Raw genomic sequence first — 114,914 nt, forward strand, 5'->3', positions numbered from 1 at the left:
GGCGGCAGCGCGTGGCCCTCGCAGGGCGTCCACGTGCCGGAGTCGAGGTCGGTGGTCTCGAACGGAACGTAGCCGCGCCCGCTGAACTCGTCGACGAACAGGTACCACTTGGCCTCGGTGTTGGACCTGAACACGATCGGGCCCTCGCCTTGTTCGATCACCCCCTGCCCCACACGGTCGGCCACGAACGCGTACGACGTCGCCCGCAGGTCGGCCGACCTCTCCACGGTGATGAACTTCCCGCCGGGCGCCTCGGGCGAGTTGGCGCGCTCGTCCTTGGTGAAGCGGTAGTAGGTGCCGTCGTGCCGGACGACCGTGGAGTCGATGACGGAGTGACCGGGGTCGTTCCAGAGCCGGGGTTCGCTGAGGACACGGAAGTCGCGGGTGGTCGCGTACAGCATCACGTTGTGCGTGTCGGCGGTGTGTTCCGGGTCGTCGTCGGCGTACAGCTTGGAGGCCCAGAAGACGACGTACTCGTCCCGGTCGGGATCGTGACACGCCTCCGGTGCCCAGAGGTTGCCGGCCGTGCCGGGGGCCAGGCGGACCAGGCGCCGGTCGGTCCAGTTCACGAGGTCGGTGCTGTCCCAGACCATGAGCGCGGTGCTGCCGGTGCGCTGGACGCGGTCCCAGTCGCCGTTCTGCTCGCCGTGCATACGGAGGTCGGTGGCGATCAGATGGAACCCGTCGCCCCGCGGCGAGCGGACGAGGAACGGGTCACGCAGACCCTTCGTCCCGAGGTCCGACGTCAGGACCGGCGCGCCGCCGTTCAACTCCCGCCAGCGGAGCGGGTCGTCGCCCCGGCTGAGCGCGAACCGGATCTGCTCGCCGTCCGGGCTGCCCTCGCCGGTGAAGTAGACGAAGACGTAACCGGCGTACTCCTGCAAGCCGACCTCCAGCGCTGCGAGCTTTTGACGCTTCCTGTTGGAAACTCGTTGAAGAGTGTTGCTATCTGCGCCAACGGACGTCAATCGCCGAACTGCCCCCGAACGCCATCGAAAGTTTCGACCGTGAGGGAGAGACGTAGACAAGTACCAGACTCGCTCTTGTTTTCCGACGGAGAGGGAACGGCAACCATGACGAACAGCGCACTTCTGGTGATGGACGTCCAACGGGACGTCGTGGCCATCGCCGACGACGGTTCCGGCTACCTGCCGCGCTTGCGCAGAGCGATCGACGGTGCCCGAGCCGCCGACATCCCCGTGATCTACGTGGTGATGGGGTTACGGCCGGGTGACCCTGAAGTCAGCCCTCGCAACAAGGTGATGGCGAACGTCCTGCGGGCCGGCCTGTTCACGGAGGGCGCCCCCGGCACCGAGATCCATGACGACGTCGCGCCCCAACAGGGCGACGTGGTGGTGACCAAGAGGAGGGGGAGCGCGTTCTCGGGCAGCGACCTCGATCTGGTCCTCAGGGCACGCGACATCGACAACCTCGTTCTCACCGGCATCGCCACCAGCGCCGTCGTGCTGTCCACCCTGTGGCACGCCATCGACCTGGACTTCGGTCTCACCGTCCTGGCGGACGCCTGCCTCGACACCGACCCCGAGGTCCACACGATGCTCACCGAAAGGCTGTTCCCGCAGTGGGCAGATGTCGTCACCGTCGATGACTGGCTCAAAGCCATCACACCGCGACGAGAAGTTCATGCGGTGGAGCCGCGAGGACGGCATGGCTCTTGACCCGTGGATCCGGCCCACCAGCGCCTCGGCGCCACGATACTGCCGGCCGTGGCCCGCCGGATGCCGGCATCATGCCGCACCGACATCACGTCACGTGAGACGACATCTACCCTTGCCCGGTGCGGCCGACCTGGCGGCCTGCTCGATCTGCGCGCAGTACGCCGCACGGGCTTCCTCGTCGATCTGCGTCTCGTGTTCGGCGCGCAATCCGGTCCGGCCGTCGAGGCCCTCGCGGAGGATGTCGGCGTGCCCGGCGTGCCGGACGGACTCGGCGAGGACATGGACCATGACGGCGAACAGGTTCGTGTTGGGACGGGGCTGCGGCCACCACGGCACATGGCCGGGGGCGTCGAGGCGAAGCCCGTTGATCGTCGCGTCCGAGTGTGCCCACGTACGCCGGTAGAACCCGATGATCTGATCGCGGCTCTCGTCCTCGGTCGCCCACAGATCGCTGCCGTCGTGGTCCTGCCACCGGGGCAGCGGCTCCGGGGAAGGACGGTCGAAGACCTCGCCGAAGTATCTGGCCTCGACGGTGGCCACGTGCTTGACGAGGCCGAGGAGGTTGGTCCCGGTCGCCGTCAGAGGCCGGCGGGCGTCGTAATCGGACAAGCCGTCGAGTTTCCAGAGCAGCGCCTCGCGGTCCCGCCGTAGTCTCCCGTGCAGGTCGCGTTTGGCGAAGTCATCGATCATGCGGCATGAGCCTGCCATGGGGCGTTCGTGCTCTCAAGATCCAGTACGTGGTCCGCAACGGCAGGCAGAGGGCCTGGCCATCTTCAGGGGCGACGGGGGTAGGTTCATGGACATGCCGGTGGGATACATGGCGACGGCCACGATCTTCGCCTGGTGCACGTTCTTCGCCGTTGTCGCGCCACGTCGGCCTCGACCACTGGGGACCCTGAGTTTCTGGCGCGGCCTCGGCCTCAACGAGTTGCCCTTCGTGGGCATCTATGTCCTGGTGGCCTCCACCGCCCTGGCCGCCGCCCAGGGCGATCTGGACTCCCCGGCCGCCAGAGTGACAGCGACGGTGGCCGCCGTCGCCGTCGTCGGCCTCGCTGTCTCCGCCTGGCAGGGTCTGCGCACGGATCAGGTGGTCGGCCGGGCACTTGAACAGGGCCTCGGGGCCGACTGGCGGGATCGTGTGCACGCACCGCTGCGCCGCCACCGGCCCTGGACTCGCATCCTGCTGCTGCCGGGCCTGATGCGGCGGCGTGACGTGCGGCGGATCCCCGACATCCCCTACGGCGACGCCGGGCGCCGTAACCTCCTCGACGTCTACCGTCGCCGCGACGCGCCGAGGAACGCGCCGGTCCTGATCTACTTCCACGGCGGCGGGTTCACCAGCGGAGCGAAGAACCGCGAGGCTCGGCCCCTGCTCCACCGGCTCGCCGGCCAGGGGTGGGTGTGCATCAGCGCCAACTACCGACTGCGGCCCCGGACGACGTTCCCCGGCCATCAGATCGACGCCAAGAAGGTCATCGCCTGGGTCCGCGAGCATGCCCCCCGAGTACGGCGCCGATCCGTCGAGGCTGTTCGTGGCGGGCAGCTCCGCCGGCGCCAACCTGGCCGCCCTGTGTGCCCTCACGCCCAACCACCCGGAGTTCCAGCCCGGCTTCGAGTCGGCCGACACCTCGGTCACCGCGGCGATCGGCCTCTACGGCTACTACGGCCACTTCTTCGGCGAGCGACCCAGTGAAACGCCGTCCCCGAACCAGCCGTACGCGTACCTCAACCCGGGTTCGCCACCGTTCCTCATCGCCCACGGCACCAAGGACGCGCTGGCGACCGTGGAGGGCGCCCGGCACTTCGTCGCCCAGCTGCGCCGGGTCTCGGATCGCGCCGTGGTCTATGCCGAACTGCCCGGTGGACAGCACTCGTTCGACCTGTTCCACTCCCCGCGCTTCGAGGCCGTCGTGGACGGCGTCGAGGCCTTCGCCGCCTGGGTCCTGGCTGCTCCGGAGCGCGCGCCTGACTCAATCCGGTAGGTCCCCGCTGTCTGCCGGGTCGGCCACGGCGGTGAGCAGGGTGCGGAGGTCGAGGACGCGGTAGCCACGTGCGGTGATCGCGTCGAGGATCCGCGGCAGGGCTTGTGCGTCGATCACCTCGGCGCGGCCGTCGGACGTACCGACGTGCATCTGGATGATCGCCCCTGGACGCAGGGCGTCCAGCGCCCGGCCCACCGCGAGGTCCACGGTCATGCCGCCTTCGGTGCCCTTCCACCCATTGGTGTCGGCGGTGTATTCGATGTCCGCGAAACCCAGGCCGTTGACCTCGTCGATCTGGGCAGCGCTGGTCTCGCTGTAGGGAAACCGGAAGAACGGCGTCAGGGACTGTCCTGCCCCGGCCGCGCGCAGGGCCTGATCCGCTGCCTGCACCTCGCGGCGTCGTCCGGCTGTGGTCAGGTCCTTGAAGTAGGGATGGCTGTAGGAGTGGTTGCCCAACCCGTGCCCTGCGACCGCCACCCTCCTGACCACCTCGGGGTGGCGGTCGGCGAAAGCGCCGGTCAGGAAGAACGTGGCAGGCGTGCGCCGACGGGCGAGGTCGTCGAGAACGCTGTCGAGGCCGGCGTCGTTCCAGGCCGCGTTGAAGGTCACCGCGACCACCCGCTCAGAGGTACGGATCACGCGGTTCTCCGACCCGAACAGCGCCCGCAGACCGTCTGCGGTCGCCCCCGGACGCGTCGAAGCAGCTCTCGCCGCCCCGGTCAGCGGCCCGGACACCACCCCCCAAGCCCCGGCGAGCAGCCCGGCAGTCATCAGACGGCGGGAGACCTTACGGCGTGCAGCGAGAGAGCGCGTTTCCATGCCACCGTCATCGGCCGACCGATACCCGTCCTTGAGCGTGTACCGGGAAAGCCTCCATGTCTTGACGGCAACAGCCCTCAGGCATCCGCGAACCAGGGGCGGCCCTGGGCCCAGTGGCTCACCCAGCCCGTGAAGCCGGGCACGCCGGGCATCAGGGCCTCGGGTGACTGGGGGCCGAAGGGGATCGCGCCCTCGCCCGCGATCTGCCAGATGTGACCGCGCTGCGGTCCGGTGACGATCAAGTGCCAGTACATGCCGCAGCCGTCGGTGCCCAGCAGTAGCGAGCCGTGATCGAACACGGGGTCCAGCCGGGCCTCGAGCTCTGGCTCCGACAGCGTCTCCTCGTCACCCTCGTCCTCCCACAGCCATGCCGCCGACAGCGGGAAGGGCTCGGCAAGACGGCGCTCAGGGCGATTCAAGCCCCAGTCCGAAGGTATGTCCGCGAGGGGCAGCAGACCGTAGTAGGGCGGTCCGGCGCGCAGCCCGTCGCAGATCTCCGCCACGAACGTCCGGTACGGCTCCGGGAGGAGGATGCCGTGCTCCGCCTCGAAGGACCGCACCGCCTCCCAGTCGGCCGGCGGCGCCGCGTCGGGTTGGGACGCGAAGATCTCGCGGAGGGTGACCAACTCGGCTGGATCGCAGGTCTCGGTGTTCACACGGATCATCATGCAAGATCCGAAGCTGCCGCTCTGGACGGCGAAGCCCGTGTGCCGCTCCAGGCATCGAGGCGCAGGTCCCGGACGTACCAGTCGAGCCGCGTCCCGTCCTCATCCTGTGTGTGCTTGCTGGGGATGAAGCCGGACCGGCGGGCGACCGCGGCGGAAGCGGCGTTCTCCGGCTCCACCCGGATCACGGCCTCCCTCCCTCCCTCGGCCGCGGCGTACCCCGAGATGAGGAGCACCGCGCGGGTGGCCAGGCCGCGCCGTCTCCAGGACGGGTAGAGGCCGTAGGCGACATTGACCTGACCGGGAGCCAGGCCCGCCATGGTGAAGCGCAGGTCGATCGTCCCGGCCAGGACCTCATCGGTGCCCACCCGGATGCCGAAGGCGCGCAGCGGGCCGGAGGCCTCCCACTGCTCCTGGCAATGCCGTAGGTACGCGTCGACGCCCTCGCGTGTGCTGCGACCGCCGCTCAGCCAGCGAACCAACTCCTCGTCTTCACCGGCGAGATGGGTCTCCGCATCGTCCGGTCGCAGCGGGGACAGGGTGACGATCCCGTCGAACAGCTTCACTGCACGCATCCGGTGATTCTTGACGCTTCGACTGCGGCGCGCCATCGGATTCCGGGCGACCTCGGGGTGGATCCCGCTGGGCGGCTGGCCCAAGGCGGAGCCCTCGCCTCGTACCGGGGAGTACTCCCCGTTTCAAGTGCTAAGGTCGGCCGGGTAAACGGGGACAGCTCCCCGTTCTGTGCCCTGCGGGTGAGGTGTCCGCAGGCGTCGAGGGGGAGGGGAGTCATGTCCAGCACCGCACTCGTGCTCGGCGGTGGCGGGCCGGTGGGCGGAGCCTGGATGGTGGGCGTGCTCGCCGGGCTCAGTGAGGCCGGGGTCGATCTCGGGAGCGCCGATGTGGTCATCGGCACGTCCGCCGGCGCCGTCTTCGGTTCCCGGCTCCGGTCCGGCGTCCCGGCCATGGATCTCTACGAGCGTCAACTCTCCGGGGCCGACGCGGTCCGGCTGCCGGTGACGGCCCGCCAGACCGCGACCTACCTCTGGGCGGCGCTCCGCTCCCGTGACCCCCAGCGATCCGTCGAACGCCTCGGCCGGGCGGCACTCCGTGCCCGGACCGGCCCGGAGTCGGACGTCTTCGACACGGTCCGCCCGCTCCTGGGTGACGTACGCGACTGGCCCGAACGGGAGCTGCGCATCGCCGCGGTCGACGCGCGGAACGGGCGGACCGAGGTGTTCGACTCGACGTCCGGGGTCACACTCCTCGAAGCGGTCGCGGCGAGCTGCGCCGTACCCGTCGTGTGGCCGCCGGTCACCGTTGCCGGCCGGCGCTGGATGGACGGCGGCAGCCGTTCGACCGCCAACCTCCAACTCGCCCGCGGGTGCCGCCGGGTACTGGCGGTCGTACCCGTCCCACGGGCGGTCGGACCGCATCCGAGCGCCACGCAGCAGTCCGCCGAACTCTCCGCCAACGGGGCGCGTGTCGTCCTGCTCACCCCGGACAGTGCCGCGCGTCGCGCGATGGGCCGCGATCTGGCGGACGACACACACCGGCCCGCCGCGGCCCGAGCGGGCCACGCCCAGGCCGGCGCGCTGGCCCCCGCGGTCGTCGAGGTCTGGCAGCAGTGACGTGCCTCAAGGCGCACATGGCATGCCCGCAGCCGACTTCGGGGACGATGCCACGGTCGTCGGCGCGCGCACAGTCGACTTCAGGGCATCGACTTCGGGGACCACGCCACCGCCGCTCCTTCCCGGGCCACGGGGCCGCCCCGCAACCGAGGCGTCCCGCGTCGAGCCGCCCGGCAATCGAGGCCGCAAGAGCCGCCCGGCTCCCGGCCGCCGCCTGCGGGCCCCGCCCCCCGGGCCGTAGACCGCCCCCCTCAGCCCTCCAGCCGTCGCAGACGTTCCGCGTCGCAGGTGCGTGGGCAGGTGGAGCAGGCCTCGGTCGGGCGGATCGTGTAGTAGAGGCAGCAGCCCCTGCGCGTGCGGGTCGGGTGCTCGTGGCCGTCGGCCGTGCGCAGTACGCGGAAGTCCGCGCCGCCCGGGAAGGGCGCGCGGGCGGCGGGCAGCACCTCCGACGCGGCCCTGACCCCGGCGGCCTCGTCGCCGCGTATGCGCCCGAGGTACCAGAGCCCGGAGACCAGGTCGTCGGAGACCATGCCCCACAGAGCCCGCGATCCCCGGCGTACATACGGCCCGAACGCGTCCAGCACCGGCCCCATGTGGTCCGCCACGGCCGCCCGCAACTCGGCCCGCAGAGCCTCCTGGTGCCTGACCGTTCGCGCGCCTTCGAGCACCGCCGCGGGGTCGTCCGGCAGACAGACGAGGTCGCGTCCGGGGCGAATCTCGTACGTGCCCGACGCGACGTCCACCCGGATGTCGTCGGGAGCGATGCGCGGCACCCGTCGCTCCAGGTACCAGACACCGCTCATCAGCAGGGCGACCGACCACACGTAGTCATGGAGGGCCCGGGAGGCGGCGACATGACGGGGCGCGGTGTGGTCGTAGCGGCTCCGGATCCGCGCGGCCTCGGCCTCGACGAACGCCTCCAGCCCTTCCCGACCGTCCGTCAACACCACGGCGCCCGTGGTCATTACGGGTGACGGTGCCGTGGGGCCTCGGCCCGGTTCCCCGACCCGTACGGACAGCACCTCGCACATCTCGTCAAGGCGGCGGTAGGCGGCGGCGAGGAGACCCGCGACGCCCGTCGGGGTGGAGGGGAGGAGACCCGTGACCTGTGTGGGCGTGGCGGCGGGGAGGCCCGCGGCGTGCGGGGGAGCGGCGGCCCGGGGGAGCGCCAGGGAGGCCATGGTCATCGGCAACTCCAGAGCGTGAGGGAGTTTGGTGAGGCAAGGAGGTAAGCCTTACCTTAGCTGCAAGATCAAGTGCTGATGGCCAAGTGGGGTGCGGATCGTGAATCGCGGGGCTGACCAGACCGCCTCCGCGGCCCTCTTCGTCGCCGGCCCGCCCCGTCCGACCCCTCACCTGCCAGCGGAAGCCGTGCACCGTCCCATGCGTCTGTACCTCCTCGCCCTGAACCCCACCGACTCCGTCACCGAGGGTTTCCTGCCCACCGCCGCCCGGCTCGGTCCGGACGTCACGATCCTCACCGACCAGCCGGACGCCCATCGCGCCGTGTACCCGGAGCACCCCGGTGTCGAGGTCCTCCCGTGCGACGTACGCGACTTCCGCGCCGTCATCACCCGCATCTCCACCCACCACCGGCCGGCCGCGGTCTTCACCAACAGCGACCACCTCCAGACCCAGGCCGCCCTCGCCGCGCAGTACTTCGGGCTGCCGGGCAAGGACTGGCGGGCCACCCTGCGCTGCAAGGACAAGGGCGAGATGCGCCGCCGGCTCGCCGCCGCCGGGGCGGACACCGTATGGTCCGCCGAGATCGCCGAACCGGCCGACCTGACCGGCCCGCCGGTCGCCGACGCGCCGTACCCCTGCGTCCTCAAGCCCCGCGAGGGCGTCGCCAGCGAGGACGTCGTGCTCGTCGAGAACCCCGCCGACCTCGTCGCCCACGGCAAGGAGATCCTCGCCCGCCGCACCGGCGCCCCCCTGGTCGTCGAGGAGTATCTGCCGGGTGAGCTGTACACCCTGGAGACCCTCGGAGACGGTCGCGTCCGGCACGTCCTCGGCGGCTTCCACACCGAGGTCTCACCGCCGCCGTACTTCATCGAGGAGCGGATGACCTTCGTCCCGGCCCACCCGGAGCCGGTCCTCGCGCAGGTTCTCGCCCAACTCGACGCGCTGGGCGTCGGCTTCGGCGCCTGCCACACCGAGTTCGTCGTCCATGAGGGCCGGGCGCGCGTCATCGAGGTCAACTACCGGGCCATCGGCGACCAGTGCGACCTGCTCCTCGCCGAACTGCTCGACCTGCCCCTCTTCGAGCACATCCTGCGCACCCACCTCGGCGAGCCACTCCCCGCCGACCTGGAGCCACGACGCGACGGCGCCGCCCGCCTGGAGTACCCGTGCGCCGACCGGGCCGGAACCCTCGTCGCGGCACCGGAGCCGACCGAACTCCACGTCGCCGGAGTGAATCTGACGTACCGTCCGCTGCGCCGCGTCGGCGAGCGGCATGAGCTGTACCGGACCAACCGCGACTACCTGGGTGTGCTCCGCGCGACCGGCACCGGTCAGGAGGCCGTCGATCAAGCGGTGGCGGAGTTCGTCGCCGCCCACAGATGGGAGATCCAGCCGTGACCTCCACCGCCGCAGCCGCCGCCGAGATGGCAGCCCTCACCGCAGCCACCGAGACCGCAGCCCTCACCGAAGCCGCCGCCCCGGAAGCCGTCGACCCCGCCGTCCAGGCAGCGCACGACTCCACCGCCCCGGGGACCTTCGACCCCGCCGCCCCCCACGCCCTCGCCTCCGCCGACCCCGCCGAGGCCGCCCTCCTCTTCCGCGTGCTCAGCGCCCTGCTGCGCGAGAACGTCGTCGGGCTGCGGGAGAACAGCACCCTTGTCGAGCGGCCGGACGGCCCCTGGCTGCGTCTGCCCGTCGGCGACGACGCCCTGCTGCTCCCCGTCACCGAGGACGGCTTCCAGCAGGTGTACGCCGCCCGGCTGCCGCTGCTCCTCCGGGAGTCGGACGGCACCGTGTACCCGACCTGCGCGAGTGCCCTCGCCCAACTGCGCGCCCTGGCCGACCCCGTCGACCACGACGGCTTCGACGCCTTCGCCGAGGAGTGCCGTCAGACCCTCGTCGCGATGAGGCTGCACGACGACACCGCCAAGGAGGTCGCCGACGGGCTCGCCGAGCTGTACGGCACCGACCTCGCCGAATGGACGGGGCTGCGCGGCCAGCTGGCGTACGAGACCCTCGCCGCCCGGCTCGACCACCCCGTCTACCCGACCGCACGCGGCCGCACCGGCCTCGACGAGCGGCAACTCCTGCTCTACGCACCGGAGTTCCACCCCGAGTTCCGACTCCAGTGGCTCGCCCTGCCCCGCGAGTCGGTCACCGTCGCCGGGCAGCTCCCGGACGGATGGCCCACCCCCTCCGCCCTCGGTCTCGCCGACCTCGACCGCACCCATGTCGCCCTGCCCGTCCACCCGTCGACCGTCGGCGCGCCCCTCGACGCCGCGCTGCGCGAGACCGGACTCGCGGGCCGGGCCGTCCTCGCCGACTGGCCGTACCTCGACGTCGTCCCCACCCTGTCGATGCGCACGGTCGCCCCGACCGCCGCTCCCTCCCTGCACCTCAAACTCCCGCTGGCCACCTCGACCCTGGGCCTGCGCAACAAGCGTTCCGTCAAACCCGGCACCCTCGTCGACGGCGCCGCCGGCCAGCGGCTGCTGGAGGCGGTGATCGACCGCGAACCCCGCTTCCGGGGCAGGGTGCTGCACGCCGACGAGACGGTGTACGCGCACGCCGGGCACGAACTGCTGGCCGTCCTGTGCCGCCGCTACCCCGGGGACCTCGACGCCGCCGCCGTCGTCCCGATGGCCGCCCTCCTCGCGGAGGCGCCCGGCGGCGGCCTGGTCGTCGACCACCTCGCCGCACGCCACCACGGCGGTGACGTGACCGCCCTGTTCGACGCGGTGCTCACCCTGCTGTTCGACTGGCAGACGACCCTCTTCGGGTACGGCATAGCGCTGGAGTCCCACCAGCAGAACATCTCCCTGGTGTTCGGCCCCGCCCCCGGTGAACTGCGGCTGCTGCTGAAGGACAACGACGGCCCCCGCGTCAACAGCACCCGGCTGACCGCCACACTCGGCGGCGGCACCTGGGGCTTCGACGACGACCGGACCTTCGCCCCCGGCGACCGGGCTGTGTCCGACGTGTTCACCACGATCACCGTGCACCTCTGCGCGGGCGCCTACGCGTTCGGCCTCGCCCGCCACGGTCGTGCCCCACTCCCGGTGCTGCTCGACCTCGTACGGGACCGGCTCACCGAGGCCGTCGACCGGCTCGGCGGCGACGCGGCCACCGCACTGCGGGAGCGGGTGCTCCACGCCACCGAACTGCCGGTGAAGGCGATGGTGACCGCGGGGACCCTGCTCAGCAAGGAGCGATCGGGTGCCGCCGACATCAACAAGCACTACACGACCGGTCCCAATTACCTTCTCCGCAGCGGAGGTTCGGCGTGAGGGCCGACGCGCGACCGGCTACGCATCCGGCGAAGCGGGCGATGCGCCCGATGTCCGGTCGGGCGATGCGCCCGATATCCGGTCCGGCGATGCACCCGACGCCCCCTCCGGCGACCCGTCCTCCGGCGACGCCTCCCGAAGTCGCCCCCTCGCCGGGCCCTCGGGTGACGGGACCGTCGTCCCGCCCCTCCCCGTGACCCTCTCGCCCCACTCCACCCCCCGCGTACCCGCTGGAGCCCCCGCATGCCTCCGCTGACCGACTCGCTCGGTACCGCTCACCTGCCCACCGCCGACGACGCCACGGCCCACACCCTCCTCAACTGCCTGCTGCGCGAGGTCTCCGGGCCCGAACGCCAGACCGCCGTCAGTGACGGCCACCTCCTGCTGAGACTGCCCCGCCGCGGCCCGCTGCTCCGCGTGGCGCTGCGTCGTACCTCCCTGCTCGGCGCCCACCGCTTCGCCGGCCCGGTGCACGAGCAGACCGCGACCGGCTGGACGGCACTCGACTGGCGCCGTCTCGCCGAGTACATCCACGACGAACTGACCCTGCGCACCGGTGTCCGCAACGACGAGTTCCTGCCCCAGGTCGACTCCAGCCACCGCACTCTCGCCGCCGCGCTCGCCGACCGCGACACCGACCCCCACGGGCGCCCCGACTATCTCGCCTCCGAGCAGTCCCTGCTGTTCGGGCACCGCTTCCACCCCACCCCGAAGGCCCGCACCGGCGACGCCGACGCCTGGCGGTCGTACGCCCCGGAGGCCCGCGCCGTCTTCCCGCTGCGCCGCCTCGCCGTACGCGAGGACCTGATCGCCCAGGAGAGCGCCGAGCCCGGCGCCGGCGCCGTCCTCGACCCGGAACGCGGCGACGTCCCCGAGGGCTACCGGCTGCTGCCCGCGCACCCCTGGCAGTACGAGATGCTCCGCGAGCACCGCCTGCTGCGGGACGCCCTCGGGCGCGGCGACATCCTCGACCTCGGGCCAGGCGGCCCCGAGTACGCGGCCACCGCCTCCGTCCGCACCCTTTTCGACGGCGACGCCTTCCTGAAGTTCAGCCTCAACGTCCGCATCACCAACTGCGTCCGCAGACACGCCCGTTACGAACTCTCCGGCGCTGTTGCCCTCACCCGCGCCCTCGCCCCGGCGACGGCCGACCTGGAGGCCCGCTTCCCCGGCAGCGCGCTGCTCCGCGAACCCGCCTACCGCAGCCTCGCTCTGCCCGGCCCCGACGGCACCCCCGACCGCACCCTGCTCGAAGGGTTCGGCGTGATCGTCCGCGAGGGCCTGTCCCGGAGGCTCCCGCCCGGCACGACCCCGCTGCTCGCGGCCGCCGTCGCCGACGAGTACCCGACCGGCCCGGCCCACATCTCCCGGCTGCTGTCCGGACGCGGCCCCGAGGCCGCGCTCGACTGGTGGCGGGCCTACCTCCGCCTCCTCGTCCCGCCCGTCCTGTCCGCCTTCTTCGACCATGGCGTCGTCCTGGAACCCCACCTCCAGAACGTCCTGATCTGCGTCGACACCGACGGCATGCCGGCCGGGGTCCTCTTCCGCGACCTGGAGGGCACCAAGCTCGTCCCCGACCACCACGCCGAGACCCTCGCCGCCCTCCCGCCCGAGGTCGCCGGCCCGATGACGTACGACGCCCGGCGCGGCTGGGACCGGATCGTGTACTGCCTGCTGGTCAACCATCTCGCCGAGCTGCTCGCCGCCCTCGCCGATCTGCACCCCGAGACCGAGGCCGACCTGTGGGCGGCGGTCCGCGCCGAGCTGCGGGCCCACGCCGACGAGGAAAGCCGTCCGCCGCTGCTCGCCGCCCTGCTGGCCGGGGTGCCGCTGCCCGCCAAGGCCAACCTGCTCACCCGATGGGAACGCAAGGCCGACCGCGAGGCCGGCTATGTCCGCCTGCCCTCGCCCCTCGCCGAGGACGTCCTCCGCTGGAGCACCCGATGACCGCCCCGACCTCCGCCGTACCCGCCCTGACCCCCGCCGTACGCGACCGTGTCCTGTCCCTGAGGCCGACCGAACTCCCCGCCTACGTCTACGACATGACGGCCCTGCGCGAGCACGCCGCCCGGGTACGGTCCGCCCTGCCCGACCGGGTCGAGCTGTACTACGCCGCGAAGGCCAACCCCGAGCCGGAGATCCTCACCGCGCTCGGCCCGTACGTCGACGGCTACGAGGTCTCCTCCGGCGGTGAACTCGTCCATGTCGCCGAGTCCGTTCCCGGCCGGCCGCTCGCCTTCGGCGGGCCCGGAAAGACCCCCGACGAGATCACGACCGCGCTGGAGCGCGGCGTCGAGCGCTTCCACGTGGAGAGCGAGCACGACCTGCGGATGCTCGCCGACCTGTCCCGGCGGGTCGCTGGTGCGCCGGGCCGCCGCGTGGCGGTCCTCCTCCGCTTCAACCTCGCCGTCGCGGACGGCTCCCTCGCGGGCGGCTCCCTCGCGATGGGCGGGCGCCCCACCCCGTTCGGCATCGACCCCACCCGGGCGGCGGACGTCCTGCGCACCCTCACCGACGGAAGCTGCGCCCACCTCGAACTGCGGGGCGTCCACGCACACCTGGCCAGCGGCCTCGACGCCCCCGAGCAACTGTCCGTCGCCCGCTCGATCGTCGACTGGTCGACCGGCCTCGGCGTGCCCCTCGCCGAGGTGAACATCGGCGGCGGCATGGCCGTCGACTACGCCGACCCGGACCGCCGCTTCGACTGGTCGTCGTACGGCGACGGACTCGCCCGCCTCCTCGCCGACCACCCGGGACTGACGCTCCGCATCGAACCCGGGCGCGCCCTGACCGCCTACTGCGGCTGGTACGCCACAGAGGTGCTGGACGTGAAGCCCAGCCACGGCGAGGAGTTCGCCGTGGTGCGCGGCGGCACCCACCATCTGCGCACCCCGGCCACCAAGGGCCACGACCAGCCCTGCTCGGTGCTGCCCGTGGGGGAGTGGCCCCACCCGTGGCCGCGTCCCACGGCCGAAGGGGACCGTGTCACCCTCACCGGCCAGCTCTGCACCCCCAAGGACCTCCTCGCCCGGAACGTCCACGCGCCGGGGCTCCGCGCGGGGGACAGGGTGGCGTTCTCCCTCGCGGGCGCCTACGCCTGGAACATCTCCCACCACGACTTCCTGATGCACCCGCACCCCGGGTTCCACTTCGTGGACTGAGCCGCCCCCTCCGCCCCGGGGCACCGCCTCCACCGCTGCCACGCCCCAACCGTCCGCCCTCCACGACCGTCCCTCCGTGTGTGACCGTTGACAGGCGGGCGGGCCGGGCGCAGACTCAGGACCACAACTTAGTGAACTGAACTTCACCTGACGAACACCTGACGAACAAGGTCGGCTCCCGGAGGCCGGACGCGGCTCGTCCTCAACGGCGAGGAGTACTACTCATGCACACCACCGTCGGCATCATCGGCGGCGGCCCGGCCGGGCTGCTGCTGGCCCGTCTGCTGCACAACGCCGGCATCGACAGTGTGGTCCTGGAACGCAAGGACCGGGCGTACGTCGAGCAGCGGCAGCGCGCCGGAATCCTGGAGCAGGCGACCGTCGACGTGCTGCGGGCCTGCGGCGCCGGCGCTCGTCTCGACGCCGAGGGGATGCCGCACGACGGCATCGAGCTGCGCTTCGCCGGCCGCGCCCACCGCGTCGACTTCCCCGAGTTGACCGGTGGCCGCCGCGTGTGGGTCTACGCCCAGACCGAGGTCGTCAAGGACCTGATCGCCCTCCAGCTCACCGACGGCGGCCCGCTGCTGTTCGAGGCCGAGGTGCACGCCGTGGAGGGCGTGGACGGCGACCGCCCGGTGATCCGGTACACGCACGAGGGCCGCGAACAGACCCTGAGCTGCGACTACGTGGTGGGCTGCGACGGCTTCCACGGCGTGGCGCGCGAGGCCGTCCCGGACAGGGTGCGGACGACGTACGAGCGCACCTACCCCTACTCCTGGCTGGGCATCCTCGCCGACGCCCCGCCCGTCTACGACGAGCTGATCTATGCCCACTCCGAGCGGGGCTTCGCGCTGGCCAGCATGCGCTCGCCGTCCGTGAGTCGCCTCTACCTCCAGGTCCCCAACGGCACCGACCCCGCCGACTGGTCCGACGAGCGGATCTGGGACGAGCTCGACGCCCGGTTCGCTCTGACCGCGAACCCCGGCTGGCGGCTCAAGCGCGGACCCGTCACCGCCAAGGCCGTCCTGCCGATGCGCAGCCACGTCACCGAGCCGATGCGGTACGGCCGCCTCCTCCTCGCCGGCGACGCCGCGCACATCGTGCCGCCCACCGGTGCCAAGGGCCTCAACCTCGCCGCCACCGACGTCATCGTGCTCGCCCGCGCCTTCGCACGGCTGAAGGAGACCGGGTCGACGGAGCTGCTGGACGCGTACTCGGACACCTGTCTGCGCCGGGTGTGGCGGGCCGAGCACTTCTCGTACTTCATGACCACGACCCTGCACGCCGACCCGGAGCAGTCCCCCTTCGAGACCAAGCTCCAGCTCTCCCAGCTGCACCGTGTCGCCACCTCCCGCCACGCGGCGGCCGAACTGGCCGAGAACTACACCGGGCTGGCGCTGGAAGGCTGACCACCCACCGGAAGTGACCATCCGCCGGAAGGGGCGCCCCGCACAACACGGGACGCCCCTTCCGTACGCCGACTTCTTTCCCGGTCGGGCGCCCGGCCCGTTCCGGTCGGCCGGGGTGGCGCTCGCACGCGGTCTCGGACCTACGTGCGGTCGCCCTTCGGCTTGCCGCGCTGGTCCGGGGTGCCGTGCGGCGGCGGACTCATCGGCTGCGGCGAGGTCGCCGGCGACACGGGGGAGCCGGAGCGGCGGCCGTGCTGCTCCGGCCGCAGCGCACCGGGGTCACCCGACGTCGGCTCCGCACCCGAGCGCAGCTGGTCAAGGCGTGCCGTCAGCAGCTGGGTCGCCGGCAGCCGGTCGGCGTGCTCACGCTCGTACGTCAGCAGCTCCTCCACCTCCTCGGCGGTGAGCGACCGTACACGACTCTCCAGGCCGCCGATCGGCAGATGGTCGTAGTCGGGCAGTGGCAGCGTCCGGTGGTCTGCCATGACTCTCACTCCTTCTCGTGCACTGTGGCGGTACACGCGCGTACCGCTCCGGTGACACCGCGTGGTCCCGGGATCGGCCGGAGGACCGTCCGGGCAGCGGGCGGGCCCCTGCCGCAGCCGGGGCCCGCCGCGATGCGGTGTCAGTGGGCGCCGAGCCCACCGCTGCCGAAGGAGCCGCTGCTGTTCTTGCTCCAGCGGGGCCGCTTCTTGTCGGGGTTGGGCCGGGTGCCCTGGTTCCCGTGGACCTCGTACGGCGTCAGCCGGTAGTCGCTCTTCGGGATCTCGTCCGGTTCACGGTTCGCCTGCTCCTCGCGCACGGGGCCGCCCTCGGGCAGCTTCGGCTGCTCCTCGGGGAGGGGGCGGCGCGGCTCACGCGCACGGACACGCGCACCCAGCCACAGGGCCCCGATCAGCACCGACACGACGACCACCCCGGCGATGAACGGGGCGGCGCCGCCCAGCACGCTGCGCTCTGCTGCGAAATTAGCCCATTCCGTGTTCATATCGGATGAATACCCCCAAAGGGTCGGGTGAACCTGGTCGGCTCACATGGGAGGCGGTCGGGACCGACCGTTCCTCGCCCCCGTGCCGGGGTGTGCACGGGTGCCCGGTCGGGCGCGGGGGGAAACAGGACTCGGCGAACAGGCCTCGGGGAACCCGGCCCGGGGGTGCCCGCGTTTGACGGACAGCGCTCCGGCTACCCGCCTCGGGTGACCTCGACGACGACATCCCAGCAGCAGGAACTCATCCGATTCCTCGAGGACCGCTTCGCGTGCGCGCAGGCGTGCACCGAATGTGCGCGTGCGTGTGCCCTGCGGGCGAGCCTCGCCGATCCGGGCGGCCCCGAGGAGCAGGAGCAGATGCGGCGCAAGGGCATCATGTGCGCGGAGGTGTGCGACGCCACCTGCCGGGCGCTGTCCGAGCAGACCAACCTCGACGAAGCGGCCGTCCGTGTTCAGGTCGAGTGGTGCCGGACGGTCAGCCTGGAGTGCGCACGCGTCTTCGACGAGCACCCCGGCGCCGAGGAGAGCGCCCGGGCCTGCCGCGCCTGCGCCCGGGCCTGCACGGACTTCCTCGTCACCCTCGGCTGAGCCGCGCGGCCCCTACAGGCACCACCGAGCGGCGTCCAGGGTGATCGGCCGGACCGCCACGTTCCCGTGTTCCCGTGTGTTCCCAATTACTGGAACACGTTCTAGCGTGTGCGCCGTCAGGTCGGCCTTGGGGAGCCTGGAGGCGCCGTGCACCTCGAATACACGCCCGAGCAGCAGCGGTTGCGCACCGAACTGCGTTCCTACTTCGCCGAGTTGGTCCCGGCAGGCGCCTACACCCGGCACTCCGAGCCGGCGGCGCAGAAGCGCTTCTACCGGGAGACCATCCGCCGCCTCGGCGCGGACGGCTGGCTCGGCGTCGGCTGGCCCAAGGAGTACGGCGGACGCGGTCTGACCGCCATCGAGCAGTTCATCTTCTTCGACGAGGCCGCTCAGGCGGGTGTCCCGCTGCCGCTGATGGCCCTCAACACCGTCGGTCCGACGATCATGCAGTACGGCACCGAGGAGCAGAAGTCGTACTTCCTGCCTCGAGTCCTGTCCGGTGAGATCGACTTCGCGATCGGCTACAGCGAGCCCGACGCCGGGACGGACCTCGCCGCACTGAAGACCCGCGCGGTGCGCGACGGCGACGAGTACGTCGTCAACGGCCAGAAGATCTGGACGACCAACGGCGACACGGCGGACTGGGTGTGGCTGGCTACCCGCACCGACCCGGACGCACCGCCGCACAAGGGCATCACCATGCTCCTCGTGCCGACCACCGACCCCGGCTATTCCTGCACCCTGATCAACACCCTCGCCTCGCACGACACCACCGCCAGCTACTACGAGAACGTACGCGTCCCGGTCTCCCGCCGCGTCGGCGAGGAGAACAAGGGCTGGCGGCTGATCACCAACCAGCTCAACCACGAACGCGTCACCCTCGCCGCCCACGGCACCATGGCGATCCGCTCCCTGCACAACGTCCAGCGCTGGGCCATGGAGACGAAGCTCGCCGACGGCCGCCGCGTCATCGACCTGCCCTGGGTGCGCCGCCGCCTCGCCCGGACCCACACCAGGCTCGACGCGCTCAAGCTCCTCAACTGGCGCATGGTCAGCGCCGTCCAGGACGGCACCCTCACCCCGCAGGAGGCGTCCGCCGTCAAGGTCTACGGCTCCGAGGCCCGCCGCGACGCCTACGCCTGGCTCATGGAGATCGTCGCCGCCGGCGGCGCCCTCAAGGAGGGCTCGGCGGGCGCCGTCCTGCACGGCGAACTCGAACGCGGCTACCGTTCGGCCGTCATCTTCACCTTCGGCGGCGGCAACAACGAGATCCAGCGCGAGATCATCGCCTGGATCGGCCTGGGCATGCCCCGCGTCCGACGCTGACGCCGCTGTGACCACCGACGCTAGAGGACCACCCAGGGCGACCACTCCATCCTGGGAGATCAGTTCGGCGCCGAACCGGTCGGCCCACTCGTGCCTTCGTTCCGCGTTCCGCCAGTGCATAGGCGGTGCAGAGTCCGACGGCCACCTCGGGAACCCGGTCCATTCGATCGCCTCACTTCGCGTCCCGGAGATTTCCCGTACGGAGCAGGGGTCAGGTCATCTGTCGCCGCCGCGAACCGGTGGGTGACTGGACGAGATGGGCGGCACTGCCAGGCTCTACGCGATACGGCGGCGGAACCGCCTCTCCTCCAGCGTCACACCGGTCTGAAATGTGGAAGCGGCCACCTCGGACGGCGGTCCTGACCGACCGGCGGAGAGTCGCGGGGGCGGACGCCCTGGTCGAGGGCATGAGAAGACCCAGACCTGCCCACGGCCGTCGCCCTGCACCCAGCAAGGAACTGCGGGGGAACCGGAAGGTCACGGCCGCCTCCTCCCGGCGCCGACCGCCAGGGGCGTGGCGCGGGTTGTGGTCAGGAGTTGACGATGCGGCGCACGTTGTCGACGGCACCACAGCTTTCCTTCAGCTGACGCTCGCGCTCTTCCACAAACGCCTCGCCCAGTTCCTCGCGGCGCTCCATGGCCACGTTCTCGCGCGCTCCGTTGAGGATGGTGCGCTCCTCCTCGTCGGCGTGGTGGGTGACCGCCTGAACGAGATCTTCCAGCTTCTCGTCCCATTCCTGGGAGCCGACCTCGTCGACTTCCAGGAGTTCAAGGAGTGCCTTGTTGCCTTCCTCGTGTTCCTCCTCGCCGTGTTCCACCTCTTCGTCGTCGATCTTCTTGTAGCGCTTGAGCGCGGGGTAGACCTTCGCCTCTTCCGCCAGTGCGTGCGCGATCAGCAGATCGGAGAATTCCCGCAAGGCGGCGGCCCGGTCGGCTTCGACGCTGCGCATCAGGCGAAAGAGCTCCTCCATCTTCCGGTGGTCCTGAAGAATGAGTTCAACGACGTCTCGTGTCTCCGCCATGGGAACAGGCCTCACTTTCGTGCGGGGGAACCTTGCCGAGATCCTGCTACCCCGTCCACTGGTGTTCAGCAGGACTGTCTGATCGAAAAACGAGCAGAACCAGTGACCTGGTCCGCAACAACCCCGACCAGACCATGACGGTTACCAGCGCCTTCCGCTCTGTCTCCCCCTGGGGGGATGATGCTGAACGTTCGACCAGACGCGCGAGCCGACAGCCACCCGAGGTGACCTCACATGACCGTGACCCGACCCGACGGCGTGGGCGCCCCGCACCGGGGTGACCCCGGACTCTTCGGGCCCGACTCGGTGACCTGGCAGACGCACGGCGATCCCATGATGTGGATCGCAGGGGTCCGCGCCCTTTACCTCCAGGCCCTGCACCCCCGGGCCGTACGCGGCGTCATGCAGAACTCCGACTTCCGCAAGGACGCCTGGGGCCGACTGCTGCGCACGGCGAACTTCGTCGGCACCATCTCGTACGGCACCACGGACGCCGCCGAGCGGGCCGCCGCCCGCGTCCGGAAGATCCACAGCATGCTCACGGCCACCGATCCGGACACGGGGGAGCGGTACGGCGTCGACGAACCCGGACTCCTGCTGTGGGTGCACTGCGCCGAGATCGACTCCTACGTGCACATCCTGCTCCGCTCCGGCTTCCCCCTCGGCGAGGCGGCCGCCGACCGGTACGTGGCCGAACACCGTGTCAGCGCCCGCCTGGTGGGGCTCGACCCGGCCGACGTGCCCGGCAGTCGCGCCGAGTTGACCGCGTACTTCGAACGGGTCCGCCCCGAACTGGCCGCCGGACCGGAGGCACGCGACGTGGACGACTTCCTGCGCCGCCCGCCCACCCACCCGTTGCTCGTACCGGCACGCGAAGCGCTCTGGCGGCGCGTGGCCGACCTGGCGTACGCCTCCCTGCCGCGATACGCCCACGAGTTGTACGGCAGACCGGCCCCCGCGCCGGCGGTCGTCACCCGCCGCCTGCGGCGCACCGGCACCCTGCTGCGCCGCGTTCCCGCACGTCTGCGCTGGCAGCTCCCGCCCAAGCACATCCTGAAGGCCATGGCGCGGCTCGGCCCCGACACCCGCCCGGCACCGTACAAAGTCATGAGATAGGTCGCCATACTGGACATCGGACAAGCCAGGGGAGGGCGGGTCCGTACGGACGGGGGCGATCGTTGGCGATGACGGACACCACGCTGATCCAGGGCCGGTACCGGCTGCTCGATCTGATCGGGCGTGGCGGCATGGGCGAGGTCTGGCGTGCGAGAGACGAGTCACTGGACCGTCAGGTCGCGTTCAAGTGCCTCAAACCCGTCAACACCCGGCCGGACCAGTCCGTCACCGGTGTGCTCCGCGAGCGGTTCCGGCGGGAGGCGCGCGTCGCCGCCGGCCTCCAGCACCGGGGAGTGACCGTCGTCCATGACTTCGGCGAGTCCGACGGAGTGCTGTTCCTCGTGATGGAACTGCTGGAGGGCCGTAACCTCAGCCAGCTCCTGGAGGACAACAAGCAGCATCCGCTGCCCGTCGCCGATGTCGTCGAGGTGGCCGGACAGGTGGCCTCCGCCCTCGCCTACACCCACCGGCGGGGCATCGTGCACCGCGACCTGAAACCCGCCAACATCATGCGGCTCACCGACGGCACGGTGAAGATCTGCGACTTCGGGATCGCCCGCCTCGGCCGCGACGTCACCTTCACCTCCCGACTCACCGGCACCGGCATCGCGATGGGCACCCCCCACTACATGTCGCCGGAACAGATCAGCGGCGGCCAGGTCGACCGGCGCAGCGACCTGTACTCGTTCGGCTGCGTCCTCTACGAGATCGCCACCGGGGTACCGCCGTTCGACCTGGACGACGCCTGGGCGGTCCTCATGGGCCACCGCGACACCGTTCCCCTGCCCCCGCGCAGCCACCGCGAGGACCTCCCCGCGTACCTGGAGCGGCTCATCCTGGACCTGCTGGCCAAGCAGCCGGAGGCCCGCCCCCAGGACGCCCGCGAACTGAGCCGCCGCATCGACGAGGGGCGGACGACGCAGGCCCCGGCACCCTCGGGCGCGCCCGGCCGCGCCCCCAGGGCCGACCCCGCGCCGGTGACCCCGCCACCCCCGGCCCGCCCCGCGCCGGCCGCCGGGCGCGAGCCCCGGCTGCCGTCCTGGACCCAGGGCATGACCACCGGCCACAAGGCCACCGGCACCGGACTGCGCCTCACCCCACCGGACGCCTCCGCCGGTCTCACCGGGGAGTGGATCGCCCGCCCGGCCTCCGTACGCGCCGAGGAACCCGTACGCACCGAACGGCCCACCCCCTCACCGGCGTTGATCGCCACCCTGGCCGGGCGGCACAACGCGGGCCTGAGCCTGGGCCGCCTCGGCCGCTGGACGGAGGCCGGGGAGGTGCACCGGGCGGTCGCCGCCGAACGGGAGCACGCCCTCGGCCCCGACCACCCCGACACCCTGGCCAGCCGCTACGAGATCGGCTTCACCTTGAGCCGCACCGGCCGCCCCGCGGACGCCCTGCGCGAGTTCGCCCATGTCGCCCACGCCCGCGAGCGGTTCCTCGGCGCCGACCACCCCGACACGCTCGCCGCCCGGCAGGAGATGGCGTACGTCCTCGGCCAGCTGGGCCGCCACCACGAGGCCCACCAGGCGTACGCGTCCGTACTCGCCGCCCGGGAACGCCTCGCAGGACCCGACCATCCGGACACCCTGCGCTGCCGCCACAACCTCGCCTTCACCCTCAGCAGGCTCGGCCTGCTGGAGGACGCGTACCGCACGGCGAGCGAGGTCGCCGCAGCCCGCACCCGCGTCCTCGGCGCCAACCACCCCGACACCCTCGTCACCCGCTTCGAGGTCGCCTGGGCGCTCGGCCAGCTGGGCCGCTGGCCCGAGGCGCTCCAGACCTACGAGGAGGTCGCCGAGGCCCGCTCCCAGGCCCTGGGCCCCGACCACCCCGACACCCTCGCCGCCCGCCACGAGGTCGGCATCAGCCTCGGCCGACTCGGCCGCAGCACCCGGGCCCTGCCCCTCTACCGCGCGCTCGTCCACGACCGCGCCCGGGTCCACGGCCCCGACCATCCCGAGACCCTGCGCGCCCGCCACGGCCTCGGCGTCAACCTCGGCCGGCTCGGCCGCTGGGAGGAGGCCCTCGCCGAGTCCCGCGACGTCTGCGCCCTGCGCGAGCGGGTCCTCGGCCCCGACCATCCCGACACCCTGGTCAGCCGCCGCGAGGTCGCCGTCGGCCTCGGCTGGCTCGGGCGCTGGGCCGACGCCCTCACCGAGTACCGGGGCGTCGCCGACGCCCGCGAACGGGTCCTGGGCGCCGACCACCCGGACGCCCTCGCCAGCCGCAATGACGAGGCCCACTGCCTGGAGCAGCTCGGCCGGGGCCCGGAAGCGGTGCGGTTGTACCGCAGGGTGGCGGCCCTACGGCAGCAGCGGGCACCAGGGCCCTTCTGATGGATCTCCGCGGCGTCGCGACGCCCGGCACGCTCCCCCGAGCTCTCCGAGCAGGGGGTACCCCCACCCGTACTCGCCGCACCGGACACGGCCTGGTAGCTCCGCTACGAGGGCTTCCGCCCGGCACACCGAGAGCACGCACCGAACGCCGCTCCTTCTCCCGCGGAGCTCCATCAGAAGGGCCCTGGTCGGCGCCTGACCCCCCGGCGGGCCGGCGTTGGTCCACCTGCCTCGGCCCCCTGGCCGACCTCGATCGACGCGTGTTACCAAGAGTCATGCCTGCCACCCCCGCCCCAGAAGCGCACGCCGGCCGCCCCGGACCCCGACCCCACGACTCCTACGACGCGGTGATCGTCGGAGGCGGCCACAACGGCCTGGTCGCCGCCGCCTACCTGGCCCGCGCCGGTCGGTCCGTGCTGGTCCTGGAGCGGCTCGGGCACACGGGCGGCGCCGCCGTCTCCACCCGCCCCTTCACCGGGGTCGACGCCCGGCTGTCGCGGTACTCCTACCTGGTCAGCCTGTTGCCCAAGAAGATCGTCCGGGACCTCGACCTCGACTTCCGGGTCCGGGGCCGCACGATCTCCTCGTACACCCCCGTCGAACGCGACGGCCGCCCCACCGGTCTGCTGGTCGGCGGCGGCGAGCGCCGCACCAGGGAGGCCTTCGCACGACTGACCGGTTCGGGGCGCGAGTACGAGTCCTGGCAGCGCTTCTACGGCATGACGGGCCGTGTCGCCGAACGCCTCTTCCCGACCCTCACCGAGCCACTGCCCACCAGGGACGAGCTACGGGCCCGCATCGACGACGAGGACGCCTGGCGCGCCCTCTTCGAGGAGCCGATCGGCGTCGCCGTGGAGTCGGCGTTCCACGACGACCTGGTGCGGGGTGTCGTCCTCACCGACGCCCTGATCGGCACCTTCGCGGACGCCCACGACCCCACCCTCAGCCAGAACCGCTGCTTCCTCTACCACGTGATCGGCGGCGGCACGGGCGCCTGGGACGTCCCCGTCGGCGGCATGGGCGCCCTCACGGACGCCCTCGCCACCGCCGCCCGCGCGGCCGGAGCGGTGCTCGCCACCGGCCACGAGGTACGGAACATCGCGACCGACGGCCGGTCCGCCGAGATCACCTACCGGACACCGGACGGCGAAGGCACCGTCGCCGCCCGGCACGTCCTGGTGAACGCCTCACCCCGGGAACTCGCGGCGTTGACCGGCGACACGCCGCCGGCGCCCGCCGAGGGCGCACAGCTCAAGGTGAACATGCTGCTCAAGCGGCTTCCGAGGCTCCGGGACGGATCCGTCGACCCGCGCGAGGCGTTCTCCGGCACCTTCCACATCGCCGAGGGCTACGACCAGCTGGCGGCCTCCTACGCGCAGGCCGCCGCGGGCCGGCTCCCCGAGGCACCGCCCTCCGAGATCTACTGCCACTCCCTCACCGACCCGACGATCCTCGGCCCGGACCTCGTCGAGCAGGGCTACCAGACGCTCACCCTGTTCGGGCTGCACACCCCCGCAAGGCTGTTCGAGGCCGACAATGACGCCGTACGCGAGGAACTCCTGAAGTCGACCCTCGCGCAGCTCGACGCTCATCTCGCCGAGCCCCTCGCCGACTGCCTCGCCACCGATGCCGAGGGCCGCCCCTGCATCGAGGCCAGGACCCCTCTCGACCTGGAACGCGACCTCGGCCTGCCCGGCGGCAACATCTTCCACCGCGCCCTCGCCTGGCCCCACACCCAGGAGGACACCGGACGCTGGGGCGTGGAGACCCGCCACCCGAACGTGCTCCTGTGCGGCGCGGGCGCCGTACGCGGCGGCGGCGTCAGCGGGGTGCCGGGCCACAACGCGGCGATGGCCGTACTGGAGGCTCTCGGCCTTTCCTGACCCGCCCGTGACCTCCGCTCTCGATCGCGCATTCCGGCCGGGCGGGCGACGCTGTAGGTACCTTTCCGTCCGCACCCGAGCCGAGTGTGCGGATACGGGTTCGTCCACAGAGTTGAGTACGCGGTGACGGGAGAGCAGCGGGCGTCCGAGCCGCCCGGCGCGGGTGGAGCGACACAGGCCGGGGGCCTGCCGCTGCACGCCCGGGGCCTGACCGCCGCCCGGGCGGGGGCCCGGATCGCCGCCCTGCTGGCCGCCCTGCTCGGAGCACTGAGCCTGACCGGATGGATCGTCGACGCCGACGTGCTGAAAAGCCCGCTGCCCGGCGTCGAGGTGTCCATGAAGGCGAACACCGCCGTGGCGATCCTGACCCTCGGCCTGTCCCTGTTCCTGGTCGCCGGCCGCCCGGTCGGCGGGCGGACCCTCGCCGCGGCCCGCGTCGCCGCGCTGCCCGCCCTCCTCGTCGGCGGACTCACCGGCCTCGAGTACCTGACCGGGACGGGATTCGGTCTCGACGAACTCCTCTTCGACGACGACACCGCCGGGGTCGGCACCGGTACACCCGGGCGGATGTCACCGAACACGGCCGCGGCCCTGACGCTCGGGGGTGGCGCCTCGCTGTCCGCGAGCGCGCCCCGGGCACCCGCCTGGACCAGCCAGATCCCCGGCCTGGCCGTTCTCGCCCTCGGCATGCTGCGGCTGTACGGGGCCATCTACGCGGTGACCGAGCTGGAACGGTTCGGCCCCTACACCGGCATGGCCCTGCACACCGCGATCGCCCTGGTGCTGCTGGGCACCGCAGCGTTCCTCACCCGGCCGGACGAGGGCCTCGCGGGACTGCTGATGAACGCGGGTACCACCGGAGCCCTCGGGCGCCGGCTGTTCGCCACCGTCCTCGTCGTACCGCCCCTGCTCGGCTGGAGCGTCCTCGAGGGCGAGGACGCGGGCCTCTTCGGTCCGCGGCTGGGCACCGCGTTCCTCGTGGCCGGCCATGTCGCCGTGTTCACGGCGGTCGTCCTCGCGGCCTCGGCGGTGGGCCGCCGCATCGAGGAGGCCCATGCCCGTGCCGAGTGGCAGGTACGACAGAACGAACTCCTCCAGGCCTTCATGGACCACACACCGGCGGTGGTGTTCATCAAGGACCTGGAGGGCCGCTTCCTGGCCGTCAACACGACGTTCGAGGCGAACACGGGCCTGTCCCGCGACCAGGTGATGGGGCTGCGGGACGCGGACGTCCTGCCGCCCGACCTCGCACGTCAGGCGCGCGCCGCGGACCTCGCCATGCTCGCCCGCGGCACCCCCGTGCAGCGCGAGGAACTGCTCAAGCTGCCGGAGGGCCAACGTGACGTCCTCAGCTCCCTGTTCCCGCTGAACGACGCGAACGGCGAGCCCTACGCCGTGTGCGGTGTGATCACCGACATCACCGAACGCGTCGCGGCCCAGCGCGAGGTCCAGCGGGCCCGGCGCCGCTTCCTCTCCCTCCTGGAATCCGCGCCCGACGCCACCCTCATCACGGACGGCGACGGCACCATCGTCATGGCCAACGCCCAGGTGGAACGCCTGTTCGGTCTCGCGCCCGGCGACCTCGTCGGCCACGACGTCGTCCGGCTCGTGCCCCACGCACGGCGCCGACGGCACAGCGCCCTGCTGAGCGCCTACCTGCGTCTGCCCGACCCCAGGCCGACCGTCGTGGACCGGGAGCTGTACGGGCAGCGACCCGACGGCTCCGAGTTCCCCGTCGAGGTGAGCGTCAGCAGACTCCAGGCCGAACAGCAGACCCTGGTCGTCCTGACCGTGCGCGACATCACCGAGCGCAGACTGGCGGAGGCCGCCCGCGCCGAGCGCTACGAGCAGCACCGGCACATCGCCTACACCCTCCAGCACAGCCTCATGGGGGAGCCGCCCCGCCTCCCGCACCTGCCCAGCGCGCACCGCTATCTGGCCTCCGTCCAGGACCCCGGGGTCGGCGGGGACTGGTTCGACGTCATCCCCCTCGGTGAACGCCGCACCGGCGTCATCGTCGGCGACGTGATGGGCCGGGGTCTGGAGGCGGCGGCCGTCATGGGACAGCTGCGCGCCGCGTCCCACGCGCTGGCCCGCACCGGCGCCACGCCCAGCCGGCTCATGACCGCCCTCGACGCCTTCGTCAGCGACCTCGCCGACCAGCTCGTCACCTGCGTCTACCTGGTCATGGACCAGGACGCGGAGGAGGTCACCCTCTGCTCGGCCGGGCATCTGCCCGTCATCGCCCTGCCCCCGGACGGGGCCGCCCGCCGGCTGCGGACCCCGGTCGGAGTGCCGCTCGGCGTCAACGACCTGGGCGGCGGAGTGCCGTTCGAGGAGGCCACCCAGCCGCTGCCGCCCGGCAGCACCCTCGTGCTCTACACCGACGGACTCGTGGAGAGACCGGGCACCGACATCGAGGCCCAGATCGACGTCCTCACCCACACCCTCGACCTGGCGCTGAAAGGCGCCCCCGCGGACCCTGAACTCCTCGACGGGGCCGCGGACCGGCTGATCACCACCCTTCTCCCGGACCCGGCCGCCCACGACGACGACGTGACGCTGCTGATGATCCGCGTGCCCGGTCCGGAGGGGGACGGCACCTGCGGCTGACCGCGCGGAAGGGGGGACGGGGTGACGGTGCGGGGTGCGGCACCGGCATTTGGCGCAGCTGTCCGGCGGAACTGGTCCCTCCGTCCACCGTTCCCGCTCGCGTGCTCGGGATGCTCGGCGCCGGCCACCCCCTCGCGGAGCGCGGCTGCCCCGTCATCTACCCCGAGCTGCCGCCTCCTGGTCGCGATTCGAGCGCGGCAGCCACTGGGCGGCCCACGGTGCCCCCGACCTGCCCGTCACCGACCTGCGCACCTTCTTCGGACCGCTGCGCCAGAGCTGAGGTGAGATAAGGGCGGTGCGTCGGAGTGGGACAAATCGGATGTCGCGCGAGACGCTGACCCCATGACAGCTCCTTCGGTGACCGCCGCTGACCAGCCGTACCGTTTCGACGACCTGACCGCCCTGTTCATCAACTGCACGCTGAAGCCGTCCCCGCAGCTCAGCCACACCCAGGGCCTCATCGACAAGAGCGCGGCCATCATGATGTCGCGCGGGGTCACCACCTCCGAGGTCCGCGCCGTCGACCACGACATCGCGCCCGGTGTCTACCCGGACATGACCGAGCACGGTTTCGTGACGGACGAGTGGCCGGCCCTGTACGAGCAGGTGATGGCCGCGGACATCCTGGTCGTCGCCGGACCGATCTGGCTCGGCGACAACAGCTCGGTGACCAAGAAGGTGATCGAGCGCCTGTACGCCTGCTCCAGCGAACTCAACGAGCAGGGACAGTACGCCTACTACGGCCGCGTCGGCGGCTGCCTGATCACCGGCAACGAGGACGGCGTCAAGCACTGCGCGATGAACGTCCTCTACAGCCTCCAGCACCTCGGCTACACGATCCCGCCCCAGGCCGACGCCGGCTGGATCGGCGCGGCCGGGCCCGGGCCGTCGTACCTGGACCCGGGCTCGGGCGGACCGGAGAACGACTTCACCAACCGCAACACCGCCTTCATGACCTGGAACCTCATGCACATGGCGGCCCTGCTGAAGCGCGCCGGAGGCATGCCGGCCCACGGCAACCAGCGCACCGAGTGGGACGCCGGCTGCCGCCCGGGTGCGGAGAATCCCGAGCACCGCTGACCCTTTCGCCGCAGGTCACCAGGGTTCCGGCCGCCCACGCGGCCTGTCCGTCCCCCCGCCCGCCACAAGATTCACCGCCGTGCCGATCCACCGCCCGACCTGCTCCGTATTACGGGAGAACCGGAGCACGCAGGGTGGGAGGAAGAGGTGAGGGATCCGTGGGACAGAGGGAAGGCTCCGCACGGCTCGGGGCACACGGCGCGGTGCACTGGAAACGGTGACCGAGGGAACTGTGTTGCCGGAGGCCCTCGGTCGGTACCGGCTGGCCACGTTTTGGGCGGACGAGGGGGGCGTCAGGCGGGGACGCAGCCGACGCTGAGATCCCAGTAGTCGCCGCCGGGCCGGGCAAGATGTCGCTCTATCGTCTGCAGGTCCGCCGACTCCAGGCCGGGGATCAGTGTCACCGAGAGGCTGCCGCTGCTCAGCCCGGGCGAAGGTCGCCCACTGCCGCAGGCGGGGGTCCGTCGGCAGCGCGATCCGAGCCGAGACCTCGCCGGTGTCGGCCACCAGGACCAGGCCGTCGGCGGGGTGACCGGGGGCGGCTGCGAACGCGGTCTCGATGTCGTTGCGCACGCCGGCCGTGGCGGCGGCCTGCCCCACCGCGACCACCCGCGCGCAGAGGTTCCGGCACGGCTGCGCGATGGCCTCGGCGAGGTGGGCCGTCGAGGACGACACCATCAGCACGCCGCCCTCGCCGCATCGTCCCTCCGCTTCGGAGTGAACCACACACCCGCACACAAGCGACGTGACCGCCTCGGCGCCCTCCCCCCGCAATGCATCCCCTCACAGCCCTTGACGCCCGGGAGCAAGAGGTGGAAAGTCGTATATATACGCCGTAAACATACGGTGTCGCTCGCTTGTCACGCACTCAGGAGCGACGCGCCATGACGCGTAAGGAACCGGCTTCGGCGGATCTTCCCAGGGTGGAGCGTCGGCCTGCACGGATCTCGGGCCTCGACGTCGTCCGGATCACCATCAGCAGCCCTGTCCTCGGGTGTCCGTACCCGGTCCGCGCCGTCCGTCCGACGCCCTTCGCGCCGCTCCCCCCGCCCGCCCGTCACCGGACTGACGCTCGGCTCGATCGCGGCGCTCACCGGTCTGCCGTGCTTCCCCCCGGCCACGCCGCCGACACGGGCCGGTGAGGTGCGGTGAACTCGGACCGACGCCACGCGCACGAAGAAGCCACGCCCATGAGCGCACCATCCACGGTCCTCGTCACCGGTGGAGCCGGCTTCATCGGCAGTCACGCCTGCGTCGAACTCCTCGACCACGGCTACGAGCTGATCGTGGTGGACAACTACTCCAACAGCACCCCGCAGGTCCTCACCCGCGTGGAACGGATCGCCGGCCGTTTCGTCGGTGCCGTCTATGAGCTGGACATCCGTGATCGACACGCCCTCTCGGCCGTCTTCGACCGCCACTCAGTGGACGCCGTCGTGCACTTTGCCGCGCGCAAGGCAGTGGGCGAGTCGACACGGATGCCCGTGGAGTACTACGACACCAACGTCGGCGGCACGACCGCTCTGCTCCGGGTCATGCATGAGCACGGTGTGCACCAGCTCGTGTTCTCGTCCTCCTGCTCGATCTACGGCGACGCCGGATCCGGACTGCTGGACGAGGCCACCCCGGCCCGGCCCACCAATCCCTACGCGGCGTCCAAGTGGACCTGCGAACAGATCCTCGCCGACGTCTGCCGCCGGTGCCCCGAATACACCGTGCTGTGCCTGCGGTACTTCAACCCGGCCGGCGCCCACCCCAGCGGGCTGCTCGGCGAGGACCCCTGCCGTACTCCCGAGAACCTGATGCCGTACGTGGCCCAGGTGGCCATCGGCCGACGGGAGCGGGTCCGCGTGTTCGGCGCCGACTACCCCACGCCCGACGGGACCCCGATCCGCGACTACCTTCACGTCGTGGACACCGTCGAGGCCCACCGCGTCGCGCTCGACCACCTCGCCGACGGACCAGGCATGTATGTGTACAACCTGGGCGTCGGCATGGGCAGCTCGGTCCTCGACGTCGTCGCCGCGTTCTCCGAGGCGTGCGGCAGGCCCATTCCGTACGAGGTCACGGCCCGCCGCCCCGGCGACGTGGCCGAACTCGTCGCCGACACGACCGCCGTGACGCGCGCCTGGGGCTGGCGCCCCAGCCGGGACCTCGCCGACATGTGCCGGGACGCCTGGCGGTTCCAGCAGCTCAACCCCCACGGCTACGCGGGCTCTGCCCGGCGGCCGACCCTGAAGCGGTAGGACAGCCCGCCGACGGGTTCGTCGCCACGTCGGTGACGAGATGCAGGCCGGCGCCCGTCTGCCTACGATCTGGAAAGGCACAGGTTGCCGCGTGTTCCCGGCCCGGTGCCCTTCAACGCAGGGAGGCGCTTGGCATTGCTGCTGGCCCACCGGCTGATGGCCGTGTACATCGCGTTGGTCGGGATCGCCACCAGCCTGTACATGACCACCCCGGCGGCACGCACCCCGCTCTGGCCCGTGATCGGGCTGGCTGGTGCCGCCGCCATCCTCACCGGAGCACACATCCACCGGCCCGCGCACCGCTGGCCCTGGTGGATGCTGGCCGCCGGGCTGTTGGCTCTGTCCGCGGGCGATACCTACTGCAACGCGCAGGAGGCGTACTTCCGCGCGCCCCATCCGTTCCCCTCGCTGGCGGACGCGTGCCATCTCGCCGTGTACCCACTCCTGGCGGCTGGACTGTTCGGTCTCGTCCGGTACCGCTGGGTGGACCGTGACCTGCCCAGCATGCTGGACGCGCTGATCATCACCGCCGGACTCGCCCTGCCGGTCTGGGTCTATCTCGTGCGGCCGCCCGAGCGGCTGGAGGGCCTGAGCTGGCAGCAGCGCGCGATCAGCATCGCCTACCCGCTCGGCGACGTACTGGTGCTGGCGATGCTGGCCCGGCTGCTCGCCCCCACCCCGCTCTCCGGCGGCAACCGCGCCGTGCAGCTCCTCGTCCTCGGCACGGTCACGCTGCTCGGTTTCGACATCGCTTACGGGATCCTCCAGCTCAACGGGGCATGGCGGGCCGGCACGCTGCTGGACTCCGGTTGGATCGTCTTCTACGCGGCGTGGGGGCTGGCAGCGCTGCACCCCTCCATGGCGGCGCTGACCGCGTCCGTGTCTCAGCCGCACTCGCTGCGCCCGCCGTGGCCCCGGCTCGTGCTGCTCGCCGCGGCCACACTGATCGCGCCCGGGATCCTGCTCTACGAGGGGCAGGTGGGCACCGTTTCCGACACGACGGGATTCGCGGCCTTCTCCAGTGCCCTGTTCCTGTTGGTGATCTTCCGCCTCGGGGGCATGATCGTGGCCCACCGCAAGGCCGTGGCGCGTGAGCTGGCGCTGCGCGCCGCGACCGCTTCACTGGTGGCGGCGGAAAGACCGCAGGAGATCGCGCAGTCCTGCAACACGGCGGTCACCTCACTGTTCGGGCCGAAAGTCCGGCACGGGTCCATGCTGCTGTCGGCCGAGCAGGCCCAGGACCTGTACGCGCTCCAGGACCGGTCCCCCGACAGACCCGGCGACGGGCCCGTCACGGGCACCGATGCGACCCCCGAGGACGGGCCGGACGGCCTCGCCCTCCACCACACGCTCATGGTCCCCGTCGCCGCGCTCGGGCCGCGCATCGCCACCGAACTCGGTGATCTGCCGACTGCACTGCTGTGCCCCATGATCCAATCCGACCGGCCGGCCGGCTGTGAGCTTCCGGGCGTGCTGCTGGTGGCGGGACCCGAGCGTCGGCTCACCGACATGCGCGGCTCGCTGGAGATCCTGGCCTCGCACGCGGGGCTGGCGACGGAACGCATCGGGCTCCGGCAGGAGATCACTCGGAAGGAGAGCGAGGCGTACTTTCGCACACTGGTGCACAACGCCTCGGACGTCATCCTCATCGTCGACGACGACACCACCGTTCGGTATGCCAGTCCCTCAGCGGAAGCCATGTTCGGCATCGACCGGCTGATCGGTACGGCGCTGCGGGAACTGGTGGACCCCCGGGATCGCCATCGGGCGAACCGGGCACTGACGGCCATGCGGGACAGCGGGCGACAGGAGGCTCATGACCACTGGTGGGTGTTGCGCGACAGCGGTCGCATCGAGGTGGAGGTGCGGTGCCGCGACCTGCGGCACGACAAGACCGTCAACGGCACTGTCGTCACGCTGCGGGACGTGACCGAACAGCGCCAACTGGAGCATGAACTCACTCAGCGGGCCTTTCACGATCCACTGACCGGCCTGCCCAACCGGACGCTGCTGCTGGAGCGGACCGAGCGCGCGATGCTGCGCGGCCGCCGCGAGTCGACTCTCACCTGCCTGCTCTTCATCGACCTGGACGACTTCAAGCTCGTCAACGACACGCTGGGCCACTCGGTCGGCGACCGGCTCCTCGGCACCGTGGGAGAGCGCCTGTCGGAGACGCTGCGCCGCACCGACACCGCGGCGCGACTGGGCGGTGACGAGTTCGCGGTGCTGATGGAGGACGCGAAGCAACCCCTCGATGCCGAGCTGTTGGCCGCGCAGGTGATCCATACCCTCAACCGGCCCTTCCAGTTGTCCGAGGATTCGGTGAGCGTCTCGGCCAGCGTGGGCGTGGCCACGGCGATGGACAGCGAGGACGCCGAGGAACTGCTGGCCCACGCCGATCTGGCCCTGTACGCGGCCAAGGCCGCGGGGAAGCGCCAGTGGCGCCGCTTCCAGTCCCAGTTGCGTGTCCGCATGATGGAACGGCACGACCTGCAGGCGCACCTGGACCGTGCGATCGCCAGGGAGGAGTTCGCCCTGCGGTACCAGCCGGTCGTGGACATCATGGTGGGCGATGTCGTCGGCTTCGAGGCACTGGCCCGCTGGGAGCACACCCGGCGCGGTCTGCTCCCGCCGCAGCAGTTCATCTCCCTTGCCGAGGAGACCGGACACATCACGCTGCTGGGCGCCTGGGTCCTGCAGAACGCCGCGTCCGACATCGCCCGCCTGCAGCACCAGACCCAGGAGTCGGCGCCGCCGTACCTCAGCGTCAATGTGTCCGCCCGCCAGTTCCGGGACGCGGGCTTTCTGGACGAGGTGGGCAAGGCGCTCGACACACCGGGCCTGGTCCCGGGCTCGCTGCAGCTGGAGCTCACCGAGTCGGTGCTCATGCAGCGGGACGACCAGATCGACGCGCTCATACGGGCGCTGAAAGATCTCGGCGTACGCATCGCCGTCGACGCCTTCGGCACCGGATTCTCCTCGCTGCGCTATCTCCGGGAATTCCCCCTCGACGTACTCAAGATCGACAAGACGTTCATCGACGACATCACGCGGGATCCCCAGCAGGTAGCACTCGTCGAGGGGATCGTCCACATCGCCGACACGCTCGGCCTTGAGGTGATCGCCGAGGGAATCGAGGAGCCGGCCCAGCGCGAGCTGCTGGCCGGTATCGGCTGCCGGTTCGGACAGGGATATCTGTTCGCACGGCCGATGACGGTGGCGCAGAGCGAGGTCGTCCTGCGGCAGAGCAACGAAGCCCAGCCGTCGCCGCGAGACAGCGGCGCGGCGGCACGGGGGCCCCGAGGCATGCGGGCGAGCACGGCACCGGGCGGAACCCCCGTCGGAGGCGAGCCGGGCGCGGACGACCGGACAGCGGCGGACGAGGAGCGCGAGGAGCGCACGGCCAAGCCCGGAACCACCGCCGCCGAATCCCCGCGAACACGGCGTGATCCACGCTGGGGCGACCTCGAGCACCTGCGGCAGACGAGCCCGATGAGCGACGCGGTCCTGGACGAAGTGCTCGGCCGGCACATCCGCAGCGGAGATCACTGGCTGATCGACTTCGCCTCCTGCAACTACCTCGGCTTCGACTGGGGCCCCGAGATCATCGGCGCGATCGAGCCCGCCGTCCGGCACTGGGGAACGCACCCCAGCTGGTCCCGGCTGCTCGGCAGCCCACGGCTCTACCCCGAGATCGAGGAGAGGCTCACCGGGCTGCTCGGGGCGCCGGACACGCTGCTGCTGCCCACGTCCAACCTGATCCACGCCTCGGTGATCCCCGTCCTCACCGGCCAGGGGTACGTTTTCGTCGAGGCCACGGCGCACCGGACGGTGTATGACGGATGTGTGTCGGCCCGGGGCCAGGGTGCGACGCTGCAGCGGTTCCACGCAGACCGGCCGGACCAGCTCGACGATCTGCTGCGGGCCGTACCGTCCGGCAGGTCCCGGCTTGTCTGCCTGGACGGCGTCGACCGCATGACCGGAAACATGCCTGCCCTGCCCGAACTGGTCGGCGTCTGCCGGGACCGGGGCGCGACGCTGTACATCGACGACACACACGGTTTCGGCGTCATCGGGGAGCGGAGGGCGGACGAGCTGTGCCCCTACGGGTCCCGCGGCAACGGCGTGGTCCGGCACATGGGCGAGACCTACGACGGCATCGTGCTCGTCGGCGGCTTCTCCAACGCGTACTCCTCGATGCTGGCCTTCATCGCACTGCCCACTTGGCTCAAGAACCATCTGAAGACCGCCGCGGCTCCCTATCTGTGCTCCGGCCCCTCGCCGACCGCCTCCCTCGCCACGACGCTCGCCGGTCTGGAGGTCAACGACCGCCGTGGGGACGCGATCCGCGCCGATCTGCACCGCAAGACCGTACGGGTGCTCGATCACATCCTCGACCTCGGTCTGGACACGCCGAGTGTCCATGGGCTGCCGATCGTCGAGATCCCGCTCGTCGACGCGTCGGACCTGGGAGCGGTCGCCGGATTCCTGTGGGACCACGGCATCTATGTGACGCTCGCGGCCTATCCTCTCGTCCCTCACGACCGTGTCGGCTTCCGCATCCAGATCACGGCGCTCCACTCCGACGAGGACATCGACCGGCTCAACGAGACGTTGAGCGCGCTCTCGGAACGCTTCGCCCTGCGGCAGATGAGCTGAGACCACGGGGACGCGGGGATGGTGGCGATGACAGGGCGAAGGCCGTCTCCACCAGAGCGATGTGGCTGAACGCCTGCGGCGCGTTGCCCAGTTGCCGGCCCGCGTCCGGATCCCACTGCTCCGAGAGCAGACCGACGTCGTTACGGATGTCGAGAACCCTCTCGAAGGCATCCCGGGCCTGTTCCGCATGGCCGGTCGCGGCGAGGGCGTCGGCGTACCACAGGGAGCACGCCACGAACGTGCCCTCGGTACCGTGCATGCCGTCCACGCTGTGCACGCCCTGGCTGTCGTGGCCGCCCTGGCTGTCGTGCGCCCCTTGGCCGTCGGGCGCGTACCGCCGCACAAACCCGCCGTGATCCAGTTTTCGCATCGCGCGGACGGTACCGAGCACCCTCTCGTCCCAGGCCGGCAGGAAGCCGAGCCGGGGAATCAGCAGAGCCGAGGCGTCGAGGGCCGACGAGCCGTAGGACTGCACGAAGGACCGCTGCTCCACGTCCCAGCCCTCCTGGCACACCTGCCGGTGCACCTCGTCCCGCATGGCCCGCCAGTCGCCCGAGGACCCGTTCCTGCCGAGCAGCTTTCCCATCCGGAGGGCGCGGTCGGCGGCCACCCACGTCATGACCTTGGAATGCACGAACTGGCGCTGCGGCCCGCGGACCTGCCACAACCCCTGATCCGGCTCACGCCAGTGCCGGTGGAGGTGGCCCATCAACGCCTCCACCAGACCCCACACGTGCGTCGGCAGGGGGATGCCCGCGCGCAGCGACAGATGGAGCGTGTCCAGAACTTCGCCGTACACGTCCAGCTGGAACTGGCTCACGGCGGAGTTGCCGAACCGGACCGGCCGCGACCCCTCGTAACCGGTCAGCCACGGCGCCTCGCTCTCCGGCAGAAGCCGCTGGCCCCCGACGCCGTACACGGTCTGCAGGTCGGCGGGGTCTCCCGCGATGGCCCGCACCAGCCAGTCCAGCCATGCCGCCGCCTCGTCCCGGTAGCCGCTGCGCAGCAGGCAGGACAGGGTCAGGGCGGAATCGCGCAGCCAGCAGAACCGGTGGTCCCAGTTGCGTTCGCCGCCGATGCAGCCGGGAAGCGAGGTCGTCGGCGCCGCGACGATGCCGCCCGTGGGCGCGTAGGTGAGCGCCTTCAGCGTGATCAGCGAGCGCACCACGGCATCCCGCCACGGCCCCTCATAGCGGCATCGGCCGGCCCAGCGCCGCCAGAAGTCGCCGGTCTCCTTCAGAATTGTCTCCGTCGGGACGCCCAGCGGTGCGGGCAGCTCCGCCAGATGCGACGGCGACCACACCAGTGTCAGAGCCACCCGTCGGCCGGCCGGGACGGTGAAGTCGAGGACCGTCGAATCGCGGACCGCGGGGACCGCGCCGTCGTGGCTGTCGGCCGCTCTCACCGGAGCGTCGGCGTCCAGCCAGACGGCGTCCGGCCCGGCGACGGCGACGGTGCAGCGGTCGGTGACGCGGATCCACGGCACGACGCGGCCCTGGTGGAAACGCAACCGCAGTTCGCTGCGCATGGTCACGGAACCCGAGAGTCCTTCGACCACGCGGACGACGCACGGCAGCCGAGTACGGGGCGGCATGAAATCGGTGACCCGCACCGACCCGGTTGCGCTGTCCCACCGCGATTCCAGTACGAGCGTGTCCGGGCGGTACGTCCGGCGCGTACAGGGACCGCGGGCGACGGGAGAGACCCGCCAGAATCCGTTGTTCTCCGTGCCCAGCAGAGCGGCCAGACAGGCGGGGGAATCGAATCGGGGCAGGCACAGCCAGTCGATGGACCCGTTCCTGCCGACCATGGCGGCGGTTTCGAGGTCACTGATGAGGGCGTAATCCTCAATGGGTGTACTCATGATCGGAATTACGCCGTCGTACGCTTTGCCGCTCTTCCAGGATACGGCGATCCTGGAGGCATGAGGCCGTTGAGCATCGATGGAGCATGGGTTCACGAGACCCGGGTCTTCGCCGACCACCGGGGCTCCTTTGCCGAGTGGTTCGACGGCGATGCCTTCCACGAGGCCGTCGGTGCGGATCTCCGGCTCGCCCAGGCCAACTGCTCGGTGTCGCGGCGCGGTGTCGTACGCGGCGTCCACTACGCCGACGTGCCACCTGGGCAAGCCAAGTACGTGACGTGCGTCCGCGGTGCCGTCCTGGATGTCGTGGCCGACATCCGCACCGGCTCGCCCACCTTCGGACAGTGGGACGCGGTACGGCTCGACGACAGCACTCACCGCTGTGTCTTCCTCTCCGAGGGCCTCGGGCACGCTTTCATGGCGCTCATCGCCGAGAGCACCGTCGTCTACCTCTGCTCCGAGGGATACGCTCCGCGACGCGAGCACGGCATCCATCCGCTGGACGCGTCGCTCGGCATCGAGTGGCCCGTCGACCGGCCCCCACTGCTGTCCGACAAGGACGCCGCCGCGCCCACGCTCATCGAGGCCGAGCGCGGTGGGCTGCTGCCCGCCTACGCGGCGTGCCGTGCCCACCGCCTGCGTTCGGCGTCCCGTAGCTCGGGGAACGCCTCCACCAGGGCATAGCACCAGTGACGCAGCGTCGGCACCCCGGCATCGGACCAGCGGCTGTGACCGAGAACGCTGTACGCGGGGCGAGGAGCGGGACGCGGCAGGGTGGCGCTGGAGATGGGGTGCACCCTTGCCGGGTCCGCGCCCAGCAGCCGGAACACCTCACGCGCGAGGCGGTTCCAGGTCGCCTGACCGCTGTTGGTCGCGTGGTACACGCCGGGCGGCGCGGTATCCGCCCGCGCGCAGTTCCCCAGCAGGATCAACCGGTCGGCGACGTCCCCGGTCCATGTGGGCTGCCCAAGCTGGTCGTCGACGACGTAGAGGGCGTCCTGGGCCGCTTCCAGCCTGATCACGGACTGGACGAAGTTTCCGCCTCCCGCCCCGTACAGCCAAGCCGTACGGACCACGTGGCCGGTCTCGGGAAGAGCCGTCAGGACGGCCTGTTCCCCGACGAGCTTGGTCCGCCCGTACGCGGTGCGCGGGGCTGGGGGGTCCGTCTCCCAGTACGGCCTGTCGCTGTCACCGGAGAACACATAGTCGGTGGAGACATGGAGCAGCACCGTGCCGTGGACGCGGCAGGCCGCGGCGAGATGGGCCGGGCCGTGACCGTTCACGTCGAGCGCCTCCGCCTCGTGGGACTCCGCCGCGTCCACGTCCGTCCACGCGGCGCAGTTCGCCACGACCGCGGGACGGTACTGGTCCAGGGCCGCGCGTACGGCGTCGCCGTCGGTGATGTCCAGCCGGTGGTGGCCGAGGGCGACGGTGTCCGCCTTGCGGGCCTTCAGACGGGAGACGAGTTCCCGGCCCAGCATGCCGTCCGCTCCGGTGACAAACCACTCGCAGGTCATGACGCCTCCCTTTCGGCCCGCCGGCGCAGCGGCTCCCACCAGGAGCGGTGCGTGCGGTACCAGTCGACGGTCTCCGCGAGCCCCGTGGCCAGTTCCTTTCGCGGTGCGTAGCCGAGTTCCCCGCGAATCTTCGCGAAGTCGACCGAGTAGCGGCGATCGTGGCCCTTGCGGTCCTCGACGAACGTGACCATTTTCCAGTCGGCGCCGCACTCGCGCAGGAGCAGGCCGGTCAGTTCCCGGTTGGACAGTTCGTTGCCGCCGCCGATGTTGTAGACCTCGCCGGGGCGTCCGCCGGTACGGACGAGCTCGACAGCCCGCACATGGTCGTCGATGTGGATCCAGTCTCGGACGTTCAGGCCGTCGCCGTAGAGCGGTACAGGTATGCCGTCCAGCAGATGTGTGATGAAGAGGGGGATGACCTTCTCGGGGAACTGGTGGTGGCCGTAGTTGTTCGAGCACCGGGTGACGCGTATGTCGAGGCCGTGGGTGCGGTGGTGGGCCAGCGCGAGGAGGTCGGACGAGGCCTTGGAGGCGGCGTAGGGCGAGTTGGGCCGCAGCGGGTCGGTCTCCGGCCAGGAGCCCCGGCCGATCGAGCCGTACACCTCGTCGGAGGAGATGTGGACGAAGGTGCCGAGGCCGTGGCGCAGGGCCGCGTCCAGCAGGGTCTGCGTACCGAGCACGTTCGTGCGGATGAACGCGTCGGCGTCGAGGATGGACCGGTCGACATGCGACTCGGCGGCGAAGTGCACCACCTGGTCGTGCTCGGAGACCAGCTTGCCGACGAGTTCCGGATCGCAGATGTCTCCTTGCACGAAAGCGAAGCCGTCCGCGTCACGGACCTCGTCCAGGTTCGCGGGGTTGCCTGCGTAGGTGAGTTTGTCGAGCACGGTGACCGCCACGTCGGGCGGGCCGTCCGGGCCGAGCAGCGTGCGGACGTAGTGGGAGCCGATGAACCCGGCTCCACCGGTGACCAGGATGCGGGTCGTGGTCATGACGGGATCTGCACTTTGCTGTGGTCGCCGAGCACCAGCCGGTGCACGGAGGGTGTGCGGGGGGCGGGGGTCACCTCGACGTTGTGGCCGATCAGCGAGACCTCGATCCTCCGCATGCCGACGATGGACGCCCGCCGCAGCACGATCGAGTACTCGATCTCGCTCTCCTCGATGCGGCAGTCCTCGGCGATCGAGGTGAACGGTCCGACGTAGGAGTCGGCGATCACGGTGCCGGCACCGATGACGGCCGGGCCGACGACACGGCTGCCGAACACCTTGGCGCCGTCCTCGATCCTGACGCGGCCGATGATCTCACTCGCCCCGTCCACACTGCCGTCGATCCCCGGTTCGACCGTTTCCAGGACGGAGCGGTTCACCTCCAGCATGTCGGTGACGTTTCCCGTGTCCTTCCAGTACCCGGAGATCGTCGTGGAACGGACGTCACGGCCCTTCTCGATCAGCCACTGAAGGGCGTCCGTGATCTCCAGCTCGCCGCGCCGGGACGGCCCGATGGCCCGTACGGCCTCGTGCACGGCGGGAGAGAAGAGATAGACGCCGACCAGTGCCAGATCGCTCTTGGGCCGCTGCGGTTTTTCTTCGAGTCCCACCACGCGGCCCGCCGCGTCGAGTTCGGCGATCCCGAAGGCGGTGGGTTCGGGCACACGGGTCAGCAGGATTGCCGCGTCGGGCCGCTCACGGCGGAAGTCCTCGACCACGCCGGAGATCCCTCCGACGATGAAGTTGTCGCCGAGGTACATCACGAAGTCGTCGTCGGCCAGGAAGTCCCGGGAGATCAGGACGGCGTGGGCGAGTCCGAGGGGGGCGTCCTGCGGCAGGTAGGTCACGTCCAGGCCGAACCGGGAACCGTCGCCGACCGCCTCGCGGATCTCCCGCTCGGTGTCCCCGACCACGATGCCTGTCTCCGTGACACCGGCGGCGGCGATGGCCTCCAGGCCGTAGAACAGCACCGGTTTGTTGGCCACCGGTACCAGTTGCTTCGCCGAGGTGTGGGTGATCGGGCGGAGCCGGGTGCCCGCTCCCCCGCACAGTACGAGTGCTTTCATGATGGCCGCCCTACTCGGGATCGCTCCCGGGGTCGTACGAGCGTGTCCGGCTGTGACAGGAACCAGTCGACGGTGTGGCGCAGCCCTTCTTCCAGGGGCACCCGCGGGTGCCAGCCGAGCCCTTGGCGGGCACGGGTGATGACGGGTCGTCGGCGGACCGGGTCGTCGGCGGGCAGCGGCAGGAAGCTCAGTCCGCTGTCCGATCCGGTGATCGACAGCACCAGTTCGGCGAGCTCCCGCACCGTCCTCTCCGTCGGATTGCCGAGGTTGAACGGGCCCGGCAGATCCGCGTCGATCATGGCCAGCAGGCCGCGGACCATGTCGTCGACGTAGCAGAAACTCCGGGTCTGGCTGCCGTCGCCGAACACGGTCAGGGGTTCCTCCTCCAGGGCCTGTCTGATGAAGCTGGAGACCACCCGGCCGTCCTGCGCACGCATACGGGGACCGTAGGTGTTGAAGATCCGGACGATCCCGACATCGGCGCCCTGGCTGCGCCGGTACGCCATGGAGAGGGCCTCGGCGAAGCGCTTGGCCTCGTCGTAGACGCTGCGGGGTCCGATGGGATTGACGTTCCCCCAGTACTCCTCGCCCTGGGGGTGCACCTGGGGGTCGCCGTAGACCTCGCTGGTGGACGCCAGGACGAAACGCGCGCTGTGCCGGACGGCCAGCCGCAGCAGGTTCTCGGTACCCCGGCTGCCGGTGGCCAGCGTCTCCAGCGGAAGACGGCCGTAGTCGAACGGCGACGCGGGACTCGCGAGATGTACGACGGCGTCCACGTCCCCGGAGGACCTGAAGGGGACCGTGACATCGCAGGCCGTGCAGTCGAAGCCGGGCTCCCGCAGGAGATGAGCGATGTTGGCCGACCGGCCCGAGGAGAAGTTGTCCAGGCAGCGCACGCTGTCGCCTCTGTGCAGCAGTGCTTCGCACAGATGCGATCCCAGGAAGCCGCTTCCACCGGATACGACGACGCGCATGGCTCCTCCTCCCGGTCAGTCGAGCCGCGGGCGGCCCAGCGCGCGCAGCGTCCATCCCGCCGACCGCCAGGCCGCCGGGTCGAGGGTGTTGCGCGCGTCGACCATGGCCGGGGTGCGCACCACCGTGGCGAGGGCGGCGGGGTCGAGTTCCCGGTACTGCGGCCATTCGGTGAGGTGCAGGACGAGGTCGGCCTGCTCGCACGCCTTGGCCACGTCCAGGGCGAACTGGAGCGCGGGGTGGGCCGCCCGCGCGTTGTCGACCGCCTCGGGGTCGTGGACGCGGACCCGGGCGCCACGGCGCCGGATCTCGTCCGCAACGACGAGAGCCGGCGAGTCCCGTACATCATCGCTGTGAGGTTTGAAGGCAGCCCCCAGCACCGCGACGCTCCGGTCCCGAAAGGACCCGCCGACGAGCCGCTGAGCGAGGTCGACGGTGCGCAGGCGCTGCCGTGTGTTGATCTCGTCGACCTGACGAAGGAAGGCCACCGAGTCGCCCAGGCCAAGCTCCTCCGCACGGGCGGTGAAGGCCCGGATGTCCTTGGGCAGACAGCTGCCGCCGAAGCCGAGACCGGGAGCCAGGAAACGGGGGCCGATGCGCGAGTCCCGGCCCATCGCCTCGGCGAGGGTGAGTACGTCGGCACCCGTGGCGTCGCAGATCTCGGCCATGGCGTTGATGAAGGAGATCTTGGTGGCGAGGAAGGAGTTCGATGCCAGCTTGACCAGTTCGGCGGTGGCCGGGTCGGTGCCGATGAACGGGGTGCCGGCGTCCAGCAGAGGTGCGTAGAGATCCCTCAGCCGTGCCTCGGCCTGCTCCGAACGGGCGCCCACCACGATGCGTTCCGGCCGCAGGGTGTCCCGGACCGCGCAGCCCTCGCGGAGGAATTCCGGGTTCCAGGCGAGCTCGGCGTGCGGAGCGGCCGCGTGCAGCCGCTCGGTCAGCCGGTCCGCCGTACCGACCGGCACCGTGGACTTGCCGACCACCAGGACCCGCTCGTACCCATCGTCTCTCAGATAGGGCGCCAGACCGTCGACGGCGGCCTCGACGTGGCGCAGATCGGCGGCTCCCGATGCGGGGCTCTGCGGAGTACCGACGCAGATGAAGTGCGTGTCACCGAACCAGGCGGCCTCGGTCAGTGAGGTGGTGAAGCGTAGCCTGCCCGTGTCCACCGCCTTCATGAGCATCTCGGACAGGCCGGGTTCGTAGAAGGGTGGTCTGCCGCTGGTGAGCGCGGCGATCCGCTCCGCGTCGATGTCGACGCCGAGGACGTCGTGCCCGATGTCCGCCATGCAGGCGGCGTGGACCGCTCCGACGTATCCGGTGCCTATGACTGTCAGGCGCATGTCGGTCTCCGAGGCCGTGGGATGACGCTGATGTCACACCGTGTACGCCCGCACCGGGTCGGCGGGGGTCGTACGGCGATGGCTGGGGATGACGGTCGGGGCCGACCCTGTGTTCGGCAGCCCCAGCAGGTCGCTGTAGCAGGCGTCGAGGGAAGCGCACATGATCTCGGGTGCGAAGACAGAGCGCACGCGCTCTCGTCCCTGCCGTCCCATCGCGGCGGCCTCCTCGGGGTGTTCGAGGAGCCAGCAGACCGCCAGGGCGAGGCCGTCCGGGTCGTCCGGTTCCGCGAGCAGACCCGTGGCGCCGTGCTCCACCACGTCCGGGACCCCGTTGACGGCCGTCGCGACCACCGGGCGACCGGCAGCGAGTGCCTCGGTGAGCGCGCGGCCGAGCCCCTCGTACAGGGACGTGATCACGAAGGCGTCCAGACCGGCCACCAGCTCGACGGCGTCCGGACGGTGTCCTGTGAACCTCACGTCGACGCCCAGCGTCGCGGCGAGTCGTCGCGCCTCCCCTTCCAGGGGGCCGTCACCGATCATGGTGAACGCGGTGTCCGGGAACTTCTCGTGGACGGCGGCAGCCATCCGGATGAAGTCCAGGGGGGCCTTCTGAGCGTCGATCCGTCCGACGGTTCCGATGAGCGTCACCCCGGGCGGCGCGCCGAGTGCGCGCCGTGCGGCCGGATCGAACCGGTCGGGGACGCGCCCCAGCTCCACCGCCGACGGCACGACCAGAACGCTGCCGGGGGGAGCCAGACGCTCCTCCACGACCTGTCGCGCCACGCGCGGCGCGACAGCGATGAAGCGGTGGGCGCAGTGTCTCGTCGCCCGTTCCAGGAAGCGGTACATCCTTCGTCGGGTCCGGGGCATGCGGTCGTGGAAGCTGAGGCCGTGGAAGCTGTGCACCACCACTGGTGTGCGGCACAGCCACGCCGCCAGGCGCCCGAGGAACCCGCCCTTCGCGGAGTGCGTGTGCACGATGGTGAAGCGCTCGCGGCGGACCAGGCGTATCAGCCGCCACAGCACGAGAACGTCCACAGGGGTCAGGACGTGGCGGAACTGCCGTATCTCGACCGTGCGTACTCCCGCTGTCCGCGCCCGGTCCCACAGCTCACCGCCCGGCCCGCCCGCGATCCACACCTCATACCGGCCGGGGTCCATGCCCATGGCCGACAGCAGGGTGTTGCCGCCGGCGCCTCCCTGGAGGCGGGTGATCACATGGAGCACCTTGATCCGCGGCAGAACGGGCGCGAGCGGGCAGCGGTCCCCTCGGGCCACACGTGGGGGCGGTGCGGGCCATCCGGGGGCGGTGCCCGGCCGGCCGATCGCGGGTGTGGCAGCGCGGTTCGACATCACCCCATCACCACTTTCATAACGTATATTTACGCTGTATACGTACATGCTCCCTCTCGCTCTGAGACAGGTCAAGCCGGGGCGATTCGAGCGCTCGGAACATATCGATCACCCCAGATGCCGCTCCGGGTCGGGCCGCCGATACTGGCCCGAGGAGGGCCTCCACCCTTCGGAGGAGCGCACATGGCCCTGATCGATCCGGAACGCGTCAGGCGTCTGCTGGTGTGTCCGCGATGCCGGTCTCCGCTAGCCGGTGCGCGCGACGCGTTCCACTGCACGTCGCCGGGTTGCCCGTACCACGCGTCGGCGGACTTCCCCGTGATGGGGAGGTGGCCGGTCCTCGTCGACTTCGAGCGCAGCGTTCTGAACCGCGAGGCACTCCGGACCGGTGCACATGTCGGCGACCTCACGGCCCCGATGCCCGCCGCGCGCGCCGGTCGGCTGCCCGCCGCGCTGGCCCGCGTCTGGAAGCCGCGCAATCGCGTCGCGGCCCGGAACGTGGATCTGCTGCTGCGGGGCCTCCACGACCCCGCCCCGAGGCTGCTCGTGGTCGGCGGAGCCACGGTCGGCAACGGTGTGGACGCGGTCTACCGCGATCCACGTGTGCAGGTGATCGGTTTCGACATCGCCCCCAGCCCCGTGACCCAGTTCGTCGCGGACGCCCACCAGATTCCGCTGCCGTCAGGCAGCGTCGACGCGGTGCTGGTACAGGCCGTGCTGGAGCACGTACTCGACCCGGCGCTGGTCGTCGCCGAGATCCACCGCGTCCTGAAGGACGGCGGACTCGTCTACTCGGAGACGCCCTTCCTGCAACAGGTGCACGCCGGTGCCTATGACTTCACGCGCTTCACCGCGAGTGGCCACCGCCATCTCTTCCGGAGGTTCGAGGAACTCGGTGCCGGCGCCGTCGCGGGCCCCGGCACCCAACTTCTGTGGAGCGCCGACCACTTGGCCCGCGGGCTGACACGTTCCGCCCTCGCGGGCCGCGTCGTGCGGGCACTGTTGTGCTGGCTGCGCGCCCTCGACCGCCTCGTCCCCGCGAACTACGCCGCCGACGACGCCACCGCCTACTACTTCCTGGGGCGCAAGCGGGACGGCGAGATGTCGGCCACGGAGATCGTGGCGTACTACCGCGGGGCGCAGACGGACGGCTGAAGCCGCCCAGGGATCATACGGCCGGCACCGGTCGGCCCGTGCGCGCTGCCTCCACCATCGCCGCGAGTCCGGACCGTACGTCCGTCGCGGGCAGGTAGCCGAAGGCTCGGCGCGCGAGCGTGATGTCGGCCGCGGTACGGCGGGCGTCGCCCGGCGGACGAGGCATTCGGACCACACGGACGGAGACCCCCAACAGCCGGAGAAGAGAGATGACCTGATTCATCGTCACCTCGGCACCGCCGCCGACATTGGCCACGCCGCTCCACGAGGAGAGCGCCGCGCGGCGCATGGCGGTCACCACGTCTGCGACATAGGTGAAGTCGCGGCTCTGCTCACCGTCTCCGTACAGAGGGAACGGCCGCTGGGTGAGGGCTGCCGTGACCAACCGGGAGAAGGCCATGTCGGGTCGCTGCCGGGGGCCGTAGACGCTGAACAGCCGCAGGGAGACGGTGGGAACACCGAAAGCGGTGCGGTAGGTCTCGCACAGATGCTCCGCGGCCAGCTTGGTCACGCCGTACGGGGACACGGGGCTGGGGCGCAGATCCTCGCCGGTCGGGTATGTCTCGGCGTCCCCGTAGACCGACGAACTGGAGGCGAAGACCAGCCGACGCAGCCCGGTGGCACGGGCGGCCTCCAGCACGCGCTGGGTGACCAGGACGTTGCGTTCCACGTAGACAGCGAACTCCGGGCCCCAGGAGCCGCGTACGCCGGGCTGGCCCGCGAGGTGGTAGCAGGCGTCGGCGCCGGCGAGGACCGGCTCCAGGGCGGACGTCATCAGATCCACCCGACGGAAGGTGAACCGGTTGCGGCCCAGGAGCGGGTCAAGGTTCTCCCGCTTGCGCGCGGGGTCGTAGTAGTCCGTCATCGCGTCGACGCCCGTCACGTCGTCGCCGCAGGACAGCAGGTGTTCGCACAGATGGGAGCCGATGAATCCGGCTGCCCCGGTCACGACGGCACGCATAACGATCGGCCCTCCTCGATGTGCCGTGTACCCTCGCCCCGGCGGTCGGCGGGACCGGGAGCACGCTCCCAGACCGCGGACAGGAGATACCACAGCGTTCGGGCGATATAGCGCACGACGGTGGTCAGGGTGAGGTGCGCCAGAAGCTCCGCGTTCATGGCGGCACGACGCGGCACCATGACCAACAGGTAGTACTCCTCCGGATCCGGCATGCCGTCGAGCATCGCCGCGTGCGAGCGCGAATGAAGTTGGCAGGGGCCGGTGAGCCCGGGGCGGTGGCGGAACATCCACCGGTACTCGGGCGGAAAGCGGTGCGCCAGTTCGGCGGGCTCCGGGCGCGGGCCGACCAGGGTCATGTCGCCACGCAGGACGTTGAACAGTTGCGGCAGTTCGTCCAGGGCGAAGCGTCTGAGCAGCCGCCCCGTGCCGGTCACGCGCGGATCGGCGCCGCTGGTGAGTCTGGGACCGGTGGCGTCCGGCCGCATCGTGCGGAATTTGTAGAGGGTGAACTCGCGTCCGCCTTCTCCCATGCGTCGCTGCCGGAAGATCGTCGGCCGGCCACTCGTGGTGCGCACCAGCGCGGCCAGGAACAGCAGCAGCGGCGAGAGCAGAAGGAGCAGCGTCAGGGCGACGGCGATGTCCAGGGCCCGGCGCGGCACCCCGAGCCGTACCGGGGTCATGGGCGGCAGAACCTGCCGGTGGAGGGGGTCTGCCGGGAGAGAATCGCGAGCGGCCCCGGTCATGTCGTCACCTCTCCGAGTTCCAGGGCTGCCAACCAACGGGGCAGCCAGGCCTCGTAGGAGTACCGCCGGCCGACAACGGCCCGGGCACCGCGTCCCAGCCGCTGCCGGGTGGCGTCCGAGTCGTCCAGCAGCCCGAGGACCGCTTCGACCCACTCACCGACGCCACGGGCGGCTGGCATCCGGAACTGACGCAGGATGTCGGCGTTCACCCCGATCGGAGTGGCCACCGCGGGCAGACCCGTGGCGCCGTACTGGAGCAGCTTGTAGCCGCACTTGCCCAGGCTGTAGTCGGTCGAGGGGAGTGGCATCAGGCCGATGTCGATGTCGGCCAGTGCGGTTCGCTGGCTGTCGGGGCTCCAGGCGACACGGTCGATGAAGGCTTCCAGGGGGCCCAGGGAGCGCTTCGTCGCACCGACCAGCGTCAGGCGGGCGCCACAGCGGCGGTGGATCTCCTCCAGGGCTCCCGCCACCGGCAGTAGATACGCCTCGTTGTGGGGCGAGCCGATCCAGCCGAGCCGCGGCGGGTCGTGCAGGGCGTACGAGGTCTTCGGCGTGTAGTCCTCCGGCGCCACACAGCTGGGGATCACCACGACATCGCCATGGCCTTGTGCGGCCCAGTCCGCGAGTATGTCGTTGCCCGCGATGATCCGGTCCGCGTGACGTACGGCAGTCCGTATTTTCTCTGCCTTCGGCGCCAGCCTGCGGGCCAGGCCCCCGGCGCCCCGGTCCCACTGCAGAGCGTCGTCGAAGTCGTACACGGCGAATTCCGCGCACGTGAGCAGTCGCCGTTCCCACCAGCCGCGACTGAGCGGAGACGCCTCACGGTGCAGCAGCAGCCGTCGTGGTCGCGTGGAGGACAGGCGCCGCAGCCGTAGTTCCGCCCGCGCTACGGACACGGGATGCCGGGCCAGACGAGACGGAGCGGCATCGGCGAATGAGGCATAGCTGCTGACGGTGAAGTCCGTCTCGACGCGGTCCAGCCACTGGAAGACGCGGACCCGTGAGCTGCCGGCCCTCCGGCCATAGGGAGTGACAGCGCAGTGATCCGGGCGACGGTCCATGGGCTTCACTCCCACGCTATACGCTGATATCGTATATTTACGTTGTAAACAGGATATACCTCTATCTCCACGCAGGGTCAAGTTGCCCAGCGCGGACACGCAGAGGAGCTCCCATGGACCTCCGCGAATACATCGATGTACTGCGCCAGCGGTGGCGGTTCGTCGTGGTGTGCGTACTTCTGGGACTGGCGGCGGCCGTCGCCGTGACGGTCCTGACGCCGCGCACCTACACGGCGAAGGCGCAGCTGTTCGTCGCCACCAGCGACAAGGACAGCGCCGACGCGTACGCGGGCGGGCTGTTCACGCAGCAGCGGGTCAAGTCCTATACGAAGATCGCCAACAGCCAGGCGGTCCTCAATCACGTCATCTCCCGGCTGGATCTGAACACCACACCCGAGCAACTGGCGAAGAAGATCAGCGCGCAGGCGCCGCTCGACACGACCCTGGTCGACATTCGGGTGCAGGACCGGTCCGCTGCGCGAGCGCAGGCGATCGCCGACGAGACCGCCACCGAGTTCACGAGGTACATCGGCAGCATCGAGCAGTCCTCGTCCGACGCGCCACCGCTGGTCAAGGCCAGCGTTGTCGGTACCCCCGAGCCGCCGTCGGCGCCGACGAGTCCCCGGCCCGCACTGAATCTGGCGATCGGCCTGCTCGCCGGTGTCGTCGTCGGTATGTCGGGCGCCGTGTTGCGTCACTCGCTCGAGACCACTGTCCGCTCGGCGGGCGACGTCCGTCGTCTGGGCCTCACGACGGTGGGTGCCCTCCCGAAGCCCCACCGGCGTCGGGCGTACTCGGGAACTCCAGCCGGTACCACGCCGCGCGACGAGGCGGTGAGCCAGCTTCGGACCCGTCTGCGCTTCTCGAGCAAGGGATGCATGCCGAGTTCGCTGCTCGTCACCAGCAGTCTCCACGGTGAGGGCAGGACCGAGACCGCCATCGATCTGGCGACGAACGTCGCGCGAACCGGTCGGCGCGTCGTTCTCGTCGAGGGGGACCTTCGCCGGCCACGCCTAACCGACGCGCTCGGCCTTCGCAAGACAGTGGGCCTGACCGACGTCGTCACCGGTGAGGTCAGGCTCGACGACGCCCTTCAAAGCTGCGAGGCCGGGCCGATACGGGTGCTGGCAAGCGGCGCTCCGCCGCCGGACCCGGGCTCGCTGCTCTCCTCCCGGTACATGACCCAGCTGCTGCGCACCCTTGAGGCGGACGCGGATCTCGTGGTGGTGGACAGCCCGCCACTGCTGCCCTTCGCCGACGCATCGATCCTCGCCTCGGAGACGGAGGGCGTGCTCTTCGTCATCCGTATCGGCGAGACCCGCTACGACCTGGTCCGTCGTGCGCTCGACAGCCTGGCCGCCGTCTGTGGCCACGTCCTGGGTGCCGTTCTCACCGGCACACCGGCCGAGAAGGTCACCGGCAGGCACCCTCGCGGCGTGGCAGCGCAGCGCGGCGGTGCTTCGGCACCGGAGCACCGGCCACCGCCGGTACCCGCCGAAATCCGCGACCCCGCCGGACACCGCCGGTAGGCGCAGGGGAGGCTCCGCATGACACAGGCGCAGTCCACCACGGTGCTGATCATCGGGATCCTGGCTCTGCTGTCCCTGGTTCCCTGGACGGTGGCCTTCCGCAGAGCCGGCACCTTCGGTGACTGGGACCTCACCGCGACACTGGTCTTCCTGCTCGGAGCGCTGGCCAATCTGCCCGCCACCGCGTACGTGATCGTCGCCGGCCGACGGGAGCGCCTGGACGCCCTGGGCGATGTCGTGATCGGGTTCCCGGAGTGGGTGAACCGGCTGGGCACGGTGTCCAACGGTGTGATCTTCCTCGGATGCGTGGTCTTCGTCGTCCGCCGGCTGATCGCACGTGCCCGCGTCAATGCCACACCTCTCGTCGCCGTCGTCCTGGTCCTGGTGCTCGCCGCATCCGACGGTCTGCACGGACACCAACTCTGGACGCCCAGGCAGCTCACCTTGCTCGCGGCCCTGCTCGCGGCCTCGGTCGCGCGCCCAGGACGCTCCGCGTTGCTCGGCGGTGCGGCCGTCGCGATGCTGTACAGCGTGCTGGGCGGGGTCGAGGCACTCATGGAGCCGGCCACCGTCGTGCGACCCTGCCGCAGCGACAACGCGTGCGGTTTCCTCGGGGTCCTGTACGCGGGCGTCTTCACGAACGAGAACATCTTCAGTCTGCTGTTGATCGTGTGCATACCCTGCGTCTGGCTGAGCCTGCGCGGACGTGTGCGTATCGTTCTCGCGTGGTACCTCGCTTTCATGGCGGTTGCCACCAGCAGCGCGCTGGCCGGCGCCTCGGCGATCGCCACGGTGGTCCTGCTGACACTTGTCCGCCCCAGGCTCCCGGACGAGGATGCCGGTGGGACCGGCGGTACGACACCCGGACGCAATCTCCTGGCCGGGTCCGCCCTCGCCACGGCGGTCGCTCTCGGTCTTGCCGTGCCTTTCCGCCATGCGAACGCGGACCGATTCCGGCTGCGTGCCGCCATCTGGGACCTGGCGAGGGAGGAGTGGGCCCGCTCACCGTTTCTCGGGTTCGGAGGAAAGGCCTGGTCCGCCAAGTACCACCAGGGCGAGATCCCCGCAGCTGTCTCGCCATCGCTGCACAATCAATGGATCGATGTCGCGTACGCGGGCGGAATCATCGGCTTGCTCGTCTTTGCCGCGCTGCTGGCCCGTATTCTGTTCCGAGGCGGTGCCAGAGGATTTCCCGTCGCGGCCTGCGTCCTGCTACCGGTTCTTCTCACCTCGGTCCTGGAACGTCCCTGGTCCTTCAGCATCAGCAATTCGCTGACCTTCGCACTCGTCGCGGCCACGCTCTTGCCGGTCGACGCACGGAGCAGGGGCGGAACGGCGGAGGTGTCCGAGGGGCACGGGGCCCGCCGGCTCCCGGTCGCTACGCATAGTGCGGATCGTCATTCGTGATGGCCGTCGCCACTCCGATGAACGTGTTGCCTGTCGAAGTACCCAGAGCACCCTTGTAGTTGTACACCCCCCACTGCATTCCGTTGAACGTGTTGTCGTACACATTCGCGCCGATGTAGTGGCTGATGCAGGCTCCGAACCGGTTCGTGCTTCCCATGTCGTGGATGTTGTTCCGGTAGACGTTCAGGTTCCTCACGGCGTTGAACGGACCGCCGCTGACGCCAAGAATCACGACGCCGTGCGTGAACCTGGTTCCACTGATGTTGTTGTCATGGATGTTGATGTTGTTGGCTGGCGCGTTCTGGAAACCGCTGTACACGATACCTGGCAATGTACCCGTACCGGCCGTGGCTCCGCCGACGATGGTGTTGTGATGAACGAATACGTCGGACAGGGTTTCACTGGACGAGTTGGGCTCGATGTCGATCGGCCCGGGCATTCCGGAACGCGAACAGTTGATGAAGTCGTTGCTGTGCACCTCGATCTGCGTACCGGTGATGATGGAAACACCATTCCGGTTGAAGTGGTCGGACGTGAACGTATTATTCGGCCCGACCACACAGTTCCTGGCGGAACTCCCGATGTTCACGTAGACGCCGTCACCGATCATATTGGTGAACCCGCAATTCTTGACCACCACGTTGCTGAAGTTTCCGTGGATCTTCACACAGTGGCGGAATTGAGACCAGAGGGCCCCCTGGTTCGACGCACGCCCGTCGAACTTGAGATTGTCGATCACGACACCCGATCCACCTACCGTGAGGATTGCGTCGCTTTGAGTGGTCGACATGGTGGAGTTGTCCGGGAACCGCAGCGTTGAACCGTTCCCCTCGACGTAGCAGTTGGACGGAATCGACAGCGACGTGACCGTGTACGTCCGCCCCACTGGGAAGACGAGGCGCTTGCCGGTGGCGGCGTCGGCCGCCAACTGAGGCGTCGCGTAGTCCGCTACGAGAACACTGCCGCCGCTACTGAAGGGGCGTCGCCCTGCGGCCAGAAGAGGGATCGACACCAGCGCCAGCATCGCCCTTCGGGAGACAGGACTGGGACCAGAGAATATCTCCGTGTGTGATTTCTGCGCTCGGAACAAACCAGGAACTCCGTATCGGTGAAAGCCGCAGCGTTCGGTGCCGCTCGAGTGGCGCACTGTACCTCGGATCCACCGAATCGCCAGACTTGACATATCACGGATGTCCCCAACTTGATCTTTCGCCGCGGCTTCACTGACGCGGACACCGGGTCGGTTTGATCCCAGTGGCGGGCCCACAGCGGGACACGTAGATTCGCAACAACGGCAGAGCCTGAAGCCGAGGATGAGGGTGAGGGTGAGCGATGTTCGAGCCGTACTACTTCTCGAATGAGTCCCTGTCGGAGCTGGCCGACCGGCACCGCGACCGCTTCCGCGCAGCAGAGCCTTTTCCCCACGTCGTCTTTGACGATTTCCTGCCCGAGTGGGTCCTTGACAAGGTCGTGGCGGAGTTCCCCACGCCCGAAGCGGTCCCCTGGAAGAAGTTCGACAAGACCACCTCGAAGAAGCTGGCGAGCGAAGGGGACCAATTCTTCGGAGAGTTCACCCGGCACCTGCTCGCACAGTTCAACTCGTCCGTGTTTCTTCGCTTCCTCGAACAGCTGACGGGGATCGACGGCCTCGTGCCGGATCCATACTTCGAGGGTGGAGGCCTGCATCAGATCGAGCGAGGCGGGTTCCTGAAGGTGCACGCGGACTTCAACCGGCACGAAAAGCTGCGACTTGACCGCAGACTGAACGCCATCGTCTACCTGAACAAGGACTGGCAGGAGTCCTACGGGGGTGCCCTTGAGCTGTGGGACCGGAAGATGACACATCCGGTGGAGGAAGTCCTTCCCGTGTTCAACCGCTTTGTCGTCTTCGCCACCACGGACTTCGCGTACCACGGCCATCCGGATCCGCTGGCCTGTCCGCCCGACCGGACCCGGCGCTCGCTCGCGCTCTACTACTACACGAACGGCCGCCCGGCGGAAGAGCGCAGCTCCGAGCACAGCACCCTCTACCAGAGGCGCCCGGGCGAGCGTCAGGGGCGCGCTCGCAGGGCTGTGGAGCGTGTGACTCCGCCCGTCCTGCTGGACGCGGCGAGGCACGTCCAGCGACGGGTCCACTCCCACTGACTGAGCTCTTTCAGAGTGGCCACTGAACGGGTGACCGGATCGGTGCCCGCAACGCACGAGGCGGCTCCCATGCCGTTGGGGGGGTGTTCGAAGTCTCAACCCACAGGCACGGGAGCCGCGTTGGTTCCGTATTCTGCCGCACTCGACCTGCGCCACGCCCTGGTCGGGTGGGACCATGCTCATCGTCACCCGCGAGGGTGACCGCCGCTGCAAGCTCCCGCCGCACCAGCGTGCCCTGGTCGGCCTGCTGTACCTGCGCCGGCAAACCGCCAACCGGGCGCTGTCCACAGCTCGGGCACCGGTCGAGCGCGGCGTCGCCCGACTGAAGGCATTGCGGAACTGCTTGCCTCTGACCATGCCTACAGTGATTCGGCACCCACGCGGGTACAGCCCGGTGCGTCCAGAATGAGCGGTGCGGCGGCCACGATGGCGTCCAGGTCGTACTCCGTGTGAGCCTGGAGCAGGATGGTGAGGTCGGCCGCCGCTGCGGCCCGCACGACGTCCACCGCACGGTCCACGGGCTCACCGTCCACAGTGAACCGATCCACGAACGGGTCATGGTAGGTGAGATGTGCCGACTCGGCCCGCAGGCCTCGCGCGATCGGACACGCCGGGGTCTCCCGCAGGTCGGAGACGTCCGCCTTGTACGTCACTCCGGCGAGCAGAACGTCGGCGTCCCGCAACTGCTTGCCCGCGCCGCCCAGTAGGTCGGCGGCACGCCGCACCACGTACGCGGGCATGCCCCGGTTGATCTCCTGTGCCAGTTCGACCAGTCGCACGGCAGTGCCGGCCGTGCGGGCCTGGTGGATCAGGTAGTTCGGGTCGACAGGGATGCAGTGCCCACCGACACCAGGCCCGGGGTGGAAGGACTGGAAGCCGAACGGTTTCGTGGCCGCGCAGGCGATCGCGTCCCGCAGGTCGACATCCAGATCGTGGGCGACCATGGCGAGTTCGTTCACCAACGCGATGTTGACGTTCCGGTAGGTGTTCTCGAGCAGCTTCGCCATCTCCGCCTCACGGGTGCCCTTGGCCACCACCACGCTGTCGCAGACCTTGCCGTAGAACGCGGCGGCGGCCTGGGCGCAGCCGGGTGTGAGACCACCCACGACCTTGGGTGTGTTGCGCAGCCCGAAGCCCTTGTTGCCCGGGTCGATGCGCTCAGGGGAGAAGGCCAAGTGGAAGTCGGTGCCGGCTGTCAACCCGGTGGCCCGCTCCAGGATCGGGCGCACCACCTCGTCGGTCGTACCCGGGTATGTCGTCGATTCCAGCACCACGAGCATGCCGCGGCCGAGGTACGGGGCAAGGGCTTCGGTAGCTCTTCGAACCGGCGCGAGGTCCGGACTGCCGTCGGCATGGAGCGGCGTCGGCACGCAGATCACCACCACGTGCGCGGTGCCCAGCACGGAAGGTTCGTCGGTGGCTGTGAAACCGGCCGCAAGCATGGCCCGCACATCGGCATCGGGCACGTCGTCCACGTGCGACCGGCCCGCGTTGAGCCCCGCCACCACATGCTCGTTCACGTCGTATCCGGCCACGCACAGTCCGACCGCGGCCGACTCCCGGGCCAGCGGCAGTCCGACGTACCCGAGCCCCATCACTGCGAGGTCTGTCATCTCGACTCCTTGCGCACGGCGCCCACGGTGTCGCGGACGCCTCCGCGTCTGTCGGCGGCCACGGCCTCGATCATTTCGTCGAGGCTCGTACGCGGCCGGAACCCGATCAGTTCGCGTGCCCTGGTCGTGTCGGGCATGCGGCGCGCCATGTCCTCGAAGCCGGGCCCGTACGCACGCTCGTACGGGATGTGGAGGACCGGGCTGTCCGACCCGGTGACGCGCAGGACACGGTCGGCGAGTTCTCGGACGGACACCTCCTCCGTGCCGCCCAGGTTGAACACGCGGCCGTACGCACGGTCGTCCATCACCAGCGCCACGAGTGCGGGGACGATGTCGCCGACCGCACAGAAGCACCGCCGCTGGGTGCCGTCGCCGTGGACGGTGAGCGGCCGGCCGGCCAGCGCCTGCCCGACGAGGGTCGGTACGACCATGCCGTAGCGACCGGTCTGCCGGGGACCGACCACGTTGAACGGCCGCACCATGACGGCCCGCAAGCCGTGCTCACGCCAGTAGCAGTACGCCATCAGCTCATCGAGCCCCTTGGCCGCCGCGTACGACCAGCGGCTCTTGAGCGGTGAGCCGAGGACGCGGTCGTCATCCTCTTCGAGGCCGTCCTTGGCGTTCTTGCCGTACACCTCGGACGAGGAGGCGAGCAGCAGCCGCGCGCCCTGGCGCCGCGCGGCCTCCAGCACGGTCTCGGTGCCCAGCAGATTCATGCGCAGTGACTCCAGCGGCCGGTCCACGATGGTGTGCACGCCGACCGCGGCGGCCAGGTGGAAGACGGTGTCGCAGCCTTTCGTCGCCTGGTCCACCGCGGCCTCGTCGAGGATCGAGCCCCGCACCATGGTCACGGCGTCGGCCGCCTGGACGAGATTCGCCGCCGAGCCCGTGCTGAAGTCGTCGAGTACCACCACGTCATGGCCGACGGCGAGCAAGTGGTCGACCAGGTGCGAGCCGATGAACCCCGCACCGCCGGTGACGAGCGTCCTCATGTCAACCGCCTCCTTCCGGTGCGCCACGGACGCGTGTCACAGCTCTGCGCCCTGTCCTGCGGGCACGGTTCCGGGCAGGGACGGGCTCTGCCGACGGCCACTGCACAGCCAGCGCAGGAACTCCCAGTAGACGGCGAGCGTGGCCCGTGGTTCGGCAGGTTGCCCTCGTAGCACCGCCCCCACCAGCCGTGCGAACGGTTCCACGGTCAGGCTCAGTCCGGTCAGCAGCCACGCCCAGGGCTTCGTCCAATGCCGGAACATGTATCGGGTACGGCTGCACAGCAGCAGGTAGTGTCGCCACGGCCCGAGTTGGACGGAACTCACCTGCTCGGCATGGTGGACCCGCGCTTCGCGGATGTAGAACGAGGGCCGGTTCAGCCGCCTTGCCCGCAAGGCGAAGTCGACCTCTTCCAGATACAGGAAGTAGCGCTCGTCGAAGCCTTCCAGCTCCGTGAACAGGGAGCGGCGTACCAGGAAGAACGCACCGATGACCTGGTCGACGGGGCCCGAGTGGGGCATCTCTTCCGGTCGCAGGTGATGTGGCGGGAAGAGAGCAGGCATCAGGCGGTCGAGCCCCGTCATCCCGCCTACGTAGACGCGCGGGCTGGGGAAACGCGAGCAGGAGATCCGCGGGCGTCCGTGCTCGTCCACCATGCGTGCCCCGAAGATCCCGAACCTCGCAGCGCCCGGGGTCCGCAGAAACTCACCGGTGACCCGCAAGGTGTCGGGATACAGCTCGGTGTCCGGGTTCAGGAAGAGCAGGAGGTCGGCGCCGCAGAGTGCGGCGCCCTGGTTGCAGGCTGCGGCGAAGCCACGGTTGTGCGTGTTCCGCACCACCTGGAGCGGGAGCCCGGGGACATGCAGGCCGCGGTCGGAGCCGTCGCTCGACGCGTTGTCGACGACGACCACGTCGCCGACGCGGAGCACAGACTGGTCGGCTCGGGCGATGGAGCACAGACAGTCGCGGAGGTGGCGTCCGGTGTTCCAGTTGACGATCACCACGTCGACGACCAGAGGCCACTCGGGTGCCTTGCTCAAGTCGGCGGACTGTCGGCTCGTCCGAGCCGGTCCGCGGTGCGGAGGAAAAAATCGGTCGTCTGTCATCGCGCACCTCCGATCGGGTCGGACGACTCGTACGGCACCGACGACGAGGTTCCAGGCTCGGGCCGCTGGAGAGATCCGTCCAGCAAACGCCGGAGCGGTTCCAGGGTCCGGTTCCAGTCCAACTGCCGCGCCTGTTCGTACGCTTCGTCACCGACCGCCCGCCAGCGTGCCTCGTGGCTCAATGTGTCGATGACGGTGGTGAAGTCCTCCTCGGTGTAGGGCACCGATCCGCGTAGAAGGTCGAGGTGGCGCCGCCATGCCGGAACCAGGACGGGGAGCCCGTACGCCAGGTAGTGCAGATGCTTGGCGGAGAAGCCCTCTTCGCGGATCGGGTCCCGTGTGCAGGTGATCAGGCCGAACTGGTACTGGCTCAGGACCTCGGGAGACGCGTAGCCACGGTAGGGGAGCCCGAGGGACGGATCCGGCGGAGGTCCGCCGTAGACGTCGATGTGCGGGTACCTCCGGCACAGCCGTGCCAGCAGGGGGAGGTTGATGAATTGCCCACTGAGCGAACCGAGATAGACCACTCGCGGTGGATCGGCAAACCGCGCCCGGTCGACCGAGGGCGTACAACCCCAGTTGAGTTGGAGGAAGTTGTCCCCGCTGATCCCGTACCGGGCCTTGGCGTACCGGCCGTAGGTCTCCCAGGAGAACGACAGGTACTCCATCGAGTCGAGGAAGTCCTTCTCCCAGTGGCGGAACTTCCTGTGCTGCCGTCCGGTGAGCCGGCCCTCGTGGAGTACCTCGTCGGCCCACGGGTTGGGGCAGTCGTAGAGAGTGTCGGCCGACGTATCCGCCGTCAGAATTCCAGCGTCATAGGGGGTTTCACAGATGACGAGGTCGAAGTCGTCAAGTGCCAGATCGGCTCTGAGGATGCGCCGACGCAGGTGGTGATCCGTCAGCAGCACGTAGTACGAGAGGTGACGTCGCCCGAAACCCCACCGCCGGGTGAGCAGCTTGGACGCGACGTCGTTCGCGTACAGCGCCAGCTTGCCGGGACGCGGGGACCCCGGGAGCATCCGTCCGAGGGAGCCGCGGGCGCGGGATGCACGGGCCAGGCAGTGGGTGTCCACCAGGTGCACGTCGTGACCGTGCTCCCGCAGGAACCGCTCGATGGCGAGGGGCTTGACGCTGTTCGCGTAGCCGTCGAGCTGAGCGACGATCAGCACGCGCCTGGACCGCCCGTCACCGGGCCTTTCCGAGGTCGTTCGGATCATGATGTCTTCTCCTTCACGGGCATGCGCGCCGATGTACGGGGGCCTTGTGTGAGCTCACGGGCGACCAGCGGCCACGCGACGCCGAGGCCGACGAGCACCGGGAGGCCGGCCAGCAGCAGGGGCAGCGCGCCGTGCCACCCCAGCCTCAGCACCAGTAGCTCCCCGAGACAGGCCGTGATCACCCCAAGCGCGGTCGCCGGCACCCAACGCTTCGGCAGGTGCTGCTCGCTCAGATCCGCCAGCCGTCGGCACAGGACGACGAAGTACAGGGAGCCCGTCATGATGCCGATCGAGGTGGCGAGGACGACGCCGACAACGCCGAACAGCATGGCCAGTGGCACCGTGAGCGCCAGGTTCACCACCGTCGAGCACCAGGAGTACCGGGTCTCGAGCCCGGGGCGGCCGACCGCTCGCACGAAGCACGTACGCATGCCGGTGAACGCCACCTGCACGGCGTATCCGGCCAGCAGAACGGCGGCCACCGCTCCGCTGAGTGCGAGCCCGGGGCCCAGCCACACCACGACCGCAGGGCCCACCGCCACGGTCGTCACCGCCCCGTAGGTGAGAACCGCCGGCAGCCAGCGGGACTGCAGGACATGGAACTCCCGTACCGCTCCGGCGAGTCCGTGCGCGGCGAAGACGTGCGTCATCCGGGTGAGGATCGGGGGGAACGCGTAGAGCGGCAGGCTGCGCAGGGCGGTCGCCGCCTGGTAGCCGGCGGCGTAGATGCCCACGTACCGCACGGGCAGCAGCGCGGCGATCACCAGGGCGTCGATCTCTCCGTTGAGGAAGACGGTGAAGCCCGACAGTTGCATGCGGGAGGCGTATCCGATGAATTCGCGTCGCTCGTCCGGCCGGGGGAGCAGCGGCCGCCTGATACGGATGTGCCGTGCCCCTGCCCAGAAGCCACCGACGGTCACCAGCACGTACCTGAGGGTGGTCAGCACCGCGAGCAGCGACAGGTCCTGCCCACGGTCGACGACGATCACCACTGCGACGGCGTAGGTCAGGCACGATCCCCCGCTGACGGCCGCCAGGCCACGGAAGCGGGCGTTCGCCTGCAGCAGCGCGATGGCGGAGTTGGAGGCCAGGGCCAGGGCGAGGAGGGGGCCGAGGATCAGCAACAGCTGCCGGGCCTCGTGCGCCAGTCGCGGTGGTATGTCCACAGCGGACACGACGGCGGGACCGATCAGCACGGTGAGCCCGGTGACGAGCGCACCCAGTCCGAGGAAGACCAGCAGCGAGCCGACGACCAGCCGCCCGGTGCCGTCCCGGTCGCCGCGGGCCCCGTGGTAGGCGTAGAAGCGCGCCAGGGACGCGCCGACTCCACCGTCCAGCACGGTGAGGGTGGCCAGGAAGACCAGGATCAGTGCCCATACGCCGAACCGGTCGAGCCCCAGCTGACGGATCAGGTACGGCGTGAGCGCCAGGTTGGTGAGCAAGGGTGCCACCTGTGCCAAGGCACTGAAGCCCATGCCGGAGAAGAGACTCCGGGCCGGGGTGCCGGACACGGTGCCGCGCCTGTCGGCCGTGTTCCCGTGTTGGCAGTGGCTCACTTGCCTGCCTCACTTCCCGGTGCCGGGCGGGTGTCCCGTCTCGATCCCGTGGCACAGCCTCCGCAGGCCGTCCCGGTCGAGGATCAGCACGTACTGACGGTCGATCATGTCCGACCTGACGATCGGCGCCGTGGTGAAGTGGGCGCCCGCGGATCCCAGATGGCGCAGACCGAGCACGAGGTCACGCAGGTTGCTGTTGGACAGCTGGTCGTCGACGCTCACGGTGCCGGTGATCGCGTCGAGCATCCGGTCGACCTTGAGCGGGTCGGTGATGCTCACGTTGTCGCGGATCTGGCCGACGAGGCTGCGCAGGAACTCCTGCTGCCTCTTGATCCGGTCCAGTTCCCCGCCGGGCAGACCGTGGCGCTGCCGTACGTAGGAGAGCGCCTCTTCGCCGCTCATGGTGTGCGTGCCCGCCTTGAAGTGCTTTCGCTGCTCCGGGTCGTAGGAATTCTGGTGGACGGTGATCGGCACACCTCCGACCGCATCGGTGAGGGCCCTGAAGCCGTGCCAGTCGATGACGGCGAAGTGATCGACCCTGACCGCAGTGAGGTCCTCGACCGTCTGGACGAGGAGTGAGGGACCTCCCCAGGAGAACGCGGCGTTGATCTTCGCGGTTCCGTGTCCGGGGATGGGCACCCAGCTGTCGCGTGGTATCGACACCGTGTACGACTCGCGTTCACCCGGAGCCAGATGGACCAGCATCAGGGTGTCGCTGCGCTGGGCGCCGAACTTCCATAGGTCGGCTTCGGCGCCGTCTCCAGTGGTCGGCTCCCGGGAACGCGTGTCGACACCGGCCAGCAGGAAAGTGGTGCCGTTGCCGGTCGCGGGCCGCGGACCGTCGGGAAAAGCGTCGGGTATACGGGTGACCTGGTCGCCGTAGTGGTCAGTGGCCCACCAGACACTGCCGGCGCCGAGCCCGACCACGGCGAGCACGGCGACGACCAGGCATATCAACAGGCGTCGCAGCCACCGGCGACGTGGCCGGGTCTGCGTCGCGAGAGCCGGCCTCGGCGTCCAGCGTGGCCACCGGCGGTCCGCGGACATCACCGGCCCTCCGAGTACTGGCCGGCCCATGCGGCACGTCGCCGAGCCGTCCGGCCCAGCAGGGTGCCCCGTCCCGCGGGCCGGCGCGGCGCGATCCTGGCGGGCTCTCCGCAGATCCGTGGCACCGCGGTGTGCGGACCGACGTCGACCAGCACGGGCCGCAGCCCGGCGTGCGGGACCGCCTGGGCCGCGCCGCAGAAGGTCACAGCCGGGACCAGGACCGTCCCACCGGGCGGGACCCGCAGGGCGCGCAACGCCGGTTCGAGCGCCGCGGTACGGGAACTCACCGCGACGGCGTGCGCGGTCCCGACATGAGCCGCGACCTCCTGCTCGAAGAGTGCCGTCTCCCGTACGGTCATCACCCATCCCGAGGCCGGCACCCGCTGCGCCGCCCTCCGGGCCTCCGGGCTGATCCGGGCCACGGCGAAGGGGAGTTCCGGCCCGCCCGGACGCTCCGTGGTGAGGGCGTCAGCGAGTGGCACACCGTTCAGGGCCGACTGGACGCGATCGGCTTGGTCGGGTCGAGTCCGGAGCCGGTGGACTGTCATTTCCTGCTCCCCACTTCTGTCTCTCTCCGGGGAATGACGCCTCCGCGCGGACGCCGTCGTATACGCGCGTGGGAACGGTCCCGACAGCGGCACGCGCGTATATTTACGTCGTATACGTACACTTTCCACCTGAAGATGCATAGAGTCAACACGAGCGGACAGGACACGGGCACCGACCAGCGGAGGCGAAGCATGGCAAAGGACGAGGCGAAGGCGCAGAAGAAGGACGGGGACCCCGGAGTCCGCCCCGCGCGACGCGCCAGCGACCGTGGCCACTACGGTCGGCTGAGCCGGGAGCGCGTGTTGGCCAGCGCCCTGCAGCTGGTGGACCGCGAGGGACTCTCGGCCCTGAGCATGCGCCGGCTGGGCGCTGAGCTCGGCGTGGAAGCGATGGCGCTCTACCGGTACGCGGCGAGCAAGGACGCGCTCCTGGACGGCCTGGTCGAAGCCCTGTACCTCGAACTGGAGGAACAGCTGACCGCCGGACCCGGACCCGGACCCGGACCCGGCACGACGGCCGTCGACGCCCGGAACCGGGCTTCCGCATGGCGCGCCGAACTCCACCGGATCGCGCGGGCGACGCACGAGGTCTGTCTGGCTCACCCCCAGGTGATGCCGCTTCTCTCCACGCGCATGCTGGCAGTCCCGCTGGCCCGGCGGCCGCTGGCCGTCCTGAGGCATCACGAGCGGGTGCTCGCCCTGCTCCAGGGTGCCGGGCTCGACGAGGCCCGTTCCGCCGCCGTCTTCCGCGCCTTCACCGGCTGGGTCCTCGGCTATGTGTCCGTGGAACTGCAGGCCATGGTGGACAACCCCGAGGAATCGGATCCCGCGTTCCGCCTAGGGCTGCACCGTATGCCGCCCCAGGAACTGCCCAGGCTCCGAGAAACCGCCGCCACCCTCGCCGAGCAGGGCGGACCGGGAGACCTGGGCGCCGGGCTCGACGCGCTGCTCGACCGTTTCCTCCGTGTGGAGGAGGAGCGGGAACCCCGGCAGAACCGCACCGGCCCCGACAAGCCGCCCACCCGGGACGCCCAGGACTGAGGGGGCCACGGCGTCAGCCACAGGTCCGCCTGCGCGGGATGCGGCGCCGGTGACTCACCGCGCGTCCGCGCGGGTCAGCCGTGGCAGGGCGAGGGAGACCGTCGAGGCCGCGAGGAGGGCCGCCGCGCACGCCACCCAGTAGCCCGCTGAGGCCTCCGCCGCGTCGATCAGCCACCCGGACGCGGCGTAGCCCAGCGCCACCCCGACGGAGAGGCCTGAGACGACCCAGGTGATGCTCTCGGTGAGCTGGGCGGCCGGCGCCAGACGGGCCACCAGCCCCATCGTGGTGATCAGGGTCGGCGCGACGGCCGTGCCCGCCGCAAAGAGCACCACCGCCAGCACCGCGAGACTCGGCGCGAACAACAGCGGTGCCATCGTCACGGCCATCACCCAGACGCTGACCAGCAGCCGCCCCGTGATCGCCCCCCGCGGGCTCACCGCGCCGAAGACCGCCCCCGCCAGTCCCGAGCCGAGCGCGTACACGCCCAGGAGCGGGCCGGAGAGCGCCGTGTGGTCGTGTGCGCCGGCGTACGCCACTGTCGCGACCTCCACCGAACCGTAGGACGCGCCCACCGACGTCAGCGTCAGCACCAGCAGGCCGAGCCCCGGGATGCGCAGCGCGGAGCCCCCGGCGCGTCGCGGCGCGGGGCGCACCGGCGGTTCCGTACGCCGCTGGGCGGCGAACAACAGGACGCCGACGGCGAGCAGGACCCCGGCCGTCAGCGGTCCGGCCTCCGCGAAGACGCTGGTCGACAGCGTGATCGCCAGGGCCGGGCCGACGATGTAGACCACCTCGTCGAGCACCGACTCCAGCGCGTACGCGGTGTGCAGCAGCCGTGGTGCCCTCCTATGGAGCTCGGCCCAGCGAGACCTGACGAGCGCGCCCATGCTGGGCATGCAGCCCGCCACCGCCGCCGCGACGTACAGCGTCCAGTCCGGGGCGCCGTACCGGGCGCACAGCAGCAGCGCACAGATGGCGGCGACCGTCACGGCTGTCGCCGGGAGAACGACCCGGCGCTGGCCATGACGGTCGACCAGCCGGGAGATCTGCGGTCCGACCGCCGCGCCGGCGAGCGCCTGCGTGGCGGAGACCGAGCCGGCGAGCCGGTACTCGCCGCCGAGCTGTGACACCATGGCGACGATGCCGACGCCGATCATCGACTGCGGAAGGCGCGAAATGAAGCCCGCGGTGGAGAAGAGCAGACTGCCTGCAGGAGTGAAGATCCGGCGGTAATCGGAGAGCATGGGACTCCGCGCTCCATCAGGAGCCGATCGTCGCTGGGCGGATCCGGTCCGGTTTCCGCGTCCTCCAATTTCACGTCCTCCAGTTTCCCGCATGGCACGGTGTCCCGCGACGCGAAGCGTCGTCTCTCTGGATCGCTCCGGACGCTATATCTCCCCCTGCACGTGCGGTGAATGGCGGGCCACGTTAGCTTGAGGGAAGACACGTCGATGTCTCGGCGAGAAGAAGCCCGAATTCCGGCGACCTTGTACAACGGCGACCCTGTATCGACCGATGGTCCCAGGTCCTACGGGGCCTTCTCCGCCGTCGCCCGGTGCCGTTCGCCCAGCTCGGTCCGCCCCCTGCAGCAAGTGGCCCTCCCAGGAGGTTAGTTGGGATGAACGCCCGACTGCGAAGCCAGGCCGCGACGGCCGCTGTCAGCTCATGCATCGTCGTACTGACCGCGTTCTACTACATATTCCCCGAACAGCGGCTGATCTTCGTCGCCATTGGAGCGACCGGCGTCGTCGGTATTGTCCTGGGTATCCGTCTCAACCGCCCCGCGCATCGACTCCCCTGGCTGTTGCTCGCCGCGGGAAACTTCGCCTTCGCCGCGGGCCAGGCCGCCCAGATCATCCTCATCCAGTTGCCCGACGAGGAAGTCCCGTTCCCATCGATCGCCGACGGCTTCTATCTCGCGGCATATCCGCTCTACGCGGCCGGGCTGCTGGGATTCGTGCACTGGCGCACGAGCTGGCGCGACCGCGCGAGCCTCGTCGACGCGCTGACGCTGACAGTCGGTCTGGCGCTGCTGTCATGGCTCTTCCTCATCGATCCGTACGCCCGCGCCGAGGGTCTCACCTGGGTGCAGAAGGCGTTCTCCATCGCCTATCCGCTCGGCGACATCCTCGTACTGGCTATGCTGCTGCGCCTCCTCGTCGGCCAGGGCGGCAAGAGCCGCTCGCTCGTGCTGCTCACCGTGGGCACCATCGGTCTGCTCGCCGCCGACGTGGCTTACGGCCTGGTTCAACTGAACGGGACCTGGCGCACGGGTACCGCCGTCGATCTCGGCTGGGCCGTCCTGTACGGCGCCTGGGCAGCCGCCGCGCTCGATCCGAGCATGCGGTCGCTGACCCAACCGGTGGTATGGCGGGCCGAGACCGGCACCGGCCGACTGAGCCTGCTCACCCTGGCGTCGCTGATCGCGCCCGCCATCCTGCTGACGGAGGCGGTACGCGGTGTGCGTTCCGACGTCGGCGTGATCGGGGTGTTCTCCGCGGTGCTCTTCCTCCTTGTGCTCTACCGTCTGGCGGGCGTGGTGGCGACCCACCGGCGGGCGGTCGGCCGGGAGAGGATACTGCGCAATGCGGTGTCGTCGCTGGGCGGAGCGGGCGACCCGCGGGATGTGGCCGCCGCCGTCCACTCCGCTGCGACGGAGCTGACGTCGTACAGCCCGCCGCGTTCCGCGCTGCTCACCGTCCCGGACAACTCGCTCTGGCTGAACGGGGTGCACGGCGACGTACGCGGGCCCCTGTCCGCGCCGGTGACCGCAGCCGTACAGGAACTGATCGCGTCCGGCGAGAACCGCCTGGTGACTATCGACGGTGTGGGGCCCGATCTCGCCGCCCACCTCACGGGCGAGGAGGAGGCGCCGATCCCCGCGGGGCATGCGCTGCATGCGCTGGTCTGCCCGCTCAGCTCGCAGGATCACCCCTCCGGCGATCCGCTGATCGGGGCACTGATCGTGGCCGGGGACGAGCGGGACCTGCTCGTGCTACGCGAAACGCTGGCGACTCTCGCCGCGCAGGCCGCACTTGCCGTGGCGCGGATCGCCCTCGCCCAGGAGGTCAACCGGCGCAACAGCGAGATGTACTTCCGCACACTGGTACAGAACGCCTCCGACGTCATCCTCATCCTCGACGGCGACCAGGTGCGTTACGCCAGCCCCTCCGCCGACCAACTGCTCGGATATGCCCACCTGGAGGGCACCCACCTCGTCGATCTGGTGCCGCCGCAGGACAGTCGCGCGGTGGCCGAGACGCTCGGCCGGATAGGGAGCCATGAGTACCAGATCAGGCGCGAGCACTGGCGCATGGTCCGCGCCGACCGGGCGACCATCGAGGTCGAGGTGAGGTGGAGCGACCTACGCGACGAGGCCACCGTCGGCGGGGTGGTGCTCACCCTGCGGGATGTGACCGAACAGCGCAAGCTCGAACGCGAACTCATCCACCAGGCGTTCCACGACCCGCTCACCGGCCTGGCCAACCGCCTGCTCTTCCAGGAGCGGGTCAACCACGCCCTGGTGCAGGCTCAGCGCGACGGCACGATCGTCGGCGTGCTCTTCGTCGACGTGGACGACTTCAAGGTCGTCAACGACATACACGGCCACAGTGTGGGCGACGAACTCCTGGTCGCGCTGTCACTCCGGCTGCAGACCACCGTCCGTGCCTCCGACACCGCCGCGCGCATCGGCGGCGACGAGTTCGCCCTGCTGGTGGAGGGCTCCGCCACACCGACGGGCGTGGAGCGGTTCACCGAACATGTGATGACCGCGTTCGCCGATCCGTTCCGGCTCAGTGTGGGTCCGTTGAGCACGTACGCCAGCATCGGCGTCGCGACGACGGAGGACAGCATCGACTCCGTCGAACTGCTGACACACGCCGATCTCGCGCTGTACGCGGCGAAGACGGCGGGCAAGCGCCAGTGGCGCCGCTACCACCCGGAGCTGCAGAGCGGCATGGCTGAGCGTGCCAAGTTGCAGGAGGGCCTGGACAGCTCGTCGATCGACACTTCCTTCATGGTGCTTTACCAGCCTATCGTGGAGTTGGCCAGCGGACGGATCGCCGGGTTCGAAGCGCTCGTTCGCTGGCCCCACTCCGCGCGCGGCATGGTGCTGCCCGAGCAGTTCATCACGCTGGCCGAGGAGAGCGGGCAGATCGTTCCGCTCGGCGCGTGGGTGCTTGACCAGGCCGCGTCCGAGGCGGTCCGGTGGGAGGAGTGCGTGCTGCGCGGCGGGAGGTCCGACCGTAACATGCCCTACGTCAGCGTGAACGTGTCACCGCGTCAGTTCCGGGACGAGCAGTTCCACAACGTGATACGGCGCGCTCTGGATCTCTCCGCCATCGAGCCGTCGTCTCTCGTACTGGAACTGACCGAGAGTGTGCTGATGTACAACGACGAACGGATCCTGGCCGAGATGAGCTCGCTCACCGACCTCGGTATCCGTATCGCGATCGACGACTTCGGAACGGGCTACTCGTCGCTGAGCTATCTGCGCGAGTTCCCGATCTCGATACTCAAGATCGACAAGTCGTTCATCGACGGCCTCGGGCGCTCGCCCGAACAGTACGCGCTGGTCGAGGGCATCACGCATCTCGCGGACACCCTCGGTCTCACGGTGATCGCCGAAGGAGTGGAGGACGCGAGGCAGCAGGAGTCGCTGATCTCCATGGGCTGCCGGTTCGGCCAGGGGTACCTCTTCGCCGAGCCGGTCAGCGCCGAGGAGGCGGAGCACCTCGTTCTCGCGCCACCGCTCGGCCGCCTGGCCGGTTTGCGCGGGACACCCGCGAAAGGGAAGCCGTGAGCGCGGCGGCCTTCGTACGCGAGGGGCGCAGGTCGTACTCCGCAGAACTCCGCGCGAGGCGGGAGACCCACGGTGACGAAACGTGATCGCCCGCCGACGGGGGAGGCTGCGCTGTGCGTCGTGCTGCGCAATGACGAGGAGCAGTATGCGATCTGGCCCGCCGATCGCCGGATCCCGGCCGGGTGGCGCCAGGTCGGCGGACCGGAGTCCGCCGGGTGGTGCGCGGACCTGGTCGACCGCCTGTGGACCGACATGCGGCCCGCGAGCACCCGCGCCCGGCAGCGGTCCCCGGAATCCTGGCCGGGCACCGTGCCCGAGCTGGTCCGGAAGCGGGCGCGGCGTGAGCCGTCTGCTCTCGCGGTGCTCTCGGACGAGGGCCGGCTCAGCTACGCCGAGCTGACCGGCCGCGCCGACCGGCTTGCGCACCGGCTGCGGGAGTCGGGCGTCGGCGCGGAGTCCGTCGTCACCGTCTGCCTCGACCGCGTGCCCGAGCTGATCGTCGCGCTGCTGGCGGTGCTGAATTCCGGCGCCGCGTTCCTGCCTCTCGACCCGGCGACTCCGCGGCAGCGGATGACCGGACTCGTGGCGGAGACCGGTTCACGCCTCATCGTCTCCAGCCGTGAGCACGCCCCGATGTTCACCGAGTGCGAGGCGCGGATCCTCCACGCCGGGGAACTGACCGCGCACGTGCCGAGGCGGGTACCGCGGCCGGCCCGGGGCCCCGGGCCGCACGACCTCGCCTATGTGATCTACACCTCCGGATCCACCGGACCTCCCAAGGGAGTGATGATCGCCCACCGGTCACTGGCACACTCCCTCACCGCGGTGGCCCGGGCATACGACCTGACGCCCGGCGACCGGGTGCTGCACGCCGCGGCGCTCGGCTTCGACACCTCGCTGGAGCAGATCTTCGCCCCGCTGATCAGCGGCGCGACACTCGTCCTCGCGGGAACGCGCACCTGGGCGCCCACCGAGCTGCTGCACCGCCTCCCGGAGCACGGGATCACCGTCGCCGACCTGACCCCCGCCTACTGGCATCGGATCGTCTCCGTCGCGGACCACGCCGAGAGCCTCGCGTCGTTGAGGCTCGTCATCGTCGGCGGCGAGATCGTCACCACGAAGGACTGCCGCGCCATTCTGCACCGGATCCCCGGCGTGCGGCTCGTCAACGCCTACGGGCTCACCGAGACCACCATCACCTCCACGCTCTGCGACCTGAACGAGGAAGTGCTCGCCGCGCCGGACACCGCCGTCGCCCCGATCGGCAGGCCTCTGGAGGGGAATCACGTTCACGTGCTCGACGCCGAGTTGCGCCCGGTGCCACCGGGCGAACGCGGTGAGATCTACGTCGGCGGCCCGGGGCTGGCGCGCGGCATCTGGCGGCAACCCGCCCTGACCGCACGGCAGTTCCTGCCCGACCCGTACGGCTCGGCGCCCGGGGGCCGAATGTATCGCACCGGGGATCTGGGCCGCCGGCGCTCGGACGGCAACCTGGAAGTCCTGGGCCGGGTCGACGACCAGGTGAAGATCCGCGGGTTCCGGGTCGACCCGGCCGAGGTCGAGGCCGCGCTTGTCTCCCACCCGGAGATCGACCAGGCGATGGTGGTGGCCCGGACGCGCAGCAGCGGCGACCGGGACCTCGTCGCGTATGTCACTGTGACCTCGCCGCCGACGGACGACGAGGCGCTGCTGCGCGCACGGCTGCGGTCGGCACTCTCCGAGGTCCTGCCGGGCCATATGATCCCGGCCGCCTTCCACGCGGTGGAGCGGCTGCCCGTCACGCCCGGCGGAAAGCTCGACCGCAAGGCCGTGCCGGAATCCGTGACAGCGGCGCCGACGACCGGCGTCGACGACCGTCCGGTGCCGCAGGGGATGGCCCAGTTGTGGGGACAGATCCTGGATGTGGACTACATCCGTCCGCATGACGACTTCTTCGAGCTGGGCGGCAATTCGCTGCTGGCCATGGAGATGCTCGCGCGGACCCGCGTCGTATTCGGCATCGGCATCACACAGATCCGCGACCTGACCCGTTCACTGCTGCGGTATCCGACACTCGCCGCGTTCGCCGAGTCCGTGCGCCAGGCACGTGCCGGCACACTGGCCCAACCGGACGGCGGGAGCGTCGACTTCGCCGCCGAGACCGATCGGCGCGTTCCGGCAGTGGGACGTGACGCGCCGGCTCCGGACCCCTGTCGCCCCGGCGACGTTCTCCTCACAGGGGCGACGGGGTTCTGCGGCGCGTACATGATCGACGAGCTGCTGCGCAGGACGACGGGACGGATCCTCTGCCTGGTCAGGGCCTCCGACGACCAGCACGGCCTGGAGCGGATCCGTGCGAGCCACCAGCGGTTCGTCCTCGGCGATCTGTCCAGCGATCGTGTCCAGCCGGTCGTCGGCGACCTGGGAAAACCGGGACTCGGGCTGTCCCCGAGCCGGTTCGAGGAGCTGGGGTCGACCATCGACGCGGTCTATCACTTCGGCGGCCACGTCAACTTCATCTATCCGTACCACGAGTTGCGCGCGGCCAATGTCGACGGAACATACGAGATCATCCGTCTCGCCGCCGGCCGGGCCGTCCCCGTGCACTTCACCTCCAGCATGGCGGTGCTCGCCGGATTCGGGCCGGCCGGAGTACATGAGGTGACGGAGGACACGCCGCTGCGCTTCCCCGAGTACCTGTCAGTGGGATACGTGGAGACCAAATGGGTCGGCGAGGCGCTGCTGAGGAAGGCGTCCGACGCGGGCCTCCCGGTCGCCGTCTACCGCCTGATGGACGTCACGGGCAGCAGCGGAACCGGCGTGCTGAACACCAGCAGCGAGATGGCCGCCCTCATCGACTTCATCGCGGGGACCGGGCTGTGCCCGGACGTCCGGCTGCCGCTGGACTTCCTGCCGGCCGACCAGCTCGCCCGCGCCATCGGGCACATCTCCACCCGCCATCCTGCTCGCGGCGAGGTCTACCACCTCACCAACCCCCGTCCCACGCTGCTGAATTCGCTCGCCGAGCGCCTGCGCCGACGGGGTTACCCGGTCCAGGTGATCCCTTACACCGAGTGGATCGCCGCTCTGGTGAAGTACGCGGCCGGGCACCCAACCGACCCGATCACCCCGTTCGTCCCGCTCTTCGTCGACCGGTGCGCGCGCGCCGACATCTCCGTGAGCGAGATGTACTTCCAGGGCGTTTTCACGGAGTTCACCCGCGACAACGCGCAGCGGGCGCTGATGGAAGCCGGGATCGACATTCCGCCGGTGGACGCGGAGATGATGGACCGATACATCGACTTCCTCCAACAGAACGGAGCCGTCCGGCCGGGGAAGGACCAAGGGCAGGGAGCGGCGCAGTGGTGAGGCGATGCCCTTGCTGGGAGGCGCTGGACGTGCTGGAAGCGGCGCCCGACGGTCCGGTGGCCTTCGGCGCCGACCTCAGTCCCGACAGCCTGCTGGCGGCGTACCGCGCCGGGGTCTATCCCTTCCCGGCGTCCGACGAGTACACCCGTGCCCTCAATGACGTGGTCTTCGCCGATCAGGTGCAGGAGGGCCGCATCCCGCTCGTGGGCGAGGAATCGGCCGATCCCTACGCGGTTGCCTGGTGGTCGCCCGACCCCAGGCCGGTGCTGCCCGTCTCGGCCCCGCACCTCAGCCGGAGCCTCGCCCGGCGGCTGCGCAACCGGCTGCGGTGGTCGACCAGCCTGGACCGGCGGTTCGAGGGGGTCGTCCGCGAATGCCGCGCCGGCCGCGTCCCTCAGTGGCTCACCGACGAGCTGATCACGAGCCTGGTCCGCCTGCACGATCTGGGTCACGCGCACAGCGTCGAGGTGTGGGAGGACGACGATCTGATCGGCGGCGTCTTCGGCGTCCAGATCGGATCCGTCTTCAGCATGGACTCGATGTTCTTCCGCCGCCCCGGTGCCTCGAAGGTCGCGGTGACCGACCTCGCGGCGCGCTTCGCACAGGCCGGCGGCGAACTGCTCGACGCGCAGCGGGACAGCCCGCACGTCCGTGACCTGGGCGGCGTTCTCGTACCGCGAGAGCAGTACGTGCGACACCTCCACCGCACCGCACACGACAGTCTCCCGATGCCCACGGCGACCTTGCCCGCCCGCCGCCTCGCCCAGCCGACGGGTTCGGGCCAGTGAGCTGGTTCGAAGCCGGTAAAGGGATCCGTGACAAGGACACCGACCTGTCCGGCCACCCCCGCCTCATCGGCCTTGAGCTCGGCAACGAGCTCAACAACCTGATCGAGCACAACGGTGTCCGCGGCCGCGGTCCACCACTACCTCAGGTCGCCCTTGCGGGCCGACGCCTCGGGGGTGAAGGGGTGGTCGTCGCCGCACGCACGCGGCGTCGTACGCCGAGTGCGTGACCAGCCCGCCGCCCTGGCCGAGCCCGTCCCGTGTTGACGGTCCCAGCGGCACCGCGAGCGCCTCGGCCACCTCACGGTGGGTGAGTCCCCGGTAGTACGCCAGGGTGACGGCCTGGTGCTGGACCTCGGTCGGCGTGCGCAGACAGCGCCGGACCTGCTCGCGCTCCAGCCGCGCCCCGACGCGGGCGCGGTTAGCCACACCTCTGCCATCGCGCCGTCTCCGGATGTCATCCGTTCCTGTCGAGCCCCCGGTTCGGTTGCACCCGCGGCGAAAGTCCACGGGCTGGAACGCGGGTGTCGGACCGCAACCGCAGTGGCCGAAAATGTGTCTCAGGACGCGTGGTCCTACTCCGGGACGTGGGGGTTCCGGCGGCACGGCGGCCTTGGGGGGCTGGAATGAACACATGGGCGGTGCCCGGGTACACCGAGTCACTGGAGCTCGGGGCGGGGGCGAGCGGGCGGGTCGTCCTCGCCGTGCACGAGGAGACCGGTGTCCCGGTCGCGATGAAGTACCTCAGCGAGTCACTGCGTGACCGGCCCGGCTTCGTACGCGACTTCCGCGCCGAGGCGCGGCTCCTCGCCGGCCTGGAGAGCCCGTACGTCGCCGAGCTGTACGAGTACGTCGAGAGCACCGACGGCGCCGCCATCGTGATGGAGCTGGTGGACGGCGTCTCGCTGCGGACCCTGCTCACCCGGGAGGGCCCCCTCGACGCGGAGGCCGCCCTCGTGATCCTCAAGGGCTCGCTGCTCGGTCTCGCAGACGCGCACCGCGTCGGGGTCGTCCACCGCGACTACAAGCCCGAGAACGTCATGGTCGTACCGGACGGGGCGTCCAAGCTTGTCGACTTCGGGATCGCGGCGGACGCCGGCACCAAGGCCGGTGCGGCCGGCACCCCCTCCTACATGGCCCCGGAGCAGTGGACCGGCGCGCCCGCCTCGCCCGCCGCCGACGTGTACGCGGCCACGGCCACGTTCTTCGAGTGCCTGACCGGCCACAAGCCCTACACGGGCGACAATCTCGCCGCCCTCGCGCTCCAGCACGTCGACGCGCCCGTCCCCGCCGGGGAGGTCCCCGAGCCGGTGCGGGACCTCGTGCGGCGCGGCCTCGCCAAGAACCCCGAGGACCGCCCGTCGCACGCCGAGGAGTTCGTCGCCGACCTGGAGGCGGTCGCCGGTGCCGCCTACGGGCCCGACTGGGAGGAACGCGGCCGTGGCCGGCTCGCCGCGCTGGTGGCGCTGCTGGCCCTGCTGCTTCCCTCGGCCCGCAGAACCCCGGAGACCACCACCGACACCGCCCGCACCGTCCTGAGCCAGGGCTCGCGCCGCGAGTGGGCCCGCTCGTGGCGCCCCGGCCGGCCGGGCCTCGCGGTGTCCGGCGCGGCGCTGCTCCTGGGCGCGTTCCTCACCTACGGCGTGCAGCACACCCCGGTGACGCCGCAGGAGGCGGCGCAGGCCCTGGCCACCACCAGCTTCGAGCCCGGCGCCGAGTCGTCGGGTCCCGCCGATCCGACCGGGACGCCCTCCTCCTCGTCCTCGGCGTCGACCACCCCCGGCGAGTCCACCAGCCCGTCGACCTCGGCCTCGGCATCGGAGAGCACCGACACGGGGGATCCGTCCCCGTCCGACACCACCGCCCCGCCGACGACGGAGTCGACACCGCCGACCGAGACGACCACCGAGGCGACCCCGACGAGCGCGTCTCCCAGCGCCCCGAGCGCGCCCGCCGTCAAGGACATCACGGTGACGGGCTTCCGGCAGACGGGTCTGACGACCGCCACCGCGACGATCCAGGTCACCACGGACGGCACCGGGCCGTTCTCCCTCACCGTCTCGTGGCTGTCCGGCGAGCTCCGGCAGTTCGCCCCGGACGGCGCCGCCCAGACGTTCCAGCGCAGCGGGGCCAGCACGTACACCCTCACCGTCGTCCACACCTTCCAGGGCAAGGGCTGCTACTGGGCGGTGCGGGCCACGACCACTCCGGCCTCCGCCGACGGCGGTGCCTCGCAGCAACTCCTGACCAGGCAGTGTGAGATCAGATGACCGCACCGTACGACCGCGACCCCGCGTCCGCCGAGGGCCAGGACGGCGAGCACACCCAGGTGCTCGACACCGCCGGCCGCCCCGCCCCGCACGACACGTCCGGCTACGACGACCCCGACTACAGCGCCACCGTCCTCGGCAGCCAGTGGATCCAGCGTCCCGACCCGGACACGACGCTGATCGCGCCCGAGACGACACTGATCGAGCCGGACACCACCACGCCGGCACCGCGGGACGCCACCCCCGCCGGGCCGCCCCCCGTTGCCTTCGGGCCGGACGGCACCTACGTCGCATCCGACAGCACACCGGCCGAGCGGGACGGGACACCGTCCGAACCGGACGTGACCCTCGTCAAGCCGGACACGACCCTCGTGAGGCCGGACACCACGCTGGTCGGCCCGTCCGGTGCGGAGGCGCCGCTGCCGCAGCCGGACCGCACCGACGGCACCGTGCTCCGTTTCGGCCCCGGTGTGACGGCCACCGTCGCGCAGCGCACCCACCGGACGCTGCCCACGATGCCGCCGCTCCCCGCGCCCCCGCGCCGACGCCGCCTGCGCCGACACGCGCTGCCCGCGTTCGTGCTGCTCTGCGTCCTCGCCTTCCTCGCCTGGCAGCGTCTCGGCCCCTCCGTCGAGGTGCGCACGGTGGCGGTCAAGGCCCGGCCGGCGGTGCTGGGCTGCGACAAGACGGTGGACATCGTCGGCCTGGTCACCACCGACGGCCGCCCCGGCACCCTCACCTACCGCTGGACCCGCAGCGACGGCACCGAATCGGGCGTCCTGCGCGAGGTGCTGGTCCGGGGCCAGAACCGGGCCCGGCTCCACCTCCTGTGGACCTTCGAGGGCAAGGGCCGCCAGACGGCCCGGGTCGACCTCCACATCCTCACCCCCACCGCCCACAAGGCCACCAAGCGCTTCACATACACCTGCCCGTGACGGCAGCCGACCCAAGGGGCGCGGGGAACTGCGCGACACGCCCACACGAACCCGCAGCCGCCCGTCAACCTCACCCATCCCACCCCCCAGGCGCCTCATCGGAGCCGGGGACGCACAAAAACTGACGGTGCATCAGAAAATCCCTTCCCTCGTCCGGAGGACTGCGGCATCCTGCGCACCATGCAGACGGAGCTGAGCAGAAAACTCGGAGTCCAGTACGCCGTCTTCGGCTTCACGCCGTTCCCCGCCGTCGCCGCCGCCATCAGCCGGGCCGGCGGTTTCGGCGTGCTCGGCGCGGTCCGCTACACGGCCCCCGACGACCTCAAGCGCGACCTCGACTGGATCGAGGCCCACGTCGACGGCAAACCGTACGGGCTGGACGTCGTCATGCCGGCCAAGAAGGTGGAGGGCGTCACCGAGGCGGACGTCGAGGCGATGATCCCCGAAGGGCACCGCCAGTTCGTCAAGGACACCCTCGCCAAGTTCGGCGTCCCGGAACTCGCCGAGGGCGAGGCCTCCGGCTGGCGCATCACCGGCTGGATGGAACAGGTCGCCCGCACCCAGTTGGACGTCGCCTTCGACTACCCGATCCGACTGCTCGCCAACGCCCTCGGCTCCCCGCCCGCCGACGTCATCGACCGCGCCCACGAGCAGGACGTACTGGTCGCCGCGCTCGCCGGCAGCGCCCGCCACGCCCGCAAGCACGCCGACGCCGGGATCGACATCGTCGTCGCCCAGGGCTACGAGGCCGGCGGCCACACCGGTGAGATCGCCTCCATGGTCCTCACCCCCGATGTCGTGGACGCCGTCGCCCCGTTGCCCGTGCTCGCCGCCGGCGGCATCGGCAGCGGGCAGCAGATCGCCGCCGCGTTCGCGCTCGGCGCGCAGGGCGTGTGGCTGGGCTCGCTCTGGCTCACCACCACCGAGGCCGAACTGCCCTCGCCACGACTGATCGAGAAGCTCCTCGCCGCCGGCTCCGGCGACACCGTCCGCTCCCGCGCCCTCACCGGCAAACCCGCACGCCAGCTCCGCACCGAATGGACCGACGCCTGGGACGACCCGCAGGGCCCCGGCGCCCTCCCCATGCCCCTCCAAGGACTGCTCGTCGCCGACGCGGTCTCCCGCATCCAGAAGTACGAGGTGGAGCCGCTGCTCGGCACCCCGGTCGGCCAGATCGTCGGCCGCATGAACAGCGAGCGCAGCGTCCAGGCCGTCTTCGACGACCTCACCCGAGGCTTCGAGCAGGCCGTGGACCGCGTCAACCGGATCGCCGGAAGGAGCGAGGAACAGTGAGCCAAGCCCTCCAGCAGCACGCCGCGCGGGCGCAGGCCCCGCAGGGGTTCTGGGCCCAGGCGACCGCCGACCCCGACCGCCCGGTGCTCGTCGCCCCCGACGGCGAGGAATGGACCGCCGGACGCCTGCACGGCGCCGCCAACCGGCTGGTGCACGGACTGCGCGCGGCCGGTCTCGAACGCGGCGACGCCTTCGCCGTCGTCCTGCCCAACGGCGTGGAGTTCCTCACCGCCTACCTCGCGGCCAGCCAGGCCGGCTTCTACCTCGTCCCGGTCAACCACCATCTCGTGGGCCCCGAGATCGCCTGGATCGTCTCCGACTCGGGCGCCAAGGTGCTCATCGCCCACGAACGGTTCGCCGGGGCCGCGCGCCACGCCGCCGACGAGGCCGGCCTCCCCGGCAGCCACCGGTACGCGGTCGGCGAGGTCGACGGATTCCGCCCGTACCCCGAACTCCTCGACGGACAACCGGAGTCACCGCCCGAAGGCCGCACCCTCGGCTGGGTGATGAACTACACCTCGGGCACCACGGGCCGCCCCCGCGGCATCCGCCGCCCCCTGCCCGGCAAGCTCCCCGAGGAGTCGTACCTCGGCGGTTTCCTCGGCATCTTCGGCATCAGGCCGTTCGACGGCAACGTCCACCTGGTGTGTTCGCCGCTCTACCACACGGCCGTCCTGCAGTTCGCGGGCGCGTCCCTGCACATCGGGCACCGGCTGGTGGTGATGGACAAGTGGACCCCCGAGGGCATGCTCCGCGCCATCGACACCCACCGCTGCACCCACACCCACATGGTCCCCACCCAGTTCCACCGGCTTCTCGCGCTCCCCGAGGAGGTGCGCGCCCGCTACGACGTGTCGTCCATGCGGCACGCCATCCACGGCGCCGCCCCCTGCCCGGACCATGTGAAGCGGGCCATGATCGAGTGGTGGGGGCACAGCGTCGAGGAGTACTACGCGGCCAGCGAGGGCGGGGGCGCGTTCGCCACCGCCGAGGACTGGCTGAAGAAGCCCGGCACCGTCGGCAAGGCCTGGCCCATCAGCGAACTCGCGATCTTCGACGACGACGGCAACCGGCTGCCGCCCGGTGAACTCGGCACCGTGTACATGAAGATGAGCACCGGCGGATTCTCGTACCACAAGGACGAGGGCAAGACGCGCAAGAACCGCATCGGTGACTTCTTCACCGTCGGCGACCTCGGTCTCCTCGACGAGGACGGCTATCTCTTCCTCCGCGACCGCAAGATCGACCTCATCATCTCCGGCGGCGTCAACATCTACCCCGCCGAGATCGAGTCCGCCCTCCTCACCCACCCCGCCGTCGCCGACGCCGCCGCCTTCGGCATCCCGCACGACGACTGGGGCGAGGAGGTGAAGGCCGTCGTCGAACCGGCCCCCGGCTTCACCCCCGGGCCCGCGCTCGCCGAGGAGATCCTCGCCCACTGCGCCCGCGAACTCGCCGGGTACAAGCGGCCGAAGACCGTCGACTTCACCGACGCGATGCCCCGCGACCCCAACGGCAAGCTCTACAAGCGGAGGCTGCGCGAACCGTACTGGGAGGGACGGCAGCGGACCGTGTGAGCGTCACGGCTTGCTCGCCACCCCGCCGAGCGCGATCACCTCGCCGGACCCGCCGGTGCCCTCCGCCGGATCGGGGCGCCAGTCGTTCAGCGGGACGACACCCGGCTCCAGCAGCTCCAACCCGTCGAAGAACCCGGCGAGTTCCTCCGGGCCGCGCAGGAAGTACGGGACGGCGCCGCTCTCGTTGTACTGCCGGGTGGCCTCGGCGTTGGCCTTGTGCGTGTCGACACTGTCGTTGAAGGCGAACCAGCTGCCGGAGGGCAGGGCGTCCAACAGGGTGCCGATGACGGCGCGGGCCCGGTCGTAGTCCGCGATGTGCCCGGAGACCTGCATCATCGTCAGCGCGACCGGCCGGGTGAGGTCGAGCGTCCGTGCCGCCTCGCGCAGCACGGTCGCGGGATCGTGCAGATCGGCGTCCACGTAGTCGGTCGTGCCCTCGGGTGTGCTGGTGAGCAGGGCCCGCGCGTGCGTCAGGACCAGCGGTCGTTGTCGACGTAGACGATCCGCGCCTCGGGCGCCACCCGCTGGGCGATCTGATGGGTGTTGTCCGCCGTCGGCAGTCCCGTGCCGATGTCGAGGAACTGGCGCACCCCTGCCTCACCGGCGAGGAAGCGCACCGCCCGGCCGAGGAAGGCGCGGGAGTCACGGGCGAGGTCGGTGATGCCGGGGAACACCGCGCGGAACGCGTCGCCCGCCTCGTGGTCGACGGGGTAGTTGTCCTTGCCGCCGAGCCAGTAGTTCCAGATCCGGGCCGAGTGCGGCACCGTCGTGTCGATCTTGGCGAGAGCGTCGGTCTCCGGGCGTAACGAGTCCTGCGCCACCGGATCGCCTCCTACGGGGAAAGGGTTATATGCCAACGGCATGGTGCCGTCCCACAGGGGGACGGCACCACACCTCCCCGGATCATTGGCTCACGCGCACCACCTTGAGCTTCGGCGACGACCGGATGTCCTTCTCGCAGAACCGGGACGTCACCCACTTCTTCGCGGAGAACAACCGTGTCTGATCGCTGTAGTGCGGGGAGTTCGGGTTCGAGGACTGCCCGTACGTCAGCAGGGTGCGGGCCACCGGGCAGCGGCCGCCGTCCCAGCCGACCGCCTGGATGTGGCTGGAACCCGACGACACCTCGGCGTAGCCGCCGGCGGCGGCGTTCCACGGCGCCTCGATCTTGTTCCAGACGCCCAGCGACTCCGTGCCGCCGTGCACGGGGATGCGCTTGTCGCCCCGGACGACGAACTGGCGGTCACCGAGCTTCGCGTCCGGCGCGATGCCCGCCGCCCGCAGCTCCGCCACCGTGTCCGCGAGCGCCGTGGCGAAGCCGGGCGCGGCCGTGTTCAGCGTGTTCGGCGTCCTCACCGGGTCGGCGGCCGAGAACGGCACCTTCCACAGCTGCGCGTTCGGCACGGCGCGGGTCAGCTTGCGCCAGAACCGGTCGTAGAGCAGCGCGCCCCGGCTGGAGGTGTCCGTGGTCCGGTCCCACGCCGCGAGGACCCGGCAGGCCTCGGACACGTCGACGGCCGTGCCGTCACTGCCCGTCGCCGTGCCGCCCGGCAGCGCGGCACACGCCCGCGCCACGTCCTCGACGGCCAGATCGGCCGCGGGCACCCGGTTGGCGAACTGCTGCTTCTGCAGGTCCCGTACGGTCAGCCCGCCCCTGTCGGCCATCGCCGCGACGTCCTCGACCGCGCCGCGCGTGCGCATCGACCTCTGGGTGCCGACGTTGCCGAAGACCCGCTCGTAGCCGGTGAGCGGCCGGTCCGCGTTGGCCAGCCACGCGCTGTCGTTGGAGTTCTCCGCGTACGGGGCGTCCTTCAGGGTCGGCATCCTCGCCGGCCCGAAGACCCCCGGCTGCAGGGCGTCGGGGTCGCTGCCGAGCGCGCAGTCGCCGCGCGAGCCGTCGAGGACGGCGACACCCGCCGCCGGGTACGTGGCCCGGCCCAGCGGCGTGGAGCAGCGCGCGGCCAGCTCGTCGGTGATCCGGGGCAGCACCTGGGACTGGGTGAACAGGGTGTGCCCGGCGGAGTCCGCGGCCACGGTGTTCACCCACGGCAGCCCCTGGTGGCGGCCGAGGGCCTTCAGGACGTCGGCCGTTCCGCGTGCCTTGGCGAAGCCGAGAGAGGTGTCCGCGAACCGCAGGTTGCCCGTGTTCGGGTCGGCCAGCGCGTACGCCGTGCCGGTCGTCCACGGCAGGGAGAGGTCGCTGCCCAGTGAGGTGACGACGGGCCCGTACCGGGTCCACCACTGGGTGCGGGTGACCGGCCGGCCGTCCTTCACGGCGACGGTGACGCTCCGCTTCGTCATCCGTTCCGCCTTGCCGTCGACCAGGTACGTCGTCGGGTCGGCCGGATCCAGGGTCAGCTGGTGCAGGTTCATGGGGGTGCCGGTGGCGACCGTGTGGCTCCACGCCACCTTCGCGTTGAACCCGATCTGGGTGATCGGCGAGCCGAGCAACGAACCGCCGGAGACGTTCAGCTCGCCGGGGATCGTCTGCTGCGCCTGCCAGAAGCGGCGACCCCCGGCCCACGGGTAGTGCGGGTTGCCCAGCAGCAGACCGCGCCCGTTCGCCGTGGTGTCGCCGCGGAAGGCGACCGCGTTGGAGCCCATGTCGGCGTCGCCGGCGGAGAACAGCTCGCTCGCGGCCCGCGCGGCGGCCTTCGCGTCCGGCGCCGCGGCCTTCGGCGCCGCTCCGGGGGCGGGCGGCTGGGCGGTGGCGATGGCGTCCACGAACCGTCCCTCGCCGCCGAGGACGGCCAGGGCGTACGCGCGGGAGAACACGTCGAGCGTCGTCACCGGCCGCACCCAGGCGGCGCCCTTGCACGCGGGGTCGGTGATCCGGTTCTTCCTCAGCCAGGCGTTGTAGCCGGCCGCCCAGCCGCGCATCAGCTCCTTCACCTCGTGGCTCGGGCCGACCGGTGCGGGCCGCTCCAGCAGCCGCCGCACGGAGCGGGTGTCCCGGACGCCCCGGAAGTACAGGTCACTCGTGAGGTTCTTCGTCGCCGAGGAGAGCGAGAAGTCGGGCGCGGTGTCCGGCCCGAAGTAGCGCGACCGCTCCCCGCGCACGGTCACGAACCCGTCGGCGAGCACGCACACCTGGTCGGCGGCCTGCGCCCAGCCGGTGCCGAAGCCGAGGTCCGCGTAGTCGTCGGCGACGATGTGCGGTATGCCGTACTCGGTGTAGCGGATCACGGCGGACAGCCCGCCGTGGGAGGGATGGTGACCGCCGCGGTCGCCGCCGGCGGCGGTGGCCGAGGGTAAGGCGGCCGAGGCGGTGAGCAGGGCGACGGCCGAGACGACGAGCTGTCTCAGACGGGTGCGCATGGGGGCCTCCCGACGTCATGGGGGAAGAAACGGTTGAGCCTGACAGTGCGTTCGTACGTAGTCCAGGTGTGCGTTGATCTTCACCCTGGTTGACTCGTGCACCAGGGATCGGAGTTGAGCTGCTTCACGCCATGCGGACCGGATTCCGGCCATGTGCGGGGCATGCTTGACCCCGCTCGCGCGGCCGAACGAGGATCACGCCGGGAACCGGTGGACGAAGGGGCGGATCATGACGGCTGGACGCAATGTGACGGTCGACGGGGTGCTGCGGCGCAGTGCCCGGCGGACCCCGGCACGTGTCGCGATCCGCTACGGCGACCGCTCCTGGACGTACGCCGAACTGGACGACGCCGTCTCCCGCGCCGCCCGCGCCCTGCGCGACACCGGACTGGGGCCGGGCGACCGGGTCGCCGCCTACGGCCACAACTCGGACGCCTATCTCATCGCGTTCCTGGCCTCCGCCCGCGCCGGCCTCGTCCATGTACCGGTCAACCAGCACCTCACCGGCGACGACCTGGCGTACCTCCTCGACCAGTCCGGCAGCACCCTCGTCCTCACCGACCCGGACCTCGCCGGGAACCTCCCCGACGCGACCCGCGTCCTCCCGCTGCGCGACGCGGACGACTCACTGCTCACCCGGCTCGCCGCCACCGAGCCGTACGACGCCGAGGAACCGAAGGCCGAGGACCTGGTCCAGCTCCTCTACACCTCCGGCACCACGGCTCTGCCGAAGGGCGCGATGATGACGCACCGCGCGCTGGTCCACGAGTACCTGAGCGCCATCACCGCCCTCGACCTGTCCGCCGGTGACCGGCCGGTGCACTCCCTGCCGCTGTACCACTCCGCGCAGATGCACGTCTTCCTGGTGCCGTACCTCGCCGTCGGCGCCACCAACACCATCCTCGACGCGCCCGACGGCGACCGGATCCTCGACCTCGTCGAGTCGGGCGACGCCGACAGCCTCTTCGCCCCGCCCACCGTGTGGATCGCGCTGTCGAACCGCCCCGACTTCGACAGCCGCGACCTCAGCGGGCTGCGCAAGGCGTACTACGGGGCGTCGATCATGCCGGTGCCCGTCCTGGAGCGCCTCAAGGAGCGGCTGCCGAAGCTCGCCTTTCACAACTGCTTCGGCCAGAGCGAGATCGGCCCCCTCGCCATGGTCCTCGGCCCCTACGAGCACAAGGGCCGCATGGATTCCTGCGGGCGTCCCGTCATGTTCGTCGAGGCCAGGGTCGTCGACGACAAGGGCGCGGACGTGCCCGACGGCACCCCCGGTGAGATCGTCTACCAGTCCCCGCAACTGTGCGAGGGCTACTGGGACAAGCCCGAGGAGACCGCCGCGGCGTTCCGCGACGGCTGGTTCCACTCCGGCGACCTCGCGGTCCGGGACGCCGACGGGTTCTTCACCATCGTCGACCGGGTCAAGGACGTCATCAACTCCGGCGGCGTCCTCGTCGCCTCCCGCCAGGTCGAGGACGCCCTCTACACCCATGACCAGGTCGCCGAGGTCGCCGTCGTCGGACTGCCCGACGACCACTGGATCGAGGCCGTCACCGCGGTCGTCGTCCCCCGCGGCGAGGTCACGGAAGCCGAACTCGTCGCCCACGCACGGGAGAAGCTTCCGCACTTCAAGGCGCCGAAGAAGGTGCTCTTCGTGGACGAGCTGCCCCGCAACGCGAGCGGGAAGATCCTCAAGCGGGAACTGAGGGACCGGTACGCGCGGCCCTGAGCCCCGCTCCCGCGCCGTTCCCCTCGAACTCCGTTGCGCCGCCCGCCCCCGGCCAGCAAGATCGACTCCATGCCACGCTTCACCGCACCCGACGGAACCGAACTCGCCTACCACGTGCGCGGCGAGGGCGATCCGCTGATCGTCCTCCCCGGCGGCCCCATGCGCGCCTCCGTCTACCTGGGCGACCTGGGCGGACTCGCCGCCCACCGCCGCCTGATCCTGCTGGACCTGCGCGGCACGGGCGGCTCGGCGGTCCCGGGCGACCCGGCGACCTACCGGTGCGACCGGCAGGTGGACGACGTGGAGGCCCTGCGCGCGCACCTGGGCCTGGAACGCGTGGACGTCCTCGCCCACTCGGCCGGCGGCAACCTCGCCACGCTGTACGCGGCCCGCCACCCGCACCGGATCGCCCGACTGGCCCTGATCACCGCCACCCCCTGGGCGTTGGGCCTGCCGGTGACCGTCGAGGACCGGCTCGCGGCGGCCCGCCTCCGGGAGGACGAGCCCTGGTTCGCCGACGCGTACCCGCACTTCGAGGCCGCCTGGACCGGACGCGGCCCCTTCGACGACGAGATGATGCCGTTCTTCTACGGCCGCTGGGACGACGCCGCCGAGGCCCACACGGCCGCCGAGGTGACACAGACCAACGACGCCGCCGCCGATGCCTACGGCTCCGCCGGCGCGTACGACCCCGAGGCCACCCGAGCCGCCCTCACCGAACTGACCGCCCCTGTCCTCTACCTCGGCGGCGCGCTCGACACCGGCCCGACCCCGCGGCTCGTCCGGCAGGCGGCCGGTCTCTTCCCCGAGGGCGAGTACTCGATCCAGCCCGGCGCCGGGCACTTCCCCTGGCTCGACGACCCGGAGTGGTTCGTACGCCGTGTCACGACCTTCCTCGCCGGTGACGAGTCGGTGGTGGAGCGAACCTGGCGCATGCTGCGGGAGGGGCACCCCGAGGCGCGCCGGGGCTGTCCCGAGGTGATCGAGGCGGCGTACGCCGAGCCGAGACTCCGCGGGCTGTACCCGTTCCCCAGCCACGGCGCCCTGTTCTTCCACCGCAACACCGACTTCCCCTGGAGCAACGACCTTCCATCCATCGCCACAGGCTTCACCGGCTACCTGGTGTACGCCGCCCGGTCCGCCGACGTCCTCGGTGAGACGGCCACCCCGGAGGAGGCCGCCGCGCTCGTCGTCGCCCATCTGCCGGACGACTGCGGGCCCGCCGTCGAAGGACCGTGGCCGGAGCCGGACGCCGGCCCTTCGGCGTAGCCGCAGCCGCAGCCGCAGCCGGTCGTGGCCGCAGCCGCGTCGTGGTCGCCCCGCGCGGCGGTGCCAGGGGCTCTCACCCGTCCGCCGACACCGCCACCGACCGGGCCCACCGGTAGTCCGCCTTGCCGCTGGGGGAGCGCTGGATGGTGTCGGTGAGGACGAGCTGGCGGGGGATCTTGTACCCGGCGAGCCGGGTGCGGCAGTGGGTCTGGATGTCCTCCAGGGTCGGGCGGGCCGCACCCTCGCGGAGCTGCACCACGGCCGCCACATGGTTGCCCCACCGGGCGTCCGGCACCCCGGCGACCAGCGCGTCGTACACATCGGGGTGGGCCTTGAGCGCCTGCTCGACCTCCTCCGGGTACACCTTCTCGCCGCCGGTGTTGATGCACTGCGAACCCCGGCCGAGGACGGTGACCACGCCCTCCTCGTCGACGGTCGCCATGTCGCCGAGGAGCACCCAGCGCTCGCCGTCCTTCTCGAAGAAGGTCTCGGCGGTTTTCCGCGGGTCGTTGTAGTAGCCGAGGGGCACATGGCCGCGCTGGGCGACCCGGCCGGGTACGCCGACCGGGACGGGCTCGTACGTCGCCGGGTCCACCACCCGGGTGCGGGCGTGGACGCGGATCCTGAAGCCGTCGCCCGCCCCCGAGTCGTCGGTCGCCGTGCCGTTGAAGCCGGACTCCGACGAGCCGAAGTTGTTGAGCAGCATCACGTTCGGTACGAGGGCCTGGAACTGCCGGCGCACCGTCTCCGACATGATGGCGCCGGACGACGACACGCTGAACAGCGACGAGCAGTCCGTGCCCTTCATCGGGCCGTTCAGCGCGTCGATCAGGGGGCGCAGCATCGCGTCGCCCACCAGCGACACACTGGTGACCCGCTCCCGCTCGATCGTCCGCAGCACCTCCTCGGGCACGAACTTGCGGTGGACGACGACCCGTTGGCCGAAGTTGAACCCGATGAAGGCGGTGAGCGTGGAGGTGCCGTGCATCAGCGGCGCGGTGGGGAAGAAGGTGATCCCGTCACCGCCCGCCGCGACCCGCTCGGCCAGCTCCCGCGGTGCCTTCACCGGCTCCCCGGTCGGTGCCCCGCCCCCCAACCCGGAGAAGAACAGGTCCTCCTGACGCCACATCACTCCCTTGGGCATGCCCGTCGTGCCGCCGGTGTAGATGATGAACAGATCGTCACCCGAGCGGGCCGGGAAGCCCCGCCCCGGCGACCCGGAGGCCTCGGCGTCGGCGAAGTCCGTCACGGGCAGGTCGGGCGTGTCCGGCGCGGGGGTCCCCACCCGCACCAGATGCCGCAGCTTCTCCGTCCGCGGCACGGCCTTCGCCACACGCCCGCTGAACTCCGCGTCGAACACCAGGCCCGCCAGATCCGCGTCGCGGTAGAGGTAGACCAACTCCTCCTCGACATAGCGGTAGTTGACGTTGACGGGTACGAGCCGGGCCTTGAGGCAGCCCAGCGCGGTCTGGAGGTACTCGACGCCGTTGTACAGATGCAGGCCCACGTGCTCACCGGGTCGCAGCCCGCTGTCGAGCAGATGGTGGCCGATCCGGTTCGCCGCCGCGTCCAGCTCCGCGTAGGTGAGCCGCCGGTCCGCGCCCGTACCGGGGATGTCGAGATACACGAGCGCCGCCCGGTCCGGGACGACGTCGACCACCGACTCGAACAGGTCGGCAAGGTTGTACTCCACCGTGCTCCTCCTGACCCCGGGCGCGCCTGGCGGGTGGCTGCCATCCGTCGGTTGCCGGTCATCAGAGCAAAGGGGGCCGTGACTGTGAAGGGCTCGCGCAGAAGAAATCTGACTGACTGTCAGAAAACTCTTGTACTGGCTCCTCGCCTCCTGCAACCTGTTCTCGTTCCGCAGACGGAACCTGTTCTCGCCCTGCCCCACGGGAGGAAGCGATGGGTGGCACGGAACACCTCACCGTGCGGCGCGAAGGCGCCACACTGGTGCTCACGCTCAACCGGCCCGAGGCCAAGAACGCGCTCTCGCTGTCGATGCTCGTCGGCCTGTACGACGGCTGGCTCGCCGCCGACGCCGACGACGAGGTCCGCTCGATCGTCCTCACCGGCTCCGGCGGCTCCTTCTGCGCCGGGATGGACCTCAAGGCGCTCGCGGGCCGGGGCATGGAGGGCGAGCAGCACCGGGAGCGGCTCAAGGCCGACCCCGACCTCCACTGGAAGGCGATGCTCCGCCACCACCGGCCCCGCAAACCCGTGATCGCCGCCGTCGAGGGCCACTGCGTCGCGGGCGGCACCGAGATCCTCCAGGGCACCGACATCCGCGTCGCGGGGGAGTCGGCCACCTTCGGCCTCTTCGAGGTGCGGCGCGGCCTCTTCCCGATCGGCGGCTCCACGGTCCGCCTCCAGCGGCAGATCCCCCGCACCCACGCGCTGGAGATGCTGCTCACCGGCCGCCCGTACTCCGCCCGCGAGGCCGCCGGTATCGGGCTGGTCGGCCATGTCGTACCCGACGGCGAAGCCTTGGCCAATGCTTTGGAGATCGCCGAGCGGATCAACGCGTGCGGCCCGCTCGCCGTGGAGGCCGTCAAGGCGTCCGTGTACGAGACGGCCGAGATGAGCGAGACGGACGGACTGGCCGCCGAGCTGAAACGGGGATGGCCGGTCTTCGACACGGACGACGCCAAGGAGGGGGCCCGCGCCTTCGCCGAGAAACGGCCCCCCGTCTACAAACGGGCGTGAACGCTCCGCCGGGGCGGCTCCCGGCCGCAGGCGCCCCCCGGCCGCTCGGCCCCCACGGCGGAGCCGTGAGGAGTGCCCGGCAGCTCGCACCCCCGGTGGAGTCGCGTGGAGGCTCCCTCCGCGCCCCGGACGCGTCGCCCCCTTTCCGAAGGAGTAACCCCGCCGATGTCCGCAGTTCTCAAGGCCCCCCTGACCGTCGAGTTCCCCTTCACCCGATCCCTCGGGCCCGTGCAGAGCGCCTTCCTCACCGGGCTGCGCGAACGCGTGCTCCTCGGCGTGCGCACCGTCGACGGACGGACCCTCGTCCCACCCGTCGAGTACGACCCCGTCACCGCCGAGGAGATCCGCGACCTCGTCGAGGTCGCCCCCACCGGCACCGTCACCACCTGGGCCTGGAACCACGCCCCCCGCCGCGGGCAGCCCCTCGACACCCCCTTCGCCTGGGTCCTCGTGCGGCTCGACGGCGCCGACACCGCCCTCCTGCACGCCCTCGACGCCCCCGGCCCCGACGCCGTGCACACCGGGATGCGCGTCCGGGTCCGGTGGGCGGGGGAACGCACCGGCGCCATCACCGACATCGCCTGCTTCGAGCCGTACGACGGGGAGCGCGCCGAACCGGCGGGCCACAGCGGTGAGTTCGACGACGCGGTGACCGGGATCGTCGCCCCGGCCCGCCTCGACTACACCTACTCGCCCGGCCGTGCCACCACCGGATACCTGCACGCCCTCGCCGGGCGCCGCATGGTCGGCGAGCGCTGCCCGTCCTGCCGCAAGGTGTACGTACCGCCGAGGGGCGCCTGCCCCACCTGCGGCGTGGCCACGGCCGAACAGGTCGAGGTCGGGCCGGGCGGCACCGTCACCACGTTCTGCATCGTCAACATCAAGGCGAAGAACCTCGACATCGAAGTCCCCTACGTCTACGCCCACATCGCCCTGGACGGCGCCGACCTCGCCCTGCACGGCCGGATCGCCGGCATCCCCTACGACCAGGTGCGGATGGGGCTGCGCGTCGAACCCGTCTGGACCGAGGGGGGCCGCTACCCCGACCACTACCGGCCCACCGGCGAGCCGGACGCCGCGTACGACACGTACAAGGAGCTGCTGTGAACCGGGAGATCGCCGTCGTCGCCTTCGCCCAGACCGACCACCGGCGCACCAGCGACGAGTCCTCCGAGGTGGAGATGCTCATGCCGGTGCTGCACGAGGTACTGGCACGGACCGGGCTGAAGACCGCCGACATCGGCTTCACCTGCTCCGGGTCCAGTGACTACCTCGCCGGCCGGGCCTTCTCCTTCACCCTCGCCCTCGACGGCGTCGGCGCCTGGCCCCCGATCTCCGAGTCGCACGTCGAGATGGACGGCGCCTGGGCCCTGTACGAGGCATGGGTGAAACTCCAGACGGGTGACGCCGACACCGCCCTCGTCTACTCCTACGGCAAGTCCTCGCCCGGCTCCGTGCGCGACGTCCTCACCCGGCAGCTCGACCCGTACTACGTGGCACCCCTGTGGCCCGACTCCGTCGCCCTCGCCGCCCTCCAGGCCCAGGCGCTCATCGACGCGGGCCGCACCGACGAGCCGGCCCTCGCCGCGGTCGGCGCCCGCAGCCGCGCCGACGCCGAGACCAACCCGCACGCCCAGCTCAGGGGTTCGGTGCCGCAGGGCGAGTACCTCGTACGGCCGCTGCGCACCGGGGACTGCCCGCCCATCGGTGACGGGGCCGCGGCCGTGATCCTCGCGGCGGGGGAGCGGGCCCGGGACCTGTGCGAGCGGCCCGCGTGGATCCGGGGCATCGACCACCGCATCGAGGCCCACGGCATCGGCGTCCGCGACCTCACCGACTCGCCCTCCACCCGCCTCGCCGCCGAACGCGCCGGAGCCTTCGAACGTCCTGTGGACACCGCCGAGTTGCACGCCCCCTTCAGCTCCCAGGAGGTCGTCCTGCGCGAGGCGCTGCGACTCGACGACGGCGTGCGCGTCAACCCGTCGGGCGGCGCCCTCGCCGCGAACCCGGTGATGGCCGCCGGGCTGATCCGCATCGGTGAGGCCGCCGCCCGCATCCACCGGGGCGAGTCCGACCGCGCCCTCGCCCACGCCACCTCCGGGCCCTGTCTGCAACAGAACCTGGTCGCCGTACTCGAAGGGGATCCCCGATGAGCAAGGAGCCCGTGGCCGTCATAGGCGTCGGCCAGACCAAGCACGTCGCGGCCCGGCGGGACGTGTCTATCGCCGGACTCGTCCGCGAGGCCGCCCGACGAGCCCTCGACGACGCCGAGTTGACGTGGGCCGACATCGACGCCGTCGTCATCGGCAAGGCGCCCGACTTCTTCGAGGGCGTCATGATGCCCGAGCTGTACCTGGCCGACGCGCTCGGCGCGGTCGGCAAACCCATGATGCGGGTGCACACGGCGGGCTCCGTCGGCGGATCGACCGCGCTGGTCGCCGCGAGCCTCGTCGCCGCCCGCGTCCACGGCACCGTCCTCACGCTGGCGTTCGAAAAGCAGTCCGAGTCCAACGCCATGTGGGGCCTGTCCCTGCCGATCCCCTTCCAGCAGCCGCTGCTGGCCGGCGCCGGCGGCTTCTTCGCCCCGCACGTCCGCGCGTACATGCGGCGCAGCGGCGCCCCCGACACCGTCGGCTCCCTCGTCGCGTACAAGAACCGCCGCAACGCGCTGAAGAACCCGTACGCGCACCTCCACGAGCACGACATCACGCTGGAGAAGGTGCAGGCGTCACCCATGCTGTGGGATCCGATCCGCTACTCGGAGACCTGCCCGTCCTCCGACGGGGCCTGCGCGATGGTCCTCACCGACCGCGCGGGGGCCGCCCGCGCGCCCCGGCCCGCCGCGTGGATGCACGGCGGGGCGATGCGCAGCGAGCCGACCCTGTTCGCCGGCAAGGACTGCGTGTCGCCGCGCGCGGGCCGAGACTGCGCCGCCGACGTCTACCGGCAGGCGGGCATCGCCGATCCGCGCCGGGACATCGACGCGGTGGAGATGTACGTGCCGTTCTCCTGGTACGAGCCGATGTGGCTGGAGAACCTCGGCTTCGCCGCCGAGGGGGAGGGCTGGAAGCTCACCGAGTCGGGCGTCACCGAACTCGACGGCGACCTCCCCGTCGACATGTCCGGCGGGGTGCTGTCCACCAACCCCATCGGCGCCTCCGGGATGATCCGGTTCGCCGAGGCGGCACTCCAGGTACGGGGCCTCGCCGGGGAGCACCAGGTCGACGGCGCCCGCCGGGTCCTCGGGCACGCCTACGGCGGTGGTTCGCAGTTCTTCGCGATGTGGCTGGTCGGCGCCGAGCCGCCCACCTCCTGAACCTCCTCCTCACGTGGCCTGTCCGCGGCGGGGACCGATCGCTAGTCTGGCGGGCGGACGACGAACCGGGAGGAGCACGGACGTGGCCGAGAGCACCATGGAGCAGCAGCGATCGCTCGACGGCTGGCACAAGCCGGCGGAGCTCGACCTGAGCAACGCGGACTGGCGGTCCAGCAGCCGAGGGCGGGGAGACGTCCAGATCGCCTTCGTCGAGGGCTTCATCGCCATGCGCAACAGCCGTCGCCCCGAGAGCCCTTCACTGATCTTCACCCCCGCGGAGTGGGGTGCCTTCGTGTCGGGGGCGAGGGAGGGCGAGTTCGACCTGACCTAGAACCGCCCCTGCGACGGCCGTCGGTGGGCGCCCGAGCCGCTCACCGACCTGCCCGTCCCCGACCTTCGTCGGCCCGGGCCGTCGTCGCCCGGGCGGGTCACAGGCCGCCGGAGACGTTCCGCACGCGGACCCGACCGGTCCCGACGTGATGTGTGGTGTAGTGCGGCGAGCGGGCCGGCGCCGCGTACGCGAGATGCGCGAGCCGGGACTGCTCCTGCCGCATGTGCGTGAGCGATTCCAGGATGTACCCGACGAGGAGGACGAGCGCCGCGATCGTCATGACCGCCGCGGCGAGGATCGCCGTGGGGACGCGGGGAACCGTGCCCGTGCGGATGAAGTCGGCGATGACGGGGATGCCGAGGACGACCGAGACGAGAGCCAGCAGCCCCGCGACCGCGGTGTGCACGAGCGAGGGCCGCTCCCGCCGCGCCAGATCGAGGATGACCCGCAGGATGTGCCAGCCGTCCCGGAAGGTGCGCAGTTTGCTCTCGCTCCCGGCGGGCCTGACCCGGTAGTCCACCTCCAACTCCGCCGTGGGCAGCCGGAGATGGAGCGCGTGGATGGTCATCTCGGTCTCTGTCTCGAACTGGCGGGCGAGCGCCGGGAAGGACTTCACGAAGCGCCGTGAGAAGACGCGGTACCCGCTCAGCATGTCCGTCACGTCGTTGCCGAACAGGGACGCCACGACGCCAGTGAGGAGTCTGTTGCCGAACGCGTGCCCCGCCCGGTAGGCGGCGCCGGCGGTCTCCCGGCGTGCCCCGACCACCTGGTCGTACGGCCCCTCGAAGAGCAGGTCCACCAGCTCCCGCGCCCGGGACGCGTCATAGGTGTCGTCACCGTCGATGATCAGCAGGGCGTCGGCGTCGACATCGGCGAAGGCGCGCCGGATGACATTGCCCTTCCCCTTGCGCCGTTCCTCCCGGACGATCGCGCCCGCCTCACGGGCGACCTCCACGGTCCGGTCGGTCGAGGCGTTGTCGTACACATAGATGTCCGCCTCCGGGAGCGCGGCCCTCAGGTCGCGCACCACCTTTCCGACGGCCGCCTCCTCGTTGTGACACGGCACGACACACGCGATCGTCGGTGGCACGTCCACTCCCTGTCCGAATCGGCGACACATGAGATGGAAATCATGCGATATGGGCGCGTCCGGGGGGCGGGGGCGCGCCGTGTCGTTACTCTCGCGGGGTGTCGGTCCTCGCGTCTGTGGCGCTGCGTGCGCGTGACGCCGTCAGGGGTGTCTGGCGCGAGGTCACCAAGTTCGGGGTGGTCGGAGCGCTGGCCTTCGTCGTGGACAACGGCGGCTACAACCTGCTGGTGTTCGGGCTGCCCGGCGGCTTTGAGGGCGGGGTGATGCGGGCGTCGCCCGTCCAGGCGTCCGTCCTCGCGACGGGCGCCGCCGCGCTCCTCGGCTGGGCGGGGAACCGCTACTGGACCTACCGCCACCGGCATCGCCAGAAGCTGACCCAGGAGTTGGCCCTCTTCCTGCTCGCGAACCTCGTCGGCGTCGCCATCACGGCGGGCACGGTCTACGCCTCACGGCATCTGCTCGGCCTGGACTCGGTGCTCAGCGACAACGTCGCGCGCGTCTTCGGCTGGGTCCTCGCCACGCTGTTCCGCTTCTTCGCCTACCGGCGCTACGTCTTCGTCGCGCCCTGATCCGTACGGTCTGGTCGCCGCTGTTAGCATCCGCCGCATGGGACGAAATGTGTGGTTTCAGGGTGAAAAGCTCTGGAGCTGGGGGCTGGCCGCTGTCGCCGTCGCGTGCTGCCTGGGCACGACCGTCGTGTTCGCCCCGGGGTACATGAGTCCCGACAGCATCGAGCAGCTCCGGCAGGCGATGGGCAGGACACCGCTCACCGACTGGCACCCGCCCGTGCTGAGCCTGGTGTGGCGTGCGCTCATCGCCGTCACCGGTACTCCCTCGTCCATGGCCGTCCTCCAGTCCGTCGTCCTCTGGGGCGCGCTGTGGGTGATCGCCTGGTGCGTCTGGGACCTGACCGCGAGCCGTGCGGGTTCGATCGCCGTCCTCGGCATCGGGCTGACGCCTCCCGTACTGACGTTCGTCGGCGTGGTGTGGAAGGACGTCCACGCGGCCGCCGCACTGCTCGCCGCGTGCGCGGTGGCATTCGTGGGACTGCGGCTGCGGGAGCGCGACGTGCCCCCCGCCATGCGCTGGGGTCTGTTCGGGTTGGGCGTGCTCTTCCTCGCCTACGCCATGCTCGTCCGCAAGAACGTGTTCCTCGCGGCGATCCCCCTGTTCGTCCTGCTGGTTCTCGCGCTGTGGCGCGCACCCGGCCGCCGTATCTGGGCGCTGTGCGTGGGGGCGCTCGTGGCCGCGCTCGTCGTGCCCGCCGTCGCGATCTCCCGGATCGCGCAACCCGTGGAGACGCGACAGGGCGCGCAGATCATGCTCGACGACCTGGTCCACGTCCTGACCGTGGAGGAACTGCGGTCGGCGGACGTCCCGCCGGACCTCAGGAACCGCCTGGTCGTGGCCGCGGAGCAGTGCCGCAAGGCCGGCGCCCTCTCGGACGCCTACTGGGCCTGCTACGAACGCCGGCCGGACGGGATGGCCAGGGACGCGGACGGCATCACCTCCCTGTGGCTGAGCGAGATGGGCTCCCACGCCCCCGGCTATCTCCAGTACCGGCTGCGACTCTTCGCCGGCCTGCTGTTCGAGACCGGCTACTCGTACCAGGCAGGGGTCTTCCCCAACGACCTCGGCATCGAGGTGGCCCACCCCCGGCTGGAGGCCGGCCTCGGCGCGTACATCGGCGGCGTGGGCGCGGATCTCCGGCCGCTGTTCCGGGGCTGGTTCTGGCTCGCCGTCGCCCTCTTCCTCACCGTCCGCCCCGGCAGGGGGCGGTTCTCCCTGCCCATCCGGGCGCTGGGCGTCAGCTCGATGGTCTACGTGCTCGGATACCTGCCCATCATGCCGGCGACGAACTACCGCTACGTCTACTGGTCGGCGCTCGCCTGCACGCTCGGCCTCCTGCTGCTCTGGCTGGACCGCCGCCCCGCCACCACGGCCCCGGCCGCCTCGGACCCCGCGCGAACCGGCTCCGCCGTGACGCAGACCGGTGCCGTGGCGGCGCATCACCCAGTGGACGCCGAGGAGCAGCGCCAGAGCCGATGAGATCGCCGCGCGGCGTCCACGACTGCCCGCCCCGCGCGGGAGGGAGGGGAAGGAAGCGGGACGCCGACTCGATCTAATGGATGCCGGCTCACCTATCATTAACGTCATGGAGTACTCGATCAGCGCGGACGCGCGGCTCGCCCTCGACCTCGCCCTCACCGTGCGCCACGACGGCGACGGCGGGGTGGCCGACGACCTGGCCGAGCCCGCCGGGCTCACCACCTGGGTCCGCGCCCACGCCGACCTCCTGCCGGGCGCCGCCGGCCTCACCGCCGACGAGACCGCCCTCGCCGCCGTACGTGATCTCCGGGGGGCCGTCCGCGCCCTGTTCGCCCGTGCCGTCAGCCCCGCCGAGCCCAGCCCGGCCGACGCCGCCCGGCTGATGCCCCTCCCCGAAGCGCTGGAGCTCCTCAACCGGGCCGCGGCCCAGACCCCGACCGTCCCGGTGCTGACCTGGTCCCGGAGCGCCGACCCCGTCCTGCGCCAGGAGCCCGCGACCGGCGGCGACCCGCTCACCGCGGCCCTCGCCCGGGCCGCCATCGCCTTCCTCGCGAGCCCCGAACGGCAGCGGCTGCGGGCCTGCCACGCGCCCCGCTGCGTGCGTTACTTCCTGAAGGAGCACCCCCGCCAGGAGTGGTGCAAACCGGCCTGCGGCAACCGGGCCCGGGTGGCCCGCCACCACGAGCGCCACAAGGCGTCCACCGGCCGGTGACGAGCACCCTCCCGTCCGTCCCCGGAATCGTCTCTCCCACCCGGCACCGACCACCTTCGGACACGTACCATGGCGGCATGTCCTTCCTCCGCCGCCGCAGTGCCACCCCTGCCGGGCCCGAATTCGACGTACTGGCCATGGACCCGGGCGACTGGCCGGGCAATCTCGGCGCGGGCCTGCTGCCCGCACCCGACGGAAGTTGCCAGGGCGTCTTCCTGCGCTACGACCTGTACGGCGGCCGCGGCCCCGCGATGATCATCGGCAATCTCCCGGAAGGCTCCCCGGCCCGCGAGGTCGCCGACGGCGAGATCCCCTTCGAGGTGGCCCAGCTGCTGCTGGCGCTGGAGAACGAGGAGGACATCACCGTCGTCGGCACCGAGGACATGCCGGTGATGCAGGGCGACAACCTCCTGATCGTCCGCCGCCTCAAGCTCTCCGAGTCCCGGATCTCCTGCGTCCAGTTCGACCGCAGCGACAACGTCCTGGTGACCATCGCCGCCTGGGACCGCCCCATCACCGACGACCTGTACGCGCTGCTGAAGCCGCTCCCCGCGGAGCTGTTCCAGCAGGGCTGACCCCTGGACCGGTTGCCCCGGCTCAGCCCGGGGCTACGACCATAGGGGGGCGGGGCGCGGGGAACTGCACGAACAATCCCCACGCGCCGCACCCGCCGACGAACCCGCGGCCCGAGCTGCAAGGCGGCCCCTCAGATCGCCGGCAGCACCCGCACGTCCGCCGCCCGCACGAACGCCACCCGGTGTCCGAACTGGATCTCGTAGTAGACGTCGTCACCCCTCACGACCTTGTGCCCGGACGTGTCGAAGGAGACGGCGTAGTAGTACTCGCCCTTCAGCCGGTCACCGACCACATAGCGCTGCCCCTTGAGGAGCTTGTACGGCAGCGGCGACACCGCCTGGGCCGGGACGTCCGTCGGATAGGCCTCCTTCTCCGGGTAGGCCCTGCCGTACACGGGGATCTCCGGGAGATCCTTCCGGGGCGTCACGACCAGCCCCGCCGCGCCTACCGCGGTGGACTGTGCCGCCGGGTTGTGGAACCACGCCTTCTGCCCGAGGTACCAGATCGCCGTCCACGCGCCGCGCCGCCCGGCGACCGCGTACTGCTGGCCGGTGGAGACCCGCGAACCCAGGTCGTTCACATCGATCGTGGACGGGCTCCCGTCCGGCCGCAGACCGATGTCCTTGATGAGGGGCGAGGCGGTGTCGGGCTCGCTGTACAGGCGTACGGCACTGGAGCCGTGCACCGCGCACGGCTGACCGCCGCTCGTACAGCCGGTGAACTCGGGCCGGTTGTCCGCGTAGTCGGGGAGGATGGTGACGAGACGGCTGTTCTGGCCGGCGGTCGGACCGAAGGGCCTGCCGAGCAGCTCGAAGTAGTGCCGCCAGTCCCAGTACGGGCCGGGGTCGGTGTGCATGCCCCGGATCGTCGCCGTCGTCGGACCGGGCACGGTGTCGTGGCCGAGGATGTGCTGACGGTCCAGCGGGACGCTGTACTTGGCGGCCAGGTACTTCACCAGCCGTGCCGACGTCCGGTACATCGCCTCCGTGTACCAGGCGTCCGGCGAGGCGAGGAAACCCTCGTGCTCCAGGCCGATCGACTTGGCGTTGACGTACCAGTTGCCGGCGTGCCAGGCCACGTCCTTGTTCTTCACATGCTGGGCGATGTGCCCGTCCGTGGAGCGCAGCGAGTAGTGCCAGGACACGTACGTCGGGTCCTGGACCAGCTTCAACGTGGTGTCCCAGGTGGCCTCGGTGTCATGGACGACGATGTACCGGATGCTCTGGGACGCCGGCCGGTCGGCCAGGTCGTGGTTGCCGTAGTCCTTGTCGCCGAACTCCTCGTACGGCGCCGGGATCCACTCGCACGACACCGTCCTCGGGCACTCGGTGCCGGCCGCCGCCGCGGCGCGCAGTCCGGCCCGCGCCAACTGCCCGCGGTCGGGGGCCAGTCGCGGCTCGGCAGGGAGCGTCACCCGCTGACCGGCGTCGGTGACCCGGTGGGCGCCGTCCCGGATCACCGCGAAGACCTCGTTCGCGTACGCCGCCGCCGTGGCGCGGTCGTCGGCGCCGGAGAACCGCGCCACCGCCCCGTACCAGTCGGCGGGGTCGGCGCTCGGCTCGCGGCCCAGCTCCCGTTGCGCGGCGGCGAGCAGCGCCGCGCCGCCGGCCACATTGGCCTCGGCGTCCGTGCGCAGGGTCTCGGTCGGCAGCCCCGTCAGCTCGGCCGCTCGCGGCAAGGTCCGCAGCCGGGGCGGGAGATCGGTGTCCTCGGGCAGGGCGGCCTCGGGCCGCAGTGGCGGACGGGAGTCGTCACCGCGCGGGTCCTCCGCGCCCTCGCCGTGGTGCGGGGCCTCGGCCAGCGCCGTACGCGCGTCCGTGAGGTGCATGGGGCCGTAGCCGCCGGTGACGCTGGGGGCACCGCCGTGCGTGTCCCAGCGGGACTGGAGATAGGACACACCCAGCAGCACACTGCGGGGCACCTCGTACTCGGCGGCCGCGGCCGCGAAGGCGCCCTGCAGCCGGGCCGAGGAGGACGACGACTGACTCTCGGGCGGGGCCGCGCCCAGCAGCGGCAGCATCAGCACCGCCGGGGCGGTGGCGACCGCCGTACCGCGAAGACGTCTGCGGCGGGTGGTGGGCCTGCGGTCGGTGGGGGATCCTCGCAAGGCGGCCTCCTGGAACGGTGGGGCGTTGGCGGGGCGTGCGGGGCCGAACGTGCACCAGTGCTATCGGTCGGCCGACGATCCGTCAATCATGCCCGGCAGGAGGCCCGGTCACCGGCCATGACGGCCCGTGGCGCGTGGAACGGCGGACAGCCGTCTCCCCCCGACCTCGCTCGCCACTCCCGCCTGCTCGCTCACCCGCTCCGGAGGATCCGGAAGCGCTCGGGCTCCGCCGGATCCCGATCGACGACCTGCACCGGCGACCAGGCCCACTGCCAGACACCGACGCCCGGTGTTCGGGAGAACCGGATCTCCCCCCGGGTCCCCTCGACCACGACACGCGGCCAGGACGTGGCGATCCGCGTCCGGTCCGTGCCCTGGGAGCGCAGCACTTCGGCGAGGACGGTGATCGTGTCGTAGCCCTCGAAGGCGACGAACGAGGGAGCCTCGCCCAGCCGCTCGCGCAGGGCCGCCTCGACACGTGTGCCGAGGGTACCGAGACGCTCGGGCAGATAGCGCAGGAACGGGACGCCCGCACCGTCGCCGCCCAGCAGAGCCGCCCACGAGGGGAGCTCCGGTTGCCCGGCCGGGGCACCGACCAGGACCTCGGCGAGTCGCTGGTCGTGGCGGACGGCCCTGACGATCGACACCGCCGGCTCCGGGTGGCCGGTGAGCAGCAGCAGGGCCGTCGCTCGCCGGCGGAGGAGTTCCTCGCACACGGCCGTGGGGCCGAGCGGGCCCATGTCGAGTTCGGCGACGGAGCCGCCGTGCGGAGCGAGGTGGTCGCGCAGGATGCGGGTCCCGGCCGCCCAGTAGACGCTCGACTGGGCCGCCACGGCGACCCGCCGGTGGCCCGCTTCGAGCAGGTGGTCGGCGTAGATCCGCCAGCCGTGGGACTGGGCCGGGCACAGGCGTGCCACCCGCTCCGTCGGCCGGTCGGTGAGCGCGTCGAGGACCGCCGACGAGCACAGGAACGGCAGACCGAGGGCGTCGGCCCGCGCGGCGGCGGAGCGGGCGACGACACTGTGGTACTCCCCGGCCAGGGCGGCCACACCCAGCCGGGCCAACTCGTCCACGGCGGCCGCCGCCCTCCGCGGATCGGCCGCGGTGTCCCGGACCAGCAGTACCAGGGGTCTTCCGGCCATGCCACCGCCGTGGTTGACCTCGTCGGCCGCGAGTTCGAGGCCGGCCAGCAGGTGCCGACCCGCCTCCACCCAGCCGGGCTGGCTCAGCGGGACGAGTACACCGATCCGGACGGCCGACGGGTCCCTCTCACTCCGCCCCGGCGAACGCATGTGCGTGATCATGACGCACATTGCATCCACGACCGCCGCCGAGGGGCAAGCGACAAGTCCTCCGGGTGGCCATCCGGCCCCGGCCACCCGAGAGCACGGGTACGGGGCAACGGGACCAGTGGCCGCTGTTGAAGTCAACACGAGTCAAGCCCCGCCTGGCTGCCTGTCTGCCTGTGACGCGGCGGTGGTTGAGCACGACAACTACTCAAGGGGCTGACATGACGAAGGCCCGCGGTGCGCCGGTGTGCGGGGCGTGCCGCGGGCCTTCGTTTCCCCTCAGCGAGTGCCGACCGCCGCCCGTACGGCCTTGCGGGCCAGCTGGCAGTCGTCGTGCAGCCGCCTGAGCAGCAGCCGCTGTTCCTCGCCGGACGGCGCAGCAGCCGGGTGGGCCGGGCCCGGTGCCGCCGGGGTCGCGTCGTGCATCGAACGCTGCACGGCCGTCTCGTAGGTACGGATCTCACGGGTCAGTACGAGCATCAGGTTCACCAGGAACGCGTCCCGCGAGGCAGGGCCGGCGGACTGAGCCAGCTGACTGATCTGACGCCGCGCCACGGGGGCGTCCCCGAGCACCGCCCACAGTGTCGCCAGGTCGTAGCCCGGCAGGTACCACCCCGCGTGTTCCCAGTCCACCAGCACTGGACCGGCCGGTGAGAGCAGGATGTTCGACAGCAGGGCGTCGCCGTGGCAGAACTGGCCCATGCCCTGACGGCCCGACGCGTGCGCGATGCCGTGCAGGAGCTTCTGCAGATCGCCCATGTCCCGGTCGGTGAGCAGACCCAGCTCATGGAATCGGGAGATCCGCTCCGCGTAGTCCAGCGGGGCGTCGAACGTGCCCGCCGGTGGCCGCCACGCGTTCAGCCGGCAGATCGCGCCGAGCGCCGCCCGGATGTCGGCGCGCGGCGGCGCCTCCACCGGATGCCGCTGCAGCGCGGCCACCCGGCCCGGCATCCGCTCGACGACCAGGGTGCAGTTGTCCGGGTCCGCCGCGATCAGCCTCGGCACCCGCACCGGGGGGCGGTGCCGGACGAACGAGCGGTATGCGGCTATTTCGTGCCGGAGCCGCTCCTCCCAGATGGAGGAGTGGTCCAGTAAACACTTGGCGACGGCCGTGCTGCGCCCTGTCGTACCGACGAGCAGCACCGAGCGGCCGCTGCGGCGCAGCACCTGGACCGGAGCGAACTCCGGACAGATGCGATGCACCGAGGCGATCGCCGTGCGCAGCTGCGCGCCCTGAGGGCCGGACAAGTCGAGTCTCCCGCTGAGCGGTTGGGGGCCGAGCCCCGGAACGCGCCGGGCCCGGCCGGCAACGAGTCCGGGGGCCGCGGAACGGGTGGGGTCGAGATAGGGGCCGCCACCGCCCGGCTGGCGGGGTGCGAGCGGCCGGGGGGGAGCGGACACGGAGGACGATGCTGCGTACATGGGCGGATACAGATCCCTTCGTGTGCCTGCGATGTCACGCGCCACCCGCCCCGGCCGACCGGGGGACACCCTGGGGAGTGCCTGTCGGGCGACCGGGCCGGGGTGGCGCTTTCCTACCTGACACCGGATGGCCCGTGGCACACCATCTAGCGCACCCTGGCGAAGCCTGGCGAATAGTCCCCCAGCAACTGACAGCGGGCTACATTCAACTCAGCCGAGAACCTGGGGGCTTGACGTGAGCGGACAACCCAACACCCGACTCGCAGACCTGTTCGGCCTGGCCGGCTGGTCGAAGGGCGAGCTCGCGAGGCTGGTCAACCGGCAGGCGGCGGCCATGGGCCATCCGCAGCTGGCGACCGACACCTCACGGGTGCGGCGGTGGATCGACATGGGAGAGATCCCGCGCGATCCCGTGCCGCGGGTGCTGGCGGCGCTGTTCACCGAGCGTCTCGGCCGTGTCGTGACCATCGAGGACCTCGGTCTGGTCCGGCACGGGCGTACGGGGAAACGGCAGGGCGGCGGGAATGCGGAGCATCCCGACGGTGTGCCGTGGGCGCCCGAACGGACTGCCGCGGTCCTCACCGAATTCACGGGAATGGACCTCATGCTCAACCGACGCGGCTTGGTGGGTGCGGGCGTCGCGCTCACCGCGGGATCAGCACTCAGCAGCGCCATGCACGACTGGCTGCACACCGACCCGACGCTCAAGGCCGACGCTCCCGACCTCGACAACCCCCTGCACGCCGACCCCGCTGGGTTCGACCGCTATGAGGCCGCCCCCATCGGATCGCAGGAGATCGAGGAACTGGAGCGCTCCGTCGAGGTGTTCCGGGCCTGGGACGCGGCCCGTGGCGGCGGGCTGCAACGCAAGGCTGTCGTGGGACAGCTCAACGAGGTGGGAGGCATGCTCTCCTACCGCCACCCCGAACACCTCCAGCGGCGCCTGTGGGGCGTCGCCGCCAACCTCGCCGTCCTCGCGGGCTGGATGTCGCACGACGTCGGCCTCGAACCCACCGCCCAGAAGTACTTCATCATCGCCGCCCACGCCGCCCGGGAGGGCGGTGACCGGCCCCGCGCCGGCGAGGCACTGTCCCGGGCGGCCCGGCAACTGGTGCACCTCGGCAAGCCCGACGAGGCGCTCGACCTCATGAAACTCGCCCAGTCCGGCTCCGGCGAGCGGGTCCTGCCCCGCACCAAGGCCATGTTCCACACCATCGAGGCGTGGGCGCAGGCGTCCATGGGCAAGGGCCAGGCCATGCGCCGCACCCTGGGGCAGGCGGAGGACCTCTTCGTCTCCGACAAGGGCGACACACCGCCGCCGAGTTGGATGCAGACCTTCAAGGACGAGGATCTGTACGGCATGCAGGCCCTGGCCTACCGCACCCTCGCCGAGTTCGAGCCCGGCGCGGCCGCGCACGCCCAGCACTACGCGGAGAAGGCCCTGGCCCTGCGCAACGACGGCCGGGAACGGTCGAAGATCTTCGACCATCTCTCCATGGCGTCGGCCTGCTTCATCGGGGACGACCCCGAGCAGGCGAACCGGTACGCACGACTGGCCCTGATGTCGATGGGGTCGAACTCGTCGGGACGCACCTGGGACCGGCTGCGTCAGATGTACCGGCTCACCGGTCAGTACTCCAGCTATCCGAAGATCCAGGACCTTCGGGAGGAGATCAAGCTCGCCCTGCCGAAACCGCAGTCGAGGAACAGGGGCGACATCGCACCGGCGTGATCGCCGGCCGGCGGTGCCCCACGGCATCAGGAGGTCATCACTTCTCCTCGTCGGACGACGATCCTGAGGTCAGGCCAGGACACTGAGGTCAGGCCAGGACACTGAGGTCAGGCCAGGACCCTGGCGACGAGCACGCAGGCGTCGTCCTCGCGCTCGCCCTCGCCGAACTCCTCCACCACCGCCCGTACACCGTCCCGGGCCGTCCGCGCCTCGGCGAACCGCGGGGCCAGGTCCAGCAGCCGCTGGACGGTTGTCGTGCCCCCGGGCACCAGTCCATCGGTGTGCAGGAGCAGGAGATCACCCGGTCGGAGCGTCACCTCGGCCTGCCCGTAGACGGCGCCCGAGGTCGCTCCGAGCAGGACGCCGTCCGGCGTCGGCAGCACGCGCCCCGTCCCGTCGCGGAACAGCAGCGGGGCGGGGTGCCCCGCCTGCGCCCACACCAGGGTGCGGGTCGCCGGCCGGTAGCGGCAGCACACGGCGCTGCCGAGGGCCGGTTGCCCGGTGGCGTCGAGTAACTGGTTGAGGCAGGCCATCAGCTGCCCCGGTTCGGTGCCGGCCATGGCCATCCCGCGGACCGCGCCGATCAGCGTCGCCATGCCCGAGGTGACGGTCACTCCGTGGCCGGTGAGGTCGCCCACGCTCAACACGCTTTCGCCGCGTGGCAGTTCGAGGGCGTCGTACCAGTCCCCGCCGATCAGCGCGGTCGTCGAGCAGGGCAGATAGCGGGCCGCCACGTCCAGGGTCTCGGGGCCCCGGTGCGGGAGCCGCAGGGCGCCACGCCACGGCGGCAGCACGGCCTCCTGGAGCTCGACCGCGATCCGGTGCTCGGCCCGCGCGATGTGCCGTCGACGTTCGAGCGAGTCACGGGTCTCGCTCACCGCACGCTGGCTGCGCCGCAGTTCGCTGACGTCCCGCAACACCGCCCACATGGAGGCGGTGTTGCCGTCGTCGTCGAGCACGGGCTCGCCCATCATGTGCACGGTGCGCACCGCCCCGTCGGGGAGCGCGATCCGGAACTCGCCGTCGATGCACCGGGCGTCGATCAGACAGTCCGTCACCATCGCCGTCAGCCGGGGCCGGTCCTCCTCCAGCACCAGCGACGGCAGCTCGTCGAGCGTGAGCGCGGGAGCGGCCGGATCGCGCCCGAGGATCTCGTACAGCTCTCCGGACCAGCTCGCCTCGTCCGTGAGGAGGTTCCACTCGGCGCTGCCGACCCGGCTGAGCAGCGACTCGCGCGGGCGCGCCGCGACGGGTACGGCGGGAGCGTCGGTCTCCGCGTCGGCCGCCGGGACGTCGGGGCCGTCCCGCAGCTGGGCCAAGTGCTCGTCCAGATCGTCCAGTTGATGGAGCGCCAGGTCGTACAGAGCGCGCTGCCACCGGCCCTCGGCGTCCGTCCCCTCGGCGGAGGCGCCACGCCGTACGGCGTCCATGTCGCCGCGCAGCCGGCGCGTCTGCGAGATGAGCGCGTCGACCGTGCCGCGTCGGGGCGGCTGGGCGGCGGGGCGATCCGCAGAGAGATGGGACGGCATCACGTACTCCGAGGGGGGACGGTACGACCAACGCTGACGGATGGGCCGGTTACGACTGTTGCACAGCCCGCGACGCGCTGTAAGGGATTTGGCAAGACACGATACGGTGGTGCTTCCGGCATATGCCTCTGTCCTTGCGGACCGGGTCCGCCCCGGCATCCCGCTACGTGCCCCGAGGGGGCAAGTCGTAGGCGCCATACGCGACTTGATGGATTGTCGGGTCTCCTCCGAGCCGCTTTCAAGCCCGTGTTCGAGCGTCGTTTGTGCGAGCCGCTTTGATCCTGGGCAGCGGTGTCGGTACATCCGAGGGGAACCGGCGTCCGCCGGGCGAACGAGGGACTCGGGTACGGGGGAAACGGGTGACTTGGGTCACAGCGGTGAATCCAGGAAGGCGTGGCGCGCGAATGCCCTTCGCGAGGCCGATGAGGCATGTCGGCGCAGGGCCGACCCGGATCCGAAACGGAGAGCGCGCATGACCGTCACACTGGAGCAGCCCGCACGAGTCCTCCTGGTCACGGCCGAGGACCGCGAGCTGCCGGTGCCCACCACGTTGCGCTACACCTCCGACGACCCGCTGGCCGTGCATCTCGACTTCCCCGCGGACATCTCGCTCAGCGGTTCCATGGTGACCTGGACGTTCGCACGCGAGCTGCTCGACGAGGGGCTGCGGGGGCCCGCCGGAACCGGGGACGTGCACATCTGGCCCTGCGGGCGCACCCGTACCGTCGTGGAGCTGCACTCGCCGCACGGCATGGCCCTGCTCCGGTTCGACACCGCAGCCCTCCGGCGCTTCCTGGTGCGTACCTTCGCCGTCGTCGGCTCCGGCAGCGAGCCGGTCGGGCGGGCCGTCGACCGGGGTCTGACGGCCCTCTTCGACGGTGTCTGACCGGCGCGTGCCCGCTGGCGCCGGACGGCGGGTTCAGTAGCGCAGGACGCCCGCGATGCCGTGCGCGTCGCCGAGCGTGCCGTCGGGCACGAACCGCACCTCGGCCCCGGTGTCGAGGCACCGTTCGACGATCTCGTCCACGATGTCGTCGCGGGCGTCCAGCTCGCCGCTCTCCGCCGGGACGAGGTGGACCCCGCCGTCGGCGCGGACGGTCGCCCGGTAGTTCTCCTCGACGGCCAGGAGCTGGACGCGTCCCTGCTCCGCGTTCTGCCGGACCTCGTCGACGCCGGCCGCGAACGTCTTGCTGCCGCGGGCCGCCTCCAGCCGCCGGGCCACCGTGTCGACGTTCCTGCGGTTCTCGGCCTCGATCATCGGGCCGATCGCCTGCCACACCGCCTCCGGGGTGCCGTGCGCCAGACCGCCGTGCGGAATGTGGGTGGCGTCCTTGGTGACCGTGCCGATCTCCTCCAGGAGGGACAGCGCCGCCGTCTCGCCCGTCACGTACAGGGGCCGCGGATGCGTCCGCAGCACCCGGCTCATCGCGGTGTCGGCGTCCCGCAGGAAGTGCCGGGTGTCCTCGTCCCGGAAGGCGCTCGGCATGTCGCCGATCCGCTGCTGCCGCTCCGCGTCGAAGTTGTCGCGGTCCCGGGTGAGCGGGAACCCGCCGGTGCGCGCGGGCACGACCCGGTCGCCGCCGCCGTTCCACAGCGCGACCCGGTCGGAGGAGACCGACAGCACCCAGAAGCTGCGCTCGGCGGCCTGGGCGGCCACCAGGTTCCGGGTCAGGAAGGTGTCCGCGAGCACCACGCGCTCCGGCACCGGCCGGGCCAGTGACCACACCTGGTGCTCGCCCGGCGCGGCGAAGATCGCCAGACCGTCCTCGGCGTGCGTCAGATCCACCTCGGCCAGCGCGCGGTCCAACTGCTCGACGACGTCGTTGCGCCGCTCACGGGTGACCGCGGGATCGCGGTCCAGCCGCTTCTTCGCCTCGGCGAGCGCATTGCGGAGCCGGACCGGATCCTGGGCGTTCTCCGGTTCCCGCCGATGCGTCGGCGTCAGCACCGACACGGCGGGGTACGGCCGCGGACGGCGCAGGTCGGTGAGGGTCGCGGGGCTGAGGGCATGCTCCATGAATTCACGATAGGACTGATTCGCGTGTCGGGCATTTGGGGTATGCGGGTCACCCGTCGGGGCAGTCCGGACCGGACCGGGCCGCGCGTGAGGGGGGCGGGTCGGCGGCGAGCACGGGTCGGGCCCGCCGCCGCGCACCGGTGAGGGTGCGCGCCCGACGGGCCCGACTCGGTCGTTCAGCGGCGGCGGGTGCCCGCCGCGCTCGTCAGCCGACTTCCTTCTTCAGCGACTTGTCCGCGGCGGCCTGGGACGCCTTCCACCAGGTCGTCACCGGCTCCCAGACCTTCACCTTCTTGGTGGCGCCCAGCTGCTTCAGCGTGAACAGGCGCCCGCTGACCGGGTTGGCCGACACGCCGATCGAGTCGACGCGGCGCGCCTCGGGGTCCTTGAGGTCGGCGATCGTACGGACCGTCGCGTACGCCGTCTTCCCGGCGCCCAGCTTGTACGGCCCGCTCTCGCCCGACGGCACCGGCTGGGCCGACCCGTCCAGGTCGCCGAACGTGACCACGGGCAGGCGGTCGATCGTGCACGTACGGGTGCCGGTGTTCTTGACGGTGATGTGCACGATCCTCGTGTCCTTCGCCTGCTTGGCGCCGATCTTGAGGGCCTTCGCCTTGCAGACGGGAACCTTGACGGCCGGCTGGGCGGCCAGACCCTGCGGCGCGGCCGCGAGGAGCAGCGCGGCGCCGGCGGTCGCCACGGTCGAGACGGTGAGGACGGAACGGATACGCATCGGTGTATTCCCCCAGGTTCGGTCACATACGAGTGCGGGTCGCGTGAAATGCGACGCACACCCAGTGTGACGGGCGAGATGCGGGCAGGGTTGTAGCCGATCCGCCCGTGTTACACGCCTGATGCTCAATCGTCGGCTCCGCATGAACTTCCGTCGTCGGGCAGCGAGCCGTACAGCAGGAACTCGTCGACCGTCTCGCGCACGCACTTCGACGACGCGTACCCGGTGTGCCCCTTCCCCTTGTTGTCGAGGACGACCGCCGAGGAGCCGAGGCGCTTCGCCGTCTCCACGGTCCAGCGGTACGGCGTCGCCGGGTCGCCCCGGGTGCCCACCAGCAGCATCCTCGGGGTGTCCACGTCCCGTACCTCCTCGCGGATGAAGTCGGTGCCCTTGGGGCGGCCGTAGCACATCAGCACCTGCGTGAGGCGGTACTTGCCGAACACCGGGGAGGCGTCCTCGTACGCGGCGCGCAGGTCCGCGATCTCCTCCGTGATCCGGCCGGCGCTGGGCCGGTCGGGGTCGTCGGCGCAGTTGATCGCCATCAGCGCGGCGGGGACGTTGTCGAGCGGCACGTCCTCCTCGTCGACGAGTCCGCCGCTCGGACTCGGGGTGGCGGACCGGGGAGGTCTGCTCATGCCGCCGCCCGCGAGCGCCATGACGCCCCGGGTGTCGCCGTCGTGGACGAGCATGTTGAGGGCCTGCGTCAGAGCGGGCCACATCTGTTCGCTGTAGAGGGCCTGGCTGATGGCGCCCACCAGGTCCTGTCCGGAGAACCCCGGCCCGAAGTCCGTCGGCACGGGGGACTCGTCCAGCGACTCGACGAGGTCGACGACCTGTTCCCGTGCCGAGCGGGCGTCCTGCCCGAACGGGCAGGTCAGTTGCTCGGCGCACGCGTCGAGATAGTCCTCCAGCGCGGTCTGCTGACCCTGGGCACCGACGAGGCCCTGTTCCGACAGCGGCTCGGTGAGGGTGTCGACGCCGTCGAGCACCATGCGGCCCACCTTCTTCGGGAACTGCGCCGCGTACACCGCGCCGAGCCGGGTGCCGTAGGAGAAGCCGAGGTAGTTGAGCTTCTTGTCGCCGAGGGCGGCGCGCATCACGTCCAGGTCGCGGGAGGCGTTGATCGTGCCGATGTGCGGCAGCACCGGACCGGAGTGCCTGCCGCAGGCCGCGGCGGCCTTCTCCAACTGCTTGAGCGCGACCTCGGGGTCGTTCGCGTCGTTGCCGTCGTCCGTCGCCTCCACGGCCTCGTCGGTGCCCTCGCCGCAGCTCACGGGGGAGGAGCGGCCGACGCCGCGCGGATCGAAGGAGACGACGTCGTACCCCTTGGTCAGGGCCATGAAGTCCGCGCCGCCGTAGGCCAGTTCGGGGACGCCGGGGCCGCCGGGGCCGCCGAAGTTCAGCAGCAGGCTGCCCCGTGCGTCGCCCGTCGCCCGGTAACGGGCCAACGCCAGGTCGAGCGTCCCCTTCCCGGGCCGCGCGTAGTCGAGGGGCACGGTGACCTTGCCGCAGCGCAGATCCTTGGGCATCTCCACGCCCGTGCATCTGCGCCACTTGATCTTCTGGTCGTAGAAGCGGGACAGATCGGGCTGCTTGTCGTCCTGCTCGCCGGCGCCCGCCGTCGCGGCCGGCAGCCCGGCGCCCAGCAGGGCCAGCACCATGACCGCGGCTCCGCTGAACGGACGCCGTCTGCGCGTGGACCGCATGCGTGCCTCCAGGGGCACCCGGCCAGGGGCGACCGGGGACGACCCCCGGATCACGATAGGCGGGCCCCCGCGCCCCCGCCTCCCGGCGGGCGACCCGCCCGGCCCTGCCGTAGGCTGCGCCGCGGCACCGGCCGGCACCGGTCGAACGCCTCTCACCCGTCCGTGTGAATCCGGCCGCCGAGAAGCCCGACGGCCGAGCGATCTCGTCCGTATCCCGCGTCGCGGCGGCCACCGGATTCGACCAGGATGCTGCGGGCGTGCGGCCGACCACCGCGCGCGACCTCATCGAACGGAGCGCACAGATGACCACTTCGGGGGCTCAGGACCTCGTCGTCAGCCGGGCCACGCTCGACGACTGGGCGGTGGTCGCCGCATGGGCGGGGGAGGAGGGCTGGAACCCGGGGCTCGCGGACGCCCCCTGCTTCTTCGCCCAGGACCCGGACGGCTTCTTCATCGGCAGGATCGACGGGGAGCCGGTCTCGTCCGTCTCCGTCGTCACCTACGACGCCGACTACGCCTTCCTCGGCTTCTACCTCGTCCGCCCCGACCAGCGTGGCCGCGGCTACGGCCTCACCACCTGGAAGACCGCCCTCGCCCATGCCGGGGGCCGCACCGTCGGGCTCGACGGGGTCGTCGCGCAGCAGCACAACTACCGGCAATCCGGTTTCGAGTTCGCCTACCGCACCTTCCGCTACACGGGCACGGCCCCTTGGGCGGAGGTGCCCGCCGACGTCCGGCCCGTCGCGGACCCGCGGACCCTCGCCGCGTACGACAGCGCCTGCTGCGCCGCCGACCGCCCCCGATTCCTGGAGCGGTGGCTGACCACCGAGGGGCACCGGGCCTTGGCCCGGATCGTCGACGGACGGCTCACCGGCTACGGAGTCATCCGTCCCGGCCGGGACGCGCTGCGCGTCGGCCCGCTGTTCGCGGACACCGCCGCGGACGCCAGGGCGCTGCTCGCGGGCCTGGCCGCCGAGGCCGCGGGCCGGGTGTTCGCCGTCGACATTCCCGAGGAGAACACGGCGGCGGTCGCCTTGGCCGAGGAGTACGGGCTGACGCCGTCCTTCGAGACGGCCCGCATGTACACGGGCCCGATCCGGCCGTACGCCCGCGACCGTGTCTTCGGGGTCACGACTCTGGAGCTCGGCTAGGACCGGCCGAGGCGGTCGCCCGTTCCGCGGGCGGTTCCGGGGCCGCGTCCGCCCCCGAGTGATCGGCGGTCGCCGCCGCCCCGGACCGTTCCGTCGCGGGCGACCTCTTGAACGCCCACTCCATGCGCGGCTCGACGACGCAGCGCAGGACGGCGCGTACGGGGGACGTGCACAGCAGGGTGATGCCGGCGACCGCGACGGCCGTGACCGCGAGCTGCCCGAGCGGGGTGTGCAGCCACTCGGCGGCGTACCAGTCCCGGAAGCGGGCCCACTTGATCACGAAACCGTGCAGCAGGTAGCCGTACATCGTGCCGGCGCCCAGCGCCGTGAACCACAGGTGCCGACGCGGCACCCAGGCCAGGAAGCAGGCCGTCAGCAGCACCGCCAGACCGAACAGCGCGGGCGTGGTGAGCAGCCCCGCCCAGCGGGAGGCGCCCTGCCCGGTGACGCTGCCCCGGTGGTAGAACCAGCCCGCGTCGAACCACGGGGCCACCCCGTACGCCGCCACGAGCGCCCCCACGCCCACGACGAGCGCCCCGAGGCGCACCCGGCGTGTGCGGAGCCGCTCGAAGTGCTCGGGGCGCAGGGTCAGCCCCAGCACGAAGAACGGCAGGAACCCCAGGACACGCTGGATGGAGATGTCCCCGCCGAGGTCCGGCGAGACCGCCGCGAGCGTCGCGAGACCGAGCGCGACCGGCACCGGGTGCCGCAGCGCCATCCACACCGGGGTGGTCACTCGCCATACGAACAGCGCGACCAGGAACCACATCACGTACCAGGGGTCCAGCAGGCTCAGCGGATACCCCGGGTCGTCCTGCGCCCACCGGTAGAACAGCGTGTAGGCCGTCTCGAACACCACGTACGGCAGCACCACCCCGGTCAGCAGCCGCCTCAGCCGGCCGGGCGCCATGTCGAAGCTCCGCGAGAAGTACCCGGAGATCAGGGCGAAGGCCGGCATGTGGAAGGCGTAGACCGTCAGATACGCGGCGGTCGCGGCCCGGCTGCCGTACGTCAGCGGCTCCCAGGCGTGCCCGCATGCCACCAGGACGATGGTGAGGTACTTCGCGTTGTCGAAGTACGGGTCACGCGACCCGCGTCCCACCGGGGGCCCGACCCGGTCGGACGGGGCCGCCGGGGCGGGACGTGAGTGCTGCGCCACGTCTTCAGGCATCGAAAGAAGTTCTCCGGTCAACGACGACGGACCCGGACCGCCTGCCCCGTTCCGGCCGTCTCAGTCGCCCTCGGGCACGCCCGACACGCCAAGCCACCCGTCGCCACGGCCCGTTCCTCGGGACCGTTCGAATGCACCGCGCGGGGTGCACCCTACGTCGTGTGTCCGAATCACAGCCCTTTCCGGGGGCGACACCCGTTGCCAGGGCGAACGAGTGATGATGGAGTGACCGTATGGATCACGCTGCTGTGCTGGCACTGTTCGACCGGGACATGCGCGAGGGCGCCCGCCCCGACAGCCCCGGAGCCCGGATCGAGCGCGTGGGCGGGGTGGTGCGTCAGGTCGGCTCCGAGAACGGCTGGAGCGGAGTCGTCTGGTCCGGTCTGGACGAGTCGGGCGCCGACGCGGCCATCGCCGAGCAGATTCGCTACTTCACCGGCCTCGGCCGTGACTTCGAGTGGAAGCTGTACGGACACGACCTGCCCGTGGACCTGGGGCGAAGACTCCGCGCGGCCGGATTCACCGCCGCTCCGGAAGAGACGCTGATGGTCGCCGAGGTCGCCGACCTCACCCTCGACGTCGATCCGCCCGAGGGCGTCCGCATCCTGCCCGTCACCGACGCCGAGGGCGTGGCGATGGTGGCCGACGTCCACGAGAAGGCGTTCGGCACGCACAGCTCCCGCATGCGGAACCAGCTTCTCGCGCAGCTCGGCGGGGACGCCGACACGGTCGTGGCGGTCGTGGCCCTCGCCGGTGACGAACCGGTGAGCGCCGCCCGCATGGAGCTGCTCCCGGGCACCCGTTTCGCCGGCCTGTGGGGCGGCGGCACGGTGGAGGGCTGGCGTGGGCGGGGCGTCTACCGGGCCCTCGTCGCCCATCGCGCCCGGGTCGCCGCCGACCGCGGCTACCGCTACGTCCAGGTCGACGCCCTCGCCCGTAGCCGCCCGATCCTGGCCCGCCTCGGCTTCGAGCCGCTCACGACTACGACACCGTACGAGTACGCCGTGAAGGGGGCCGGGGCGGTGTGACGCCGCCCCGCGTCCGTCACAGGTCGAGCTGGTACTCCACCGCCCGGTGCGTCAGCCGGTAGCCGAGCCGGTCGTTGACGCGGCGCATCGGCGCGTTGTCCTCCGCCGTGTCGGTGAGCAGGGCGATGCCCGGGTACAGGCCGTGGGCGTGGAGGACGGCCTCCGCCTTCATCTTCAACGCCAGCCCGCGGCCCCGGTGCTCGGGCAGGACCGCCGTGCCGTAGTGCTGCCCGTCGCCCTCGCCGCCGGCGGGCAGCACGAGCTCCGAGAAACCGACGATCGTGCCGTCCGACGAGTCCACCGCCGCGACCGTGTGGAGCGAGTCGCCGCGCTTCTCGATCGTCTCCGCGGCAGCCAGGAGCCGCTCGACGTCCCAGACCACCGCCCCGTAGTCGGTGTCGCCCATCGGCATGTCGTCCATGGCGCGGCGGGAGGCCGCATAGCTTTCGGCCAGATCGGCGGGCACGACACCCGCCCAGGCGGTCAGGTGGTAGCCGGGCCGTGGCTGCTCCGCCATGCGCCGGACGCGGTCCAGGTCCAGGTCCGCGAGGTCCAGGCGGGCGTACGTCAGCGTCAGTACGTCGCGGAAGCCGCGCGCCGCGAGGAACGTGTCACCGGGGGAGCCCTGGCGGGCCTGTGCGACGACCGTCCTGCGGCGCTCGCCCCTGGCCGCGCCGACCGCCGCGTCGAGCAGAGCCGTACCCACACCGCGCCGCCGCTCGGCCGGGTGCACGGTGAGTTCGAGCTCGGCCAGATGCGACTGGCCCTCCTGGGTGAACAGCCGCAGGAAGGCCGAGCCGAGGGGCTCACCGTCGATCCCGGAGGCCAGCCAGGCCAACCGGCGGCTGGACGGGGTGGGGGAGGGGTCGGCGAGCGGGGTGATACGCGGGGGCAAGGGGGCTCCGAGGCAGGTCGGCGGGGCGGACGGCGAACCGGGTGGCCCCGGCTGCCGAGTCGGGGCACGCTAGCCGTGGCAACGGCAGCGCCACAACGGGATTACGGCCGCCCCGCACACATCGCTGAGGCGCATGGCATCACCGGCGGCTGCGTCGCGCGGCGGCGCCGGGGCGCCGGTCGGGCCGCTGCCGCCCCGGTTCCGCCCGCGTCGTCGCGCCGGGTTCCGCTGCCCTTGCCCGACGTCGCCTCAGCGTCGGGCCTTGGCGCGGTCCAGTGCCACGACGCCCAGCGCCGCGAGTCCGATCTGGATGAGCCACTCGACCCAGTCGACGCCGTCAGTGTCGGCCACGCCGATGCCCGCGGCGATCGCGGACCCGATGAGCGCGGCGACGATGCCGACGAGAATCGTCAGCAGGATGCCGATGCGCTGCCGGCCCGGGACGACCAGCCGTCCCAGGACACCGATCACAATGCCGATGATGATGGCACTGATGATGCCGTCGATCTCCATCTGTGCTCCGCCCCTTCGTCGTGACCCCCGCGGCAAGCGAGTGCCCTTCGAACGCGAGTGCACTCCGTTTCGGTTTCACGTTCTCCACGAACCGTCCGGACGCGCGGCACATCGCACCGCCCTCCGGATCACCGTGGCCGGGTCGCCCTCGTGGTACGGCCGCTCCGACGGCTCGATGCCGTCCAGGAACTCCTGGTAGCGCACGGCGTACGTCAGATGCGCCAGGGGTTCGGCGAGCGCGAGCGCACGCGCGGGGTCGCTCCCGGGGACGTGGGACCGCCAGGCGTCCACCCAGGTGCGGACGGCCGTCGCCCGCACCGCCTCGGGGAGATAGTCGTGCAGGCGCAGACAGTCCAGCACCGGACTGCCCCAGTGGGCGTCGGCGAAGTCCACGACGACGGGCGGGCCGCCGTCGCCGCGCCAGTTGCCGGGATGGAAGTCGGCGTGGACCAGCGTGTCGGGCAGTCCGCACGCGGGGAGCAGTTCCCAGCGGTCCGTCAACTCCCGTGCCGTGTGCCGTTCCCGCGCGCTGATCTCCAGCGGGACGGTGCCGTCCAGGAGGCGGTGTACTAGACCGGCGAGCGTCTTGTCGCGCCGGTCCCGCAGTCCCGGTGGCCGTCGGCCTGCCAGTGCGGCCTGGGCGGCGACGAAGCGGCGTACCCCGGCCTCGACGGTGCGGGCATCGGCGTTCCAGCAGTCCTCGCCGGGGAGGTGCTCCAGCAGGACGCGCCCTTCGGCGGCGCCGAGCACGGTGGGGACGAGCCCCGGGGCGACCTCGGCGAACGCGGCGATGACGGTCGCCTCGTCGGAGGCGAAACGAGGGGTGGCCTTGAGCCAGACCGGGCCGCGTCCGGTGGGCAGCCGGAACAGCCCCGCCAGGTTCCAGGTACGCCGCTGCTCGACCGGCCCCGTCACCGGCCGCCCCTGGTCGGACAGTGTCCGCCGGGCCCAGTCGAGCAACTCCCGCAGCCCGTCGGCCCGTGCCCACGGCGACCGGAGGGGCTCGTCGCCGCTCCACAGGGCCCGGTCCACGTGCCGCTGCTCCAGCGCACCGGGCCTCGGCGGCTCGGACGCCTCGACCTGGTAGGTCACATGGCCGTCCCGCCCGCCCTCGCCCCCGTCGACGGAGAGGAGACGCAGGACCAGGACGGGCACGTGGAGGGTCTGCTCCAGGTGCCGCACGACCTGCTCGACCTCGGCCCACCAGGGGACGTCGACGGGGAACGGGCCGGTCACCCCGAGGAAGTTGCCACCAGAGGTCACCCATGCGCTGACGGTTCGACTCACGGGCGCCAGTGTGCGGGCGCGGGTAGGCCGCCGGCGAACGAATATCGGCCGGGGAGCAGGGCGTTGCGCGGGCTCGACGCGGGCACCCCCCGCCCGGTCATGCGCCGCCCGCGCGGCTCCCCGGAGGGCGACGGCCGACCCGCCGGGGTGGATCGGCCGTCAGTTCCCCTCGCGGGTCTTCTGTTCTACATCGGCGGAGTACGGGAGGCGCGGGAGCCGCCCTTCGCCGCCGCGCCGGCGCACAGCAGTCCGAGAGCGAGAGCGAGGGCGCCGATGATGATGTTGTTGACCACGACACCGGCGTCGGGGCTGTCGCCCACGATCCACGGCGCGATGATCATCCAGACTCCGAGGGCGCACATGGCCCAGCTCAGGCCGTACATCCTCTCCGGTGCTGCGGTGAAGCCGAGGGCCAGCAGGCCGATCGCGATGCCCACGATCAGGTTGTGGGGCACCAGCGAGGGCTGGCTCGTCGTGTAGTGGAGTATCCACGGGGACACGGCGCAGTACAGACCGAGCAGGAACACCGGTCCGTCGACGAGCGCCACATCGCGACCACCGAGCATGCGGTCGTACCGGGCCCGCATTTCGGTTACGTCAGGGTGGCTGGTGATGTCACTCCTGTGTGAGACGTTGGCCATGACTCGACTCCTTTGAACTCGGCAGCCTGACCGCGTCCGAGAGGGTGTGCGGCGAGGGCCGCGTACGCTCATTCTGCTCTTATTTCTCCTTTATGTGTAGATGTCGTCGGGCGGCGGGACGCGGTCGAGCGGTGCGAGGGGCGGGGAGGGAAACCGTCCCCGGGGATCGCCGACCGTTCCCCGGGGACGGACCCGGCCGGGAGCGCCGGCCGGGTGCGGCGGTGCGGTCGTTCGGCGCCGCCGCACCTACTTCCGGCGGGGCGGGCGGTCCGGATGCAGTACTGCGTCTCGGTCGTCAGGCGTCCGTGCAGGCGTCGCGACCCGCGCCGGGTGTGGCTCTTGACCGTGCCCAGGGGCAGGCCCGTGCGTTCCGCGATCTGCGTCTGGGTGAGGTCCTCGTAGGAGGCCAGGTGGAGGACCCGCCGCTGGGGTGCGGGAAGTCGGGCCGGCTCGGAGCGGATCAGCACGCGGTCGAGGACGGCCTCGGGATCGTCGCCGCGGCCCGCACACCCGGCGAGCACCAGCGCGGTGCCCGCGGAGGCGGCCAGGTCCGCCCGACGGGTCCGCGCGGACAGGGCGTCGGCGATCCTGCGCCGGGTGATGCCCACGATCCAGGCGCCGACCGCGCCCCGCTCGGGCCGGTACCCGTGGCGCCCGCGCCGCACCCCGAGGAACACCT

General features: G+C 71.1%; 88 protein-coding genes and 7 pseudogenes (2 of these 95 running past the window's edge). 48 read left to right on the plus strand and 47 right to left on the minus strand.

Translation table 11 applies throughout. The features are described 5' to 3' along the window. On the minus strand, positions 1 to 884 hold the 5' end (the start) of the coding sequence (locus tag ACZ4Z3_RS25735; protein ID WP_468503215.1) for a glycoside hydrolase family 43 protein. 1,207 nt of this gene lie to the left of the window's left edge; 884 of the gene's 2,091 nt are visible here — the first part of the coding sequence; its start codon is at positions 882 to 884; the stop codon falls past the left edge of the window. A 189-nt stretch (positions 885 to 1,073) separates the two neighbouring features. On the opposite strand from ACZ4Z3_RS25735, the gene ACZ4Z3_RS25740 reads away from it, so the two are divergent. Continuing rightward, positions 1,074 to 1,679: a cysteine hydrolase family protein gene (locus ACZ4Z3_RS25740; RefSeq protein ID WP_468503216.1), complete on the plus strand. Its 606-nt coding sequence runs from the start codon at positions 1,074 to 1,076 to the stop codon at positions 1,677 to 1,679. Positions 1,680 to 1,769: 90 nt separating this feature from the next. On the opposite strand, the gene ACZ4Z3_RS25745 is transcribed toward ACZ4Z3_RS25740, so the two are convergent. Beyond that, positions 1,770 to 2,369: a DinB family protein gene (locus ACZ4Z3_RS25745; RefSeq protein ID WP_468503217.1), complete on the minus strand. Its 600-nt coding sequence runs from the start codon at positions 2,367 to 2,369 to the stop codon at positions 1,770 to 1,772. A 508-nt stretch (positions 2,370 to 2,877) separates the two neighbouring features. On the opposite strand from ACZ4Z3_RS25745, the pseudogene ACZ4Z3_RS25750 reads away from it, so the two are divergent. Together ACZ4Z3_RS25750 and ACZ4Z3_RS25755 are read left to right on the plus strand one after the other, a co-directional pair. Continuing rightward, a pseudogene (locus ACZ4Z3_RS25750) lies at positions 2,878 to 3,120 on the plus strand (alpha/beta hydrolase); the annotation flags it as partial. A 52-nt stretch (positions 3,121 to 3,172) separates the two neighbouring features. Further along, complete coding sequence (locus ACZ4Z3_RS25755) at positions 3,173 to 3,661, plus strand: alpha/beta hydrolase (protein ID WP_468503218.1); 489 nt, start codon at positions 3,173 to 3,175, stop codon at positions 3,659 to 3,661. On the opposite strand, the gene ACZ4Z3_RS25760 is transcribed toward ACZ4Z3_RS25755, so the two are convergent. The 3 genes from ACZ4Z3_RS25760 to ACZ4Z3_RS25770 all read right to left on the minus strand — a co-directional run bounded on the left by ACZ4Z3_RS25760 (position 3,650) and on the right by ACZ4Z3_RS25770 (position 5,720). After that, positions 3,650 to 4,432: a polysaccharide deacetylase family protein gene (locus ACZ4Z3_RS25760; RefSeq protein ID WP_468503219.1), complete on the minus strand. Its 783-nt coding sequence runs from the start codon at positions 4,430 to 4,432 to the stop codon at positions 3,650 to 3,652. The genes ACZ4Z3_RS25755 and ACZ4Z3_RS25760 overlap by 12 nt on opposite strands. 125 nt (positions 4,433 to 4,557) lie before the next feature. Further along, entirely contained in the window at positions 4,558 to 5,148 is a 591-nt protein-coding gene (locus ACZ4Z3_RS25765) for an SMI1/KNR4 family protein (RefSeq protein WP_468503220.1), read from the minus strand. Beyond that, positions 5,145 to 5,720, minus strand: coding sequence for a GNAT family N-acetyltransferase (locus ACZ4Z3_RS25770; RefSeq protein ID WP_468503221.1), 576 nt, complete (start codon positions 5,718 to 5,720; stop codon positions 5,145 to 5,147). Before ACZ4Z3_RS25770 ends, ACZ4Z3_RS25765 begins: the two co-directional genes overlap by 4 nt. A 216-nt stretch (positions 5,721 to 5,936) precedes the next feature. On the opposite strand from ACZ4Z3_RS25770, the gene ACZ4Z3_RS25775 reads away from it, so the two are divergent. Continuing rightward, entirely contained in the window at positions 5,937 to 6,776 is an 840-nt protein-coding gene (locus ACZ4Z3_RS25775) for a patatin-like phospholipase family protein (protein ID WP_468503222.1), read from the plus strand. 251 nt (positions 6,777 to 7,027) lie between these two features. Here the strand turns inward: ACZ4Z3_RS25775 and ACZ4Z3_RS25780 are convergent, their stop codons facing one another. Beyond that, a complete protein-coding gene (locus ACZ4Z3_RS25780; RefSeq protein WP_468503223.1) occupies positions 7,028 to 7,963 on the minus strand; it encodes a (2Fe-2S)-binding protein in 936 nt (311 codons plus the stop codon). 196 nt (positions 7,964 to 8,159) lie between these two features. Between ACZ4Z3_RS25780 and ACZ4Z3_RS25785 the strand changes: the two genes are divergently transcribed. The 5 genes from ACZ4Z3_RS25785 (at position 8,160) to ACZ4Z3_RS25805 (ending at position 15,818) form a co-directional block, all read left to right on the plus strand. Continuing rightward, entirely contained in the window at positions 8,160 to 9,359 is a 1,200-nt protein-coding gene (locus ACZ4Z3_RS25785) for an ATP-grasp domain-containing protein (protein ID WP_468503224.1), read from the plus strand. After that, positions 9,356 to 11,248, plus strand: a complete 1,893-nt coding sequence (locus tag ACZ4Z3_RS25790; RefSeq protein WP_468503225.1) for an IucA/IucC family protein — start codon at positions 9,356 to 9,358, stop codon at positions 11,246 to 11,248. Before ACZ4Z3_RS25785 ends, ACZ4Z3_RS25790 begins: the two co-directional genes overlap by 4 nt. Positions 11,249 to 11,491: 243 nt before the next feature. Next, the gene (locus tag ACZ4Z3_RS25795) at positions 11,492 to 13,195 is read left to right on the plus strand and encodes an IucA/IucC family protein (RefSeq protein ID WP_468503226.1); all 1,704 of its coding nucleotides are present in this window, start codon (positions 11,492 to 11,494) and stop codon (positions 13,193 to 13,195) included. Continuing rightward, positions 13,192 to 14,409 carry a type III PLP-dependent enzyme gene (locus ACZ4Z3_RS25800; protein ID WP_468503227.1) on the plus strand — a complete coding sequence of 406 codons (1,218 nt, stop codon included), beginning with the start codon at positions 13,192 to 13,194 and terminating at the stop codon, positions 14,407 to 14,409. Before ACZ4Z3_RS25795 ends, ACZ4Z3_RS25800 begins: the two co-directional genes overlap by 4 nt. A 224-nt stretch (positions 14,410 to 14,633) precedes the next feature. Then, positions 14,634 to 15,818, plus strand: a complete 1,185-nt coding sequence (locus tag ACZ4Z3_RS25805) for a 4-hydroxybenzoate 3-monooxygenase (RefSeq protein ID WP_468503228.1) — start codon at positions 14,634 to 14,636, stop codon at positions 15,816 to 15,818. A 140-nt stretch (positions 15,819 to 15,958) separates the two neighbouring features. Here the strand turns inward: ACZ4Z3_RS25805 and ACZ4Z3_RS25810 are convergent, their stop codons facing one another. Then, the gene (locus ACZ4Z3_RS25810) at positions 15,959 to 16,303 is read right to left on the minus strand and encodes a DUF8129 domain-containing protein (RefSeq protein ID WP_468503229.1); all 345 of its coding nucleotides are present in this window, start codon (positions 16,301 to 16,303) and stop codon (positions 15,959 to 15,961) included. 140 nt (positions 16,304 to 16,443) lie between these two features. Beyond that, positions 16,444 to 16,806 (minus strand): DUF6479 family protein, encoded by a 363-nt coding sequence (locus ACZ4Z3_RS25815; protein ID WP_055512508.1) that lies wholly within the window; start codon positions 16,804 to 16,806, stop codon positions 16,444 to 16,446. A gap of 207 nt (positions 16,807 to 17,013) precedes the next feature. On the opposite strand from ACZ4Z3_RS25815, the gene ACZ4Z3_RS25820 reads away from it, so the two are divergent. Continuing rightward, on the plus strand, positions 17,014 to 17,394 hold the full coding sequence (locus tag ACZ4Z3_RS25820) for a four-helix bundle copper-binding protein (protein ID WP_468503230.1): 381 nt from the start codon (positions 17,014 to 17,016) through the stop codon (positions 17,392 to 17,394). A 147-nt stretch (positions 17,395 to 17,541) separates the two neighbouring features. Continuing rightward, positions 17,542 to 18,720 carry an acyl-CoA dehydrogenase family protein gene (locus tag ACZ4Z3_RS25825; protein WP_468503231.1) on the plus strand — a complete coding sequence of 393 codons (1,179 nt, stop codon included), beginning with the start codon at positions 17,542 to 17,544 and terminating at the stop codon, positions 18,718 to 18,720. 530 nt (positions 18,721 to 19,250) lie between these two features. Here ACZ4Z3_RS25825 and ACZ4Z3_RS25830 read toward each other — a convergent pair. Then, positions 19,251 to 19,742 carry a hemerythrin domain-containing protein gene (locus ACZ4Z3_RS25830; protein WP_468503232.1) on the minus strand — a complete coding sequence of 164 codons (492 nt, stop codon included), beginning with the start codon at positions 19,740 to 19,742 and terminating at the stop codon, positions 19,251 to 19,253. 234 nt (positions 19,743 to 19,976) lie between these two features. Between ACZ4Z3_RS25830 and ACZ4Z3_RS25835 the strand changes: the two genes are divergently transcribed. The 7 genes from ACZ4Z3_RS25835 (at position 19,977) to ACZ4Z3_RS25865 (ending at position 35,681) form a co-directional block, all read left to right on the plus strand. Continuing rightward, positions 19,977 to 20,858, plus strand: a complete 882-nt coding sequence (locus ACZ4Z3_RS25835; protein ID WP_468503233.1) for an oxygenase MpaB family protein — start codon at positions 19,977 to 19,979, stop codon at positions 20,856 to 20,858. A gap of 68 nt (positions 20,859 to 20,926) precedes the next feature. Continuing rightward, on the plus strand, positions 20,927 to 23,200 hold the full coding sequence (locus ACZ4Z3_RS25840; RefSeq protein WP_468503234.1) for a serine/threonine-protein kinase: 2,274 nt from the start codon (positions 20,927 to 20,929) through the stop codon (positions 23,198 to 23,200). Positions 23,201 to 23,475: 275 nt separating this feature from the next. Then, on the plus strand, positions 23,476 to 25,083 hold the full coding sequence (locus ACZ4Z3_RS25845; RefSeq protein WP_468503235.1) for a phytoene desaturase family protein: 1,608 nt from the start codon (positions 23,476 to 23,478) through the stop codon (positions 25,081 to 25,083). Positions 25,084 to 25,206: 123 nt separating this feature from the next. Further along, on the plus strand, positions 25,207 to 27,696 hold the full coding sequence (locus ACZ4Z3_RS25850; RefSeq protein WP_468503236.1) for a SpoIIE family protein phosphatase: 2,490 nt from the start codon (positions 25,207 to 25,209) through the stop codon (positions 27,694 to 27,696). Positions 27,697 to 28,038: 342 nt separating this feature from the next. Next, positions 28,039 to 28,776, plus strand: coding sequence for a flavodoxin family protein (locus ACZ4Z3_RS25855; RefSeq protein ID WP_468503237.1), 738 nt, complete (start codon positions 28,039 to 28,041; stop codon positions 28,774 to 28,776). Positions 28,777 to 29,966: 1,190 nt separating this feature from the next. Beyond that, on the plus strand, positions 29,967 to 31,022 hold the full coding sequence (gene galE, locus ACZ4Z3_RS25860; protein WP_468503238.1) for a UDP-glucose 4-epimerase GalE: 1,056 nt from the start codon (positions 29,967 to 29,969) through the stop codon (positions 31,020 to 31,022). Between the two features lie 156 nt (positions 31,023 to 31,178). Then, positions 31,179 to 35,681: an aminotransferase class I/II-fold pyridoxal phosphate-dependent enzyme gene (locus ACZ4Z3_RS25865; RefSeq protein WP_468503485.1), complete on the plus strand. Its 4,503-nt coding sequence runs from the start codon at positions 31,179 to 31,181 to the stop codon at positions 35,679 to 35,681. Here the strand turns inward: ACZ4Z3_RS25865 and ACZ4Z3_RS25870 are convergent. Beyond that, positions 35,626 to 37,545: a glycoside hydrolase family 15 protein gene (locus ACZ4Z3_RS25870; protein WP_468503239.1), complete on the minus strand. Its 1,920-nt coding sequence runs from the start codon at positions 37,543 to 37,545 to the stop codon at positions 35,626 to 35,628. The two genes, ACZ4Z3_RS25865 and ACZ4Z3_RS25870, sit on opposite strands and share 56 nt — an antisense overlap. Before the next feature lie 60 nt (positions 37,546 to 37,605). On the opposite strand from ACZ4Z3_RS25870, the gene rfbC reads away from it, so the two are divergent. Continuing rightward, complete coding sequence (rfbC, locus tag ACZ4Z3_RS25875; RefSeq protein WP_468503240.1) at positions 37,606 to 38,229, plus strand: dTDP-4-dehydrorhamnose 3,5-epimerase; 624 nt, start codon at positions 37,606 to 37,608, stop codon at positions 38,227 to 38,229. Here the strand turns inward: rfbC and rfbD are convergent. The 6 genes from rfbD to ACZ4Z3_RS25905 are packed head-to-tail and all read right to left on the minus strand — an operon-like array spanning position 38,157 to position 44,786. Then, on the minus strand, positions 38,157 to 39,062 hold the full coding sequence (gene rfbD / locus ACZ4Z3_RS25880) for a dTDP-4-dehydrorhamnose reductase (RefSeq protein ID WP_468503241.1): 906 nt from the start codon (positions 39,060 to 39,062) through the stop codon (positions 38,157 to 38,159). The two genes, rfbC and rfbD, sit on opposite strands and share 73 nt — an antisense overlap. Beyond that, positions 39,059 to 40,054: a dTDP-glucose 4,6-dehydratase gene (rfbB, locus tag ACZ4Z3_RS25885; protein ID WP_468503242.1), complete on the minus strand. Its 996-nt coding sequence runs from the start codon at positions 40,052 to 40,054 to the stop codon at positions 39,059 to 39,061. Before rfbB ends, rfbD begins: the two co-directional genes overlap by 4 nt. After that, positions 40,051 to 41,118: a glucose-1-phosphate thymidylyltransferase gene (locus tag ACZ4Z3_RS25890; RefSeq protein WP_468503243.1), complete on the minus strand. Its 1,068-nt coding sequence runs from the start codon at positions 41,116 to 41,118 to the stop codon at positions 40,051 to 40,053. The genes rfbB and ACZ4Z3_RS25890 overlap by 4 nt, the downstream gene beginning before the upstream one ends. Then, positions 41,115 to 42,092 (minus strand): UDP-glucuronic acid decarboxylase family protein, encoded by a 978-nt coding sequence (locus ACZ4Z3_RS25895; protein ID WP_468503244.1) that lies wholly within the window; start codon positions 42,090 to 42,092, stop codon positions 41,115 to 41,117. The genes ACZ4Z3_RS25890 and ACZ4Z3_RS25895 overlap by 4 nt, the downstream gene beginning before the upstream one ends. A gap of 15 nt (positions 42,093 to 42,107) precedes the next feature. Beyond that, positions 42,108 to 43,433, minus strand: coding sequence for a UDP-glucose dehydrogenase family protein (locus tag ACZ4Z3_RS25900; protein ID WP_468503245.1), 1,326 nt, complete (start codon positions 43,431 to 43,433; stop codon positions 42,108 to 42,110). Positions 43,434 to 43,466: 33 nt separating this feature from the next. After that, entirely contained in the window at positions 43,467 to 44,786 is a 1,320-nt protein-coding gene (locus ACZ4Z3_RS25905; RefSeq protein ID WP_468503246.1) for a glycosyltransferase family 4 protein, read from the minus strand. A 321-nt stretch (positions 44,787 to 45,107) separates the two neighbouring features. Here ACZ4Z3_RS25905 and ACZ4Z3_RS25910 point away from each other — a divergent pair, with 321 nt between their 5' ends. After that, entirely contained in the window at positions 45,108 to 45,941 is an 834-nt protein-coding gene (locus tag ACZ4Z3_RS25910; RefSeq protein ID WP_468503247.1) for a class I SAM-dependent methyltransferase, read from the plus strand. A 13-nt stretch (positions 45,942 to 45,954) separates the two neighbouring features. Here ACZ4Z3_RS25910 and ACZ4Z3_RS25915 read toward each other — a convergent pair whose 3' ends face one another. From ACZ4Z3_RS25915 to ACZ4Z3_RS25925, 3 genes are read right to left on the minus strand one after another with little or no spacing between them, the layout of a single operon-like run. Next, complete coding sequence (locus tag ACZ4Z3_RS25915) at positions 45,955 to 46,902, minus strand: NAD-dependent epimerase/dehydratase family protein (RefSeq protein WP_468503248.1); 948 nt, start codon at positions 46,900 to 46,902, stop codon at positions 45,955 to 45,957. Next, positions 46,887 to 47,582, minus strand: coding sequence for a sugar transferase (locus tag ACZ4Z3_RS25920; protein ID WP_468503249.1), 696 nt, complete (start codon positions 47,580 to 47,582; stop codon positions 46,887 to 46,889). The genes ACZ4Z3_RS25915 and ACZ4Z3_RS25920 overlap by 16 nt, the downstream gene beginning before the upstream one ends. Before the next feature lie 59 nt (positions 47,583 to 47,641). After that, positions 47,642 to 48,706 carry a glycosyltransferase gene (locus ACZ4Z3_RS25925; protein ID WP_468503250.1) on the minus strand — a complete coding sequence of 355 codons (1,065 nt, stop codon included), beginning with the start codon at positions 48,704 to 48,706 and terminating at the stop codon, positions 47,642 to 47,644. 113 nt (positions 48,707 to 48,819) lie between these two features. Here ACZ4Z3_RS25925 and ACZ4Z3_RS25930 point away from each other — a divergent pair, with 113 nt between their 5' ends. Together ACZ4Z3_RS25930 and ACZ4Z3_RS25935 are read left to right on the plus strand one after the other, a co-directional pair. Further along, positions 48,820 to 50,235 carry a tyrosine-protein kinase domain-containing protein gene (locus tag ACZ4Z3_RS25930; RefSeq protein WP_468503251.1) on the plus strand — a complete coding sequence of 472 codons (1,416 nt, stop codon included), beginning with the start codon at positions 48,820 to 48,822 and terminating at the stop codon, positions 50,233 to 50,235. Between the two features lie 18 nt (positions 50,236 to 50,253). Next, a complete protein-coding gene (locus ACZ4Z3_RS25935; protein WP_468503252.1) occupies positions 50,254 to 51,642 on the plus strand; it encodes an O-antigen ligase family protein in 1,389 nt (462 codons plus the stop codon). Here ACZ4Z3_RS25935 and ACZ4Z3_RS25940 read toward each other — a convergent pair. Beyond that, positions 51,614 to 52,666 (minus strand): hypothetical protein, encoded by a 1,053-nt coding sequence (locus ACZ4Z3_RS25940; protein WP_468503253.1) that lies wholly within the window; start codon positions 52,664 to 52,666, stop codon positions 51,614 to 51,616. The genes ACZ4Z3_RS25935 and ACZ4Z3_RS25940 overlap by 29 nt on opposite strands. 308 nt (positions 52,667 to 52,974) lie before the next feature. Between ACZ4Z3_RS25940 and ACZ4Z3_RS25945 the strand changes: the two genes are divergently transcribed. After that, a complete protein-coding gene (locus tag ACZ4Z3_RS25945; RefSeq protein WP_468503254.1) occupies positions 52,975 to 53,787 on the plus strand; it encodes a 2OG-Fe(II) oxygenase in 813 nt (270 codons plus the stop codon). Positions 53,788 to 53,907: 120 nt separating this feature from the next. After that, positions 53,908 to 54,056: pseudogene (locus tag ACZ4Z3_RS25950) on the plus strand (IS5/IS1182 family transposase); the annotation flags it as partial. 90 nt (positions 54,057 to 54,146) lie between these two features. Here ACZ4Z3_RS25950 and ACZ4Z3_RS25955 read toward each other — a convergent pair. The 7 genes from ACZ4Z3_RS25955 to ACZ4Z3_RS25985 form a co-directional block, all read right to left on the minus strand. Then, on the minus strand, positions 54,147 to 55,400 hold the full coding sequence (locus ACZ4Z3_RS25955; protein ID WP_468503255.1) for a nucleotide sugar dehydrogenase: 1,254 nt from the start codon (positions 55,398 to 55,400) through the stop codon (positions 54,147 to 54,149). Continuing rightward, a complete protein-coding gene (locus tag ACZ4Z3_RS25960; RefSeq protein WP_468503256.1) occupies positions 55,397 to 56,392 on the minus strand; it encodes an NAD-dependent epimerase/dehydratase family protein in 996 nt (331 codons plus the stop codon). The genes ACZ4Z3_RS25955 and ACZ4Z3_RS25960 overlap by 4 nt, the downstream gene beginning before the upstream one ends. A 36-nt stretch (positions 56,393 to 56,428) precedes the next feature. Continuing rightward, positions 56,429 to 57,430: a glycosyltransferase family 2 protein gene (locus tag ACZ4Z3_RS25965; RefSeq protein WP_468503257.1), complete on the minus strand. Its 1,002-nt coding sequence runs from the start codon at positions 57,428 to 57,430 to the stop codon at positions 56,429 to 56,431. Between the two features lie 62 nt (positions 57,431 to 57,492). Continuing rightward, entirely contained in the window at positions 57,493 to 58,713 is a 1,221-nt protein-coding gene (locus tag ACZ4Z3_RS25970) for a glycosyltransferase family protein (protein ID WP_468503258.1), read from the minus strand. Further along, entirely contained in the window at positions 58,710 to 60,188 is a 1,479-nt protein-coding gene (locus ACZ4Z3_RS25975) for an oligosaccharide flippase family protein (protein WP_468503486.1), read from the minus strand. The genes ACZ4Z3_RS25970 and ACZ4Z3_RS25975 overlap by 4 nt, the downstream gene beginning before the upstream one ends. A gap of 90 nt (positions 60,189 to 60,278) precedes the next feature. After that, positions 60,279 to 61,205, minus strand: a complete 927-nt coding sequence (locus ACZ4Z3_RS25980) for an LCP family protein (RefSeq protein ID WP_468503259.1) — start codon at positions 61,203 to 61,205, stop codon at positions 60,279 to 60,281. 110 nt (positions 61,206 to 61,315) lie between these two features. Further along, a complete protein-coding gene (locus tag ACZ4Z3_RS25985) occupies positions 61,316 to 61,798 on the minus strand; it encodes a DegT/DnrJ/EryC1/StrS family aminotransferase (RefSeq protein WP_468503260.1) in 483 nt (160 codons plus the stop codon). A 258-nt stretch (positions 61,799 to 62,056) separates the two neighbouring features. On the opposite strand from ACZ4Z3_RS25985, the gene ACZ4Z3_RS25990 reads away from it, so the two are divergent. After that, complete coding sequence (locus ACZ4Z3_RS25990) at positions 62,057 to 62,905, plus strand: TetR/AcrR family transcriptional regulator (protein WP_468503261.1); 849 nt, start codon at positions 62,057 to 62,059, stop codon at positions 62,903 to 62,905. 54 nt (positions 62,906 to 62,959) lie between these two features. Here ACZ4Z3_RS25990 and ACZ4Z3_RS25995 read toward each other — a convergent pair whose 3' ends face one another. Further along, positions 62,960 to 64,150 carry an MFS transporter gene (locus ACZ4Z3_RS25995; protein WP_468503262.1) on the minus strand — a complete coding sequence of 397 codons (1,191 nt, stop codon included), beginning with the start codon at positions 64,148 to 64,150 and terminating at the stop codon, positions 62,960 to 62,962. Positions 64,151 to 64,524: 374 nt separating this feature from the next. On the opposite strand from ACZ4Z3_RS25995, the gene ACZ4Z3_RS26000 reads away from it, so the two are divergent. From ACZ4Z3_RS26000 to ACZ4Z3_RS26010, 3 genes are all read left to right on the plus strand, one after another. Next, positions 64,525 to 67,710 carry a putative bifunctional diguanylate cyclase/phosphodiesterase gene (locus tag ACZ4Z3_RS26000; protein ID WP_468503263.1) on the plus strand — a complete coding sequence of 1,062 codons (3,186 nt, stop codon included), beginning with the start codon at positions 64,525 to 64,527 and terminating at the stop codon, positions 67,708 to 67,710. Between the two features lie 72 nt (positions 67,711 to 67,782). Further along, entirely contained in the window at positions 67,783 to 71,058 is a 3,276-nt protein-coding gene (locus ACZ4Z3_RS26005) for an amino acid adenylation domain-containing protein (RefSeq protein WP_468503264.1), read from the plus strand. Beyond that, positions 71,055 to 71,846 (plus strand): leucyl/phenylalanyl-tRNA--protein transferase, encoded by a 792-nt coding sequence (locus ACZ4Z3_RS26010; RefSeq protein ID WP_468503265.1) that lies wholly within the window; start codon positions 71,055 to 71,057, stop codon positions 71,844 to 71,846. The genes ACZ4Z3_RS26005 and ACZ4Z3_RS26010 overlap by 4 nt, the downstream gene beginning before the upstream one ends. Positions 71,847 to 71,989: 143 nt before the next feature. Here ACZ4Z3_RS26010 and ACZ4Z3_RS26015 read toward each other — a convergent pair. Both ACZ4Z3_RS26015 and ACZ4Z3_RS26020 read right to left on the minus strand, forming a co-directional pair. Beyond that, positions 71,990 to 72,110: pseudogene (locus ACZ4Z3_RS26015) on the minus strand (glycosyl hydrolase); the annotation flags it as partial. Then, a pseudogene (locus tag ACZ4Z3_RS26020) lies at positions 72,093 to 72,257 on the minus strand (sigma factor-like helix-turn-helix DNA-binding protein); the annotation flags it as partial. The pseudogenes ACZ4Z3_RS26015 and ACZ4Z3_RS26020, both read right to left, overlap by 18 nt. A gap of 212 nt (positions 72,258 to 72,469) precedes the next feature. On the opposite strand from ACZ4Z3_RS26020, the gene ACZ4Z3_RS26025 reads away from it, so the two are divergent. The 4 genes from ACZ4Z3_RS26025 to ACZ4Z3_RS26040 all read left to right on the plus strand — a co-directional run bounded on the left by ACZ4Z3_RS26025 (position 72,470) and on the right by ACZ4Z3_RS26040 (position 77,918). Further along, complete coding sequence (locus ACZ4Z3_RS26025) at positions 72,470 to 74,113, plus strand: serine/threonine-protein kinase (RefSeq protein WP_468503266.1); 1,644 nt, start codon at positions 72,470 to 72,472, stop codon at positions 74,111 to 74,113. Beyond that, the gene (locus ACZ4Z3_RS26030; RefSeq protein ID WP_468503267.1) at positions 74,110 to 75,048 is read left to right on the plus strand and encodes a hypothetical protein; all 939 of its coding nucleotides are present in this window, start codon (positions 74,110 to 74,112) and stop codon (positions 75,046 to 75,048) included. The genes ACZ4Z3_RS26025 and ACZ4Z3_RS26030 overlap by 4 nt, the downstream gene beginning before the upstream one ends. A gap of 180 nt (positions 75,049 to 75,228) precedes the next feature. Then, positions 75,229 to 76,341: an NAD(P)H-dependent flavin oxidoreductase gene (locus ACZ4Z3_RS26035; RefSeq protein ID WP_468503268.1), complete on the plus strand. Its 1,113-nt coding sequence runs from the start codon at positions 75,229 to 75,231 to the stop codon at positions 76,339 to 76,341. Then, the gene (locus ACZ4Z3_RS26040) at positions 76,338 to 77,918 is read left to right on the plus strand and encodes an acyl-CoA synthetase (RefSeq protein ID WP_468503269.1); all 1,581 of its coding nucleotides are present in this window, start codon (positions 76,338 to 76,340) and stop codon (positions 77,916 to 77,918) included. Before ACZ4Z3_RS26035 ends, ACZ4Z3_RS26040 begins: the two co-directional genes overlap by 4 nt. Before the next feature lie 3 nt (positions 77,919 to 77,921). Here the strand turns inward: ACZ4Z3_RS26040 and ACZ4Z3_RS26045 are convergent. Then, positions 77,922 to 78,739 (minus strand): annotated as a pseudogene (locus ACZ4Z3_RS26045) (SAM-dependent methyltransferase). 82 nt (positions 78,740 to 78,821) lie between these two features. Continuing rightward, on the minus strand, positions 78,822 to 81,236 hold the full coding sequence (locus tag ACZ4Z3_RS26050) for an acylase (RefSeq protein ID WP_468503270.1): 2,415 nt from the start codon (positions 81,234 to 81,236) through the stop codon (positions 78,822 to 78,824). A gap of 229 nt (positions 81,237 to 81,465) precedes the next feature. On the opposite strand from ACZ4Z3_RS26050, the gene ACZ4Z3_RS26055 reads away from it, so the two are divergent. The 3 genes and pseudogenes from ACZ4Z3_RS26055 (at position 81,466) to ACZ4Z3_RS26065 (ending at position 84,234) form a co-directional block, all read left to right on the plus strand. Further along, positions 81,466 to 82,965, plus strand: a complete 1,500-nt coding sequence (locus ACZ4Z3_RS26055; RefSeq protein ID WP_468503271.1) for an acyl-CoA synthetase — start codon at positions 81,466 to 81,468, stop codon at positions 82,963 to 82,965. A 69-nt stretch (positions 82,966 to 83,034) separates the two neighbouring features. Beyond that, positions 83,035 to 83,868, plus strand: a pseudogene (locus ACZ4Z3_RS26060) (alpha/beta fold hydrolase); the annotation flags it as partial. A gap of 12 nt (positions 83,869 to 83,880) precedes the next feature. Further along, the gene (locus tag ACZ4Z3_RS26065) at positions 83,881 to 84,234 is read left to right on the plus strand and encodes a DUF6193 family natural product biosynthesis protein (RefSeq protein ID WP_468503487.1); all 354 of its coding nucleotides are present in this window, start codon (positions 83,881 to 83,883) and stop codon (positions 84,232 to 84,234) included. Between the two features lie 73 nt (positions 84,235 to 84,307). On the opposite strand, the gene ACZ4Z3_RS26070 is transcribed toward ACZ4Z3_RS26065, so the two are convergent. After that, on the minus strand, positions 84,308 to 85,927 hold the full coding sequence (locus ACZ4Z3_RS26070; protein ID WP_468503272.1) for an acyl-CoA synthetase: 1,620 nt from the start codon (positions 85,925 to 85,927) through the stop codon (positions 84,308 to 84,310). A 212-nt stretch (positions 85,928 to 86,139) separates the two neighbouring features. Between ACZ4Z3_RS26070 and ACZ4Z3_RS26075 the strand changes: the two genes are divergently transcribed. The 5 genes from ACZ4Z3_RS26075 (at position 86,140) to ACZ4Z3_RS26095 (ending at position 90,587) form a co-directional block, all read left to right on the plus strand. After that, positions 86,140 to 86,940, plus strand: coding sequence for a crotonase/enoyl-CoA hydratase family protein (locus ACZ4Z3_RS26075; RefSeq protein WP_468503273.1), 801 nt, complete (start codon positions 86,140 to 86,142; stop codon positions 86,938 to 86,940). A gap of 165 nt (positions 86,941 to 87,105) precedes the next feature. Next, entirely contained in the window at positions 87,106 to 88,047 is a 942-nt protein-coding gene (locus ACZ4Z3_RS26080) for a Zn-ribbon domain-containing OB-fold protein (protein ID WP_468503274.1), read from the plus strand. Beyond that, a complete protein-coding gene (locus ACZ4Z3_RS26085; protein WP_468503275.1) occupies positions 88,044 to 89,093 on the plus strand; it encodes a thiolase domain-containing protein in 1,050 nt (349 codons plus the stop codon). Before ACZ4Z3_RS26080 ends, ACZ4Z3_RS26085 begins: the two co-directional genes overlap by 4 nt. Beyond that, positions 89,090 to 90,256 carry a thiolase domain-containing protein gene (locus tag ACZ4Z3_RS26090; RefSeq protein ID WP_055512991.1) on the plus strand — a complete coding sequence of 389 codons (1,167 nt, stop codon included), beginning with the start codon at positions 89,090 to 89,092 and terminating at the stop codon, positions 90,254 to 90,256. The genes ACZ4Z3_RS26085 and ACZ4Z3_RS26090 overlap by 4 nt, the downstream gene beginning before the upstream one ends. 82 nt (positions 90,257 to 90,338) lie before the next feature. Next, entirely contained in the window at positions 90,339 to 90,587 is a 249-nt protein-coding gene (locus ACZ4Z3_RS26095) for a DUF397 domain-containing protein (protein ID WP_055711401.1), read from the plus strand. Between the two features lie 97 nt (positions 90,588 to 90,684). Here the strand turns inward: ACZ4Z3_RS26095 and ACZ4Z3_RS26100 are convergent, their stop codons facing one another. Next, positions 90,685 to 91,683 (minus strand): glycosyltransferase family 2 protein, encoded by a 999-nt coding sequence (locus tag ACZ4Z3_RS26100; protein ID WP_468503276.1) that lies wholly within the window; start codon positions 91,681 to 91,683, stop codon positions 90,685 to 90,687. Positions 91,684 to 91,775: 92 nt separating this feature from the next. Here ACZ4Z3_RS26100 and ACZ4Z3_RS26105 point away from each other — a divergent pair, with 92 nt between their 5' ends. From ACZ4Z3_RS26105 to ACZ4Z3_RS26120, 4 genes are all read left to right on the plus strand, one after another. Then, positions 91,776 to 92,246: a GtrA family protein gene (locus ACZ4Z3_RS26105; protein WP_468503277.1), complete on the plus strand. Its 471-nt coding sequence runs from the start codon at positions 91,776 to 91,778 to the stop codon at positions 92,244 to 92,246. A 37-nt stretch (positions 92,247 to 92,283) separates the two neighbouring features. Beyond that, positions 92,284 to 93,726, plus strand: a complete 1,443-nt coding sequence (locus tag ACZ4Z3_RS26110) for a hypothetical protein (protein WP_468503278.1) — start codon at positions 92,284 to 92,286, stop codon at positions 93,724 to 93,726. Positions 93,727 to 93,832: 106 nt separating this feature from the next. After that, positions 93,833 to 94,438: a CGNR zinc finger domain-containing protein gene (locus ACZ4Z3_RS26115; RefSeq protein ID WP_468503279.1), complete on the plus strand. Its 606-nt coding sequence runs from the start codon at positions 93,833 to 93,835 to the stop codon at positions 94,436 to 94,438. Between the two features lie 77 nt (positions 94,439 to 94,515). Continuing rightward, positions 94,516 to 95,013: a hypothetical protein gene (locus tag ACZ4Z3_RS26120; protein ID WP_055513004.1), complete on the plus strand. Its 498-nt coding sequence runs from the start codon at positions 94,516 to 94,518 to the stop codon at positions 95,011 to 95,013. A gap of 131 nt (positions 95,014 to 95,144) precedes the next feature. On the opposite strand, the gene ACZ4Z3_RS26125 is transcribed toward ACZ4Z3_RS26120, so the two are convergent. The 3 genes from ACZ4Z3_RS26125 to ACZ4Z3_RS26135 all read right to left on the minus strand — a co-directional run bounded on the left by ACZ4Z3_RS26125 (position 95,145) and on the right by ACZ4Z3_RS26135 (position 99,832). Then, positions 95,145 to 97,121 (minus strand): N-acetylmuramoyl-L-alanine amidase, encoded by a 1,977-nt coding sequence (locus tag ACZ4Z3_RS26125; protein ID WP_468503280.1) that lies wholly within the window; start codon positions 97,119 to 97,121, stop codon positions 95,145 to 95,147. 191 nt (positions 97,122 to 97,312) lie between these two features. Then, a complete protein-coding gene (locus ACZ4Z3_RS26130; protein WP_468503281.1) occupies positions 97,313 to 98,425 on the minus strand; it encodes an ABC transporter substrate-binding protein in 1,113 nt (370 codons plus the stop codon). A 264-nt stretch (positions 98,426 to 98,689) separates the two neighbouring features. Then, positions 98,690 to 99,832: an aminoglycoside phosphotransferase family protein gene (locus tag ACZ4Z3_RS26135; protein WP_468503282.1), complete on the minus strand. Its 1,143-nt coding sequence runs from the start codon at positions 99,830 to 99,832 to the stop codon at positions 98,690 to 98,692. 235 nt (positions 99,833 to 100,067) lie between these two features. Between ACZ4Z3_RS26135 and ACZ4Z3_RS26140 the strand changes: the two genes are divergently transcribed. After that, the gene (locus tag ACZ4Z3_RS26140; protein ID WP_468503283.1) at positions 100,068 to 101,564 is read left to right on the plus strand and encodes a DNA-binding protein NsdB; all 1,497 of its coding nucleotides are present in this window, start codon (positions 100,068 to 100,070) and stop codon (positions 101,562 to 101,564) included. A gap of 107 nt (positions 101,565 to 101,671) precedes the next feature. Here ACZ4Z3_RS26140 and ACZ4Z3_RS26145 read toward each other — a convergent pair whose 3' ends face one another. After that, positions 101,672 to 103,093 carry a PP2C family protein-serine/threonine phosphatase gene (locus tag ACZ4Z3_RS26145; protein ID WP_468503284.1) on the minus strand — a complete coding sequence of 474 codons (1,422 nt, stop codon included), beginning with the start codon at positions 103,091 to 103,093 and terminating at the stop codon, positions 101,672 to 101,674. A gap of 472 nt (positions 103,094 to 103,565) precedes the next feature. On the opposite strand from ACZ4Z3_RS26145, the gene ACZ4Z3_RS26150 reads away from it, so the two are divergent. After that, positions 103,566 to 103,979, plus strand: coding sequence for an SsgA family sporulation/cell division regulator (locus ACZ4Z3_RS26150; RefSeq protein WP_055711411.1), 414 nt, complete (start codon positions 103,566 to 103,568; stop codon positions 103,977 to 103,979). Between the two features lie 33 nt (positions 103,980 to 104,012). On the opposite strand, the gene ACZ4Z3_RS26155 is transcribed toward ACZ4Z3_RS26150, so the two are convergent. The 3 genes from ACZ4Z3_RS26155 to ACZ4Z3_RS26165 all read right to left on the minus strand — a co-directional run bounded on the left by ACZ4Z3_RS26155 (position 104,013) and on the right by ACZ4Z3_RS26165 (position 107,549). Beyond that, the gene (locus tag ACZ4Z3_RS26155) at positions 104,013 to 105,110 is read right to left on the minus strand and encodes a baeRF3 domain-containing protein (RefSeq protein WP_468503285.1); all 1,098 of its coding nucleotides are present in this window, start codon (positions 105,108 to 105,110) and stop codon (positions 104,013 to 104,015) included. Positions 105,111 to 105,315: 205 nt separating this feature from the next. Further along, the gene (locus ACZ4Z3_RS26160) at positions 105,316 to 105,843 is read right to left on the minus strand and encodes a DUF4232 domain-containing protein (RefSeq protein WP_468503286.1); all 528 of its coding nucleotides are present in this window, start codon (positions 105,841 to 105,843) and stop codon (positions 105,316 to 105,318) included. Positions 105,844 to 105,968: 125 nt separating this feature from the next. Then, complete coding sequence (locus ACZ4Z3_RS26165; RefSeq protein WP_468503287.1) at positions 105,969 to 107,549, minus strand: alpha/beta hydrolase; 1,581 nt, start codon at positions 107,547 to 107,549, stop codon at positions 105,969 to 105,971. Between the two features lie 302 nt (positions 107,550 to 107,851). Here ACZ4Z3_RS26165 and ACZ4Z3_RS26170 point away from each other — a divergent pair, with 302 nt between their 5' ends. Beyond that, positions 107,852 to 108,700, plus strand: coding sequence for a GNAT family N-acetyltransferase (locus ACZ4Z3_RS26170; RefSeq protein WP_468503288.1), 849 nt, complete (start codon positions 107,852 to 107,854; stop codon positions 108,698 to 108,700). Here ACZ4Z3_RS26170 and ACZ4Z3_RS26175 read toward each other — a convergent pair. Further along, positions 108,678 to 109,871 (minus strand): acyltransferase family protein, encoded by a 1,194-nt coding sequence (locus tag ACZ4Z3_RS26175; protein WP_468503289.1) that lies wholly within the window; start codon positions 109,869 to 109,871, stop codon positions 108,678 to 108,680. The genes ACZ4Z3_RS26170 and ACZ4Z3_RS26175 overlap by 23 nt on opposite strands. Before the next feature lie 233 nt (positions 109,872 to 110,104). On the opposite strand from ACZ4Z3_RS26175, the gene ACZ4Z3_RS26180 reads away from it, so the two are divergent. Then, positions 110,105 to 110,899, plus strand: a complete 795-nt coding sequence (locus ACZ4Z3_RS26180; RefSeq protein WP_468503290.1) for a GNAT family N-acetyltransferase — start codon at positions 110,105 to 110,107, stop codon at positions 110,897 to 110,899. Positions 110,900 to 110,915: 16 nt separating this feature from the next. Here ACZ4Z3_RS26180 and ACZ4Z3_RS26185 read toward each other — a convergent pair whose 3' ends face one another. The 5 genes and pseudogenes from ACZ4Z3_RS26185 to ACZ4Z3_RS26205 form a co-directional block, all read right to left on the minus strand. Further along, positions 110,916 to 111,794, minus strand: a complete 879-nt coding sequence (locus ACZ4Z3_RS26185) for a GNAT family N-acetyltransferase (RefSeq protein ID WP_468503291.1) — start codon at positions 111,792 to 111,794, stop codon at positions 110,916 to 110,918. 249 nt (positions 111,795 to 112,043) lie between these two features. Then, complete coding sequence (locus ACZ4Z3_RS26190; RefSeq protein ID WP_055516009.1) at positions 112,044 to 112,307, minus strand: GlsB/YeaQ/YmgE family stress response membrane protein; 264 nt, start codon at positions 112,305 to 112,307, stop codon at positions 112,044 to 112,046. 75 nt (positions 112,308 to 112,382) lie between these two features. Then, entirely contained in the window at positions 112,383 to 113,594 is a 1,212-nt protein-coding gene (locus ACZ4Z3_RS26195) for an aminoglycoside phosphotransferase family protein (protein WP_468503292.1), read from the minus strand. Between the two features lie 185 nt (positions 113,595 to 113,779). Continuing rightward, on the minus strand, positions 113,780 to 114,235 hold the full coding sequence (locus ACZ4Z3_RS26200) for an SPW repeat protein (protein ID WP_468503293.1): 456 nt from the start codon (positions 114,233 to 114,235) through the stop codon (positions 113,780 to 113,782). Positions 114,236 to 114,531: 296 nt separating this feature from the next. After that, a pseudogene (locus tag ACZ4Z3_RS26205) lies at positions 114,532 to 114,914 on the minus strand (sigma-70 family RNA polymerase sigma factor) (its annotated part continues 159 nt past the right edge of the window); the annotation flags it as partial.

The sequence above is a fragment of the Streptomyces sp. NPDC030296 genome, assembly GCF_055572815.1.

Excerpts from the sequence above, each read along its gene's own strand:
- ACZ4Z3_RS25890 (WP_468503243.1), bottom strand. The coding sequence starts at position 41,118 with ATGAAAGCACTCGTACTGTGCGGGGGAGCGGGCACCCGGCTCCGCCCG.
- ACZ4Z3_RS25865 (WP_468503485.1), top strand. The coding sequence starts at position 31,179 with ATGGCCGTGTACATCGCGTTGGTCGGGATCGCCACCAGCCTGTACATG.
- ACZ4Z3_RS26110 (WP_468503278.1), top strand. The coding sequence starts at position 92,284 with ATGGGACGAAATGTGTGGTTTCAGGGTGAAAAGCTCTGGAGCTGGGGG.
- ACZ4Z3_RS25775 (WP_468503222.1), top strand. The coding sequence starts at position 5,937 with ATGTCCAGCACCGCACTCGTGCTCGGCGGTGGCGGGCCGGTGGGCGGA.
- ACZ4Z3_RS25870 (WP_468503239.1), bottom strand. The coding sequence starts at position 37,545 with ATGAGTACACCCATTGAGGATTACGCCCTCATCAGTGACCTCGAAACC.
- ACZ4Z3_RS25970 (WP_468503258.1), bottom strand. The coding sequence starts at position 58,713 with ATGATCCGAACGACCTCGGAAAGGCCCGGTGACGGGCGGTCCAGGCGC.
- ACZ4Z3_RS26120 (WP_055513004.1), top strand. The coding sequence starts at position 94,516 with ATGTCCTTCCTCCGCCGCCGCAGTGCCACCCCTGCCGGGCCCGAATTC.
- ACZ4Z3_RS25840 (WP_468503234.1), top strand. The coding sequence starts at position 20,927 with ATGACGGACACCACGCTGATCCAGGGCCGGTACCGGCTGCTCGATCTG.
- ACZ4Z3_RS26170 (WP_468503288.1), top strand. The coding sequence starts at position 107,852 with ATGACCACTTCGGGGGCTCAGGACCTCGTCGTCAGCCGGGCCACGCTC.
- ACZ4Z3_RS26030 (WP_468503267.1), top strand. The coding sequence starts at position 74,110 with ATGACCGCACCGTACGACCGCGACCCCGCGTCCGCCGAGGGCCAGGAC.
- ACZ4Z3_RS25925 (WP_468503250.1), bottom strand. The coding sequence starts at position 48,706 with ATGGACCGTCGCCCGGATCACTGCGCTGTCACTCCCTATGGCCGGAGG.
- ACZ4Z3_RS26115 (WP_468503279.1), top strand. The coding sequence starts at position 93,833 with ATGGAGTACTCGATCAGCGCGGACGCGCGGCTCGCCCTCGACCTCGCC.
- rfbC (WP_468503240.1), top strand. The coding sequence starts at position 37,606 with ATGAGGCCGTTGAGCATCGATGGAGCATGGGTTCACGAGACCCGGGTC.
- ACZ4Z3_RS25745 (WP_468503217.1), bottom strand. The coding sequence starts at position 2,369 with ATGATCGATGACTTCGCCAAACGCGACCTGCACGGGAGACTACGGCGG.
- ACZ4Z3_RS26075 (WP_468503273.1), top strand. The coding sequence starts at position 86,140 with ATGGGTGGCACGGAACACCTCACCGTGCGGCGCGAAGGCGCCACACTG.
- galE (WP_468503238.1), top strand. The coding sequence starts at position 29,967 with ATGAGCGCACCATCCACGGTCCTCGTCACCGGTGGAGCCGGCTTCATC.
- ACZ4Z3_RS26155 (WP_468503285.1), bottom strand. The coding sequence starts at position 105,110 with ATGGAGCATGCCCTCAGCCCCGCGACCCTCACCGACCTGCGCCGTCCG.
- ACZ4Z3_RS25920 (WP_468503249.1), bottom strand. The coding sequence starts at position 47,582 with ATGACCCCGGTACGGCTCGGGGTGCCGCGCCGGGCCCTGGACATCGCC.
- ACZ4Z3_RS25945 (WP_468503254.1), top strand. The coding sequence starts at position 52,975 with ATGTTCGAGCCGTACTACTTCTCGAATGAGTCCCTGTCGGAGCTGGCC.
- ACZ4Z3_RS26145 (WP_468503284.1), bottom strand. The coding sequence starts at position 103,093 with ATGCCGTCCCATCTCTCTGCGGATCGCCCCGCCGCCCAGCCGCCCCGA.
- ACZ4Z3_RS25800 (WP_468503227.1), top strand. The coding sequence starts at position 13,192 with ATGACCGCCCCGACCTCCGCCGTACCCGCCCTGACCCCCGCCGTACGC.
- ACZ4Z3_RS26165 (WP_468503287.1), bottom strand. The coding sequence starts at position 107,549 with ATGCGGTCCACGCGCAGACGGCGTCCGTTCAGCGGAGCCGCGGTCATG.
- ACZ4Z3_RS25930 (WP_468503251.1), top strand. The coding sequence starts at position 48,820 with ATGGACCTCCGCGAATACATCGATGTACTGCGCCAGCGGTGGCGGTTC.
- ACZ4Z3_RS25760 (WP_468503219.1), bottom strand. The coding sequence starts at position 4,432 with ATGACTGCCGGGCTGCTCGCCGGGGCTTGGGGGGTGGTGTCCGGGCCG.
- ACZ4Z3_RS25780 (WP_468503223.1), bottom strand. The coding sequence starts at position 7,963 with ATGACCATGGCCTCCCTGGCGCTCCCCCGGGCCGCCGCTCCCCCGCAC.
- ACZ4Z3_RS25770 (WP_468503221.1), bottom strand. The coding sequence starts at position 5,720 with ATGCGTGCAGTGAAGCTGTTCGACGGGATCGTCACCCTGTCCCCGCTG.
- ACZ4Z3_RS26190 (WP_055516009.1), bottom strand. The coding sequence starts at position 112,307 with ATGGAGATCGACGGCATCATCAGTGCCATCATCATCGGCATTGTGATC.
- ACZ4Z3_RS25955 (WP_468503255.1), bottom strand. The coding sequence starts at position 55,400 with ATGACAGACCTCGCAGTGATGGGGCTCGGGTACGTCGGACTGCCGCTG.
- ACZ4Z3_RS26135 (WP_468503282.1), bottom strand. The coding sequence starts at position 99,832 with ATGTACGCAGCATCGTCCTCCGTGTCCGCTCCCCCCCGGCCGCTCGCA.
- ACZ4Z3_RS25805 (WP_468503228.1), top strand. The coding sequence starts at position 14,634 with ATGCACACCACCGTCGGCATCATCGGCGGCGGCCCGGCCGGGCTGCTG.
- ACZ4Z3_RS25830 (WP_468503232.1), bottom strand. The coding sequence starts at position 19,742 with ATGGCGGAGACACGAGACGTCGTTGAACTCATTCTTCAGGACCACCGG.
- ACZ4Z3_RS25765 (WP_468503220.1), bottom strand. The coding sequence starts at position 5,148 with ATGATGATCCGTGTGAACACCGAGACCTGCGATCCAGCCGAGTTGGTC.
- ACZ4Z3_RS25900 (WP_468503245.1), bottom strand. The coding sequence starts at position 43,433 with ATGCGCCTGACAGTCATAGGCACCGGATACGTCGGAGCGGTCCACGCC.
- ACZ4Z3_RS25895 (WP_468503244.1), bottom strand. The coding sequence starts at position 42,092 with ATGCGCGTCGTCGTATCCGGTGGAAGCGGCTTCCTGGGATCGCATCTG.
- ACZ4Z3_RS26180 (WP_468503290.1), top strand. The coding sequence starts at position 110,105 with ATGGATCACGCTGCTGTGCTGGCACTGTTCGACCGGGACATGCGCGAG.
- ACZ4Z3_RS25915 (WP_468503248.1), bottom strand. The coding sequence starts at position 46,902 with ATGCGTGCCGTCGTGACCGGGGCAGCCGGATTCATCGGCTCCCATCTG.
- rfbD (WP_468503241.1), bottom strand. The coding sequence starts at position 39,062 with ATGACCTGCGAGTGGTTTGTCACCGGAGCGGACGGCATGCTGGGCCGG.
- ACZ4Z3_RS26200 (WP_468503293.1), bottom strand. The coding sequence starts at position 114,235 with ATGGCCAACGTCTCACACAGGAGTGACATCACCAGCCACCCTGACGTA.
- ACZ4Z3_RS26160 (WP_468503286.1), bottom strand. The coding sequence starts at position 105,843 with ATGCGTATCCGTTCCGTCCTCACCGTCTCGACCGTGGCGACCGCCGGC.
- ACZ4Z3_RS26175 (WP_468503289.1), bottom strand. The coding sequence starts at position 109,871 with ATGCCTGAAGACGTGGCGCAGCACTCACGTCCCGCCCCGGCGGCCCCG.
- ACZ4Z3_RS25785 (WP_468503224.1), top strand. The coding sequence starts at position 8,160 with ATGCGTCTGTACCTCCTCGCCCTGAACCCCACCGACTCCGTCACCGAG.
- ACZ4Z3_RS26090 (WP_055512991.1), top strand. The coding sequence starts at position 89,090 with ATGAGCAAGGAGCCCGTGGCCGTCATAGGCGTCGGCCAGACCAAGCAC.
- ACZ4Z3_RS25835 (WP_468503233.1), top strand. The coding sequence starts at position 19,977 with ATGACCGTGACCCGACCCGACGGCGTGGGCGCCCCGCACCGGGGTGAC.
- ACZ4Z3_RS25755 (WP_468503218.1), top strand. The coding sequence starts at position 3,173 with ATGCCCCCCGAGTACGGCGCCGATCCGTCGAGGCTGTTCGTGGCGGGC.
- ACZ4Z3_RS25810 (WP_468503229.1), bottom strand. The coding sequence starts at position 16,303 with ATGGCAGACCACCGGACGCTGCCACTGCCCGACTACGACCATCTGCCG.
- ACZ4Z3_RS25855 (WP_468503237.1), top strand. The coding sequence starts at position 28,039 with ATGACAGCTCCTTCGGTGACCGCCGCTGACCAGCCGTACCGTTTCGAC.
- ACZ4Z3_RS25815 (WP_055512508.1), bottom strand. The coding sequence starts at position 16,806 with ATGAACACGGAATGGGCTAATTTCGCAGCAGAGCGCAGCGTGCTGGGC.
- ACZ4Z3_RS25990 (WP_468503261.1), top strand. The coding sequence starts at position 62,057 with ATGGCAAAGGACGAGGCGAAGGCGCAGAAGAAGGACGGGGACCCCGGA.
- ACZ4Z3_RS26000 (WP_468503263.1), top strand. The coding sequence starts at position 64,525 with ATGAACGCCCGACTGCGAAGCCAGGCCGCGACGGCCGCTGTCAGCTCA.
- rfbB (WP_468503242.1), bottom strand. The coding sequence starts at position 40,054 with ATGACCACGACCCGCATCCTGGTCACCGGTGGAGCCGGGTTCATCGGC.
- ACZ4Z3_RS25795 (WP_468503226.1), top strand. The coding sequence starts at position 11,492 with ATGCCTCCGCTGACCGACTCGCTCGGTACCGCTCACCTGCCCACCGCC.
- ACZ4Z3_RS25910 (WP_468503247.1), top strand. The coding sequence starts at position 45,108 with ATGGGGAGGTGGCCGGTCCTCGTCGACTTCGAGCGCAGCGTTCTGAAC.
- ACZ4Z3_RS25975 (WP_468503486.1), bottom strand. The coding sequence starts at position 60,188 with ATGGGCTTCAGTGCCTTGGCACAGGTGGCACCCTTGCTCACCAACCTG.
- ACZ4Z3_RS26025 (WP_468503266.1), top strand. The coding sequence starts at position 72,470 with ATGAACACATGGGCGGTGCCCGGGTACACCGAGTCACTGGAGCTCGGG.
- ACZ4Z3_RS26035 (WP_468503268.1), top strand. The coding sequence starts at position 75,229 with ATGCAGACGGAGCTGAGCAGAAAACTCGGAGTCCAGTACGCCGTCTTC.
- ACZ4Z3_RS25960 (WP_468503256.1), bottom strand. The coding sequence starts at position 56,392 with ATGAGGACGCTCGTCACCGGCGGTGCGGGGTTCATCGGCTCGCACCTG.
- ACZ4Z3_RS25740 (WP_468503216.1), top strand. The coding sequence starts at position 1,074 with ATGACGAACAGCGCACTTCTGGTGATGGACGTCCAACGGGACGTCGTG.
- ACZ4Z3_RS26055 (WP_468503271.1), top strand. The coding sequence starts at position 81,466 with ATGACGGCTGGACGCAATGTGACGGTCGACGGGGTGCTGCGGCGCAGT.
- ACZ4Z3_RS26130 (WP_468503281.1), bottom strand. The coding sequence starts at position 98,425 with ATGATCACGCACATGCGTTCGCCGGGGCGGAGTGAGAGGGACCCGTCG.
- ACZ4Z3_RS25940 (WP_468503253.1), bottom strand. The coding sequence starts at position 52,666 with ATGCTGGCGCTGGTGTCGATCCCTCTTCTGGCCGCAGGGCGACGCCCC.
- ACZ4Z3_RS26150 (WP_055711411.1), top strand. The coding sequence starts at position 103,566 with ATGACCGTCACACTGGAGCAGCCCGCACGAGTCCTCCTGGTCACGGCC.
- ACZ4Z3_RS25995 (WP_468503262.1), bottom strand. The coding sequence starts at position 64,150 with ATGCTCTCCGATTACCGCCGGATCTTCACTCCTGCAGGCAGTCTGCTC.
- ACZ4Z3_RS25845 (WP_468503235.1), top strand. The coding sequence starts at position 23,476 with ATGCCTGCCACCCCCGCCCCAGAAGCGCACGCCGGCCGCCCCGGACCC.
- ACZ4Z3_RS26050 (WP_468503270.1), bottom strand. The coding sequence starts at position 81,236 with ATGCGCACCCGTCTGAGACAGCTCGTCGTCTCGGCCGTCGCCCTGCTC.
- ACZ4Z3_RS25935 (WP_468503252.1), top strand. The coding sequence starts at position 50,254 with ATGACACAGGCGCAGTCCACCACGGTGCTGATCATCGGGATCCTGGCT.
- ACZ4Z3_RS25905 (WP_468503246.1), bottom strand. The coding sequence starts at position 44,786 with ATGTCGAACCGCGCTGCCACACCCGCGATCGGCCGGCCGGGCACCGCC.
- ACZ4Z3_RS26080 (WP_468503274.1), top strand. The coding sequence starts at position 87,106 with ATGTCCGCAGTTCTCAAGGCCCCCCTGACCGTCGAGTTCCCCTTCACC.